Annotated in this window: 107 protein-coding genes and 1 tRNA gene (1 of these 108 only partly in view); 64 read left to right on the top strand and 44 right to left on the bottom strand. The window is 66.4% G+C overall.

Annotated features, from left to right (window positions below; genetic code table 11):
* Positions 1-905 carry the 5' portion of an N-acetyl-gamma-glutamyl-phosphate reductase gene (gene argC / locus SF06_RS15975; protein ID WP_039562636.1) on the bottom strand. The gene continues 130 nt to the left of window position 1, outside the view, so only the first 905 of its 1035 coding nucleotides appear in the window; it begins with the start codon at positions 903-905; the stop codon falls past the left edge of the window.
* Between the two features lie 138 nt (positions 906-1043).
* On the opposite strand from argC, the gene hemJ reads away from it, so the two are divergent.
* The 3 genes from hemJ to coq7 all read left to right on the top strand — a co-directional run bounded on the left by hemJ (position 1044) and on the right by coq7 (position 2623).
* Entirely contained in the window at positions 1044-1472 is a 429-nt protein-coding gene (gene hemJ, locus SF06_RS15970; RefSeq protein WP_027590652.1) for a protoporphyrinogen oxidase HemJ, read from the top strand.
* 73 nt (positions 1473-1545) lie between these two features.
* Entirely contained in the window at positions 1546-1887 is a 342-nt protein-coding gene (locus tag SF06_RS15965) for a histidine triad nucleotide-binding protein (protein ID WP_039562635.1), read from the top strand.
* Positions 1888-1975: 88 nt separating this feature from the next.
* Positions 1976-2623 carry a 2-polyprenyl-3-methyl-6-methoxy-1,4-benzoquinone monooxygenase gene (coq7, locus tag SF06_RS15960; protein ID WP_039562634.1) on the top strand — a complete coding sequence of 216 codons (648 nt, stop codon included), beginning with the start codon at positions 1976-1978 and terminating at the stop codon, positions 2621-2623.
* Between the two features lie 55 nt (positions 2624-2678).
* Here the strand turns inward: coq7 and SF06_RS15955 are convergent, their stop codons facing one another.
* Positions 2679-3101, bottom strand: coding sequence for an OsmC family protein (locus SF06_RS15955; RefSeq protein WP_027590649.1), 423 nt, complete (start codon positions 3099-3101; stop codon positions 2679-2681).
* Positions 3102-3330: 229 nt separating this feature from the next.
* On the opposite strand from SF06_RS15955, the gene crp reads away from it, so the two are divergent.
* Positions 3331-3975, top strand: a complete 645-nt coding sequence (crp, locus tag SF06_RS15950; protein ID WP_027590648.1) for a cAMP-activated global transcriptional regulator CRP — start codon at positions 3331-3333, stop codon at positions 3973-3975.
* A gap of 52 nt (positions 3976-4027) precedes the next feature.
* On the opposite strand, the gene trpC is transcribed toward crp, so the two are convergent.
* From trpC to rpe, 6 genes are all read right to left on the bottom strand, one after another.
* The gene (trpC, locus tag SF06_RS15945) at positions 4028-4828 is read right to left on the bottom strand and encodes an indole-3-glycerol phosphate synthase TrpC (protein WP_039562633.1); all 801 of its coding nucleotides are present in this window, start codon (positions 4826-4828) and stop codon (positions 4028-4030) included.
* Positions 4825-5871, bottom strand: a complete 1047-nt coding sequence (gene trpD, locus SF06_RS15940; RefSeq protein ID WP_027590646.1) for an anthranilate phosphoribosyltransferase — start codon at positions 5869-5871, stop codon at positions 4825-4827. Before trpD ends, trpC begins: the two co-directional genes overlap by 4 nt.
* A complete protein-coding gene (locus SF06_RS15935; RefSeq protein WP_039562632.1) occupies positions 5868-6464 on the bottom strand; it encodes an aminodeoxychorismate/anthranilate synthase component II in 597 nt (198 codons plus the stop codon). Before SF06_RS15935 ends, trpD begins: the two co-directional genes overlap by 4 nt.
* 3 nt (positions 6465-6467) lie before the next feature.
* Positions 6468-7952, bottom strand: a complete 1485-nt coding sequence (trpE, locus tag SF06_RS15930) for an anthranilate synthase component I (RefSeq protein ID WP_027590644.1) — start codon at positions 7950-7952, stop codon at positions 6468-6470.
* 179 nt (positions 7953-8131) lie between these two features.
* Positions 8132-8833: a phosphoglycolate phosphatase gene (locus SF06_RS15925; RefSeq protein ID WP_027590643.1), complete on the bottom strand. Its 702-nt coding sequence runs from the start codon at positions 8831-8833 to the stop codon at positions 8132-8134.
* Positions 8830-9504, bottom strand: a complete 675-nt coding sequence (rpe, locus tag SF06_RS15920; RefSeq protein ID WP_039562630.1) for a ribulose-phosphate 3-epimerase — start codon at positions 9502-9504, stop codon at positions 8830-8832. The genes SF06_RS15925 and rpe overlap by 4 nt, the downstream gene beginning before the upstream one ends.
* A 143-nt stretch (positions 9505-9647) precedes the next feature.
* Between rpe and SF06_RS15915 the strand changes: the two genes are divergently transcribed.
* A complete protein-coding gene (locus SF06_RS15915; protein ID WP_027590641.1) occupies positions 9648-10715 on the top strand; it encodes a DUF3530 family protein in 1068 nt (355 codons plus the stop codon).
* A 15-nt stretch (positions 10716-10730) separates the two neighbouring features.
* On the opposite strand, the gene SF06_RS15910 is transcribed toward SF06_RS15915, so the two are convergent.
* The 3 genes from SF06_RS15910 to SF06_RS15900 are packed head-to-tail and all read right to left on the bottom strand — an operon-like array spanning position 10731 to position 13218.
* On the bottom strand, positions 10731-11519 hold the full coding sequence (locus SF06_RS15910) for a DnaJ domain-containing protein (protein ID WP_027590640.1): 789 nt from the start codon (positions 11517-11519) through the stop codon (positions 10731-10733).
* A 2-nt stretch (positions 11520-11521) separates the two neighbouring features.
* On the bottom strand, positions 11522-12193 hold the full coding sequence (gene murU / locus SF06_RS15905; RefSeq protein WP_039562628.1) for an N-acetylmuramate alpha-1-phosphate uridylyltransferase MurU: 672 nt from the start codon (positions 12191-12193) through the stop codon (positions 11522-11524).
* Positions 12190-13218 carry an aminoglycoside phosphotransferase family protein gene (locus tag SF06_RS15900; protein WP_039562626.1) on the bottom strand — a complete coding sequence of 343 codons (1029 nt, stop codon included), beginning with the start codon at positions 13216-13218 and terminating at the stop codon, positions 12190-12192. The genes murU and SF06_RS15900 overlap by 4 nt, the downstream gene beginning before the upstream one ends.
* A gap of 129 nt (positions 13219-13347) precedes the next feature.
* On the opposite strand from SF06_RS15900, the gene SF06_RS15895 reads away from it, so the two are divergent.
* From SF06_RS15895 to SF06_RS15840, 12 genes are all read left to right on the top strand, one after another.
* Positions 13348-16059 (top strand): LPS-assembly protein LptD, encoded by a 2712-nt coding sequence (locus SF06_RS15895; protein WP_039562625.1) that lies wholly within the window; start codon positions 13348-13350, stop codon positions 16057-16059.
* Positions 16040-17338, top strand: a complete 1299-nt coding sequence (locus SF06_RS15890; RefSeq protein ID WP_027590636.1) for a peptidylprolyl isomerase — start codon at positions 16040-16042, stop codon at positions 17336-17338. Before SF06_RS15895 ends, SF06_RS15890 begins: the two co-directional genes overlap by 20 nt.
* A gap of 152 nt (positions 17339-17490) precedes the next feature.
* The gene (gene pdxA, locus SF06_RS15885; protein WP_039562622.1) at positions 17491-18483 is read left to right on the top strand and encodes a 4-hydroxythreonine-4-phosphate dehydrogenase PdxA; all 993 of its coding nucleotides are present in this window, start codon (positions 17491-17493) and stop codon (positions 18481-18483) included.
* Positions 18484-18581: 98 nt separating this feature from the next.
* Positions 18582-19394, top strand: a complete 813-nt coding sequence (gene rsmA / locus SF06_RS15880) for a 16S rRNA (adenine(1518)-N(6)/adenine(1519)-N(6))-dimethyltransferase RsmA (RefSeq protein WP_027590634.1) — start codon at positions 18582-18584, stop codon at positions 19392-19394.
* A 29-nt stretch (positions 19395-19423) separates the two neighbouring features.
* Positions 19424-19801 carry a Co2+/Mg2+ efflux facilitator ApaG/CorD gene (gene apaG / locus SF06_RS15875; protein WP_039562620.1) on the top strand — a complete coding sequence of 126 codons (378 nt, stop codon included), beginning with the start codon at positions 19424-19426 and terminating at the stop codon, positions 19799-19801.
* A complete protein-coding gene (locus tag SF06_RS15870; protein ID WP_081993456.1) occupies positions 19801-20736 on the top strand; it encodes a symmetrical bis(5'-nucleosyl)-tetraphosphatase in 936 nt (311 codons plus the stop codon). The genes apaG and SF06_RS15870 overlap by 1 nt, the downstream gene beginning before the upstream one ends.
* Positions 20733-21062, top strand: a complete 330-nt coding sequence (glpE, locus tag SF06_RS15865) for a thiosulfate sulfurtransferase GlpE (RefSeq protein WP_039562619.1) — start codon at positions 20733-20735, stop codon at positions 21060-21062. The genes SF06_RS15870 and glpE overlap by 4 nt, the downstream gene beginning before the upstream one ends.
* Positions 21063-21311: 249 nt before the next feature.
* Entirely contained in the window at positions 21312-23234 is a 1923-nt protein-coding gene (locus SF06_RS15860) for a PrkA family serine protein kinase (RefSeq protein WP_039562618.1), read from the top strand.
* Between the two features lie 91 nt (positions 23235-23325).
* The gene (locus SF06_RS15855; protein WP_039562617.1) at positions 23326-24597 is read left to right on the top strand and encodes a YeaH/YhbH family protein; all 1272 of its coding nucleotides are present in this window, start codon (positions 23326-23328) and stop codon (positions 24595-24597) included.
* On the top strand, positions 24597-26150 hold the full coding sequence (locus SF06_RS15850; protein ID WP_039562615.1) for a SpoVR family protein: 1554 nt from the start codon (positions 24597-24599) through the stop codon (positions 26148-26150). Before SF06_RS15855 ends, SF06_RS15850 begins: the two co-directional genes overlap by 1 nt.
* Before the next feature lie 36 nt (positions 26151-26186).
* Positions 26187-26684 (top strand): DUF4136 domain-containing protein, encoded by a 498-nt coding sequence (locus SF06_RS15845; RefSeq protein WP_039562614.1) that lies wholly within the window; start codon positions 26187-26189, stop codon positions 26682-26684.
* A 48-nt stretch (positions 26685-26732) separates the two neighbouring features.
* Entirely contained in the window at positions 26733-27869 is a 1137-nt protein-coding gene (locus SF06_RS15840; protein WP_039562613.1) for a multifunctional CCA addition/repair protein, read from the top strand.
* 68 nt (positions 27870-27937) lie between these two features.
* Here the strand turns inward: SF06_RS15840 and folK are convergent, their stop codons facing one another.
* Positions 27938-28477: a 2-amino-4-hydroxy-6-hydroxymethyldihydropteridine diphosphokinase gene (gene folK, locus SF06_RS15835; RefSeq protein WP_039562612.1), complete on the bottom strand. Its 540-nt coding sequence runs from the start codon at positions 28475-28477 to the stop codon at positions 27938-27940.
* A complete protein-coding gene (folB, locus tag SF06_RS15830; RefSeq protein ID WP_027590626.1) occupies positions 28468-28821 on the bottom strand; it encodes a dihydroneopterin aldolase in 354 nt (117 codons plus the stop codon). The genes folK and folB overlap by 10 nt, the downstream gene beginning before the upstream one ends.
* A 75-nt stretch (positions 28822-28896) precedes the next feature.
* Here folB and plsY point away from each other — a divergent pair, with 75 nt between their 5' ends.
* Positions 28897-29466 carry a glycerol-3-phosphate 1-O-acyltransferase PlsY gene (plsY, locus tag SF06_RS15825; protein ID WP_039562610.1) on the top strand — a complete coding sequence of 190 codons (570 nt, stop codon included), beginning with the start codon at positions 28897-28899 and terminating at the stop codon, positions 29464-29466.
* 5 nt (positions 29467-29471) lie between these two features.
* Here the strand turns inward: plsY and tsaD are convergent, their stop codons facing one another.
* The gene (gene tsaD, locus SF06_RS15820) at positions 29472-30497 is read right to left on the bottom strand and encodes a tRNA (adenosine(37)-N6)-threonylcarbamoyltransferase complex transferase subunit TsaD (protein ID WP_039562609.1); all 1026 of its coding nucleotides are present in this window, start codon (positions 30495-30497) and stop codon (positions 29472-29474) included.
* Positions 30498-30701: 204 nt separating this feature from the next.
* Between tsaD and rpsU the strand changes: the two genes are divergently transcribed.
* The 5 genes from rpsU to SF06_RS15795 all read left to right on the top strand — a co-directional run bounded on the left by rpsU (position 30702) and on the right by SF06_RS15795 (position 35292).
* Complete coding sequence (rpsU, locus tag SF06_RS15815) at positions 30702-30917, top strand: 30S ribosomal protein S21 (protein ID WP_003085057.1); 216 nt, start codon at positions 30702-30704, stop codon at positions 30915-30917.
* A 126-nt stretch (positions 30918-31043) separates the two neighbouring features.
* Positions 31044-32903 (top strand): DNA primase, encoded by a 1860-nt coding sequence (dnaG, locus tag SF06_RS15810; RefSeq protein ID WP_039562562.1) that lies wholly within the window; start codon positions 31044-31046, stop codon positions 32901-32903.
* 66 nt (positions 32904-32969) lie between these two features.
* Complete coding sequence (rpoD, locus tag SF06_RS15805; RefSeq protein WP_039562561.1) at positions 32970-34823, top strand: RNA polymerase sigma factor RpoD; 1854 nt, start codon at positions 32970-32972, stop codon at positions 34821-34823.
* Positions 34824-34917: 94 nt separating this feature from the next.
* Positions 34918-34994, top strand: a tRNA-Ile gene (locus SF06_RS15800).
* Between the two features lie 106 nt (positions 34995-35100).
* Positions 35101-35292 carry a hypothetical protein gene (locus SF06_RS15795; protein WP_039562560.1) on the top strand — a complete coding sequence of 64 codons (192 nt, stop codon included), beginning with the start codon at positions 35101-35103 and terminating at the stop codon, positions 35290-35292.
* On the opposite strand, the gene SF06_RS15790 is transcribed toward SF06_RS15795, so the two are convergent.
* Complete coding sequence (locus SF06_RS15790; protein WP_039562558.1) at positions 35289-37193, bottom strand: autotransporter domain-containing SGNH/GDSL hydrolase family protein; 1905 nt, start codon at positions 37191-37193, stop codon at positions 35289-35291. The two genes, SF06_RS15795 and SF06_RS15790, sit on opposite strands and share 4 nt — an antisense overlap.
* A gap of 118 nt (positions 37194-37311) precedes the next feature.
* Positions 37312-38502 carry a patatin-like phospholipase family protein gene (locus SF06_RS15785; protein WP_039562556.1) on the bottom strand — a complete coding sequence of 397 codons (1191 nt, stop codon included), beginning with the start codon at positions 38500-38502 and terminating at the stop codon, positions 37312-37314.
* Between the two features lie 275 nt (positions 38503-38777).
* Between SF06_RS15785 and SF06_RS15780 the strand changes: the two genes are divergently transcribed.
* Entirely contained in the window at positions 38778-39851 is a 1074-nt protein-coding gene (locus SF06_RS15780) for an extracellular solute-binding protein (protein ID WP_052199851.1), read from the top strand.
* A gap of 162 nt (positions 39852-40013) precedes the next feature.
* Here SF06_RS15780 and typA read toward each other — a convergent pair whose 3' ends face one another.
* Both typA and thiI read right to left on the bottom strand, forming a co-directional pair.
* On the bottom strand, positions 40014-41834 hold the full coding sequence (gene typA / locus SF06_RS15775; protein ID WP_027590618.1) for a translational GTPase TypA: 1821 nt from the start codon (positions 41832-41834) through the stop codon (positions 40014-40016).
* A 146-nt stretch (positions 41835-41980) separates the two neighbouring features.
* The gene (thiI, locus tag SF06_RS15770) at positions 41981-43438 is read right to left on the bottom strand and encodes a tRNA uracil 4-sulfurtransferase ThiI (RefSeq protein WP_039562555.1); all 1458 of its coding nucleotides are present in this window, start codon (positions 43436-43438) and stop codon (positions 41981-41983) included.
* Positions 43439-43779: 341 nt separating this feature from the next.
* Between thiI and glnA the strand changes: the two genes are divergently transcribed.
* The 5 genes from glnA to ntrC all read left to right on the top strand — a co-directional run bounded on the left by glnA (position 43780) and on the right by ntrC (position 49137).
* Positions 43780-45183 (top strand): glutamate--ammonia ligase, encoded by a 1404-nt coding sequence (glnA, locus tag SF06_RS15765; RefSeq protein WP_027590616.1) that lies wholly within the window; start codon positions 43780-43782, stop codon positions 45181-45183.
* Between the two features lie 139 nt (positions 45184-45322).
* Entirely contained in the window at positions 45323-45880 is a 558-nt protein-coding gene (locus SF06_RS15760) for a DUF4124 domain-containing protein (protein ID WP_039562553.1), read from the top strand.
* Positions 45880-46470: a DUF4124 domain-containing protein gene (locus SF06_RS15755; protein ID WP_052199850.1), complete on the top strand. Its 591-nt coding sequence runs from the start codon at positions 45880-45882 to the stop codon at positions 46468-46470. Before SF06_RS15760 ends, SF06_RS15755 begins: the two co-directional genes overlap by 1 nt.
* A gap of 154 nt (positions 46471-46624) precedes the next feature.
* A complete protein-coding gene (gene glnL, locus SF06_RS15750; RefSeq protein ID WP_039562551.1) occupies positions 46625-47704 on the top strand; it encodes a nitrogen regulation protein NR(II) in 1080 nt (359 codons plus the stop codon).
* Positions 47701-49137 carry a nitrogen regulation protein NR(I) gene (ntrC, locus tag SF06_RS15745; protein ID WP_039562549.1) on the top strand — a complete coding sequence of 479 codons (1437 nt, stop codon included), beginning with the start codon at positions 47701-47703 and terminating at the stop codon, positions 49135-49137. Before glnL ends, ntrC begins: the two co-directional genes overlap by 4 nt.
* Positions 49138-49522: 385 nt before the next feature.
* On the opposite strand, the gene SF06_RS15735 is transcribed toward ntrC, so the two are convergent.
* Complete coding sequence (locus SF06_RS15735) at positions 49523-49972, bottom strand: hypothetical protein (protein WP_039562546.1); 450 nt, start codon at positions 49970-49972, stop codon at positions 49523-49525.
* On the opposite strand from SF06_RS15735, the gene SF06_RS15730 reads away from it, so the two are divergent.
* Positions 49971-50465, top strand: a complete 495-nt coding sequence (locus SF06_RS15730) for a tRNA (cytidine(34)-2'-O)-methyltransferase (RefSeq protein WP_027590611.1) — start codon at positions 49971-49973, stop codon at positions 50463-50465. The genes SF06_RS15735 and SF06_RS15730 overlap by 2 nt on opposite strands.
* A 79-nt stretch (positions 50466-50544) precedes the next feature.
* Here SF06_RS15730 and secB read toward each other — a convergent pair whose 3' ends face one another.
* From secB to SF06_RS15715, 3 genes are read right to left on the bottom strand one after another with little or no spacing between them, the layout of a single operon-like run.
* Positions 50545-51072: a protein-export chaperone SecB gene (secB, locus tag SF06_RS15725; protein WP_267882112.1), complete on the bottom strand. Its 528-nt coding sequence runs from the start codon at positions 51070-51072 to the stop codon at positions 50545-50547.
* On the bottom strand, positions 51020-51280 hold the full coding sequence (gene grxC / locus SF06_RS15720) for a glutaredoxin 3 (protein WP_027590609.1): 261 nt from the start codon (positions 51278-51280) through the stop codon (positions 51020-51022). Before grxC ends, secB begins: the two co-directional genes overlap by 53 nt.
* A gap of 1 nt (position 51281) precedes the next feature.
* A complete protein-coding gene (locus SF06_RS15715; protein ID WP_027590608.1) occupies positions 51282-51695 on the bottom strand; it encodes a rhodanese-like domain-containing protein in 414 nt (137 codons plus the stop codon).
* Positions 51696-51840: 145 nt separating this feature from the next.
* On the opposite strand from SF06_RS15715, the gene gpmI reads away from it, so the two are divergent.
* From gpmI to SF06_RS15695, 4 genes are all read left to right on the top strand, one after another.
* Positions 51841-53373, top strand: coding sequence for a 2,3-bisphosphoglycerate-independent phosphoglycerate mutase (gene gpmI / locus SF06_RS15710; RefSeq protein WP_027590607.1), 1533 nt, complete (start codon positions 51841-51843; stop codon positions 53371-53373).
* Between the two features lie 110 nt (positions 53374-53483).
* Positions 53484-54722, top strand: coding sequence for a murein hydrolase activator EnvC family protein (locus SF06_RS15705; protein ID WP_039562542.1), 1239 nt, complete (start codon positions 53484-53486; stop codon positions 54720-54722).
* A 31-nt stretch (positions 54723-54753) separates the two neighbouring features.
* A complete protein-coding gene (locus SF06_RS15700) occupies positions 54754-56073 on the top strand; it encodes a S41 family peptidase (RefSeq protein WP_039562541.1) in 1320 nt (439 codons plus the stop codon).
* Between the two features lie 67 nt (positions 56074-56140).
* A complete protein-coding gene (locus SF06_RS15695) occupies positions 56141-56902 on the top strand; it encodes a divergent polysaccharide deacetylase family protein (RefSeq protein ID WP_139326738.1) in 762 nt (253 codons plus the stop codon).
* Between the two features lie 143 nt (positions 56903-57045).
* Here the strand turns inward: SF06_RS15695 and hisF are convergent, their stop codons facing one another.
* The 5 genes from hisF to hisB all read right to left on the bottom strand — a co-directional run bounded on the left by hisF (position 57046) and on the right by hisB (position 60202).
* Complete coding sequence (hisF, locus tag SF06_RS15690; RefSeq protein ID WP_027589342.1) at positions 57046-57816, bottom strand: imidazole glycerol phosphate synthase subunit HisF; 771 nt, start codon at positions 57814-57816, stop codon at positions 57046-57048.
* Positions 57817-57916: 100 nt separating this feature from the next.
* The gene (gene hisA / locus SF06_RS15685) at positions 57917-58654 is read right to left on the bottom strand and encodes a 1-(5-phosphoribosyl)-5-[(5-phosphoribosylamino)methylideneamino]imidazole-4-carboxamide isomerase (RefSeq protein WP_027589343.1); all 738 of its coding nucleotides are present in this window, start codon (positions 58652-58654) and stop codon (positions 57917-57919) included.
* Positions 58655-58713: 59 nt separating this feature from the next.
* Entirely contained in the window at positions 58714-58974 is a 261-nt protein-coding gene (locus SF06_RS15680) for a DUF2164 domain-containing protein (RefSeq protein ID WP_037008469.1), read from the bottom strand.
* The gene (gene hisH / locus SF06_RS15675; RefSeq protein WP_027589345.1) at positions 58971-59609 is read right to left on the bottom strand and encodes an imidazole glycerol phosphate synthase subunit HisH; all 639 of its coding nucleotides are present in this window, start codon (positions 59607-59609) and stop codon (positions 58971-58973) included. The genes SF06_RS15680 and hisH overlap by 4 nt, the downstream gene beginning before the upstream one ends.
* Entirely contained in the window at positions 59609-60202 is a 594-nt protein-coding gene (gene hisB / locus SF06_RS15670; RefSeq protein WP_027589346.1) for an imidazoleglycerol-phosphate dehydratase HisB, read from the bottom strand. Before hisB ends, hisH begins: the two co-directional genes overlap by 1 nt.
* A 163-nt stretch (positions 60203-60365) precedes the next feature.
* Between hisB and SF06_RS18390 the strand changes: the two genes are divergently transcribed.
* Positions 60366-60764 (top strand): acetyl-CoA sensor PanZ family protein, encoded by a 399-nt coding sequence (locus tag SF06_RS18390; protein ID WP_039562537.1) that lies wholly within the window; start codon positions 60366-60368, stop codon positions 60762-60764.
* Positions 60761-61738: a serine/threonine protein kinase gene (locus tag SF06_RS15660; RefSeq protein ID WP_039562536.1), complete on the top strand. Its 978-nt coding sequence runs from the start codon at positions 60761-60763 to the stop codon at positions 61736-61738. Before SF06_RS18390 ends, SF06_RS15660 begins: the two co-directional genes overlap by 4 nt.
* A gap of 19 nt (positions 61739-61757) precedes the next feature.
* On the opposite strand, the gene SF06_RS15655 is transcribed toward SF06_RS15660, so the two are convergent.
* The gene (locus SF06_RS15655) at positions 61758-62366 is read right to left on the bottom strand and encodes a YitT family protein (RefSeq protein WP_037008470.1); all 609 of its coding nucleotides are present in this window, start codon (positions 62364-62366) and stop codon (positions 61758-61760) included.
* On the bottom strand, positions 62363-62884 hold the full coding sequence (locus SF06_RS15650) for a dihydrofolate reductase (protein WP_027589350.1): 522 nt from the start codon (positions 62882-62884) through the stop codon (positions 62363-62365). Before SF06_RS15650 ends, SF06_RS15655 begins: the two co-directional genes overlap by 4 nt.
* 121 nt (positions 62885-63005) lie before the next feature.
* Here SF06_RS15650 and SF06_RS15645 point away from each other — a divergent pair, with 121 nt between their 5' ends.
* Positions 63006-64370 carry a DUF2868 domain-containing protein gene (locus SF06_RS15645; RefSeq protein ID WP_039562534.1) on the top strand — a complete coding sequence of 455 codons (1365 nt, stop codon included), beginning with the start codon at positions 63006-63008 and terminating at the stop codon, positions 64368-64370.
* Positions 64363-65724: a DUF3482 domain-containing protein gene (locus SF06_RS15640; RefSeq protein ID WP_039562533.1), complete on the top strand. Its 1362-nt coding sequence runs from the start codon at positions 64363-64365 to the stop codon at positions 65722-65724. The genes SF06_RS15645 and SF06_RS15640 overlap by 8 nt, the downstream gene beginning before the upstream one ends.
* Positions 65725-65960: 236 nt before the next feature.
* Here SF06_RS15640 and SF06_RS15635 read toward each other — a convergent pair whose 3' ends face one another.
* The 3 genes from SF06_RS15635 to SF06_RS15625 form a co-directional block, all read right to left on the bottom strand.
* Positions 65961-66755, bottom strand: coding sequence for a thymidylate synthase (locus SF06_RS15635; protein WP_039562530.1), 795 nt, complete (start codon positions 66753-66755; stop codon positions 65961-65963).
* Positions 66756-66834: 79 nt separating this feature from the next.
* A complete protein-coding gene (lgt, locus tag SF06_RS15630) occupies positions 66835-67629 on the bottom strand; it encodes a prolipoprotein diacylglyceryl transferase (protein WP_027589988.1) in 795 nt (264 codons plus the stop codon).
* 10 nt (positions 67630-67639) lie between these two features.
* Positions 67640-68422: a sulfite exporter TauE/SafE family protein gene (locus SF06_RS15625; protein WP_039562528.1), complete on the bottom strand. Its 783-nt coding sequence runs from the start codon at positions 68420-68422 to the stop codon at positions 67640-67642.
* 122 nt (positions 68423-68544) lie between these two features.
* Between SF06_RS15625 and SF06_RS15620 the strand changes: the two genes are divergently transcribed.
* Both SF06_RS15620 and SF06_RS15615 read left to right on the top strand, forming a co-directional pair.
* Positions 68545-69291: an NRDE family protein gene (locus SF06_RS15620; protein ID WP_039562527.1), complete on the top strand. Its 747-nt coding sequence runs from the start codon at positions 68545-68547 to the stop codon at positions 69289-69291.
* 655 nt (positions 69292-69946) lie between these two features.
* A complete protein-coding gene (locus tag SF06_RS15615) occupies positions 69947-71146 on the top strand; it encodes a GGDEF domain-containing protein (RefSeq protein WP_039562525.1) in 1200 nt (399 codons plus the stop codon).
* On the opposite strand, the gene SF06_RS15610 is transcribed toward SF06_RS15615, so the two are convergent.
* Together SF06_RS15610 and SF06_RS15605 are read right to left on the bottom strand one after the other, a co-directional pair.
* Positions 71137-72459 (bottom strand): NTP/NDP exchange transporter, encoded by a 1323-nt coding sequence (locus SF06_RS15610; protein WP_234703337.1) that lies wholly within the window; start codon positions 72457-72459, stop codon positions 71137-71139. The two genes, SF06_RS15615 and SF06_RS15610, sit on opposite strands and share 10 nt — an antisense overlap.
* Positions 72431-73342, bottom strand: a complete 912-nt coding sequence (locus SF06_RS15605; RefSeq protein WP_027589983.1) for an aldo/keto reductase — start codon at positions 73340-73342, stop codon at positions 72431-72433. The genes SF06_RS15610 and SF06_RS15605 overlap by 29 nt, the downstream gene beginning before the upstream one ends.
* Before the next feature lie 112 nt (positions 73343-73454).
* On the opposite strand from SF06_RS15605, the gene SF06_RS15600 reads away from it, so the two are divergent.
* Positions 73455-74051 carry a TetR/AcrR family transcriptional regulator gene (locus SF06_RS15600; RefSeq protein WP_175610511.1) on the top strand — a complete coding sequence of 199 codons (597 nt, stop codon included), beginning with the start codon at positions 73455-73457 and terminating at the stop codon, positions 74049-74051.
* Positions 74048-74917, top strand: a complete 870-nt coding sequence (locus tag SF06_RS15595; RefSeq protein WP_039562520.1) for an alpha/beta hydrolase family protein — start codon at positions 74048-74050, stop codon at positions 74915-74917. The genes SF06_RS15600 and SF06_RS15595 overlap by 4 nt, the downstream gene beginning before the upstream one ends.
* Positions 74918-75069: 152 nt before the next feature.
* On the opposite strand, the gene SF06_RS15590 is transcribed toward SF06_RS15595, so the two are convergent.
* Both SF06_RS15590 and hslO read right to left on the bottom strand, forming a co-directional pair.
* Positions 75070-76611, bottom strand: coding sequence for a phosphoenolpyruvate carboxykinase (locus SF06_RS15590; RefSeq protein WP_039562518.1), 1542 nt, complete (start codon positions 76609-76611; stop codon positions 75070-75072).
* 170 nt (positions 76612-76781) lie between these two features.
* Positions 76782-77675, bottom strand: a complete 894-nt coding sequence (gene hslO, locus SF06_RS15585; RefSeq protein ID WP_039562515.1) for an Hsp33 family molecular chaperone HslO — start codon at positions 77673-77675, stop codon at positions 76782-76784.
* Between the two features lie 254 nt (positions 77676-77929).
* Between hslO and SF06_RS15580 the strand changes: the two genes are divergently transcribed.
* Genes SF06_RS15580 through SF06_RS15515 form a run of 14 tightly spaced genes read left to right on the top strand, consistent with a single transcriptional unit; the run spans position 77930 to position 93937 of the window.
* Entirely contained in the window at positions 77930-79288 is a 1359-nt protein-coding gene (locus SF06_RS15580; protein ID WP_027589978.1) for a UDP-glucose dehydrogenase family protein, read from the top strand.
* Positions 79285-80349, top strand: a complete 1065-nt coding sequence (locus tag SF06_RS15575) for an NAD-dependent epimerase (RefSeq protein WP_027589977.1) — start codon at positions 79285-79287, stop codon at positions 80347-80349. The genes SF06_RS15580 and SF06_RS15575 overlap by 4 nt, the downstream gene beginning before the upstream one ends.
* 14 nt (positions 80350-80363) lie before the next feature.
* On the top strand, positions 80364-81104 hold the full coding sequence (locus tag SF06_RS15570) for a sugar transferase (protein ID WP_051587374.1): 741 nt from the start codon (positions 80364-80366) through the stop codon (positions 81102-81104).
* A 39-nt stretch (positions 81105-81143) separates the two neighbouring features.
* Complete coding sequence (locus SF06_RS15565) at positions 81144-81815, top strand: CpsD/CapB family tyrosine-protein kinase (RefSeq protein ID WP_037008683.1); 672 nt, start codon at positions 81144-81146, stop codon at positions 81813-81815.
* Positions 81816-81826: 11 nt separating this feature from the next.
* Positions 81827-82831 (top strand): polysaccharide biosynthesis/export family protein, encoded by a 1005-nt coding sequence (locus tag SF06_RS15560; RefSeq protein WP_039562513.1) that lies wholly within the window; start codon positions 81827-81829, stop codon positions 82829-82831.
* Between the two features lie 5 nt (positions 82832-82836).
* Positions 82837-84429 (top strand): GumC family protein, encoded by a 1593-nt coding sequence (locus tag SF06_RS15555; protein WP_027589973.1) that lies wholly within the window; start codon positions 82837-82839, stop codon positions 84427-84429.
* A complete protein-coding gene (locus SF06_RS15550) occupies positions 84402-85535 on the top strand; it encodes a glycosyltransferase family 4 protein (RefSeq protein ID WP_039562509.1) in 1134 nt (377 codons plus the stop codon). The genes SF06_RS15555 and SF06_RS15550 overlap by 28 nt, the downstream gene beginning before the upstream one ends.
* Positions 85526-86911: an O-antigen ligase family protein gene (locus tag SF06_RS15545; protein WP_027589971.1), complete on the top strand. Its 1386-nt coding sequence runs from the start codon at positions 85526-85528 to the stop codon at positions 86909-86911. Before SF06_RS15550 ends, SF06_RS15545 begins: the two co-directional genes overlap by 10 nt.
* Positions 86908-87876, top strand: a complete 969-nt coding sequence (locus tag SF06_RS15540; RefSeq protein ID WP_027589970.1) for a glycosyltransferase — start codon at positions 86908-86910, stop codon at positions 87874-87876. The genes SF06_RS15545 and SF06_RS15540 overlap by 4 nt, the downstream gene beginning before the upstream one ends.
* Entirely contained in the window at positions 87869-89020 is a 1152-nt protein-coding gene (locus SF06_RS15535) for a glycosyltransferase family 2 protein (protein ID WP_039562506.1), read from the top strand. Before SF06_RS15540 ends, SF06_RS15535 begins: the two co-directional genes overlap by 8 nt.
* Positions 89021-89029: 9 nt before the next feature.
* Positions 89030-90031: a polysaccharide deacetylase family protein gene (locus tag SF06_RS15530; protein ID WP_039562503.1), complete on the top strand. Its 1002-nt coding sequence runs from the start codon at positions 89030-89032 to the stop codon at positions 90029-90031.
* Positions 90028-91353: a lipopolysaccharide biosynthesis protein gene (locus SF06_RS15525; protein WP_027589967.1), complete on the top strand. Its 1326-nt coding sequence runs from the start codon at positions 90028-90030 to the stop codon at positions 91351-91353. Before SF06_RS15530 ends, SF06_RS15525 begins: the two co-directional genes overlap by 4 nt.
* Positions 91332-93254, top strand: a complete 1923-nt coding sequence (locus SF06_RS15520) for a hypothetical protein (protein ID WP_039562500.1) — start codon at positions 91332-91334, stop codon at positions 93252-93254. Before SF06_RS15525 ends, SF06_RS15520 begins: the two co-directional genes overlap by 22 nt.
* A complete protein-coding gene (locus tag SF06_RS15515; protein WP_052199848.1) occupies positions 93251-93937 on the top strand; it encodes a GNAT family N-acetyltransferase in 687 nt (228 codons plus the stop codon). The genes SF06_RS15520 and SF06_RS15515 overlap by 4 nt, the downstream gene beginning before the upstream one ends.
* A 42-nt stretch (positions 93938-93979) precedes the next feature.
* Here SF06_RS15515 and SF06_RS15510 read toward each other — a convergent pair whose 3' ends face one another.
* Positions 93980-95149, bottom strand: a complete 1170-nt coding sequence (locus SF06_RS15510; RefSeq protein ID WP_052199847.1) for a GNAT family N-acetyltransferase — start codon at positions 95147-95149, stop codon at positions 93980-93982.
* A 264-nt stretch (positions 95150-95413) separates the two neighbouring features.
* Between SF06_RS15510 and SF06_RS15505 the strand changes: the two genes are divergently transcribed.
* Complete coding sequence (locus tag SF06_RS15505) at positions 95414-96538, top strand: GNAT family N-acetyltransferase (protein ID WP_052199846.1); 1125 nt, start codon at positions 95414-95416, stop codon at positions 96536-96538.
* Positions 96535-97296, top strand: a complete 762-nt coding sequence (locus SF06_RS15500) for a ChbG/HpnK family deacetylase (RefSeq protein WP_027589965.1) — start codon at positions 96535-96537, stop codon at positions 97294-97296. The genes SF06_RS15505 and SF06_RS15500 overlap by 4 nt, the downstream gene beginning before the upstream one ends.
* Here the strand turns inward: SF06_RS15500 and SF06_RS15495 are convergent.
* A complete protein-coding gene (locus SF06_RS15495) occupies positions 97290-97679 on the bottom strand; it encodes an RNA-binding S4 domain-containing protein (RefSeq protein WP_039562498.1) in 390 nt (129 codons plus the stop codon). The genes SF06_RS15500 and SF06_RS15495 overlap by 7 nt on opposite strands.
* Positions 97680-97781: 102 nt before the next feature.
* Between SF06_RS15495 and rimB the strand changes: the two genes are divergently transcribed.
* Positions 97782-98249, top strand: a complete 468-nt coding sequence (gene rimB, locus SF06_RS15490) for a retropepsin-like aspartic endopeptidase RimB (RefSeq protein WP_027589963.1) — start codon at positions 97782-97784, stop codon at positions 98247-98249.
* A complete protein-coding gene (rimK, locus tag SF06_RS15485; RefSeq protein ID WP_027589962.1) occupies positions 98246-99151 on the top strand; it encodes a 30S ribosomal protein S6--L-glutamate ligase in 906 nt (301 codons plus the stop codon). The genes rimB and rimK overlap by 4 nt, the downstream gene beginning before the upstream one ends.
* Before the next feature lie 118 nt (positions 99152-99269).
* Here rimK and SF06_RS15480 read toward each other — a convergent pair whose 3' ends face one another.
* Both SF06_RS15480 and ompR read right to left on the bottom strand, forming a co-directional pair.
* Positions 99270-100586 carry an ATP-binding protein gene (locus tag SF06_RS15480; protein WP_039562496.1) on the bottom strand — a complete coding sequence of 439 codons (1317 nt, stop codon included), beginning with the start codon at positions 100584-100586 and terminating at the stop codon, positions 99270-99272.
* A 16-nt stretch (positions 100587-100602) separates the two neighbouring features.
* On the bottom strand, positions 100603-101337 hold the full coding sequence (gene ompR, locus SF06_RS15475) for an osmolarity response regulator transcription factor OmpR (protein WP_027589960.1): 735 nt from the start codon (positions 101335-101337) through the stop codon (positions 100603-100605).
* Positions 101338-101527: 190 nt separating this feature from the next.
* Between ompR and SF06_RS15470 the strand changes: the two genes are divergently transcribed.
* From SF06_RS15470 to gshA, 3 genes are all read left to right on the top strand, one after another.
* Complete coding sequence (locus SF06_RS15470) at positions 101528-103849, top strand: Tex family protein (RefSeq protein WP_039562494.1); 2322 nt, start codon at positions 101528-101530, stop codon at positions 103847-103849.
* 1 nt (position 103850) lies between these two features.
* Entirely contained in the window at positions 103851-104240 is a 390-nt protein-coding gene (locus tag SF06_RS15465; RefSeq protein WP_051587370.1) for a PaaI family thioesterase, read from the top strand.
* Positions 104241-104344: 104 nt separating this feature from the next.
* Positions 104345-105928 (top strand): glutamate--cysteine ligase, encoded by a 1584-nt coding sequence (gshA, locus tag SF06_RS15460; RefSeq protein ID WP_039562492.1) that lies wholly within the window; start codon positions 104345-104347, stop codon positions 105926-105928.
* Positions 105929-106018: 90 nt separating this feature from the next.
* Here gshA and argA read toward each other — a convergent pair whose 3' ends face one another.
* The 4 genes from argA to SF06_RS15440 all read right to left on the bottom strand — a co-directional run bounded on the left by argA (position 106019) and on the right by SF06_RS15440 (position 110570).
* Positions 106019-107323 (bottom strand): amino-acid N-acetyltransferase, encoded by a 1305-nt coding sequence (gene argA, locus SF06_RS15455; RefSeq protein WP_027589956.1) that lies wholly within the window; start codon positions 107321-107323, stop codon positions 106019-106021.
* Between the two features lie 30 nt (positions 107324-107353).
* Entirely contained in the window at positions 107354-108505 is a 1152-nt protein-coding gene (gene argE, locus SF06_RS15450) for an acetylornithine deacetylase (RefSeq protein WP_039562490.1), read from the bottom strand.
* Between the two features lie 81 nt (positions 108506-108586).
* Entirely contained in the window at positions 108587-109852 is a 1266-nt protein-coding gene (locus tag SF06_RS15445) for an inorganic phosphate transporter (RefSeq protein WP_039562486.1), read from the bottom strand.
* Between the two features lie 40 nt (positions 109853-109892).
* Positions 109893-110570, bottom strand: a complete 678-nt coding sequence (locus tag SF06_RS15440; protein WP_039562485.1) for a TIGR00153 family protein — start codon at positions 110568-110570, stop codon at positions 109893-109895.
* A 150-nt stretch (positions 110571-110720) separates the two neighbouring features.
* On the opposite strand from SF06_RS15440, the gene SF06_RS15435 reads away from it, so the two are divergent.
* Positions 110721-112091 carry a CYTH domain-containing protein gene (locus SF06_RS15435; RefSeq protein ID WP_039562484.1) on the top strand — a complete coding sequence of 457 codons (1371 nt, stop codon included), beginning with the start codon at positions 110721-110723 and terminating at the stop codon, positions 112089-112091.
* Positions 112092-112236: the final 145 nt, after the last annotated feature.

The raw sequence follows: 112236 nt of genomic DNA, 5'->3' as shown, positions 1-112236 counted from the left end.
TCGCCCTGCTGCGGCCGGTGCACGGCCAGGCGGCAGACGTTGGCGCCGCGCACGCTGCGGGTTTCCGGATGACTGCCAGCCGGCATCACATCCACGAAGGGCTCGTTGGCGTAACGCTTTTCGTAGAGTGCCTGCAGGTCGACGGAGCGGTCAGCCACACGGGCATACAGGGTGGCGTGGATACCCCGGATCATCGGTGTCAGGTGCGGAACGAAGGTCAGTCCGACCTCTCCACCGGCTGCGCGACGCAAGCCCTGGCGAATCTCCGGCAAGTGCCGGTGGCCCTTGACCGAGTACGCCATCATGCTTTCACCGGCCTCGCAGAACAGAGAGCCCACCTTGGCGCCACGACCGGCGCCACTGACGCCCGACTTGCAGTCGGCAATCAGCGTGGTGGGGTCGGCCAGACCCGCTTCCAGCAAAGGCAGCAGACCCAACTGGCTGGCGGTCGGGTAGCAACCCGGCACGGCGATCAGACGCGCGCCGCGAATCTGCTCGCGGTTGACTTCCGGCAGGCCATACACGGCTTCGCCGAGCAGCTCGGGCGCTCCATGGGGCTGGCCATACCAGGCGGCCCACTCCTCGGCATCCTGCAGGCGGAAATCGGCGGAGAGATCGATCACCCGGGTGCCCGCAGCCAGCAACTCGCCGGCCAGCGCATGCGCCACGCCATGCGGCGTCGCGAAGAAAACCGCATCGCAGTCGCCCAGCGTGGCGCTGTCCGGCACACTGAACGCCAGGTTGTCGTAGTGGCCGCGCAGGTTGGGGTACATGTCCGCCACCCTGACGCCAGCTTCGGAGCGCGAGGTGATCACCGCCACCTCGACCTGCGGATGCTGGGCCAACAGCCGCAGCAGTTCGACCCCGGTATACCCGGTGCCCCCAACGATTCCGACTTTGATCATTTCACGCCCCTCAGTCGAGCCACACAAAGGCCGCCGATGATAAGACCGTCGCGTGTCGCGGCCAACCACTGAGATGACGCCCACCCGGTTTGTTACTACTATCGGCAGCCCTCTCGAAAACCTTAAGGACGCCGCTCGATGCTCTATCTCTGGCTCAAGGCCCTGCACATCATTGCCATGGTGTGCTGGTTCGCCGGTCTCTTCTACCTGCCGCGCCTGTTCGTCTACCACGCCATGAGCGATGACCAGGCCAGCCGTGATCGCTTCTGCATCATGGAGCGCAAGCTGTATCGCGGCATCATGCTGCCCTCCCTGCTTGCCACGGTGATCCTGGGTATCGCCATGCTCGCCCTCAATCCGGGCCTGTTCGCCACCGGCGGCTGGATGCATGCCAAGCTGACCCTGGTGGTACTGCTGATCGGCTATCACCACATGTGCGGCGCCCAGCTCAAGCGCTTCGCCCGGGGCGAAACCCCGCACGGCCATGTGTACTATCGCTGGTTCAACGAAGTCCCGGTGCTCTTCCTGCTGGCGATTGTCATCCTTGTGGTGGTCCGGCCGTTCTGAACGGACTGGCGGCATGGGCGATTCCTGATCGCCCTCACTACACTGGGAGTTCCCGCCTGTCCGGAGCCCCACCGTGGAGTGTCTGTTCTGCAAGATCGCTGCCGGGGAGATCCCCGCGCAACGCCTGTATGAGGACGATCTGGCGATCGCCTTCCAGGATGTCAATCCGCAGGCGCCGGTGCACTTCCTGGTCATTCCCCGGAAGCACATCGCTACCCTGCATGACCTGGATGAACAGGCCGACAAGTCGCTGGCCGGCCATCTGCTCCTCGTCGCCCAGCGGCTGGCTCGGCAGCTGGGTTGCGACAAGGGCTTCCGCGTGGTGATCAACAGTGACGCCCTGGCCGGGCAAACGGTGTTCCATCTGCACCTGCACGTACTCGGCCAGCGCCCCTTGTACTGGCCGCCCGGCTAGTCGCTACCCCAGCCGGCGCGCTGACGCGAATCAAAACCGCAATGCCGCGATGCAGTACACTCTGCCGCCAGTCGACCCGGAGACCCTCATGGCCAGCGAACGTCACTATTCCCCCGCAGATCGCCTGCTGCAGCAGGTCGACACCGTGCTGCGCACCCTGCTGCCCTTCAGCGGACCGTCCACGCGGCCTTCGCCGGCCGTCCTGGAAGAGGAGACCAGCCTGGACGAGCAGAGCAAACGCCACATTGCCGGACTGATGCGCATCAATCACACCGGCGAAGTGTGCGCACAGGCGCTTTACCAGGGCCAGGCGCTGACCGCCAAGCTGCCGCACATTCGCGAAGCCATGGAGCAGGCCGCTGATGAGGAGATCGATCACCTGGCCTGGTGCGAACAGCGTGTCCGTGAGCTGGGCAGCCGCACCAGCCTCCTCAATCCGCTGTTCTATGGCTTGTCATTCGGCATCGGCGCCACTGCCGGCCTGATCAGCGACAAGGTCAGCCTGGGCTTCGTGGCCGCCACCGAGGACCAGGTGGTCAAGCACCTCGACGAGCATCTGGCGCAGATTCCCCGCGAAGACGCCAAGAGCCGCGCCATCCTCGAACAGATGCGCACCGACGAGCAGCTGCACTCCAGCAATGCCCTGGCAGCCGGTGGCTATCGCTTCCCCGCCCCGATCAAGTTCGGCATGTCACTGATGGCCAAGGTCATGACCAAGAGCACGTACCGGATCTGAATCCACCGGCCCACGAAAAAGGCGCCCGCAGGCGCCTTTTTCGTTCTTGCGGCCATCAGCCCAGCTCGACGATCTCGTAGCTGTGGGTGATATCTACGCCCGCACGACCCAGCATGATGGATGCCGAGCAGTACTTTTCGGCGGACAGCTCCACCGCCCGCTTGACCTGCGGTTCCTTCAGCCCACGCCCCTTCACCACGAAGCGCAGGTGGATCCGGGTAAACACCTTCGGGTCCTCCGTGGCGCGCTCGGCGTCCAGAAACGCCTCGCAGCTCTCCACCGCCTGGCGGGACTTCTTCAGGATGCTTACCACGTCGAAGCTGGAACACCCACCCAGACCCAGCAGCAGCATCTCCATGGGCCGCACGCCCAGGTTACGACCGCCGCTTTCCGGCGGACCATCCATCACCACCACATGCCCACTACCCGATTCGCCGAGAAACATGGCCTCGCCGGCCCATTGGATGCGTGCTTTCATTCGTCCCGCTCGTCCCACTGGAAAAGGCGCGCAGCTTAGCACAGCGCGCGTGGGCCTCTTGGCCAAAGCACTGTGACCCAGGCGACGTGTTCCGTGTGATTACCCTCACGAAGGTTTAACATCGCCCCCTGTTGGCTGTTAAGTTGCCACTACTTAAATGGCACACTCACCGGGCATAACTAAAACAAATACGTTCCACAGGACGTACCACGTATTGGGGATTCAGGGCATGGTCGCTATCAGTCTCGCTTCCAAGAACAAACATCTGGACAAGCTGCTCGTGCATTGCCACCGGCGGCGTTACACCGCCAAAAGCACGATCATCTACGCGGGGGATCGCTGCGAAACGCTGTTCTTCATCATCAAGGGCTCGGTCACCATCCTCATCGAGGATGACGACGGTCGCGAAATGATCATCGCCTATCTCAACACCGGGGACTTCTTCGGCGAGATGGGGCTGTTCGAGAAGGAAGGTTCGGAGAAGCCGCGCAGCGCCTGGGTTCGTGCCAAGACCGAGTGCGAAGTGGCGGAATTGAGCTACGCCAAGTTCCGCGAACTCATCCAGCAGGACCCGGAAATCATGTTCGCCCTGGGCAGCCAGATGGCCGAACGCCTGCGCAACACCACCCGCAAGGTCGGCGACCTGGCCTTCCTCGACGTCACCGGCCGCGTCGCGCGCACCCTGCTCGATCTGTGCAAGCAGCCTGACGCCATGACCCACCCGGACGGCATGCAGATCAAGATCACCCGCCAGGAGATCGGCCGTATCGTCGGTTGCTCGCGGGAAATGGTCGGCCGCGTGCTCAAGTCCCTGGAGGAACAGGGTCTGGTGAACGTGAAAGGCAAGACCATGGTGGTGTTCGGCACCCGCTGAAACCCAGCCATAAAAAAACCGGCCTCAGGGCCGGTTTTTTTATGGCTGGGTTTCAGCGCGCGGGAAAGAACAGGCGCTTGAGCTCGGCCCCCGGGTCCTCGGCACGCATGAACGCCTCGCCGACCAGGAAACCATACACCCCGTTGGCCTCCATCCGCTCGACGTCGGCGCGGCCAAGAATGCCGCTTTCGGTGATCACCATTCGGTCGGCCGGCACCCGCTCCTTGAGCGCTAAGGTGGTGTCGAGGCTGACCTCGAAGGTGTGCAGGTTGCGGTTGTTGATGCCCAACAACGGGGTATCCAGGCGCAGCGCACGCTCCAGTTCGGCGCCGTCATGCACCTCGACCAGCACATCCAGCCCCTGCGCCTTGGCCACCGCCGCCAGCTCGGCCATCTGGCCGTCCTGCAGGTTGGCGACGATCAGCAGCACGCAGTCGGCGCCCAGCGCGCGGGCTTCGACGATCTGGTACGGATCGATCATGAAGTCCTTGCGGATCACCGGCAGCGAACAGGCGGCGCGCGCCTCCTGCAGGTAGGCGTCGCTACCCTGGAAGAAATCGATGTCGGTCAGCACCGACAGGCAGGCGGCGCCGCCGGCCTGATAGCTGCGGGCGATCTCCGCTGGCGCGAAGTGCGGACGGATCACGCCCTTGCTCGGCGAGGCCTTTTTCACCTCGGCGATGACCGCCACCTCGCGGCGCGCGGCACGCTCCTGCAGGGCACGGGCGAAGCCACGCGGCGCATCGGCCTGCTTCGCCAGGCGCTCCAGCTCGTCCAGACTCACCCGGCCACGGCGTTCAGCGACTTCTTCGGCCTTGCGGGCAATAATCCGCTCCAGCACGCTCAGGCTCATTGCGCAGCCTCCTGGCGGAACACGGCGGTGAAGGACACCAGCTCCTGCAGCTTGTCCAGGGCCAGGCCGCTGTACAGCGCATCGTGGGCCATGTGGATGCCATCCTTCAGCGTGCCGGCCACACCGGCGACATACAGCGCCGCACCGGCGTTGAGCACGATCATGTCTGCGGCCTTCTGACCGTTCTCGGTCTTGCGCCGACCCAGCGCGTCGGTGATCAGCGCCAGCGATTCCTGGGCATCGTTGACGGTCAGGCCGATCAGACTCTGGCTCCTGATGCCGAAGTCCTCCGGCAGGATGTCGTACTCGCGGATTTCCCCGTTGCGCAGCTCGGCCACGTGGGTGGGTGCGGCCAGACTGATCTCGTCCATGCCGTCCTTGGAATGCACCACCATCACGTGCTCGCTGCCCAGCCGGCGCAGCACCTCGGCCATGTGCCGGCACAGTTCCTTACTGAACACACCCAGCACCTGGCGTTTGACGCCCGCCGGGTTGGACATCGGCCCGAGGATGTTGAACAGCGTGCGCAGACCGAGCTCGCGGCGGGCGTTGCCCGCATGGCGCATGGCGCCGTGGTGCGCCGGGGCGAACATGAAGCCCACGCCCACGGTGTCCACGCAACGCGCCACTTCCTCGGGCTTGAGGTCCAGATACACGCCGGCGGCTTCCAGCAGGTCGGCACTGCCGCTCTTGCCGGACACCGCTCGGTTGCCATGCTTGGCCACCTTGCCGCCGGCCGCCGCCACCACGAAGGACGCCGCGCTGGAGACGTTGAAGATGTTCATGCCGTCGCCGCCGGTGCCGCAGTTGTCGACCAGGTTGGCGCCCGGCACGTTGACCGGGGTGGCCAGTTCGCGCATCACCTGCACGGCACCGACGATCTCGTCGATGCTCTCGCTCTTCATGCGCAGGCCCATCAGGAAGGCGCCGATCTGCGCGTCGGTGCACTGGCCGGTCATGATCTGGCGCATCACGTCCTGCATTTCCTCGGTGCTCAGGTCCAGGTGGTTGACCACCCGGTTGAGGGCATCCCTGATGTTCATTGGCGCACGCCTCCGGACTGTTTCAGAAAGTTGGCAAAGAGCTCGTGGCCCTGTTCGGTGAGGATGGATTCCGGGTGGAACTGCACGCCCTCGATATTCAGGGTCTTGTGGCGCAGGCCCATGATCTCGTCGACGCCGCCGTCGTCGCGTCGCGTCCAGGCGGTGATCTCCAGGCAGTCGGGCAGGCTGTCGCGCTCGACCACCAGCGAGTGGTAGCGGGTCACGGTCAGCGGATTGTTCAGCCCGGCAAACACGCCCTGGTCCGCGTGGAACACCGGGCTGGTCTTGCCATGCATGGCTACCCGCGCGCGTACCACCTTGCCGCCGAACGCCTGGCCGATGCTCTGGTGGCCCAGACATACCCCGAGGATCGGCAGCTTGCCGGCGAAGTGCAGGATCGCCTCGATGGACACGCCGGCTTCGGTCGGCGTGCAGGGCCCCGGCGAGACCACGATGCGCTCGGGCTTGAGCGCTTCGATCTGCGCGATCGTGAGCTCGTCATTGCGGATCACGTGCACATCGGCACCCAGCTCGCCCAGGTACTGCACCACGTTATAGGTGAAGGAGTCGTAGTTATCGATCATCAACAGCATGGCTTACGCTCCTTCCGCTTCGGACGAGGCCAGCGCCACCGCGCGAAACATGGCGCGGCGCTTGTTCAGGGTTTCTTCCCACTCCAGCGCGGGCACCGAGTCGGCGACGATGCCGGCGCCGGCCTGCACGTGCAGCTCGCCGTCGCGGATCACCGCCGTGCGGATGGCGATGGCGGTATCCATGTTGCCGTTCCAGGCCAGGTAACCCACCGCGCCGCCGTAGATGCCGCGCTTGACCGGCTCCAGCTCGTCGATGATTTCCATGGCGCGCACCTTCGGCGCCCCGGACAGGGTGCCGGCCGGCAGAATGGCGCGCAGCGCATCCATGGCCGACAGCCCGGGTTTCAGCTGACCGGTGACATTGGAAACGATGTGCATCACGTTGGAATAGCGTTCGATCACCATCTTCTCGGTGACCTTCACCGAGCCGGTGTTCGACACCCGGCCCACATCGTTGCGGCCCAGGTCGATCAGCATCAGGTGCTCGGCCAGCTCTTTGGCGTCGGACAGCAGGTCCTGCTCCAGGGCGCGGTCGGCCTCCTCGTTGGCGCCGCGCGGACGGGTGCCGGCGATCGGCCGCACGGTGACCTCGCCGTCCTCGACGCGCACCAGCACTTCCGGCGAGGAGCCCACCACGTGGAAGTCGCCGAAGTTGAAGAAGTACATGTAGGGGGTGGGGTTGAAGCAGCGCAGCGCGCGGTAGAGATCGATGGGGGCGGCCTGGAAGGGAATCGACATGCGCTGGGAGATCACCACCTGCATGCAGTCCCCGGCCAGGATGTATTCCTTGATCTGCCGAACCGCCTGCTCGAAGGCCTCCTGGCTGAAGCTGGAGCGGAACACCGGCTCAGGCCCCTTCGCCCGGTCGAAGTCCAGCCCCGGACGTGGCGTGATCGGCTGGCGCAGCCGCTCGCGCAGGGCCTGCAGACGCTGCTTGCCGGCGTCGTAGGCATCCGCCTGCGCCGGATCGACCAGCACGATGCAGTGCAGCTTGCCGGCGAGGTTGTCGAAGACGACCACCGAGTCGGACACCATCAGCAGGATATCCGGGGTGCCCAGCGGATCGGGATTCGGGCATTGCGCGAGCTTGCGCTCCACGTAACGCACGCTGTCGTAGCCGAAGTAGCCCACCAGGCCACCGTCGAAGCGCGGCAGGCCGGGCAGGGTCGGCACGCGATAGCGCGCCTTGAACTGCTCGACGAAGTCCAGAGGATCGTCGACCTCGGCCTCTTCGACCAGCGCGCCGTTGTCGTGCACCTGAACCTGGTGGCCGTGCACGCGCAGCACGGTGCGGCTGTACAGACCGATGATGGAGTAACGCCCCCATTTCTCACCGCCCTGCACGGATTCGAGCAGGTAGGTATGTGGCTGGTCGGCCAGCTTGAGGTAGAGGGAAAGCGGGGTATCGAAATCAGCCAGCGTCTCGAACGCCAGCGGGATGCGGTTATAGCCGTCGGCGGCCAAACGCAGGAATTCTTCGCGGGTCATGTCAGCCTCGTGGTCGGAGGGGCAAAACAAAAGGTCGGGCAAACGGGCCGGCGCGGCCGGCAGGAGAAAGTCAGGCGCGCCAGCGCCAACGGGCCAGGGCCTTGAGAACTTTCATCCACTGTTTGCGGGTGACCACCACGATCTGATCTCTTCCAGGGGGTGATACGGTGCCGGCCACACTAGCGCAGCCCCGCAACGCTGGCAACAAGCAGGCGCAGATCGTCGAGAACCCGGTCGGGCATCTCCTCGGCGATGGGCCGGCCATGGTTGTAACCGTAGCTCAGGGCCACGCAGCGCACGCCGGCGGCACGTGCGGCCAGCACATCGTTGCGCGAGTCACCGATGAACAGAGAATCGGCGGGCGATACCCCGGCCTTGTCCATCACCCAGAACAGCGCGGCGGGATCGGGCTTCTGCACGGGCAGCGTGTCGCCGCCCACCGTCCAGCGAAAGTGCTGCGCCAGGCCCTTTTCTTCCAGCAGCGGAGCGACAAACCGGCTCGGCTTGTTGGTGATCACGGCCAGCGAGATGTCATGGGCGCTCAGCCATTCCAGGCATTCCGGCACGCCGGGGTAGACGCTGGTCAACGCATGGCTGCCGGCGTAGGCCTCGGTGAACAGCGCCAGCGCCGCCTCGGCCTCCTCGTCGGACACTCGAGTATGGTCCAGCTGCCCGGCCAGGGCGCGGCGCACCAGCACCGGCGCGCCATTGCCGACCCAATCACGCACCTTTTCGATGCCAGCCGGAGCCCGGCCCAGCTGGCGCAGCATGCTGTCCACGGCGGCGGTCAGGTCCGGCACGGAATCCACCAGCGTGCCGTCCAGGTCGAACATCACCAGGCGCGGCAGCCGGCCGCCGAACAGTGCTTCCAGCAGGGTCATCGCGCGACGTGCGCCAGCTCGGCGCGCATGGCGTCGATCACCGCCTTGTAGTCGGGCTGGTTGAAGATTGCCGAGCCGGCGACGAAGGTATCGGCGCCGGCCTCGGCGATGGCGCGGATGTTCTGTACGTTCACGCCGCCGTCGATCTCCAGGCGGATGTCGTGGCCGCTGGCATCGATCAGCGCCCGCGCCTCGCGCAGCTTGTCCAGGGTGCCGGGGATGAACTTCTGGCCGCCGAAGCCGGGGTTGACGCTCATCAGCAGGATCATGTCGACCTTGTCCATCACGTACTTCAGGCAGTCCAGCGGGGTGGCCGGGTTGAACACCAGGCCGGCCTTGGCGCCGCCGCTCTTGATCAGCTGCAGGGAGCGGTCGATGTGCTCGCTGGCTTCCGGGTGGAAGGTGATGTAGCTGGCGCCGGCCTCGAGGAAGTCGCCGATCAGGCGGTCGACCGGCTTGACCATCAGGTGCGCGTCGATGGGCGCGGTGATGCCGTACTTGCGCAGCGCACTGCAGACCATCGGGCCGATGGTCAGGTTGGGCACGTAGTGGTTGTCCATCACGTCGAAGTGCACGATGTCGGCGCCGGCGGCGAGCACCTTGTCCACCTCTTCGCCGAGGCGGGCGAAGTCGGCGGAGAGAATCGACGGAGCGATGGCGAAGGGTTGCATGGGACGGACCTCGGCAGGGCAATTCCGGAAAAGCGCGCATTGTACTCCCGCTGGCGGGCTTGCGCTGTCCGCCGACACCTTGCCTGACAAGCCGGCAATTGCCCTTTAGACTCCGTGCGTCTCCCCATCGCCGGTTCGTTGCCATGCTGCGCCACCCTGCCGCCCTGCTTTCTCCTCTGACCCTGGCTGTGCTGTTGCACGGCCTGCCAGCCCTGGCCGAGGACAACGCAGCCACCGCCCCTGAAGCCGCGCCTCTCAGCGTTGAGCCCGCGCCACGCAGCGTGCCGCCGCGCCCCATGCTGGACAGCCGCAGCGAGGCGCAGCAGCAGGCCTTGCAGCGCCAGTTGCCGGCGCGCCAGCAACTTACCCTCGACGGTGGCGCCGATCCGTTCCTGTCCCTGTGGCTGCCGGCCAACCAAGCGCAGCCCGCCGGGCTGGTGATCCTCCTGCCGGGCGAGGGCGAAACCGCAGACTGGCCCACCGCAATTGGTCCGCTGCGCCGCCAGTTGCCGGACCTCGGCTGGAGCACCCTGAGCCTGACCCTGCCGGACGGCCCGAACGCCGGTGTGAAAGCACGCAAGGGCAAGCCGGTGACCGTGATGCTGGAAGGTGTGGAAAAAGTGGAAGCACCCGAAGCGCTGGAAACGGAGGGCGAGCCGGCAGCCGAAACGGCCCGCGCCGAGCAGGAGGCAAGCACCCCGACCGTTGCCGCCGAATTCACTCCCGACACAGCCAGCGCCAGCGCGGCGCTGGACGACCTGGCCCCGGCGGAACCGGACCACGCCCAACGTGTGCAGGCACGCCTGCGCGCCGCACTGGAGTTTGCGCGCCAGCAGCAGCCGCGCACGCTGGTCCTGCTCGGCCACGGCACCGGCGCCTACTGGGCCGCGCGCTTCCTTCAGGAGCAGCAGCCGGGCGAGGTGGCGCAACTGGTGATTGTCTCCCCCCGCGAACCCGGGGACGCCAAGACAGGACTCGACGAGCTGCTGCCGCAGCTGCGCCTGGCGACCGCCGATTTCTACTACCGTGACCAGGCGCACCAGTCGACTGCCGCCCGTGAACGCCTGAACGCCGGCAAGCGCCAGCAGCATCCGGCCTATATGCAGGTCGGCTTGCAGAGCCTGCCGAGCGACGCTCGCGCCGAGCAGGAGCAGTTGGTACGCCGCGTGCGCGGCTGGCTGGAGCTGGACGCACGCTCGGCGCAGCGCTGAACCAGGGCAGACCGCTTAGAACCCGTGGCGCTCGCGCACCAGCGTGTAGGCGCTGTGCAGTTCGCGGGTCTTTTCGGTGGCCTGGCGCACCGCGTCGGAGCTGGCGCCGGCGCCGGCCAGCTTGTCCGGGTGGTACTGACTGAGCAGGCGACGGTAGGCGCGCTTGATCTCCCCGGACTCGGAGGTTTCCCGCACACCGAGCAGCTGCAGGGCTTCCTCGTAGGGGTTACGCGCGCGCGGCGCCACCGCCGATTCACGCGCCTTGCCGGGATTGTGCTGGCTGGCGGTCGGCTGCAGATCCAGCACCTCGCCCGGTGTGCAGCCGGCCCAGCGGCCCCAGAGCAGAATCAGATTGCGCTTGCGCTCGCTGATCTGCGGCTCGGCAGCCGCCAGCCGCCAGCAGCTGGAAAGCACACTGCGGACCTTTTCGGGCCGCTTGCGCAGCCGACGCAACGGCAACAACAGGCCGTCGTCGCCGGTCTTACCACGATTGAACGCTTCGATGGCGCGGCGCTGCTGCTCGGTGTCCAGGCTCAGGCGGCGCATTTCCGCACGGGTCTGGGCGATGTGCGCCTCCTGGACCCGCCCGTCGCTCTTCGCCAGGCGCCCAAGCAGGATGAACAGCAGGTCATTGTCATCCAGCTCGCCACCGCTCCAGCCCAGGCGCTGGATAAGGCCCTTCCAGGAGCGGATCTGCAGACGGCGATCCAGGCTATGGCCGAGCACGCCACCCAACAGCGCGCCGGGAATGCTCGCCAGCGCCAATCCGGCGGCTGCGCCCAACAGGGTGACAGGCCAACGCATGTTCAAGACTCTCCCGCCAGCAGGCGCTCCGCCTGCGCCAGACGCTCATGGGTGCCGACGTCGATCCAGCGCCCGGTGAAATGTTCCGCACTGGCCGCTCCCTCAGCCTGCGCGCGGCGCAGCAGCGGAGCCAGTTTGAAAGCTCCTTCCGGACTGCCCGCGAACAGCCGGGGATGCAGCACCGCGATACCACTGTAGGTCAGTCGCGCCACATCCTCCCGGTCCGCCACCAGCCGACCCGCGCGCCAGGCGAAATCCCCATCGGCATGATGCTCAGGGTTATCGACCAGAACCAGATGGACTGAAGCGACCTCAATGTCGCGCAGCCGGGCGAAATCGTAGTCGGTGAAGATGTCGCCGTTGACCACCACGAAAGGCTGGTCGCCGAGCAGCGGCAAGGCCTTGCGGATGCCGCCGCCGGTTTCCAGCGGCTCGCCTTCGGCGGAGTAGGCGATACGCACGCCAAAGCGCGCGCCATCACCCAGATACTCTTCGATCTGTGCGCCAAGCCAGGCATGGTTGATCACCAGCTCGCGGAAACCGGCGTGGGCCAGCGCCTCGATGTGGTACTCGATCAGCGGCTTGCCACCGACGCGCACCAGCGGCTTGGGGGTATGCAGGGTCAGCGGGCGCAGGCGTTCGCCCTTGCCGGCGGCCAGGATCATCGCCTTCATGCAGAACACCCAGCCGGTCGCCCCGACAGCTCTTCCAGCAGCTCGCGCAGTTCAGCAAGCTCCGGGCGCCGCGCCGTCACGGCATCGATATAGGCGAAGAAGCGCGGCACGTCGCCCAGGTACCTGGGCTTGCCATCGCGATGGCAGATGCGCGCGAAGATGCCGATCACCTTGAGGTGACGCTGCACGCCCATCAGGTCGCAGTCGCGCAGGAAATCCGCAAACCGTTCCGGCACCGCGATGCCGGCCGCACGCGCCCGCAGCCAGTAGCGCTCCAGCCAGGCATCCACGCGGTCCAGCGGCCAACTGAGGAAGGCGTCCTTGAACAGGCAGGTGATGTCGTAGCTGACCGGGCCGTAGACGGCGTCCTGGAAGTCCAGCACGCCGGGATTCGGCTCGCTGAGCATCAGGTTGCGCGGCATGTAATCGCGGTGCACCAGCACGCGCGGTTGCGCCAGGGCACTGTCGATCAGCACGCGGCAGCTGCGCTCCCAGGCCGCCTGCTGTGCAACACTCAGGCTCACCTGCAGCTCGCAGGCCAGGTACCAGTCGGGGAACAGCTGCAGCTCGCGGCGCAGCAGGGCTTCGTCATAGGCGGGCAGACCGGCATCCTGCGGCAGCTGCTGGAAGGCCAGCAGCGCGCGGACAGCGTCGTCGAACAGGCGATCCGCGTTCTGAGTGTCGATCACCTCCAGGTAAGTCTGGCGGCCCAGGTCATCGAGCACCAGGAAGCCCTCTTCGAGATCGCTGGCCAGCACGCGCGGCACATGCACACCGGCAGTGGCCAACAGGCCGGCTATCTTCACGAAGGGGCGGCAATCTTCCTGCGGCGGCGGCGCATCCATGAGGATCAAGGTGCGCTCACCACCCTGCCAGCGGAAATAGCGGCGGAAACTGGCGTCGCTACTGGCCGGGGTCAGCTCACCCGGAATCACGTCTCCCCAGCCCTGCGACGCGAACAGTGCAGGCAAAAGCCGGTCGAACCAGGCACTCAGCCGCTGGAGGCGGACATCGTGATCAATCATTCGGGAGTCTCCGACGGCGCTGGCCGTTGTGCAGGTCATGTTTTATCATCCAACGCCTTTTATCAGCCCATCGAGAAGCATGCGACAGCTCTTCGCAGGCCCATCGCGCAAAGCAGTCGGACCCGAAAGATGGCCGTAAGAATCTTCGCATTTCGCAGGAAATTTCCCTTGCTGGCCGGCGGTCTGCTGGCGCTGCAACCGCTGACGAACAGCTTCGGGGCGGAGGAACAATTCGATTGCCGAAGCGCCGAAGATGGCACCTGGGTCTGTGCCGCCGAGCCTGCTCCGGCCGACCTTCCGCCGCGGCCGGAGCATAGCAGTTCCGATGGCGCGTCGGCAGCTGCGCCAGCGCCGCAACGCGCGCCCTCCTCACGCCCGTCGTTCAACCCGCACCAGCATCTGGACTGGGTGCCACGTGACCAGCTGACGGCCGAACAGCAGGCCGAAATCGGCCCCTGGTGCCGGGGCGGCTATGTGGAGCCGGCGCGCCCGGGCATGGATGACCGCACCCCCGCCGACGAAGCCCCGACCTACGCCTCGGCGGACAGCTCCAGCTACGATCAGCGCAACGAACGCACCGTCCTGCAGGGCGATGTGGTGCTGCGCCAGGCCGGCCTGCAGGCCGAGGCACAGACCGCCACCCTCGACCAACAGACCGGCCAGGGCGAACTGGAGGGCCAGGTGCGCCTGCGCGACCGGGGCATGCTGGTGCTGGGCGATCGGGCCGAGCTGCAGCTCGACTCAGGCCAGGCCCGGGTGGACAACGCCGAGTACGTCATGCATCCCGCCCACGCACGGGGCACCGCGCTCTATGCCACCCGCGACGAAAACGCGGTAATCCGCCTGAAGGACGGCACCTACACCAGCTGCGAACCGGGCGAGAACACCTGGGAGCTCAGGGGCAACAACGTCACCCTCAACCCGGCCACCGGCTTCGGCACCGCCACGAACGTCACGTTGCGGGTCAAGGACATCCCGGTCTTCTACACGCCCTACATCTATTTCCCGATTGATGACCGGCGCCAGTCCGGCTTCCTGCCGCCGAGCCTCAGCAGCACGGACGATAGCGGCATCGCGCTGCAGACGCCCTACTACTTCAACCTGGCGCCGAACTACGACGCCACCCTGTATCCGCGCTACATGACCGAGCGCGGCCTGCAGATGGAAGGCGAGTTCCGCTACCTGACCCGCGACAGTCGCGGCCAGATGGGCGCCGCCTGGCTGGATGACGAAAACGACGACCGCCGCCTGCAGTCGGAGTACGAAGCCACCCGCTGGCTGTACAGCTGGCAACACACCAGCGACTTCACACCGCGCCTGCGTGGAGAGGTGGATTACACCACCATCAGCGATCCCTACTATTTTCAGGATCTGGATACCAATCTGGGAATCAGCACGCCGGACTACCTTAACCAGCGCGCCGGATTGAACTGGCGAGGTGACAGCTACACCGCAGCTCTGAACGTCCACGCCTTTGAGCGCACCTCGGTAGAGGACGTCACCCCATACGATCGTCTTCCGCAACTCACCCTGAACGGCCGTCTGCCGTTCAACCCGGGCGGATTGGCGCTCAACTATGAAACGGAATATGTGCAGTTCCAGCGCAGCCTGCGCAGCGGGAATTTCACGGCGGAAGACGGCAGCACATCGCCCTGGTACGACAATAACCTGACTGGACTGAAGCGCGCCGAAGGCTCCCGAATCCATCTTGAGCCAAGCCTCAGTCTGCCGCTGGAGTGGACCTGGGGCTTCCTCAAACCAACCGTCAAATACGCCCATACACAGTACGACCTGGACCTCGATCAGCGCGGCTTCGACACACTGCCCGCCGGAACGGCTTTCAACGACTCCCCAGACCGCGGCCTGCCTATCGCCAGCCTGGACGCCGGTCTGTTCTTCGACCGCGACACCCGTCTGTTCGGCCAGGATTTTCGCCAGACGCTCGAACCGCGCCTGTTCTACCTCTACGCCCCCTACGAGGAGCAGGATGAGATTCCGATCTTCGATACGGGCGAGACAACGTTCAGCTACTCCTCGCTGTGGCGCGACAACCGCTTTGCCGGCAAGGACCGCATCGGCGACGCCAACCAGTTGTCCCTTGGCCTGACCAACCGCTGGATCCAGCCCAACGGTTTCGAGCGCCAGCGCTTCTCCATAGGGCAGATTCTGTACTTCCAGGATCGCGAAGTGCAGATGCCGGATATCGACTACCGCACCCGCGACGACGCACAGGCGTCGGTATCGCCCTACGCCCTTGAGTACCAGTACCGCTTCAATCAGGACTGGCGACTGACGGCCAACTTCAACTGGGATCCGGACGTGCACCGCACGCGCTCGGGCAGCGCATTCTTCCATTACCAGCCCGCCGATAACCCCAACAAGATCTTTAACCTGGGTTATCGCTACAGCAACGAGACCACGCGTCTCGATCCCCTGACCGGGCGCTATGTGACCGACCCGGACTACGGCACCCCAGGACAGGACAATTACATCAAGGACTACTACAAGGTCAGCCAGCATGATTTCTCGGTGGTCTGGCCGATCGTCCCGCAATGGAGCCTGCTGGCCCGCTGGCAGTACGACTACGGGCGCGAACGCACGCTGGATGCCATCAGCGGCTTCGAATACGACAGCTGCTGCTGGAAACTGCGCATGGTCTACCGCCAGTGGATCGACCGCGACGAAACCAGCCTCAATCCGGCGCTGAACGAGGAAACCGATCACGGTTTCTTCGTGCAGATCATTCTCAAGGGGCTCGGCGGCGTGACCGGCAACAGGTTAGAGTCCTTCCTCGATCAAGGCATTCAAGGTTACCGAAGACGTGAAGAACAAGCTCGCTGACTGTCTGCGCCCGCTGCTGCTGGGTGCCCTGCTGTTCACCGCCGCCGCCGGCGCCGAGGTACGTCCGCTGGATCGTGTGGCCGCCATCGTGGACGGTGATGTCATCATGCAGAGTCAGCTTGAGGCCCGCCTGCGCGAAGTGCAGCAGACCATCGGCCGGCGCGGCGCGGCCCTGCCGCCCGAGCATGTGCTCACCCAGCAGGTGTTGGAACGCCTGATCATCGAGAACATCCAGCTGCAGATCGGCGAGCGCTCCGGCATTCGCATCGGCGATGCCGAGCTCAACGAGGCCATGGCCAGCATCGCCCAGCGCAACGGCCTGAGCCTGGACCAGTTCCGTGCTGCACTGGCGCGCGACGGGTTGTCCTATGAGGACGCTCGCGAGCAGGTGCGCCGCGAGATGATCATCAGCCGCGTACGCCAGCGCCGCGTCGCCGAGCGTATTCAGGTCAGCGACCAGGAAGTGAAGAACTTCCTCGCCTCCGATCTGGGCAAGCTGCAACTGTCCGAAGACCTGCGCCTGGCCAGTATCCTGATCCCGCTGCCTGAAGGCGCCTCCAGCAGCGCCATCCAGAACGCCGAGCGCCAGGCGCGCGAGATCCATGCCCAACTGCGCCGTGGCGCCGACTTTGCCCAGCTGGCCATTGCCCGCTCGGCCGACGAGAACGCCTTGGAAGGCGGCGAGATGGGTTGGCGCAAAGCTGCCCAGCTGCCCCCGCCGCTGGACGCCATGGTCTCCTCCCTGAAAGTCGGCGAAGTGACCCAGCCACTGCGTACGCCGGGCGGCTTCATTCTCATCAAGCTGCTGGAGCGCCGCGGCGGCGAAGGCGAGCAGATGCTGCGCCAGGAAACCCGTGTGCGCCACATCCTGATCAAGCCCAGCGAAATCCGCAGCCTGGAAGACAGCCAGCGCCTGGCGGAGCGTCTCTACCAGCGCATCCAGAATGGCGAGGATTTCGCCACCCTGGCACGCCAGTTCTCCGAAGACCCGGGCTCGGCCCTCAATGGCGGGGACCTCAACTGGGTCGACCCGAATGCGCTGGTGCCGGAATTCCGCAGCGTCATGGGCAACACCCCGGTGGGCCGTCTGTCGCGACCGTTCCGCAGCCCGTTCGGCTGGCACATCCTCGAAGTGCTGGACCGCCGCTCGGTGGACAGCAGCGACCAGTTCCGCGAGCAGCAGGCGCTCAACGCCTTGCGTGGCCGCAAGTATGACGAGGAACTGCAGACCTGGTTGCGGCAGATCCGCGACGAGGCGTATGTCGAGATCAAGATCTAGCTGCCAGGCCGTTTCACCTCTCCCCCGGCCCCTCTCCCCCGATCAGGGAGAGGGGATTCTGCAACAGCCTGGCTCCGTCGGTCAGCGCCCTCCACTGAGCCCTGACGTCAATCCAAGCCGGCCGGCATCCGCTGGCCTTACGGGTATCCATCATGTCCTGCCGCCTCTTTGCCCTCACCCCCGGCGAGCCCGCCGGCATCGGTCCCGACCTCTGCCTGCTGCTGTCCCGCGAGGCGCAGCCCCATGCCCTCGTGTCCATCGCCAGTCGTGAGCTGCTGCGCCAGCGGGCCGGCGAGCTGGGCCTGGAGATCACCCTGCTCGACGTCGGCCCGGGGCGCTGGCCGCAGGAACCGGCCCCGGCCGGCAGCCTGTATGTCTGGCACACGCCGTTGCAATCCCCGGCGCAGCCCGGCCGCCTCGACCCGGCCAACGCCGGCTATGTGCTGGAAACCCTGCGCCGCGCCGGTGAAGGCTGCGTGGCCGGGACCTTCGCCGGCATGATCACCGCGCCGGTGCACAAGGGCGTGATCAACGAAGGCGGCGTACCCTTCTCCGGGCACACCGAGTTTCTCGCCGAGCTGACCCACACCGAACAGGTGGTGATGATGCTCGCCACCGAAGGTCTGCGCGTCGCCCTGGTGACCACCCACCTGCCGCTCAAGGACGTGGCGGCGGCCATCACCCCCGAGCGCCTGACGCGCGTCACGCGCATCCTGCATGCGGACCTGCGCGACAAGTTCGGCATCGCCCGGCCACGCATCCTGGTCTGCGGCCTCAATCCGCACGCGGGCGAGGGCGGGCACCTGGGCCGCGAGGAGATCGAGGTCATCGAGCCGACCCTGGAGCAGCTGCGCCAGGAAGGCATGGATCTCGTGGGTCCGCTGCCGGCCGACACCCTGTTCACGCCCAAGCATCTGGAGCACTGCGACGCGGTGCTGGCCATGTATCACGACCAGGGCCTGCCGGTGCTCAAGTACAAGGGCTTCGGCGCAGCGGTGAATGTCACTCTGGGATTACCGATCATTCGCACCTCGGTGGATCACGGTACCGCCCTGGACCTGGCCGGCAGCGGACGCATCGATACCGGCAGCCTGCGCGTGGCATTGCACACCGCCTACCTGATGGCGGACAGCCGGCCATGCTGAAAACGCAGCGGCGCTCTGGCGCCGCTTTTCCGTCAGCCGATCTCACCTGTTAAACTGCGCCCCTTTCGCTTTGCGCAGTCAGCTTCCGGAACCCTGTCATGTCCGACTACCAACACCGCGCCCGCAAGCGCTTCGGCCAGAACTTCCTGCATGACATGGGGGTGATCGACCGCATCCTGCGCGCCATCCGCCCGCGTGCCGGCGAGCGGCTGGTGGAAATCGGCCCCGGCCAGGGCGCGCTGACCGAGGGCCTGTTGGACAGCGGCGCCAACCTGGAAGTGGTGGAGCTCGACCTGGACCTGATCCCGATCCTCAACAGCCGCTTCGCTGGCCGGCCGAATTTCCACATCAACCAGGGCGATGCGCTGAAGTTCGACTTCGCCACCCTCGCCGATGGCCCGCACAGCCTGCGTGTGGTCGGCAACCTGCCGTACAACATCTCCACTCCGCTGATCTTCCACCTGCTGGATCACGCCCATCTGATCCGCGACATGCATTTCATGCTGCAGAAGGAAGTGGTCGAGCGCCTGGCTGCCGAGCCGGGTGGCGGTGACTGGGGCCGCCTGTCGATCATGGTGCAGTACCACTGCCGCGTGGAGCATCTGTTCAATGTCGGCCCGGGCGCGTTCAATCCGGCGCCCAAGGTGGATTCGGCCATCGTTCGCCTGGTGCCCCACGAAACCCTGCCGCACCCGGCGCAGGATCCGCGCCAGCTCGACCGCGTGGTGCGCGCGGCCTTCAACATGCGCCGCAAGACCCTGCGCAATACCCTCAAGGGGTTGCTCAGCGCCGAGGACATCGAGGCGGCTGGCGTGGAGGGTTCGCTGCGCCCGGAACAACTGGATCTGGCCGCCTTCGTGCGCCTGGCCGACCGCCTGGCCCTGCAGGCGCCCCGCGACGAAACTTCCTAGTCCCGACCACAGGCAGATATCCCACGCGCATGACCGAAAGCCCTCGCATCGACATCCAGGTCGTCACCCGCTACCTCTCCGATCGCTCGCAACCGGAGTCGCAGCGCTATGCCTTCGCCTACACCATCACGCTGCACAACAGCGGTCAGATCGGCGCCCAGTTGCTGGGCCGCCACTGGATCATCACCGACGGCGACGGGCAGGTTCAGGAAGTGCGCGGCGAGGGTGTGGTCGGCCAGCAACCGCATCTGCAACCCGGCGAGAGCTACACCTATACCAGTGGCACCCTGCTGCACACCGAGGTGGGCAGCATGTATGGCAGCTATCAGATGCTCGCCGACGACGGTTCCCGTTTCGAAGCGCCGATCCCGCCCTTCCGTCTCGCTGTTCCCGGAGCGTTGCACTGATGGCCCTGTACGCCGTGGGCGACATCCAGGGCTGCCTGGAGCCCCTCAAGTGCCTGCTCGAACGGGTGGATTTCCAGCCCGCAAGGGATCACCTGTGGCTGGTTGGCGACCTGGTCAACCGCGGCCCGGACTCGCTGGGCACCCTGCGCTTTCTCTACGCCATGCGCGACTCGATCACTACGGTGCTGGGCAATCATGATCTGCACCTGCTGGCTGCCGCCTACAACATCGAGCGTCTGAAGAAGCACGACTCGCTGCGCGAAATCCTCGAGGCGCCCGATCGCGATGACCTGCTCGACTGGCTGCGCCGGCAGAAGCTGCTGCACTACGACGCCGAGCGCGACATAGCGCTGGTGCATGCCGGCATTCCCCCGCAGTGGACGCTGAAGAAGGCCCTGCTGCGCGCCGCCGAAGTGGAAGAAGTCCTGCGGGACGACAACCGCATCCGGGAATTCCTCGACGGCATGTACGGCAACGAGCCCGCTAGGTGGAGCAAGAATCTGCACGGCATCGAGCGCCTGCGGGTCATCACCAACTACTTCACGCGCATGCGCTTCTGCACCGCAGACGGCACGCTGGACCTGAAGAGCAAGGAAGGCTTGTCCAGCGCACCGGCGGGCTTCGCCCCCTGGTTCAGCCACCCCAAGCGCAAGGCCCGCGGGCAGAAGCTGATCTTCGGCCACTGGGCGGCACTCGAGGGGCGCTGCGATGAGCCCGGCCTGTATGCGCTGGATACCGGCTGCGTATGGGGCGGCGCCATGACCCTGCTCAACGTCGACAGCGGCGAACTGCACCACTGCGATTGCCAGAAGTCGAAGCGGGAAAGCCACGACGAGCCTTCTGCCTCGCCACCCCAGCCGGAACAGGGCGAGGGCACCTCCCTGCTCGCGACCGGCCTCAACCACCTGTCCCGCCTCTTCAGGAGCCGTCCATGACCGACACCTTCCAGCGCATCGCCCCCGAGCAGGCCCGTGAACTGCTGGAGCAGGGCGCGCAACTGGTCGACATCCGCGATGCACAGAGTTTCGCCAACGGGCACATCCCTGGCGCCCGCCACCTGGACAACCACTCGCTGCACGACTTCATCGCCCAGGCAGACTTCGACCAGCCGCTGATCGTCAACTGTTACCACGGTATCTCCAGCCAGAGCGCCGCGAACTACCTGGCCCACCAAGGCTTCAGCCAGGTGTACAGCCTGGACGGTGGCTTCGAGCACTGGCGCAGCCTCTATCCGCAGGCGGTGAGCCGCGGCAACGACTGAGCCCTGCCCCCTTCCGGCCGCCCTCCCGGGCGGCCACCCGCCGACCGCTTCGGACGGCCCGCCATTGACCGCCACGATTACGAACTATCCTTGCTCCCAGACCATCGAAAAATGGAAGAGCCGGTCCACCGGCTCCCGGCGTAAGCGACCTTAGGTTCTGGGGGATTTGACCTGACCGAGTCCTCGGCAGGCAGCCAGCACCCGCAAGAACGAGCCGCGCCGGCTCTATCAATCGAGCGAGGTGACGTCATGAGCATTTTCAGCCACTTCCAGCAGCGATTCGAAACGACTCGCGAGGAAGAATATTCCCTGCAGGAGTATCTGGACCTCTGCAAGCGCGACCCCAGCGCCTACGCCAGTGCTGCCGAGCGCCTGCTGCTGGCGATCGGCGAGCCCGAACTGGTCGATACCGCCAGCGACCCGCGCCTGTCGCGCATCTTCTCCAACAAGGTCATCCGCCGCTATCCGGCCTTCGCCGACTTTCACGGGATGGAAGAAAGCATCGAGCAGATCGTCTCGTTCTTCCGCCATGCTGCCCAGGGTTTGGAAGAGAAAAAGCAGATTCTCTACCTGCTGGGTCCGGTGGGCGGCGGCAAGTCCTCACTGGCCGAGAAGCTCAAGCAACTGATGGAAAAGGTGCCCTTCTATGCCATCAAGGGCTCGCCAGTGTTCGAATCGCCGCTGAGCCTGTTCAACGCCAGCGAGGATGGCGCCATCCTCGAAGAGGAATACAACATCCCGCGCCGTCTGCTGAGCAACATTATGTCGCCGTGGGCCACCAAGCGGCTGCAGGAATTCGGCGGCGACATCAGCCAGTTCCGGGTGGTCAAGCTGCACCCCTCGATCCTCAACCAGATCGCCATCGCCAAGACCGAGCCGGGCGACGAGAACAACCAGGACATCTCCTCGCTGGTCGGCAAGGTGGACATCCGCAAGCTGGAGGACTTCCCGCAGAACGACGCCGACGCCTACAGCTACTCCGGCGCCCTGTGCCGGGCCAACCAGGGGCTGATGGAGTTCGTCGAGATGTTCAAGGCCCCCATCAAGGTGCTGCACCCGCTGCTCACCGCCACCCAGGAAGGCAACTACAACAGCACCGAGGGACTCGGGGCGATTCCGTTCAACGGCATCATCCTCGCCCACTCCAACGAGTCGGAATGGCACAACTTCCGCAACAACAAGAACAACGAGGCGTTCATCGACCGTATCTACATCGTCAAGGTGCCCTACTGCCTGCGCGTCACCGACGAGATCAAGATCTACGACAAGCTGCTGGCCAGCAGCACGCTGTCGCGCGCCCACTGCGCCCCGGACACCCTGAAGATGCTCGCTCAGTTCTCGGTGCTGTCGCGCCTCAAGGAGCCGGAGAACTCCAACATCTATTCGAAGATGCGCGTGTACGACGGCGAGAACCTCAAGGACACCGATCCCAAGGCCAAGTCGATCCAGGAATACCGCGACGCCGCCGGCGTCGACGAGGGCATGACCGGCCTGTCCACCCGCTTCGCCTTCAAGATCCTCTCCAAGGTGTTCAACTTCGACCCGCACGAGATCGCCGCCAACCCGGTGCATCTGCTCTACGTGCTGGAACAGCAGATCGAACAGGAACAGTTCCCGCCGGAGGTGCGCGAGCGCTACCTGCGTTTCCTCAAGGAATACCTGGCGCCGCGCTACATCGAGTTCATCGGCAAGGAAATCCAGACCGCCTACCTGGAGTCCTACAGCGAGTACGGGCAGAACATCTTCGACCGCTACGTGCTGTACGCCGACTTCTGGATCCAGGACCAGGAGTACCGCGACCCGGAAACCGGCGAGATCCTCAACCGCATGGCCCTCAACGAGGAACTGGAGAAGATCGAGAAGCCCGCCGGCATCAGCAACCCGAAGGACTTCCGCAACGAGATCGTCAACTTCGTGCTACGCGCGCGCGCCAGCAACAACGGCAAGAACCCCAGCTGGCTGAGCTACGAGAAGCTGCGCGTAGTGATCGAGAAGAAGATGTTCTCCAACACCGAGGACCTCCTGCCGGTCATCAGCTTCAACGCCAAGGCCAGCAAGGAAGACCAGAAGAAGCACAACGACTTCGTGGTGCGCATGGTCGAGCGTGGCTATACCGAGAAACAGGTGCGCCTGCTGTCCGAATGGTATCTGCGGGTACGTAAATCGCAGTAACGCAGCTGACGCCTGAAGCTGGACGCCTGTGCGCACCGCAGCGCACTGCCAGCTTCCGGCCTGCAGCTTCCCGCTAGCCCGGAGCGCGTATATGAGCTACGTCATCGACCGCCGCCTGAACGGCAAGAACAAGAGCACGGTGAACCGCCAGCGGTTCCTGAGCCGTTACCGTGGCCATATCAAGAAAGCCGTCGAGGAAGCCGTCGGCCGGCGTTCCATTACCGACATGGAGCACGGCGAGCAGATCACCATCCCCGGCCGCGACATCGACGAACCCATCCTGCACCACGGCCGCGGCGGCCGGCAGACCAGCGTGCACCCGGGTAACAAGGAGTTCGTCGCCGGCGAGCGCATCCCCCGTCCGCAGGAGGGCGGCGGGGGCGGCGGCGGCCGGGGCCAGGCCGGCAACAGCGGCGAAGGCATGGACGACTTCGTGTTCCAGATCACTCAGGAGGAATTCCTCGATTTCATGTTCGAGGACCTGGAACTGCCCAACCTGGTCAAGCGCCACATCACCGGCGCCGACAGTTTCAAGACCGTGCGTGCCGGCATCAGCAACGAAGGCAACCCATCGCGCATCAACATCGTGCGTACCCTGCGCTCGGCCCATGCGCGGCGCATCGCGCTGTCCGGCAGCAGCCGCCTCAAGCTGCGCGCCGCGCGCGCGGAACTGGAGCGCCTGCGCCGCGAGGAGCCGGATAACTTCAGCGACATCCAGGCCACCGAGGCGCTGATCGAAAAACTGCGGGCGCGCATCGACCGCATTCCGTTCCTGGATACCTTCGACCTCAAGTACAACCTGCTGATCAAGCAGCCCAACCCGACCTCCAAGGCGGTGATGTTCTGCCTGATGGACGTCTCCGGGTCGATGACCCAGGCCACCAAGGACATCGCCAAGCGCTTCTTCATCCTGCTGTACCTGTTCCTCAAGCGCAGCTACGACAAGATCGAGGTGGTGTTCATCCGCCACCACACCAGCGCCAAGGAGGTCGACGAGGAGGAGTTCTTCTACTCCCGGGAAACCGGCGGCACCATCGTGTCCAGCGCCCTGAAACTGATGCAGGAGATCATGGCCGCCCGCTACCCGGTGCACGAATGGAACATCTATGGCGCCCAGGCCTCCGACGGCGACAACTGGAACGATGACTCGCCGCTGTGCCGCGAGCTGCTGGAAGAGAAGATCATGCCCTTCGTCCAGTACTTCACCTATGTGGAGATCACCCCCCGCGAACACCAGGCGCTCTGGTACGAGTACGAAACGGTGCATGAGGTGTACCCGGACAGCTTCGCCCAGCAGCAGCTGATCTCGGCCGCCGACATCTATCCGGTGTTCCGCGATCTCTTCCAGCGGAGGATGGCCTGATGGGCAGCAAGAAGCGCCAACCGCTTTCCACCGGCTCGGAATGGACCTTCGAGCTGATCCAGGCCTACGACAAGGAAATCGGCCGGCTCGCCGCCGGCTTCGGCCTGGACACTTACGCCAACCAGATCGAGGTGATCACCGCCGAGCAGATGATGGACGCCTACGCCTCGGTGGGCATGCCCATCGGCTACCACCACTGGTCCTACGGCAAGCATTTCCTGGCCACCGAGAAGGGCTACACGCGCGGGCAGATGGGCCTGGCCTACGAGATCGTCATCAACTCCGACCCGTGCATCGCCTACCTCATGGAAGAGAACACCATGTGCATGCAGGCCCTGGTGATCGCCCACGCCTGCTACGGCCACAACAGTTTCTTCAAGGGCAACTACCTGTTCCGCAGCTGGACCGACGCCAGCTCGATCATCGACTACCTGGTATTCGCCCGGCAGTACATCAGCGAGTGCGAGGAGCGCCACGGCATCAAGGCGGTGGAGGATCTGCTGGACTCCTGCCATGCGCTGATGAACTACGGCGTGGACCGCTACAAGCGCCCCTACCCGATCTCCGCCGAGGAGGAGCGGCTGCGCCAGAAGAGCCGCGAGGAACACCTGCAGAAGCAGATCAACGACCTGTGGCGCACCATTCCACGCGCCGCCGACAAGGGATCGCAGCGCGACGCCAACCAGCGCTTCCCGGTCGAACCGCAGGAAAACATCCTCTACTTCGTCGAAAAGCACGCGCCGCTGCTGGAGCCCTGGCAGCGCGAAGTGGTGCGCATCGTGCGCAAGATCGCCCAGTACTTCTACCCGCAGCGCCAGACCCAGGTGATGAACGAGGGCTGGGCCACCTTCTGGCACTACACGCTGATGAACGCGCTGTACGACGAGGGGCTGGTCACCGACGGCTTCATGATGGAGTTCCTGCAGAGCCACACCAATGTCATCTATCAGCCCGCCTTCGACAGCCCCTACTACAGCGGCATCAATCCCTACACGCTGGGCTTCGCCATCTACAGCGACCTGAGGCGCATCTGCGAGCACCCCACCGACGAGGATCGCCGCTGGTTCCCGGACATCGCCGGCGGCAACTGGCTGGAAACGGTCAAGTTCGCCATGGCCAATTTCAAGGATGAAAGCTTCATCCAGCAATTCCTCTCACCCAAGGTGATCCGCGATCTGCGTCTGTTCAGCGTGCTGGACGACGATCAGCAGGACGAGTTGCTGGTGCCGGCCATCCACGATGAGGCGGGCTACCGGGCGATTCGTGAACAGCTGGCCGCGCAGTACAACCTGGGCAACCGCGAACCGAACGTGCAGGTGTGGGACGTGGACCGACGGGGCGACCGCTCGCTGACGCTGCGTCACATCCAGCATGAACGCAAGCCGCTCGGCGATTCCACCCAGGAAGTGCTGAAGCATCTGCATCGTTTGTGGGGTTTCGATGTCCATCTAGAGACGGTGCGCGGCGACAAGGTCATCCAATCCCAGCACATGCCCCCGCAGGGGACCGGCGAGGAGTACCCGCATCTGGACCTTGCCCTGCCGCCGATCTGACCGGGCTCCGGCCGGAGCCCTCCCGAGGAGGCTCCCATGCGCCATACCGCCGTCCTCCTGCTCGGCATCGGCCTGTACGCCTGCAGCACGCCCGATCCCGCCCAGGTACAAATCCTCCACGACGCCAGCGACTTCGGTGCCCGACGCGAGTACCAGCTCATCGCACCCTATGCCGACATGCCCGGCGCCGAAGCCACACTGCTCGCCGAGTCGCTGCAGCGCAGCCTCGCCCGCCATGGCTATCGACAGGGCGGCAGCGATGCGCCGCTGCTCATCCAGTATCGATTGACCAGCGCCAGCCAGCCGCTGACCTACCCGGTCGATGTGCCACCACCCAGCCCGCTCGGCCCGTATCAGGTGATCCATCGCTTCGAGGACGTGCGCGGCCTGTTGCACCTGCGTGTGACCGATCGCAACGAACAGCTGCTCTGGGAGGGCGCCGCACGCACCGAGCTGAGTCCGGAGCGCCAGCGCCAGCAGCAGATCGACCGGGCCGTGGACGCTCTGGTGCAAAAGCTGCCGGTAGCGCGCTGAACCTCTGCCGGCCGCGCCTGTTATCCTGCGCGGCCACGGAGGTGAGCGATGCAAATCTACAAAGTCGGCGGCGCGGTGCGCGACCGCCTGCTGGGCCGGCCGGTCAGTGAAATCGACTGGGTGGTGGTCGGCGCCAGCGCCGAGGAAATGGCCGCGCTGGGCTACCGCCCGGTGGGCGCGGACTTTCCGGTGTTCCTGCACCCGCATACCGGTGAGGAGTATGCGCTGGCGCGCACCGAGCGCAAGAGTGGGCGCGGCTACGGTGGCTTCACCTTCCACGCCAGCCCCGAGGTCACCCTCGAACAGGACCTGCTGCGCCGCGACCTGACCATCAACGCCATGGCCGAGGACGAACACGGCCAGGTCATCGACCCCTATGGCGGGCTGGGCGATCTGCAGGCGCGAGTGCTGCGCCATGTGGCGCCGGCCTTCGCCGAGGATCCCTTGCGAGTGCTGCGGGTGGCGCGCTTTGCCGCCCGTTACGCGCCGCTCGGCTTCACGGTGGCCCCGGAAACCCTGGCGCTGATGCGCCAGCTCAGCGAATCCGGCGAGCTGCGCGACCTGACCCCGGAACGCAGCTGGAAAGAAATATCCCGGGCGCTGATGGAGTCGCGTCCGGACGTCTTCGTGCAGGTGCTGCACGACTGCGGTGCGCTGGCTGAGCTATTGCCGGAAGTGGATGCGCTCTTCGGTAGCGACCGGGCTGAAGCGCTATTGAAAACGCTGCGCGCCTGCGCCGAGCGCGAGCAGCCGCTGGCGGTGCGCTGGGCCTGCCTGCTGCTGGATACCGGCGCGGAACAGATTGCCGCCATCAACAGCCGCTGCAAGGCACCGCGTGAATGCGCCGAGCTGGCGTTGCTGGCCCGTCAGCATCGCGGTGCATGGCAGGACGCGCTGGAACTGTCCGCCGAGGCGTTGCTGGCCTTGCTGCAGGGCTTCGACGTGTACCGCCGTCCGCAACGCTTCGAACAGTTCCTGGCCGCCTGCGAAATGGCGGCGCGCGGTGCCGGACAGGAGCATGAGTTTAGGCAGTCCGCCTACCTGCGCGGCGCCGCCGACTGCGTGCGGGGCCAGGCCATCCAGCCGCTACTGGAACAGGGCTACCAGGGCGCCGCCCTGGGGCAGGCCCTGGCGCGTCAGCGCCTGGAGGCGCTGCAAGGCTACCGGAAAACCGGGCACGTGTAGGGTGGTCAAGGCTCTGCCTTGGCCACCGCTCGGCGGCCAGGAAAAGCGCTGCCCCCCTACCGAGCTGATCAGGCTGGACGCGGATACCGTTCGACCAGCGCCGCCGGCGTCAGCTCGCGGCCACGCCACTGGAAGGGCACCGGCCACAGCTGTTGGTCGATGCGCGCCTGCGCCCACAGCTCGGCGAAGGTCTGGCCGGCCACCGGGTGGCGGCGTTCGGGCGCCAGGAGCGCCAGCGGCCAGAGCACGAAGGCGTTACGCAGGATTTCGGCGCGCGGCAGGATCAGGCCATGGAAGTCGCCGATGCAGTCGTCGAACAACAGCACGTCGATATCCAGGGTCAGGCCCTTGCGCTCCGGAGCATAGCGGCCGTTGTCGGCTTCGATGAACTTCAGCCGGCGGTCCAGCTCCGTCAATGGCAGGCGGCTGATGCCGCTGACCACCATGTTCAGGAACGGCCCGCTGCGGATGCCCACCGGCAGGCTCTCGAACACCGGCGAGCAGCGCAGGTCGTCGAGCACCTCATCCAGCGCCTCCAGACCGGCGCGCAGATGGATTTCCCGGTCCGTGTTACTGCCCAGGCCGAGCAGCACCTGGTTCAGCGACATCCGCGTTCGATCTCCACACCCACCCCGGCAGCTGCCGGCACGGCGCCCGGCTTGGTGATCTTCAGGCGCAGCCAGGGAATCTGGAAATCGGCCATCAGCACGGCAGCCAACTGCTCGGCGAACGTTTCCACCAGCTGGTAGCGCGCCTGGGCGGCGAAGGCCTGGATGCGCTCGGCCAGCGCGGCGTAATCCAGCGCCAGATTCAGATCGTCGCCCGCAGCGGGGCGGCGATTGTCCCAGGCGCAGACCAGGTCCAGACGCAGGCACTGGCGGATCTCCCGTTCCCAGTCGTAGACGCCGATGACGGTGTCCACTTCCAGACCCTCGATAAACACATTGTCCAACTGCGCTCTCCGCGGCACGACAAGGGGCGTGCGACCCCGCTAGAATCGGGACTCCCTCGCCCCGGATCGGCTCTCATGTTCTGGTTGCTGGCAATCCTGGCCTACCTGTTGGGCTCGCTGTCCTTCGCCATCCTGCTCAGCCAGCTGAGCGGCGGCCCGGACCCGCGTGCACAGGGTTCCGGAAATCCCGGGGCCAGCAACATGTTGCGGGTCGCCGGTCGGCGCCTGGCCATCCTCACCCTGCTCGGCGACCTGCTCAAGGGCTGGCTGCCGGTGGTGCTTGCCCAACTCGCCGGGCTCAGTATCCAGCAGCAGGCCTGGGTCGGCGTGGCCGCCGTGCTTGGGCACCTGTTCCCGGTGTTCTTCCGCTTCCGCGGCGGCAAGGGCGTGGCCACCGCAGCCGGCCTCTTCATCGGCCTGTACCTGCCCGCCGCCCTGCTGGCGATCGCCACCTGGCTGCTGGTGTTCATACTGACGCGCATCAGCTCGCTGGCGGCATTGATCGCCACGCCCTTGACCCTGCCGCTGCTGGCCTGGCAAATGCCGGCGGCACTCTTGCCTGCGTGTGTGCTGACGCTCCTGATCGTCTGGCGCCACCGCGCCAACCTGCGCGATCTGCTGGCCGGCCGCGAACGGCATTTCTGATCAGGTTAGATCGCCGGCAGGGTGTCCATTGGCCAGCGCGCCCGCACGTCGATGCCCGGCCCGTCCTGCTGGCCGGCCAGCAGCCGCTGACAGCCGGCGTAGGCGATCATGGCGCCGTTGTCGGTGCAGAAGCGCGGGCGGGCATAGAACACCTGCCCCTTCATGTCGCCGAGCATCTTTTCCAGCGAGCGACGCAGCGCCTGGTTGGCGCTGACGCCGCCGGCGATCACCAGGCTCTTCAGGCCAGTCTGCTTGAGGGCGCGCTTGCACTTGATGGTCAGGGTCTCGACCACGGCGGTCTGGAAGGCCAACGCCACATCACAGCGACTCTGCTCGATCTCGCCGCCGTCGGCCTGGCAGCGCTGCCAGGTGTTCAGGGTGAAGGTCTTCAGGCCGCTGAAGCTGAATTCCAGGCCCGGCCGATCGGTCATCGGCCGGGGGAACACGAAGCGTCCCGGCGTGCCGCGCTCGGCCAGCCGGGCGATCTCCGGGCCGCCCGGGTAGGGCAGCCCCATGAGCTTGGCGGTCTTGTCAAAGGCCTCGCCGGCGGCGTCGTCCAGGGACTCGCCGAGCAGCTCGTATCGGCCGATGCCATCGACGCGCACCAGCTGGGTGTGACCGCCGGAGACCAGCAAGGCGACGAACGGGAACTGCGGCGGCTGCTCTTCCAGCATCGGCGCCAGCAGGTGGCCTTCCATGTGGTGTACGCCGACCGCCGGGATGCCCCAGGCGAAGGCCAGCGCCTGGGCGCAGGAGGCACCCACCAACAGGGCGCCGACCAGGCCCGGACCCGCGGTGTAGGCGATGGCGTCGATGGATTCCGCCGCACAGCCGGCCTCGTCGAGCACCTGACGGATCAGCGGCAGCATGCGCTTGACGTGGTCGCGCGATGCCAGCTCGGGCACCACGCCGCCGTAGACGCGGTGCAGGTCGATCTGACTGAACAGCGCATCGGCCAGCAGGCCCTGCTCGCTGTCATAGAGGGCGACGCCGGTTTCGTCGCAGGAGGTTTCCAGTCCCAGCACGCGCATGGGGTACACCGCTTCCAGCCTGGCAAATAATGGAGGCGCGCATGATAATCCCCACCCCCAGCCCCGACCAGCGCTTTTCGATGAAGGCCCTTTGCATTCCGCAGGGCGAAGGGGTAACATCCGCAACCCTTGAAAACCGACGTCCTCCAGTGCCGCTTGCAGGAGAGCGTTCACCACACCTGGTAATTGAAAGGTACGACCTGGATGCCCGCCGTCAAAGTTAAAGAGAACGAACCCTTCGACGTAGCCCTGCGTCGCTTCAAGCGCTCCTGCGAAAAGGCTGGTGTTCTGGCCGAAGTCCGCAGCCGCGAATTCTACGAAAAGCCGACCGCCGAGCGTAAGCGCAAGGCTGCCGCCGCCGTGAAGCGTCACGCCAAGAAGGTTCAGCGCGAACAGCGCCGTCGCGAGCGCCTGTACTGAGTTACAGCGCTGGCTGATCACAACGCCCGGCTCCGCCGGGCGTTGGCATATCTGGATGCCACGCAAGCCTCGTCCTGCGGACGAGGCTTTTCCGTTTCCGTCTGCACGAGCGTATCCTGACGCCCCATGGCCGGCCTGATCCCACAGTCCTTCATCGATGATCTGCTCAACCGCACCGATATCGTCGACGTGGTGGGTTCGCGCGTCCAACTGAAGAAGACCGGCAAGAACTACAGCGCCTGCTGCCCGTTCCACAAGGAAAAGACCCCCTCCTTCACGGTCAGCCCCGACAAGCAGTTCTACTACTGCTTCGGCTGCGGCGCCGGCGGCAATGCCCTGGGCTTCGTGATGGACCACGACCACCTGGATTTTCCCCAGGCAGTCGAGGATCTGGCCAAGCGCATCGGCATGGACGTGCCCCGCGAGGAGCGCGGCCCCGGGAATCGTTCCCGGCAGCCGGTCGATTCGCCGCTCTACCCGCTGCTCGCCGCCGCCAGTGACTATTACCGCCAGGCACTCAAGAGCCATCCGGCACGCAAGGCGGCGGTGGACTACCTCAAGGGTCGCGGCGTGTCCGGGATCATCGCCCGTGACTTCGCGCTCGGCTTCGCCCCACCTGGCTGGGACGGCCTGCTCAAGCACCTGGGCGAAGACCCACTGCAGCAGAAGGCGATGATCGACGCCGGCCTGCTGATCGAAAACACCGAAACCGGCCGGCGCTACGATCGCTTCCGCGACCGCATCATGTTCCCGATCCGCGACAGCCGCGGCCGGGTGATCGCCTTCGGCGGCCGCGTACTGGGCGACGACAAGCCCAAGTATCTCAACTCGCCGGAAACCCCGGTGTTCCACAAGGGCCAGGAGCTCTACGGCCTGTTCGAGGCGCGCCAGCACAACCGCAACCTCGACGAGATCATGGTGGTCGAGGGCTACATGGACGTCATCGCCCTGGCCCAGCTCGGCCTGCGTAACGCCGTGGCCACCCTGGGCACCGCCACCAGCGAGGAGCATCTCAAGCGCCTGTTCCGCCTGGTCCCCAGCGTGCTGTTCTGTTTCGACGGTGACAGCGCCGGCCGCAAGGCGGCCTGGCGCGCACTGGAAGCCACCCTGCCCAACCTGCAGGACGGACGGCGCGCGCGCTTCCTGTTCCTGCCCGAAGGCGAAGACCCGGACAGCCTGGTACGCCGCGAAGGCACCGAGGCCTTCCAGGCGCGCATCCATCAGCAGGCGCGCTCGCTGGCCGACTACTTCTTCGAGCAGCTCAGCGAGGAGGCCGACCCGCGCTCGCTGGAGGGCAAGGCACACCTGGCGACCCTGGCTGCACCGCTCATCGAAAAGATTCCCGGCGCCAACCTGCGCACCCTGATGCGCCAGCGCCTATCCGACCTGACCGGGCTCGGCGGCGAGGCCCTGCAGCAGCTGCAGCCCGCCCCTCCGGCACCCACGCAAGCTGCGCCGATGGATTCCCCGCCGCCCTACGGGCAGCCGCGCAGCGAACGACCGTCCATGGGGCAGCGCCGTTCGTCGCCACGTGCCTCGCGTGCCGCGAGCGGCGTCGAACCCCCGAACCTGAGCGCATTGCGCACTCTGCTGCATCACCCGGAATTGGCTCAGAAGGTGGAGAACGCCGGCAGCTTCGCCGCCGAGGACGATACCTATGCCCAGTTACTGGTGGCGCTGCTCGAAGCCCTGCAGAAGAATCCGCGCTTGCGGGCCCTGCACCTGATCGCCCGCTGGCATGGCACCGAACAGGGTCGCCTGCTGCGCGCACTGGCCGAGAAGGAGTGGCTCATTGCGCCGGACAACCTTGAACAACAGTTTTTCGACACTATAACTAGGCTCGTAACCCGCCAGCGCGAACGCCGCCTTGAACATCTGCTGCAGAAAGCACGTCTAACCGACCTGAGCGCAGATGAAAAAGACCAGTTGCGCAGGCTGTTGAGCCGCGACAACGAAGCCGCTCCCGCAAGCACATCTGGCTTGTAAGCGCGGTTTTCGGCTATAATCCCCGGCTTGTTTTCAGCCCGCCAGACCGTCAGTGGATAGGGTGCCATGTCCGTAAAAGCGCAACAGCAATCTCGCCTGAAAGAGTTGATCGCCCGCGGCCGCGAGCAGGGTTATCTAACCTATGCCGAGGTCAACGACCACCTGCCGGAGGATATTTCCGATCCGGAACAGGTGGAAGACATCATCCGCATGATCAACGACATGGGGATCAACGTCTTCGAAACGGCCCCCGACGCGGACGCCCTCCTGCTGGCCGAAGCCGATACCGACGAAGCTGCCGCTGAGGAAGCGGCGGCCGCGCTGGCGGCTGTGGAAAGCGACATCGGCCGCACCACCGACCCTGTGCGCATGTACATGCGTGAGATGGGTACCGTGGAGCTGCTGACCCGCGAAGGCGAGATCGAGATCGCCAAGCGTATCGAGGAAGGCCTGCGCGAAGTGATGAGCGCCATTGCCCACTTCCCCGGCGCCGTCGACGGCATCCTCGCCGAGTACCAGCGCGTGGTCAGCGAAGGCGGCCGCCTGTCCGATGTTCTCAGCGGCTACATCGACCCGGATGACGGCACCCTGCCGGCCGAGGAAGTCGAGCCGGTCATCGTCAAGAGCGGAACCCCCGCCGCCAAGGACGACGAGGACGAGGAAGAAGAAAGCAGCGAGAGCAGCGACGACGAAACCGAGACCGATGGCGGTCCGGATCCGGAAGAAGCCGCCCGCCGCTTCAATGCCGTTGCCGAGCAGCTGGCCGTCGCCAAGAAGGCTCTGGCCAAGCATGGCCGCAGCCATCCGACCAGCGTTGCAGAACTGCTCGCCCTGGCCGAGCTGTTCATGCCGATCAAGCTGGTGCCCAAGCAGTTCGACGCCCTGGTCGAGAAGGTGCGCAGCGCACTGGAGCGCGTGCGTCAGCAGGAACGCGCGATCATGCAGCTGTGCGTGCGCGACGCGCGCATGCCGCGTACCGATTTCCTCAAGCTGTTCCCGGGCAACGAGGTCGACCTCGACTGGAGTACCCAGATTGCCAAGGGCAAGGCCAAGTACGCCGAAGCCATTGGCAACCTGCAGGACGACATCAAGCGCAACCAGCAAGTGCTGATCGACCTCGAGAACGAGGTCAGCCTGACCATCGCCGAGATCAAGGACGTCAACCGCCGCATGTCCATCGGCGAGGCCAAGGCCCGTCGCGCCAAGAAGGAAATGGTCGAGGCGAACCTGCGTCTGGTGATCTCCATCGCCAAGAAGTACACCAACCGCGGCCTGCAGTTCCTCGATCTGATCCAGGAAGGCAATATCGGCCTGATGAAGGCGGTGGACAAGTTCGAATACCGTCGCGGCTACAAGTTCTCGACCTACGCCACCTGGTGGATTCGCCAGGCGATCACCCGCTCGATCGCCGACCAGGCCCGCACCATCCGTATCCCGGTGCACATGATCGAGACGATCAACAAGCTCAACCGCATTTCCCGGCAGATGCTGCAGGAAATGGGTCGCGAGCCCACGCCGGAAGAGCTGGGCGAGCGCATGGAGATGCCCGAGGACAAGATCCGCAAGGTGCTGAAGATCGCCAAGGAACCGATCTCCATGGAAACCCCGATCGGTGACGACGAAGACTCGCACCTGGGCGACTTCATCGAGGACGCCACCATGCAGTCGCCCATCGAGGTGGCCACGGTGGAAAGCCTCAAGGAAGCGACCCGTGACGTGCTCTCCGGCCTTACCGCCCGCGAAGCCAAGGTGCTGCGCATGCGTTTCGGCATCGACATGAACACCGACCACACCCTCGAGGAAGTCGGCAAACAGTTCGATGTCACCCGCGAGCGGATTCGCCAGATCGAGGCCAAGGCGCTGCGCAAGCTGCGCCATCCGACCCGCAGCGAACACCTGCGCTCGTTCCTCGACGAGTGATCGACAAACCCCCGGCCCTGCCGGGGGTTTTCGTTTGTGGCTCAAGCAGTTGGCCCCGGGCGAGGCGACCGTTATACTCCGCCCCTCCTGCTGAGGGCCTGTAGCTCAGTCGGTTAGAGCAGAGGACTCATAATCCTTTGGTCCTGGGTTCGAGTCCCAGCGGGCCCACCATCTTCAAAGCCAGTTCACAGCCGCGCATCACCCCCACGCCCTGACCTCAAGCTGTAACCTGCGTCCTGTACATACGCTGCCAACATTCCTGGCAGCGCAAGCAGTTATGAGCACGCTTACCGAACTGGCCCAGCACATCGCCCAGCTTTACCCTCTCACCGACAAGTCCGCCGGCCGCCGCTATCGCATCGTCAGCCAGCTGGCCGGCCTCACCGAACTGGAGGACACCAGCGGCCGGCCCCGCTACGTCGCCTCGCGGCAGCTGCGGGACCGCAGTCGCTGGGATATGGCCAGCTAGAAGCCCCAGGTCAGCGACAGGTTGGCGCCATGCTGGCGCTCTTCGGCGTCGCGCAGCTGATAGGCCAGACGCACCTGGAAGGCCTGACCAATCTCGGTGGCCACGCCAAGGGTCGCCAGGGTGTGGTCGCGATGCGGGGTGTAGCCCTGCAGGCCGTAGTCGAAGCCGGGCACCGACACCAGCCCCATGTCGACCACCCGCGCTTCGTCCTCGAACTCCCGCTCCCAGGCCACCTCACCGAACAGCTCGGAACGGCTGCCAATGCCAATGCGCGCCTCCACCCCGACACCGGCGCGCTTGCTGTCCCGGGTCTGGTCGTCGTAGCGCAAGGCGCTGGAGCTGTCGCCGCGTTCCCGCCAGGCATCCATCTCCACCCGCGCATACTCGGCGCTGATGAACGGGCTGAACGACCAGGCCCCACGGCGCCCCAGGGCATAACCCAGACGCAGCGTGGCGCCGCCTACCGCACCGTCCGTCTCGCTCTTTTCCACCCGCTCGCTGATGCCCAGCGCGAAGCGCCGCTCCAGGTCGCGGTAGTCGAGCTTGCCGTAGGTCAGGCCGACATCGGCCCACAGCCGGCTGCGCTGGTACTGCAGGAAGGTGCTCAGCAGGTAGGCATCCAGCTTGTAGCTGGAGTCGCTCGGCGTTTCCAGGCGCTGATCCTGCAGGCCCAGCGAGAAGCCCCAACGCCAGGCGTCGGCCAGCCGGTAGCTGCTGCCGAGGGTGATGCCCAGGCCGTCGTTGTCCGCCTCGCTCACCGCGGCGCCCGACTCGAAATCGCGGCTGTGGCCGGTGGCCGCGACAAAGGTGTGCCAGTCACCCCGACGCTGCCAATCGCCACGCGCAGACTGCCACTCGTGACGCAGCTGCTGCTGATGGGACATCAGACCGCCCAGCGCAATCTCGGGCAGCAGGCTGATTTCCCACGGTGCGGAGAGGATCGAATGGATGTAGTCGGCATTGATGGCATGCACGGCGGTGGTGGGGTGCACGCCGTCGTAGAACATCAGCCGATCGGGATCAGCGGTCGGACTGGTGATACCCCAGGTGGGATCCATCTGGCACTGATTGCCGTTGAAGCAGACATCCGTCTGTACCACGGCGGGATCGAAGCCGAAGCGCGCCGGATCGGCGACCACCTCCGCCACCAGCCCACGTACGTTGAGGAGAATGACCGAAGCTCCCTGGACAGCCAGCTGGTCGCGTAGCGACTGGTTGAAGGCAGCGGAAAGACTACTCCACTGGGCACGATCGCCGGACGCGGCGCCGGCAGGCGTCAGGCCCACGTCCGGCAGATCCGAGACAATGATGTAGCGCGCTCCGGCCTGGCGTAGCGCCGCGACCCCGGTCACCAGGTCGGCAGACGCGACCGCAGCGCTGGCGGCATCCACCACGCGACCCTGGAACAGGTCGTTGCCACCGCCGTTGATCAGGAACAGGGTGTTGGGGTCGACCCTCGGCTTATCGACCAGGTAGCCGTCACGCTCGCGCAAGGTGACACCGGCGCGCTCCACCACCGAGCCATCGGGCTCGATGATCGAATCGAGGATGTTGTCGGTACGATAGCCGGCCACGGCATAGTTGGTGCCGTCGGGGTTGTCGTTGTTCTGCAGCGCCGGAGTGGACGGCAATGCCGCCAGGCCCAGACGTTGCGCCAGATACTGCGGCGCGACGGCGGCGAATGCCTCGTCTCGATTGTCGCGATAGGTGGGACCGGTGCGGTTGGTCATGCGCAGCCCGCCGATGGGCTCGACGCCATCCAACGGACCGAGCAGGTCCGGGAACTGTCCGCTGTCGCTCAGCGAATCGCCGAAGATCACCAGCTGGGAATAGGGGGAGGCCAGGGAAAGCGTGGGCAGGACCAGCAGCAGGCTGAGGCCCAGAGGGTGTCGGAAGGGCATGAAGCGACTCCTGTCAGGGTTGTCGGAACAACTTCCAGAGCGTTGTTCGTAACGCACTCACCCAGACTAGACCCTTGTTCGCCCCGCACAATTCATCCGACCCACCGGTGCGCCCCCGTCAGCCCGGCACGCCCAGCTCCGCAACAGGCTGCGCCTGCTGCACTCCCAGAAAGGCGCGTAGCGCATCCCGCCGCGCCATCGCATCCCGGTAGCCAAGCTCCATGAGTTCGTTGCAGTAGTCCGGCTCGAACAGCAGGTAACTGAGCACGCCGGCGCCACCCGCCTGGGTCGCGCCCGGCCCGCGCAGGAAGGTGCGCAGCGAGCGTGGCAGGGCCTTGCGGTGCCGCGCGGCGATGGGCTCCAGGGGCTGGCTGGGGTTGATCACCAGCACATCCACGTTGCGCAAGCCCAGCTGCCGCCTCTCGCGCCCTGGCGGCAGGATCTGCCCGATATGGTTGAGGCGCTCCAGCAGCTCGATGTCCGACTCCAGGTTGTCGACGAAGGTGCTGTTGAGCAGGTGGCCACCGATGCGCGCCAGGCTCGGCGGCTGGTTGCTGGCCGGGGCCGCGGCATCGTCCCGCTCCGGGTTGCTGCTTACCCCCACCACCAGGATACGCGTGGCGCCCAGGTGCAGCGCCGGGCTGATCGGCGCCACCTGGCGCACCGCACCGTCGCCGTAGTACTCGTGGTTGAGACGCACCGGAGGGAATACCAGGGGAATCGCCGCACTGGCCAGCAGATGATCCGCGCCGAGGCGCGTCGGCACACCGACCCGCCGATGGCGGAACCAGGGATCGATCGCGCCCCACCCCTGGTAGAAGGTCACCGCATGGCCGGAATCGTAGCTGAACGCAGTGACCGCCACCGCCCGCAGGCTGCGCTGGCGGATCGCCGCGGCTATGCCATTGAAATCCATCTCCCGCTCGATCATGCCGCGCAGCGGGGAGCTGTCGAGCAGCGACAGGGGCTTGTCGCGGCGCATCCCGAGAAGGCCACGTCGCACGAAACGCCCGGCCTGCAGGAACAGACCAGGCCAGTCACTACGGAACACCTGATCGCAATGCAGGTTGTGCCAGACCGTGCGGATGCGCTCTACCGCCTCGCCAAACTGCAGCGCGCCACAGGCCAGCCCCACGGCGTTGATCGCCCCGGCCGAGGTACCGACGATGACCGGAAAGGGATTGTGCGTGGCATCGGGCAGCAGCTCGGCAATTGCCCTCAGCACGCCGGCCTGATATGCCGCGCGCGCGCCGCCGCCGGACAGCACCAGGCCGGTGACGCCGGTGTCGTAGCTTCCTTCGCGTTCCATCTGAATCCGACCTGTGACTACCTGTTCCGGAGGCGGATTCTACGCACGAACGCAAGGGCTATGGCATTACGCCATGGTCGGCGTGACACTGCCGTCTCGACCGCCCCCTACCCCTAATTGCCGCACCTCGACCAAAGTCCATAGCTAAAGGCCATCATGGCACGCTAGTCTCCGCGCTCCGGCCTGGAACGCCGGCCCTCCTGGCCAGACAAAAGGGAACGTCGATGTTGGCTGCACGTGTTCATTCGCCATGCCCGCTCAAGCGGTGCCTCGCTTTGCTGATCCCGCTGCTCTTCACTTCGCTGGCCACTGCCTCCCCGGCTCTGGTGGTCGCCAACTGGAACGACTATATCCATCCCGATCTGGTCGCCCAGTTCACCGCAGAAACCGGCATCCCGGTCGACTACCGCACCTTCGAAACCGATGAAGACGCCGATGCCTTGCTGCGTCAGGAGTTCCCGCCGGATGTGCTGGTGCCGGACAGTCATTACCTGCCAGGCCTGATCCGAGACGGCTTGCTGAAGCCCATCGCGATACGCTCGCTGCCGATGTACGAAGACATCGATCCGCTGATCCTCAGCCGCTTGAGCAGCACCGATCCCGGTCGGCGCTACGCCATGCCCTATCTCTGGGGCCGCGTCGGCATCGTCATGGATCGCGAACGCGTCGCGCAGGCGCTCGGCCATGCGCCGGGAACCTCGTGGGGCCTGTTGCTCGATCCGCAAACCCTGGCGCGATTGTCCAGCTGTGGCGCGTCCATCCTGGATGCTCGGGCGGAGTTCTTCACCATCTGGATGAACTGGCGCGGCGCGCTGGCCGAGCGGCCTTCCGGACGCGACCTGCATGCCTTCCAGCAAGCCCTGGTCGATCTGCGACCGCACCTGAACAAGGTGGATAACCTGGCCTATCTGGAGGACGTCCCTGCCGGTCGCCAGTGCATCGCCATGGCCTGGGAGGGCGATGCCCGCGCCATGCTCAGTGCGCATCCGCGCCTGGAGTTCTTCATCCCCGACGAGGGCAGTACCCTGTATGTCGATGCCCTGGTGGTGCCGGCCAAGTCGCGAATGGCCGAGCAGGCCTGGCGCTTCATCGAGTTCATGTCCCGGCCGGAGATCGCCTACCGCAATGCCGAGCATGTGCAGTACAACTCGCCGTACAAATCGGTGAACCGTCGCCTGGTGCGCGCCAAGGGCGACCAGGCGGGCTGGCGCAATCTGCGCCCGGTCGGCGCCGGCAAGTCGGTGAGCCTGCCGATCGGCGCGGGCGAGCGCCGGCAGGACGTGAGCGACTCCTGGGCTGCGTTCGTGGGCCAAAGCGAAGAAGGCCTGGCAGTGGGCGCGCGGGATTGAGTACTCGCGCAAAGTGGCGCGGCTTGCGCAGGGCATGGGGCATGGGGCATGGGCAAAACATCGCGCCTGAACGCCAGCGCCATGAAGATCCGCCCTTGCCAATAAGCATAAAAAAACCGCCGGTATCGCTACCGGCGGTTTTTCATTTCAGCCCTGGCTAAATCAGACCTTGCTGCGCTCGAAGCGCTTGCGGTCGTTTTCGTTCAGGTACTTCTTGCGCAGGCGGATCGACTTCGGCGTCACTTCCACCAGCTCGTCGTCGTCGATGAATTCCAGCGCCTGTTCCAGACTGAACTTGATCGGCGGCACCAGGGCGATGACTTCGTCCTTGCCGGACGCACGCATGTTGTCGAGCTTCTTGCCCTTGGTGGGGTTGATCACCAGGTCGTTGTCGCGGCTGTTGATACCGCACAGCTGGCCTTCGTAAATCTCCTGACCGGGCTCGAGGAACAGCTTGCCGCGGGCCTGCAGGGTTTCCAGCGAGTAGGTCAGCGCGGTACCGGTAGCCATGGAAACCAGTACGCCATTCTGGCGGTTGGTCACTTCGCCGGCCTTGATCGGACCGTAGTGGCTGAAGGTCGAGGTCAGGATGCCGGTGCCCGAAGTCAGGGTCAGGAAGTTATTGCGGAAGCCGATCAGGCCGCGCGCAGGGATGGTGTATTCCAGACGCACACGGCCCTTGCCGTCGGGCATCATGTTGGTCAGATCGCCCTTGCGCAGACCCATCTGTTCCATCACCGGGCCCTGGTGCTGCTCTTCGATGTCGATGGTGACGTTCTCGTAGGGCTCCTGCTTTTCGCCGGCCTCGTTCTCGATGATCACCACTTCCGGACGGCCAACGGCCAGTTCGAAGCCTTCACGGCGCATGGTTTCGATCAGCACCGACAGGTGCAGTTCGCCGCGACCGGAAACCTTGAACTTCTCGGGAGAATCACCTGGCTCGACGCGCAGCGCCACGTTGTGCAGCAGTTCCTTCTCCAGGCGATCCTTGATGTTGCGGCTGGTGACGAACTTGCCTTCCTTGCCGGCGAACGGCGAGTCGTTGACCTGGAAGGTCATGCTCACGGTCGGCTGGTCGACGGTCAGCGGCGGCAGTGCCTCGACGTTGTTGATGTCGCACAGGGTGTCGGAGATGAACAGCTCTTCCATGCCGGACACACAGACGATGTCACCGGCTTCGGCTTCCGGCACCTCCACACGCTGCAGACCGGAGTGACCCATGATCTTCAGGATGCGGCCCTGGCGCTTCTTGCCGTCGGCGCCGATGGCGACCACCGGGGTGTTGGCCTTGATCTTGCCGCGCTTGATGCGGCCTACGCCGATCACGCCGAGGAAGCTGTTGTAGTCCAGCTGGGAGATCTGCATCTGGAACGGGCCGTCCAGGTCGACCTGGGGCGCCGGCACGTGGTCGACGATGGCCTGGAACAGGGGGTCCATGTTGTCTGCCAGGTTCTCATGGTCCAGACCGGCGATGCCGTTCAGGGCGCTGGCGTAGACGATCGGGAAGTCCAGCTGTTCGTCGGTGGCGCCCAGGTTGTCGAACAGGTCGAAGATCTGGTCCACAACCCAGTCCGGACGCGCGCCGGGCCGGTCGATCTTGTTGACCACCACGATCGGGCGCAGGCCGGCCTTGAAGGCCTTCTGGGTCACGAAGCGGGTCTGCGGCATGGGGCCGTCCTGGGCGTCGACCACCAGCAGCACGGAATCCACCATGGACATCACGCGCTCGACTTCACCGCCGAAGTCGGCGTGGCCGGGGGTGTCCACGATGTTGATGTTGTAGTCGTTCCATTTCAGCGCGGTGTTCTTGGCCAGGATGGTGATGCCACGTTCCTTTTCCTGGTCGTTGCTGTCCATGACGCGCTCGTTTTCCAGCTCCTTGCGGTCCAGGGTACCGGACAGGCGCAGCAGCTTGTCGACGAGGGTGGTCTTGCCATGGTCGACGTGGGCGATGATGGCGATGTTGCGGAGTTTTTCGATCACGGTTCTATCTCGATGTAAACGGCGGGCAGGCGGCCCCCCGTCTGAAGGCGTTCCCCCCGCTCGACATGAGCGGAGGCCAGATCAACAAGGTTCAGGACAGGTCGGGAGGGCGGTGGCGAATGCTGCCACCGAACAGGCCCGGCTGCTTAGGCCGGACGGTAAACGCGCACATTGGCATGCCCCTCGCTGAGCAGGTGGTGGGCATGCAGGCGGCTCATCACGCCGCGATCGCAATACAGCAGGTACTGGCGATTGGCGTCGAGATCCTTGAACTGGCTGTTGACGGCATAGAACGGCATGGCCCTGACTTCGACGCCCGGCAACTGCAGGGGTTCGTCCTCGGCGGCATCCGGGTGGCGGATGTCCAGCACGATCTGCCCGGGCAGCGCTTCGCGGACCTCCTCCACGGGCACATCCTGGCCGAGTTCGTCGATGACCTTGTCGATGGCCACGAAACGGGCGCGCTCGATGGCCCGTTCGAGGATGGCCATATCGAACTGGCTTTCCTCGTATTCGACCCGGCTGCGCTTGGCACGGGTGGTCGGGTTCACCGAGATCACGCCGCAGTATTCGGGCATGTGCTTGGCGAACTCGGCGGTGCCGATGCGCGTGGCGGTGTCGATGATGTCCTGCTTGTGCGCGGCGATCAGCGGGCGCAGCACCAGGGTGTCGGTGACCGAATCGATCACCGACAGGTTCGGCAGCGTCTGGCTGGACACCTGGGAAATCGCCTCGCCGGTCACCAACGCGTCGATGTGCAGGTTCTCGGCCACCTGGCTGGCGGCGCGCAGCATCATGCGCTTGAGCACCACGCCCATCTGGCTGTTGTCGACCTTGCCGAGGATCTCGCCGACCACTTCCTCGAATGGCACGCTGACGAACAGCACGCGGTGCGAGCGGCCGAATTTTTCCCACAGGTAGTGGGCGACTTCCATCACCCCCAGCTCGTGGGCGCGGCCGCCGAGGTTGAAGAAGCAGAAGTGGCTGAGCATGCCGCGGCGCATCATCTGGTAGGCGGCCACGGTGGAATCGAAGCCACCGGACATCAGCACCACCACCTGCTCCACCGAGCCCAGCGGGTAACCGCCCAGGCCTTCGTGCTGCGCATGGATGATCAGCAAACGGTCGTAGCGCACCTCGAAGCGCACCTCGACGTCAGGATGCTTCAGGTCGATACCCGCCGCGCCGCACTCGCGGCGCAGGCGGCTGCCCACATGGCTGGCCAGCTCCACCGAGGTGAAATCGTGGGTATTGCCGGCACGCTTGCAGCGCACGGCGAACTGCTTGCCGGCCAGCTGATCGCCATAGTGCTCGCGGCACTTCTCGAAGACGTCGTCGAAGTCCACATAAGGGTATTCATGCACTTCGAGGAAATGCGCGATGCCCGGCATGTTGCGCAGGCGCTCGAACATGGCCTGGTGCACACGGCGATCCCGGACGGCGGTGATCACGTCCAGGTTGTCCCACTCGCCTTCGACGCTGAGGGCCGGATCCAGGTCCTTCAGCACCGCGCGGATATTCTTGGCCAGCTGCCGGATGAACTGCTTGCGCACCGGACGGCTCTTGATGGTGATTTCCGCGAAGGGCTTGACGATGAGTTTCATGAAGAACGCTGGCGGGAAGAGCCGAAAAAGAGGGGCGCGGAGTATACCGGAAATTGCTCACCCCTTGATCAAGAATTTGCAGGGGCCCATGGGCCGCACCAATTTGCGCCGGACCTTTACGGGGCGCACCAGCTTGGTGCGTTTATCGTGCGTGCGCAGGCGCGGAAAGCGCATCAGAACCGCGCCACCCGCCAACTCCGGTGCATTCGGGTGCGCTGGCACACTAATTGCTCCCTTGTGAGGCAGGTTGCCCTGACGGATGATCCCGCCCCGGCATCACCTATCCCCTGGGGCGTCAGCCTGGTTGGCGAACCCCCAGATCGATTCCCCTGGAGGACACCATGTCGAAGTCGCTTCAACTGATCAAAGAACACGATGTGAAGTGGATTGACCTGCGCTTCACCGATACCAAAGGCAAGCAGCAGCACCTGACCATGCCGGCCCGCGACGCGGATGACGACTTCTTCGAGCATGGCAAGATGTTCGACGGTTCCTCCGTCGCCGGCTGGAAGGGCATCGAGGCCTCGGACATGATCCTCCTGCCCGACGACAGCACCGCCGTGCTCGACCCCTTCACCGAAGAACCGACCCTGATCCTGGTCTGCGACATCATCGAGCCGAGCACCATGCAGAGCTACGATCGCGACCCGCGCGCCATCGCCCGCCGCGCCGAGGAATACCTGAAGTCCACCGGCATCGGCGACACCGTGTTCGTCGGTCCGGAGCCCGAGTTCTTCATCTTCGACGAAGTGAAGTTCAAGTCCGACATCTCTGGCTCGATGTTCAAGATCTTCTCCGAGCAGGCTTCCTGGAACACCGACGCCGACATCGAAGGCGGCAACAAGGGCCACCGTCCGGGCGTGAAGGGCGGCTACTTCCCGGTACCGCCGGTCGACCACGACCACGAAATCCGTACCGCCATGTGCAACGCCCTGGAAGAAATGGGCCTGGTCGTCGAGGTGCACCACCACGAAGTGGCCACTGCCGGTCAGAACGAAATCGGCGTGAAGTTCAACACCCTGGTCGCCAAGGCTGACGAAGTGCAGACCCTGAAGTACTGCGTGCACAACGTCGCCGATGCCTACGGCAAGACCGTGACCTTCATGCCCAAGCCCCTGTATGGCGACAACGGCTCCGGCATGCACGTGCACATGTCCATCTCCAAGGATGGCAAGAACACCTTCGCGGGCGAAGGCTATGCCGGCCTGTCCGAGACCGCCCTGTACTTCATCGGCGGCATCATCAAGCACGGCAAGGCCCTGAACGGCTTCACCAACCCGTCGACCAACTCCTACAAGCGTCTGGTCCCGGGCTTCGAAGCCCCGGTCATGCTGGCCTACTCGGCCCGCAACCGTTCCGCTTCCATCCGTATCCCGTACGTCACCAGCCCGAAGGCCCGCCGCATCGAGGCGCGCTTCCCGGACCCGGCGGCCAACCCCTACCTGTGCTTCGCCGCCCTGCTGATGGCCGGCCTGGACGGCATCCAGAACAAGATCCACCCCGGCGACGCCGCCGACAAGAACCTGTATGACCTGCCGCCGGAAGAATCCAAGCAGATCCCGCAGGTGTGCGGCAGCCTGAAGGAAGCCCTGGAAGAGCTGGACAAGGGCCGCGCCTTCCTGACCAAGGGCGGCGTGTTCTCCGACGACTTCATCGATGCCTACATCGAGCTGAAGTCCGAGGAAGAGATCAAGGTGCGCACCTTCGTGCACCCGCTGGAATACGACCTGTACTACAGCGTCTGATCGCCTCCCCGGCATGACGAACCCCCGCCCGGCCCTGCCGCGCGGGGGTTTGTTTTATCTCCACCACATTCCGCGCCGGGCGTCCTTGCCAGTCCCGCCTGCCGGTGCAAGGCTTGTCCCGAATCCGTGGAGATGCCCCATGCGCCTGTTCACCGCCTGCCTGCTCGGCCTGCTGGCCGCACCGGCCGCCGCCGAGATCTACCGCTACACCGACGCACAGGGCCGCACGGTGTTCAGCGACCGCCCGCCGCAAGGGCAGCCCGCCCAGCGCGTCGAACCGTCGCCCCTCACCCCCATCGCCCCACCTGCACCGAGCACACCCGCCGAGCGCCCCGCCCTGCCGACAACCCAGCGCTACGCACGGCTGGAGATCATCAACCTGCCGGATGACGAGGCACTGCGCGCCAACAACGGCACCTTCGATGTCGAGGTCGCCGTGGAGCCACCGCTGTTCCGGGGACACAGTCTGCGCCTGCTGCTGGATGGCAATCCGCACGGACCCGCGACCCAGGGTACGCCCCTGACAGTCCGCCAGGCCGACCGCGGCACCCACAGCCTGGTGGTGCAGGTGCTGGACGCCCGCGGCCGGCCGATTCAGCAAAGCGATGCACTGACCTTCACGGTGCAGCGCATCAGCGTGAACAGCCCGGCGCGACCAGCCCCGCCTCGTCCGACCCCAAACCGGCCCGCCCCCTGATGCGTCACACTCTCTGGTTACTGGCCCTGCTGCCCGGGATCACCCTGGCCCAGGTGTACAGCTATCGCGACGCCAGCGGCGCCCTGATGTTCAGCGACCGCCCGCCCCACGATGGCGCACAACCGCTGGCCCCGCGTCCCATCAACCGGATGCCCGCGCTGTCCGCACCCGCAGCGCCCACCACGACACCCAACCTGGTGCGCACGCAGCAACGCTCGCCCTATCGGCACCTGGCCATCCTTTCCCCGCGCCCGGACGCCGCCCATCCCGACGTTTCCGGCGACCTGCGGGTGGAACTGGGCAGCGAGCCGCCGCTGCTGCCCGGCCATGCCTATCGGCTGATGCTCGATGGTCAGCCGCAGTCCGGCCTGCAGCTGCGCAACCTGGACCGCGGCAGCCATCGACTGGTCGCACAGATCATCGATGAAACGGAACGCGTGCTAGCCGCCAGCGCCGAACAGATCGTCCATATCCAGCGCCCCTCGCTGATCCAAAAGCGCCGACTGCGGCCCTGCGCGGCGGATGGCGAGGATCACGAGCGCCCCGAATGCGATCCCCGCCATCTCCCGCCGACGAAACCCGCACCATAAACAGGCATCGCGCACCATTGTGGTGCATGATTATTCGCGACCTGACCGCCGATGCACATCCATCAGGCTTGCCGGCGCCGATTTGCGCCCTTTTCGGGCCTGCTGGTTTGCTTCTTGCATTTTTACGAGGCCTCGAACGAGATAAGCGATCGCCATGTCCAACGACGCCCCACACCGGCTGCTGCTCGACAACCTGAACACCGCCACGCTTCTGCTGGACGAGCGGCTGTGCCTGGAATACATGAACCCGGCCGCCGAGATGCTGCTGGCGGTCAGTGGGCAGCGCAGCCATGGGCAGTTCATCAGCGAGCTCTTCACCGAATCGCCGGAAGCGCTGGGCGCCCTGCGCCAGGCGGTCGAACAGGCGCACCCGTTCACCAAGCGCGAGGCCACCCTGGTCACCCTCGGCGGCCAGCCGCTGACCGTCGACTACGCCGTAACGCCCATCGTCGAGCACGGTCGCAACCGTCTGCTGGTGGAAGTACACCCGCGGGATCGCCTGCTGCGCATCACCAAGGAAGAGGCGCAGCAATCCCAGCTGGAGACCTCGCGGATGCTGGTGCGCGGCCTCGCCCACGAGATCAAGAACCCGCTGGGCGGCATTCGCGGCGCGGCGCAGCTGCTGGCCCGCGAGCTGCCCGACGAGGCGCTGCGTGACTACACCAACGTGATCATTGAAGAGGCCGATCGACTGCGCAATCTGGTGGACCGCATGCTCGGCACCAACAAGCTGCCGCTCCTGCGCCCGGCCAACATCCACGAGGTGCTGGAACGCGTCGCCAGCCTGGTCGAGGCGGAAAGCCAGGGACGCGTGCCGCTGTTGCGCGACTACGACCCGAGCATTCCCGAGGTGCTGATCGATCAGGAGCAGATGATCCAGGCGGTGCTCAACATCGCCCGCAACGCCTTGCAGGCCCTCGGCGATAGCCGCCAGCCGGCGCCGCAGATCACCCTGCGCAGCCGCGCCCTGCGCCAGTTCACCATCGGCCACCAGCGCCACCGCCTGGCGGTGCGCATCGAGATCATCGACAACGGCCCGGGCATTCCGCCCGAGCTTCAGGAAACCATCTTCTACCCCATGGTCAGTGGCCGCCCGGACGGCACCGGCCTGGGCCTGGCCATCGCCCAGAGCATCATCAGTCAGCACCAGGGATTGGTGGAATGCGAGAGCCAGCCCGGGCATACCGTGTTTTCCATCAGCCTGCCGCTGGAACAAGGAGCAGCCCCCTCATGAGCCACAGCGAAACCGTCTGGATCGTCGACGACGACCGCTCCATCCGCTGGGTACTGGAAAAGGCCCTGCAACAGGGCGGCCTGACCACCCAGAGCTTCGACAGCGCCGACAGCCTGCTTGGCCGGCTCAGCCGCCAACAGCCGGACGTGATCATTTCCGACATCCGCATGCCGGGCACCAGTGGCCTGGAAATGCTCGCGCAGATCCGCCGCCAGCATCCGCGCCTGCCGGTCATCGTGATGACCGCCCACTCTGACCTCGACAGCGCGGTGGCCTCCTACCAGGGGGGCGCCTTCGAGTACCTGCCCAAGCCGTTCGACGTGGACGAGGCCGTATCGCTGGTCAAGCGCGCCAGCCTGCACGCCCGCGAGCAACAGAGCCAGGCCGCTCCGGCCGTACAGCCGCATACCCCGGAAATCATCGGCGAGGCGCCGGCGATGCAGGAGGTGTTCCGCGCCATCGGCCGCCTGTCGCAGTCCAACATCACCGTGCTGATCAACGGCGAATCGGGTACCGGCAAGGAGCTGGTCGCGCATGCGTTGCACCGCCACAGTCCGCGCGCCCATTCGCCGTTCATCGCCCTCAACATGGCCGCGATTCCCAAGGACCTGATGGAGTCCGAGCTGTTCGGCCACGAGAAGGGCGCCTTCACCGGCGCCGCCAACCAGCGCCGCGGCCGGTTCGAGCAAGCCGATGGCGGCACGCTGTTCCTCGACGAGATCGGCGATATGCCTGCCGACACCCAGACCCGCCTGCTGCGCGTGTTGGCCGATGGCGAGTTCTACCGGGTCGGCGGCCACACGCCGGTCAAGGTGGATGTGCGCATCATCGCCGCCACCCACCAGGACCTGGAAACCCTGGTCCGAGAAGGCAAGTTCCGCGAGGACCTGTTCCACCGCCTGAACGTCATCCGCATCCACATCCCGCGCCTGGCCGACCGCCGCGAGGACATTCCAACGCTGGCCCGGCACTTCCTGGCACGCGCCGCCCGCGAACTGTCCGTGGAGCCCAAGCTGCTCAAGCCGGACACCGAGGAGTACCTGAGCAATCTGCCATGGCCCGGCAACGTGCGCCAGCTGGAGAACACCTGCCGCTGGATCACCGTGATGGCCTCCGGTCGCGAGGTGCACGTCGATGAGCTGCCGCCTGAGCTGCTCAGCCAGAACCAGGAGCCGCAGCCCGCTGGCAACTGGGAACAGGGTCTGCGCCTGTGGGCCGACCAGGCGCTGGCGCGCGGCCAGAGCAACCTGCTGGATGTCGCCGTGCCGGTGTTCGAGCGCATCATGATCGAGACCGCCCTCAAGCACACCGCCGGCCGCCGCCGCGACGCCGCACTGCTGCTCGGCTGGGGCCGCAACACCCTCACGCGCAAGATCAAGGAACTGGGCATGAACGTCGCCGGCGGCGACGAGGATGACGCGGACGAGGCCTAGGCTCGTGCGAACTTTGCTTTTGTAGGAGCGACTTCAGTCGCAAGCTTCTGGCTGCGGCCCGCCTCAAAAACATCGCGGCCAAGCCGCTCCTGCGGATGCCCCGCCGTATCCCCTGTGGGGCCGACGCTCGTAGGCACGGCATCCAGGTGCGAGATGCGGGCCTCGCCGGCCGGCGTAAAGCCTGCCCCACAGGTCCACAGCAGGGCGCCATTCCCCGCGCCATGCATCCAAAGCGTGCGAAGCCATTTCTGCCTGAACCAACAACCCGGCGCCATTCGCGCATCCAGCGCCGATGCCAGCTGTCACGAAACTGGCACATTCTCTGCTTAATATCCTGCGTCAGTTTCTGGGGACCTCGGTACTAGGCAGGCCGGGACTCCCCCTTTTATTCCGCACCAGCGAGGCGCAACTCCAGGCGCCACTGGCCGCCGCGCGCCTCGCCCCGCCACTCGGCCCGCAGCGGCCGGGTGGCGACGAACGACAGCAGGAGCGCCGAATCCGCCATTCGCAACCGCCAGCGCACTTCGCCCTGGTCCAGCGCCAGGCGTCCTGCCTGGGCAGCGCCCTGGGCGTCGTCCAGCTGCACCAGCAACGCACCATCCAGCGTTTGCAGACGCGGCGCCAGCGGCTCGCGATCGAACCACAGCACCAGCCCATTCGGCGCTTCGCGCACCTCCAGCAGGTAGGCCGGTCCCGGGCTAAGCCATTTGCCGAGCATCAGGCCCACCAGCAGCCCGGTGGCTGCCAGCCCCAGCAGAAAGCGCGGCCAGACGCGCCGCCGCGGATCCACTTCGGCGCTAGAATGCGCACCTTCCTCGCGTCCCGAGTCCTGCATGTTCCACGTCATCCTGTTCCAGCCGGAGATTCCACCGAACACCGGCAACATTATCAGGCTGTGCGCCAACAGCGGCAGCCACCTGCACCTCATCGAGCCCCTGGGTTTCGAGACCGACGACAAGCGCCTGCGGCGCGCCGGCCTCGACTACCACGAGTTCGCCACGCTCAAGCGTTACCCCGACCTGCAGCGCTGCCTCGACAGCCTCGGGCTGACGCTCGGCGCGCCTGCCCAGCCGGATGCGCCGCGCCTCTACGCCTTCACCACCAAGGGCTCGCAGCCGTTCCATGCGGTACAGTACCGACCCGGTGATGCCTTTCTGTTCGGACCGGAAAGTCGCGGGCTGCCCCCGGAGATCCGCGAAGCCCTGCCGCCCGAACAGCGCGTGCGCCTGCCCATGCGCCCGGGCTGCCGAAGCCTCAACCTGTCCAACACCGTGGCGGTGACGGTCTATGAGGCCTGGCGCCAGCAGGGCTTTGCCGGCGGCGAATGAAGGTGCCGTGCCCGGCCCACTGCCGCCGGGGCATAAACGAAAAAAGCGCCCGCAGGCGCTTTTTTCTTCAGCGAAACCCTTACTGCTGGGTCGCACCCTGGGCTTCGGCGTTGACCCGCGCCATTTCCTGCGCGTACAGGGCGTCGAAGTTCACCGGCGCCAGCATCAGGGCCGGGAAGGAGCCACGGGTCACCAGGTTGTCCAGCGCCTCGCGGGCATAGGGGAACAGGATGTTCGGGCAGAAGGCGCCGAGGGTGTGGCTCATGGACGGTGCGTCCAGGCCCTTGATCAGGAAGATCCCGCCCTGCTGCACTTCGGCGATGAAGGCCGTTTCCTCGCCGGTCTTCACGGTCACGGAGAGGGTTAGCACCACTTCGTGGAAATCGTTGTCCAGGGTCTTGGTGCGGGTGTTGAGGTCCAGCTGAACGCTCGGGTTCCATTCCTGGCGGAAGATCTCCGGGCTCTTCGGGGCTTCGAAGGACAGGTCCTTGACGTAGATGCGCTGCAGGGAGAACTGCGGAGTTGCTTGTTCGGTCATTGGCTGAGCCTTGTTGTCATTGAGGTTGAGCGAGCAGCGCGTCCAGACGGCCGGCGCGCTCCAGCGCATGAAGATCGTCGCAACCACCCACGTGCTGCTCACCGATCCAGATCTGCGGCACCGAGGTGCGGCCGGCCCGGGCGGCCATTTCCGCGCGCAGGCTCGGGTTGCCATCCACGGCGATCTCCTTGAAGGCCACGCCCTTGCGCTGCAGCAGTTGCTTGGCGCGGATGCAGTAGGGGCACCAGGCGGTGGTATAGATCACCACGTCGTTCATGTCATTTCACCACGGGCAGGTTATCGCCACGCCAGCTGCCCATGCCGCCCGCCAGCTTGGCCACGGTGAACCCGGCCTTTTTCAGCTGGGCGCACGCCGGACCGGCCGTCTGGCCCATGGCGCACACGACGATCAGGGTCTTGTCCTTGTGCTTCTCCAGCTCGACCATGCGGGTGGCCAGCTTGTCGTAGGGGATGTGCACGGCGCCGACGATATGGCCGGCGTCGAAGTCCTTCTTGGCGCGGATATCCAGCACCAGGCCCTGGTCGCTGTTGACCAGCGACGTCAGCTCGCGGTTGCTCAGGCTGCGGCCGCCCTTGTTCAGCTCGTTGAAGGCAAACAGGATCAGCAGCACGACCAGCAGGGTGCTCAGTACATAGTGGTTAGAGACGAATTCAATCAGCTGCGCAAGCATCTACAGGTTCCCGGACGGTAAAATGCCGGCAGTATACACAGGGCCCCTGGCGGGCGGCACCCTGCCCCTGCCGTGACGCAGCGCGCTACAGCGCTTAGAATCCCCGCCCTTCGCATCCACGTGCAGCCGCCGAGCGAGTCGACCCATGCCTACGCCCAAACCCCTGGTTCTGATGATTCTGGATGGCTTCGGCCACAGCGATCGCCCCGAGTACAACGCCATCCACGCGGCCAGCACGCCGGTCTACGACCGTCTGCGTGCCACCCAGCCGCATGGGCTGATTTCCGGCTCGGGCATGGACGTGGGCCTGCCGGACGGGCAGATGGGCAACTCCGAGGTCGGCCACATGAACCTGGGCGCCGGCCGGGTCGTCTATCAGGACTTCACCCGCGTCACCAAGGCGATCCGCGACGGCGAGTTTTTCGAGAACCCAGCCATCTGCACCGCCGTGGACAAGGCGGTGACCGCCGGCAAGGCAGTGCACATCATGGGCCTGCTCTCCGATGGCGGCGTGCACAGCCACCAGGACCATCTGGTCGCCATGGTCGAGCTGGCCGCCCGCCGCGGCGCCCAGCACATCTATCTGCACGCCTTCCTCGACGGTCGTGACACTCCGCCGCGCAGCGCGCAGCCGTCCATCGAGCTGCTCGACGCCACCTTTGCGCGCCTGGGCAAAGGCCGCATCGCCAGCCTGATCGGCCGCTACTACGCCATGGACCGCGATAATCGCTGGGACCGCGTGGAGCAAGCCTACAACCTCATCGTCGACGGCCAGGGCCAGTTCCAGGCCGCCAGCGCCGTGGCCGGTCTGGAAGCCGCCTACGCCCGCGAGGAGAGCGACGAGTTCGTCAAGGCCACCGTGATTGGCGCACCGGTGCGCGTGGAAGATGGCGATGCCGTGGTGTTCATGAACTTCCGCGCCGACCGCGCCCGCGAGCTGACCCGCGCCTTCGTCGAGAAGGACTTTGCCGGCTTCGCCCGCGCCCGCGTGCCGCAACTGGCGGGCTACGTGATGCTCACCCAGTACGCCGCCAGCATCGACGCGCCGAGTGCCTTCGCGCCGGAGCCGCTGACCAACGTGCTGGGCGAGTACCTGGCCAACCAGGGCAAGACCCAGCTGCGCATCGCCGAGACCGAGAAGTACGCCCATGTGACCTTCTTCTTCTCCGGCGGCCGCGAGGAACCCTTCCCCGGCGAAGAGCGCATCCTGATCCCCTCACCGAACGTCGCCACCTACGACCTGCAGCCGCAGATGAGCGCGCCGGAAGTCACCGACCGGATCGTCGACGCCATCGAGCACCAGCGCTACGACGTGATCATCGTCAACTACGCCAACGGCGACATGGTCGGTCACACCGGCGTGTTCGAGGCGGCGGTCAAGGCGGTGGAATGCCTGGATGAATGCATGGGCCGCATCGTCGCCGCACTGGACAAGGTCGGCGGCGAAGCGCTGATCACCGCCGACCACGGCAACGTCGAGCAGATGGAAGACGAAGTCACCGGCCAGGCGCACACCGCCCACACCTGCGAGCCGGTGCCCTTCATTTATGTCGGCAAGCGCAACGTCAGCATCCGCGCAGGCGGCGTATTGGCCGACGTGGCGCCGACCATGCTGAAACTGCTGGGCCTGCCGCAGCCCAAGGAAATGACCGGCACCAGCATCATCGAACTGCACTAAGCTGGAAGGCCGAGGGGGATTGCCCCCTCGGCCCGCTACGTCGCCGGCTTGCCGCTCAGGCTGCGTTTGCAGGCATACTTGACGCCCCAGATCCAGGTGCCGTGTCCTCCATGTTCCGAGCCCTTTTCCTTGCCCTTCTGACCTGCCTCGCGCTGCCCGCTGGCGCCGATTCCAAGGTGCAGACCGAGCAGCAGCTGGAAGCCGCCCGTAAGGAAGTGCTGGAGCTGAAGAAAATGCTCGAGCAGTTGCAGCGGGAAAAATCCCAGGTGCAGCAACAACTGCGCCAGACGGAAACCGAGGCGGGCGCGCTGGAGAAGCAGATCCGCGACCTGCGCCGCGAAGCCGGCGACAACCAGAAGCAGCTTGATGACCTCGAGCGGCAGAAAAAAAAAATCGATGAATCGCGCCGCGAACAGCAACGACTGATCGGCCAGCAGGCCCGCTCGCTGTACCAGAGCGGTGGCGCCGAACCCCTCAAGCTGCTGCTCAACCAGCAGGATCCCGCCACCTTCTCCCGCACCCTGACCTATTACGAGTACCTGAACCGGGCACGCCTGGAGCAGCTGGCCGACTACGCCCGCACCCGCGAACAGCTGGGCGAGCTGGAGCGCCAGCGCACTGTCCACAGCGAGGCCCTGGCCCGCCAGCAGCAGGCGCTGGGCGAGCGCCAGGCGCGCCTGGCCGAGGTGCGCAAGGAACGCCAGCAGGTGCTGGCGCGCCTGAACCGCGACAGCGCCAACCGCGCCGACCGTCTGCAGGAACGCCAGCGTGAACAGGCCGAGCTGCAGCAGGTGCTCAAAACCATCGAGGAAACCCTGGCCCGCCAGGCCCGTGAACGCGAGGCGGAAGCCGCGCGTCAGCGGCAGCTTGCCGAGCAGCGCCGCCAGGCACCCGCCGACGAGGCGCCCTGGCTGAGCAATACCGCGGTGCGCTATTACGGCGGCCCCTTCGGACAGGCCCAGGGCAAGTTGCCCTGGCCGGTGGAAGGAAGGCTGATCGCCCGTTTCGGCGCGCCACGCGGTGAGGACTCGCGCACCACCTGGGACGGCGTGCTGATCGGCGCATCGGCCGGCCAGCCGGTGCGCGCCGTGCACGGCGGCAAGGTGGTATTCGCCGAATGGCTGCGCGGCGCCGGCCTGCTGCTGATCCTCGACCACGGCGGCGGCTACCTGAGCCTCTACGGCCACAACCAGGCGCTGCTCAAGGAGGCCGGCGACATCGTTGCCGCCGGTGATACCATCGCCACCGTCGGCAGCAGTGGCGGGCAGAGCGTTCCCGCGCTGTACTTCGCCATTCGCCAGCAAGGTCGCCCGAGCGACCCGGCCCAGTGGTGCCGCGCGCAAGGCTGAGCGCGCCATCCCGCAAACCTGGAGTTTCCCCATGCAGCAGCGCCCCATTTTCCGCACTACTACACAGAGCCTGGCCCTGTGCCTGGCGCTGGCAGCAGGGGGAGCCTACGCGCAGAGCAGCGCACCCACCGATCCGTCCACCAGCACGGCCGCCCGCGCGCAGTTGCCGCTGGACGACTTGCGCACCTTCGCCGAGGTCCTCGACCGCATCAAGAGCGCCTACGTCGAGCCGGTGGACGACAAGACCCTGCTGGAAAACGCCATCCGCGGCATGCTCAGCAACCTGGACCCGCACTCCGCCTATCTGGACCCGCAGGCCTTCCAGGAATTGCAGGAAAGCACCAGCGGCGAATTCGGCGGACTGGGCATCGAAGTGGGCATGGAGGACGGCTTCATCCGCGTCGTCTCGCCCATCGACGACACTCCCGCGTCGCGCGCCGGCATCGAGGCGGGCGACCTGATCGTGCGCATCGATGGCCAGCCGACCAAGGGCATGAGCATGCAGGAAGCCGTGGACATGATGCGTGGCAAGCCCGGCAGCAAGGTGGAGCTGACCATCGTGCGCGAAGGCGGCCAGCCGTTCGACGTGACGCTGACCCGCGCGGTCATCAAGGTGCAGAGCGTGCGCACCGAGATGCTCGAGGACGGTTACGGCTACCTGCGCATCACCCAGTTCCAGGTCAACACCGGCGCGGAAGTCGGCAAGGCCCTGGCCAGCCTGCGCAAGGACAACAAGGCGCCCCTGAAAGGCCTGGTGATGGACCTGCGCAACAACCCCGGCGGCGTGCTGCAGGCGGCGGTGGAAGTCGCCGACCATTTCATGACGAAAGGGCTGATTGTCTACACCCAGGGTCGCATCGCCAACTCCGAGCTGCGCTTCTCGGCCGACCCGGCCGATGCCAGCCAGGGCGTGCCGCTGGTGGTGCTGATCAACGGTGGCAGCGCCTCGGCCGCCGAGATCGTCGCCGGCGCCCTGCAGGACAGCCGCCGCGCCGTGGTGATGGGCACCGACAGCTTCGGCAAGGGCTCGGTGCAGACCGTTCTGCCGCTCAACAACGACCGCGCCCTGAAGCTCACCACCGCGCTGTACTACACCCCCAACGGACGCTCAATCCAGGCCCAGGGCATCGTGCCCGACATCGAGGTACAGCGTGCGCGCCTGACCCGCGAGGACGAAATGGCCGGCGTGAAGGAAGCCGATCTGGCCGGTCACCTGGGCAACGGCAATGGCGGCGCAGACCGTCCCAGCAACGGCAAGGCCGTCCGCACACCACGCCCGCAGGATGAGGATTACCAGCTGGGTCAGGCGCTGAATCTGCTCAAGGGGCTGAATATCACCCGCGGTCAGTGATGGGCGGCCTGTTGCGGCGGCCGTGGCGGCCGATACAGAGGCAATTCCGTCACGAATGAGGTTTCCTATGCCTTGGCGCGCGTTGTGTGTCGCGCTCGGCCTGCTGTTCGCGGCCGTTACCCAGGCAGCACAGCCGGTGCGCCTGAGCCTGATCATCGATGACCTGGGCCATGACCCGGAGCGCGACCGGCGCGTGCTGGCCCTGCCCGGCCCGGTCGCCCTGGCCATACTGCCGGACGCGCCGCACGCGACCAGCCTGGCGCGCGATGCCCACCGCGCCGGGCGCACGGTGATGCTGCACATGCCCATGGCCCCCGCCGACGGCGCCTTCGCGTGGCTGCCCAACCAACCGCCCTTCGTCTGGCTGGAGCGCCTGGAGGCGGCACTGCGCGAAGTGCCGCATGCCAGCGGGCTGAACAACCACATGGGCAGCCGCATGACGGCCGATGACGCCGCCATGCAGGTGCTCATGCCGGAACTGCAGCGCCGCCACCTGTTCTTCGTTGACAGCCGTACCACGCCGAAGACCGTGGCAGCAGCCAACGCCCAGCGCATTGCGCTGGCCAGTCTGTCCCGCGATCTGTTTCTGGATCACGACAGCCGCCCGGAAGCAGTCGCCGCCGCCTTCCAGCGCGGCCTCGACATCGCCCGCCGCGAGGGCTCCGTGGTCATGATCGGCCACCCGCACGCCAGCACCCTGGCGGTGCTGGAACGCGAGCTGCCCAAACTGGCCGCCCAGGGCATCGACTGGATCGACGTGCCGCCGATGATTGCCCTGCGCGGCAACCAGGCCATGCCGGCGCATGGCGCGAAGGGCGTGTATCGATAGGTGTGCACACCCGAAGCCTCGCCGGCCGGCATCACAGTATGGGCGGGATCTTGCAGGAGGGGCTTTAGGCGCGACGCGATGCCCGGGCCGGCGCGCGGGTCGCGGCTGAAGCCCCTCCTACAGGCAGCCAGAACCCTCTGCTCTCAGCGCACCACGATGCCACGTGCGGCCATATAGGCCTTGGCTTCCGGCACGGTGTACTCGCCGAAGTGGAAGATACTCGCCGCCAGCACCGCGTCGGCCTTGCCTTCAAGAATGCCATCGGCCAGGTGCTGCAGGTTGCCGACGCCACCGGAGGCGATCACCGGAATGCCCACCGCCTCGCTGATCGCGCGGGTCACGCCCAGGTCGAAGCCGCTCTTCATGCCGTCCTGGTCCATGCTGGTCAGCAGGATCTCGCCGGCGCCCAGGTCTTCCATCTTCTTCGCCCACAGCACGGCATCCAGGCCGGTGGGCTTGCGTCCGCCGTGGGTGAAGATTTCCCAGCGCGGCGTTTCGCCCGGCGCGGAAACCTTCTTGGCGTCGATGGCCACCACGATGCATTGCGAGCCGAAGCGCTGGGCGGCCTCGCCGACGAACTCCGGGTTGAACACCGCGGCGGTGTTGATCGACACCTTGTCGGCGCCGGCGTTGAGCAGGTTGCGGATGTCCTGCACGGTGCGCACGCCACCGCCCACGGTCAGCGGGATGAACACCTGGCTGGCCATGCGCTCGACGGTGTGCAGCGTGGTGGCGCGGTTGTCGACGCTGGCGGTGATGTCCAGGAAGGTGATCTCGTCGGCGCCCTGCTCGTTGTAGCGGCGAGCGATCTCCACCGGATCGCCGGCGTCGCGGATGTTCTCGAACTTGACGCCCTTCACCACGCGGCCGTTGTCCACGTCGAGGCAAGGGATGATGCGTTTGGCGAGGGCCATAACAGATATCTCTCGTAGGGTGGACAACCGCGCAGCGTTGTCCACCGGGTCACCAGGTATGCGGTGGACAAGCAAAGCGTTGTCCACCCTACGGCTCACATCAGCCCTTGAAGCCGTCGCACAGCGCCTGGGCTTCAGCCACGTCGAGGGTGCCCTCGTAGATGGCGCGGCCGGTGATGGCGCCGATGATGCCCGGCGCGCGGGCATCCAGCAGCTTCTGGATATCACCCAGGTTGTGGATGCCGCCGGAGGCGATCACCGGGATGCGGCTGGCGGCGGCCAGCGCGGCGGTGGCCTCGACGTTGCAGCCCTGCATCATTCCGTCCTTGGCGATGTCGGTGTAGACGATCGCGGACACGCCGTCAGCCTCGAAGCGACGCGCCAGGTCCACCGCCTGCACGCTGGACACTTCCGCCCAGCCGTCGGTGGCTACGAAACCGTCCTTGGCATCCAGGCCGACGATCACCTTGCCGGGGAACGCTTTGCAGGCCTCGCTGACGAATTCCGGCTGCTTGACCGCCTTGGTGCCGATGATCACGTAGCTGACGCCCGCCTTCACGTAGTGCTCGATGGTTTCCAGCGAACGGATGCCGCCGCCGATCTGGATCGGCAGGTTCGGGTAACGCCTGGCGATGGCAGTGACCACCTCGCCGTTGACCGGTTGCCCCTCGAAGGCGCCGTTCAGGTCGACCAGGTGCAGGCGGCGGCAACCACCTTCCACCCACTTGGCAGCCATGCTCACCGGGTCGTCGGAAAACACCGTGGAGTCTTCCATGCGGCCCTGGCGCAGGCGCACGCAGGCGCCGTCCTTCAGATCGATAGCGGGGATAATCAGCATTGCTCGGAACCTGCTCGAATCGGTAATCGGATAATCGGTAATCGATGGAAGAGGGGGCGTCAGCTCTTCTCGAGTGCCCAGACATCACTTTCGATGCTGGCGAAGCGGTCGGCCAGCAGCGCCTGCACGTCGGCAATCGCCCTGTTGTAGTAGTGCGGGGCGACTTCGCGGCCAATCAGCTCGAGGACTTCCAGTACCTCGAACGAGCCCAGCTCCAGCTCGAAGCGCTCCTCCAGGAAGCGCTTGAGCACCTGCGCGGCGGCCTGCTCCTGGGCGGCCTCCAGCTTCAGCGCCCCCAGCGCGCCCTTGCCGCGGCTCACCAGCGCCCGTCCCAGGCCACGAAGTTCTGCAGCAGCTGCAGGCCGTGGGTGTGGCTCTTTTCCGGGTGGAACTGCACGGCGAAGCGCGAACCTTCGGCCAGCACGGCGGCGAAATCCACGCCGTAATGACCACGGCCCACCACCTGGCGCGGATTGCCGGCCTCGATGTAGTAGCTGTGCACGAAGTAGAAGCGCGCCCGGTCGGGAATGTTGTGCCACAGCGGATGGCTGACCACCTGCTCGACCTCGTTCCAGCCCATGTGCGGCACCTTGAGGTGCTCGCCGTCCTCGTGCAAGTCCTTGCCGAAGAAGCGCACCTGGCCGGGGAACAGGCCGATGCAGTCGACGCCGCCGTTCTCCTCGCTGCGCTCCATCAGCGCCTGCATGCCGACGCAGATGCCGAGGAACGGGCGATCCTGGCTGACCTCGCGCACCAGCGCGTCGAAGCCCAGGCGGCGGATTTCGGCCATGCAATCGCGGATGGCGCCCACGCCGGGGAACACCACGCGATCCGCCTCGCGGATCACCTGGGCGTCGCTGGTCACCAGCACACGGCCGGCACCGACATGTTCCAGGGCCTTGGCCACCGAGTGCAGGTTGCCCATGCCGTAGTCGATGACGGCGACGGTCTGCATCACAGGCATCCCTTGGTGGAGGGCATCTGCCCGGCCATGCGCTCGTCCAGGGTCAGGGCCATGCGCAGCGCGCGGCCGAAGGCCTTGAACACGGTTTCGATCTGGTGGTGGGTGTTGCTGCCACGCAGGTTGTCGATGTGCAGGGTCACCTGGGCGTGGTTGACGAAGCCCTGGAAGAATTCCTGGAACAGGTCCACATCGAACTTGCCGACCGTCGCGCGGGTGTAGGGCACGTTCATGACCAGGCCCGGACGCCCGGAGAAGTCGATCACCACGCGCGACAGGGCTTCGTCCAGCGGCACGTAGGAATGCCCGTAGCGGGTCATGCCCTTCTTGTCGCCAACCGCCTTGGCGAACGCCTGGCCGAGGGTGATGCCCACGTCTTCCACGGTGTGGTGGTCGTCGATGTGCAGGTCGCCCTGGCATTCGATGTCCAGATCGATCAGCCCGTGGCGGGCGATCTGGTCGAGCATGTGCTCGAGGAAGGGCACGCCGATGGCGAAGTTCGCCTTGCCGGTGCCATCGAGATTGACCGCCGCCTTGATGCGGGTTTCCAGGGTGTTGCGTTCGACGAACGCCTTACGTTCGACCATGACCAGCTCCGCAAAAGAACAGAGGGCGCCGTGGACGTTTTCCACAGCCCGAAGGGCGCGCATTATAGGCCGGAACCCGCGCGCCGGGGAACCGCGCGGCCCTTGGGCAGCCGGCGCGCGGCTTGCTACCCTAGCCGCCTTTCTTTTCCGCAGCGATGCCGCCATGCCTGTCTACGTCGAATGCCCCGCCCAGCTCACCGAGCAGGACCGCCAGGACCTGCTCAACGTCTATGCCGACGCGCCCGACTGGCTGCTGCCGCCGTTCGCCGCCGGCGCCGCGCTGATCGAGCAGTGCCTGGCCGATGGCAGCCTGCGCGTGGCGCGCTTCAACGGCCGCCTGCTGGGCGCTGCGCGCCTGCGGGCCGGCGGCGACTTCCTGCGCCTGTCGCACCTGTGCGTGCGTGCGCTGACCCGCGGTCGCGGCGTGGCCCGGCGCCTGGTCGACGAGGCGCGCCGCGAAGCGCAGCAGCAGGACCTGCTGCTGGTGCTGGCCGCCGATCCGGCCCAGGAGGTCGCCGAGCAGTTGGCCGCGCACCTGATGCTGCCGTTGAGGGCGCTGTGAACACTCACCCGTTCGCCACGCTCGGCCCGGACCAGGTGCTCGATGCGGTGGAAAGCCTGGGCCTGGTCAGCGACGCCCGCGTGCTGGCGCTGAACAGCTACGAGAACCGCGTCTATCAGGTGGGCATCGAGGATGGCGAACCGCTGATCGCCAAGTTCTATCGCCCGCAGCGCTGGAGCGATGCGGCGATCCGCGAGGAACACGCCTTCACCGAGGAACTGGCCGAGGCCGAAGTGCCAGTGGTGGCGCCATTGCGCCGCGATGGCGAGAGCCTGTTCGAGCACGGCGGCTTTCGTTTCGCGCTGTTTCCGCGCCGGGGCGGTCGCGCGCCGGAGCCGGGCGATCTGGACCAGCTGTATCGCCTCGGCCAGCTGCTTGGTCGCCTGCATGCCATCGGCGCCAGCCGCCCGTTCCGCGAACGCGAAACGCTGACCGTGGCGAACTTCGGCCACGCCTCGCTGGCCACCCTGCGCGACAGCCCGCTCCTGCCTGCCAGCCTGCGCGCCGACTATGTGGCCGCCGCCCAGGCGCTGCTGGAACGGCTGGACCGGCTGTTCGCCGCCACGCCCTACAGCGCCATTCGCCTGCATGGCGACTGCCACCCGGGCAACCTGCTGGAGCGCGATGGCAGCTTCCATGTGGTCGACCTGGACGACTGCCGCATGGGCCCGGCCCTGCAGGACCTGTGGATGCTGCTGTGCGGCGACCGTCAGGAACGCCTGCGTCAGCTCTCCGAGCTGGCCGACGGCTATGCGGAATTCCATGACTTCCCGACCCGCCAGCTGCCGCTGCTGGAAGGCTTGCGCAGCCTGCGCCTGCTGCACCACAGCGCCTGGCTGGCGCGACGCTGGGACGACCCGGCGTTCCCGCCGGCCTTCCCCTGGTTCACCACGGAAAACTACTGGCGCCAGCAGATCGGCCTGCTGCGCGAGCAACTGATGGCGGTGGATGAGGAGCCGTTGCGGGTGTATTGAGGCGCCACGCCAGGCTTCGCTAACTGGCACCCCTGTAGCGCCCGTCGCGATGATTGAGCGCCAGCACCAGGTTGAGCGACACCGCCCCCAGCACCGACAGCAGCACCCGATCCGCCGGCACGATGGCGATGGCCGCCAGCACGATCAGCGCGTCCACCGCCATCTGCACCTGCCCGGCGCGCAGGCCGAAGCGTTCCTGCAGAAACAGCGCCAGGATGTTCACCCCGCCCAGGCTGGCGCGGTGGCGGAACAGCATGAGCAGGCCGACGCCAATCATGAAGCCGCCGAACAGCGCGGCGTACAGCGGTTCGACATGGGAGAAGGCGACCCAGCCGGGGGTCAGCTCGACGAACAGCGAAACCAGCGCCACCGCGCAGAAGGTGCGCAGGGTGAACTTCCAGCCCATGCGCCACAGTGCCAGGGCATAGAACGGCAGGTTGATCAGGAAGAACATGCCGCCCAGCGGCCAGTCGCCCCAGTAGTTGAGCAGGAAGGCCAGCCCCACCGTGCCACCGCTGAGGAGCCCGGCCTGGGCGAAGAAGCTGATGCCCAGGGCGATCAGCGCGCAACCCAGCGGCAGGGCCTGGATGTCCTCCCACCAGGCATGGCGCACGGCCGCGTCACTCATGCGCGGCGGCGACTCCAGGCTTCGAAGGCGTAGGCCGGCGCGTCACCCTCGGCGGCATGCGCTGCATGGCTGTCGCGTTGCCACTCGTGGTCCAGCCATTCCGGGAAGTGCGCATCACCGGCCGGCTCCAGCTCGATGCGGGTCAGGTACAGGCGCTCGGCCAGCGGCAGCGCCTGGGTATACAGCTGCGCGCCGCCGATCAGCATCAGTTCGTCCACGCCCTGCTCGCGCGCCCAGGCGTCGGCGCGCACCAGGGCATCCTCCAGCGAGCCGAACACCTCGGCGCCCTCCAGACGCAGGTCCGCCTGGCGGCTGACCACGATGTTCAGCCGGCCGGGCAGCGGACGGCCGAGGGAATCCCAGGTCTTGCGGCCCATGATGATCGGCTTGCCGAGGGTCATGGTCTTGAAGTGCCTGAGGTCGGCCGGCAGGTGCCAGGGCATCTGGTTGTCGAGGCCGATCACCCGGTTGCGAGCCAGGGCGGCGATCATGGCGAGGGGAAGGCGAGTGCTGTTCATGGGGCGCGAGAATAGCGCCGGAAGGTTTGCAGTGTGAACAGATCGCGGGGGAAATGTTTGGCACTGCCAACACTTTCGGGAGCGGTTATCCTCGACGCCAGTTTCCACTGCGAGTGTTGCCGTGTCCTCTGCACCCCTCTCCCACCTCGACCGTCTCTGGCTCTGCGAAGCGATTCGCCTGCGCGAGGAGCAGTCCGGACCGCTGGAGGACGGCGAGATCAACCGGCGTGCCCGCCTCGCCGGCCCGTCCCTGGAAACGCGCATCGAATCCCGCGCCCTGCAACTGGCCGAGCGTGACGGACAGCGCGGCGCTCTCGGTCACTGGCGCCAGGGGGCACGGCTGGGTCTGCTGATCCTGCTCCTGCTGGCCGTGCTCACCGGCGCCGGTCTGGCATTCGCCGCCCTGGGTGACGGCCAGCGTCCGGTCAACGTGTTCTGGGCGCTGGGCAGCCTGCTCGGCCTGCATCTGCTTACGCTGTTTGGCTGGCTGCTCGGGCTGCTGCTGACCCGCGACGCGGGCGGGGCTTTGGGGCGGCTCTGGCTGTGGCTCAGCGAACGGCTGGCGCGGGACGCCCAGGCCGTGCAACTGGCGCCGGCGCTGATGATCCTGCTGCGGCGCCGGCGGCTGGCCCGCTGGGGACTGGGCACGCTGGTCCATGGCCTCTGGCTGGTGACCCTGCTCAGCGCGCTGGCGATGCTGCTGGCCATGCTGTCCACCCGGCATTACAGCTTCGTCTGGGAAACCACCCTGCTGGGCGCCGACAGCTTCGTGAGGCTGACCCAGGCGCTGGGCGCCCTGCCGGCGCTGTTGGGCTTCGGTCTGCCGGACATCGAACAGATCCGCGCCAGCGGTGCGTCCCCGCTGCGCGAGGACAGCGCCCGCCAGGCCTGGGCAGTGTGGCTGCTGGGCGTGCTGCTGATCTACGGTCTGCTGCCACGCCTGCTGTTGGGACTGCTCTGCCTGTGGCGCTGGCGTCACGGTGTGCGACGTCTGCGCCTGCCCCTGGACGCGCCCGGCAACGCCCTGCTCCGTGAGCGCCTGCAACCGCCCAGCGAACGGCTCGGCGTGCAGGACGCCGCACCCACCGCGCTGCCGGAATCGCGCGCCGGCGCGTTCGCCGCCGAAGCCGAGGGCCGGCTGCTGGTCGGCATCGAGCTGGACCCTGCCTACCCCTGGCCGCCGGCGCTGCCCGCCGGGGCCGGCAACGCCGGCGTGCTGGACAGCCGCGAACAGCGGCGCCAGCTGCTGGAACGCCTGGCCCAGCGCCCGGCCGCGCGCCTGCTGCTGGCCTGCGACCCGCGCCGCTCGCCGGATCGCGGCACGCTGGCGCTGCTCGGCGAACTGTCGCGCAGCGCGGCGGCCACCCGCGTCTGGCTGCTGCCGGTGGATACCGATGCCGCGCGCCTGGACGACTGGCGCGCCGCGCTGCAGCGCCTCGGTCTGGCCGAGGCGTCCCTGGACTGGCTGGAGAAGGGCCATGACTGAGCCGCTGAAACTGGCCGTGGTCGGCCACACCAATGTCGGCAAGACCTCGCTGCTGCGCACCCTGACCCGCGACGTCGGCTTCGGCGAGGTCTCGCACCGGCCGAGCACCACGCGCCACGTCGAGGGCGCGCGGCTGTCGGTGGATGGCGAGACGCTGCTGGAGCTGTACGACACGCCCGGATTGGAAGATGCCATCGAGCTGCTCGACTACCTCGAACGCCTGGCGCCCTCCGGTGAACGCCTCGACGGTCCGGCCCGCGTGGAACGCTTCCTCGCCGGCCCCGAGGCGCGGCAGCGTTTTGAACAGGAGGCCAAGGTGCTGCGCCAGCTGCTGGCCTCGGACGCCGGGCTGTATGTGATCGACGCCCGCGAGCCGGTGCTGGCCAAGTACCGCGACGAGCTGAGCGTGCTGGCCGACTGCGGCAAGCCGCTGCTGCCGGTGCTCAACTTCGTGCGCGACCCGTTGCAGCGCGAGGAGGAATGGCGCGCCGCCCTGGCACGGCTGGGCCTGCATGCGCTGGTGCGCTTCGACACCGTGGCGCCACCCGAGGACGGCGAGCGGCGTCTCTACGAGAGCCTGGCGCTGCTGCTGGAGTCCGCCCGAGCGCGCCTGGAGCGGCTGATCCAGGCCCACGAGCAGCAGGCTACGGAACGCCTGCAGGCGGGACGCCAGCTCATCGCCGAGCTGCTGGTCGACGTGGCCGCCGGCCGCCGCCGCGTGCCGGACGACCCCGAGCGGGAGCGCCGCGCCACCGGCGAGCTGCGCGAGGCCGTGCGCCAGCGCGAGCAGCGCTGCGTGGAGGCGCTGCTGCGGTTGTACGCCTTTCGCAAGGACGACGCCGATGCCGGCGAGCTGCCACTGCTGGACGGCCGCTGGAGCGACGATCTGTTCAACCCGGAAACCCTCAAGCAGATGGGCGTGAAGATCGGCACCGGCATGGCCGCCGGGGCCGCGGCCGGCGCCGGGGTCGACCTGATGGTCGGTGGCATCACCCTCGGCGCCGCCGCGCTGCTTGGCGCGCTGGCCGGCGGCGGCGCGCAGACCGCCCGGCACTATGGCAATCGCCTGCTGGGCAAGCTCAAGGGCGAGAAGGAACTGACCGTGGACGACGCCGTGCTGCGCCTGCTGGCCCTGCGCCAGCGCCAACTGCTCGATGCACTGGCCACCCGTGGCCATGCGGCGCAGCAGGCCATCCGCCTGGAGTCGCCCCAGGAACAGGCCTGGAAGGCGGGCAAGCTGCCCAAGCCGCTGTCGGCAGCGCGCGCGCATCCCGAGTGGTCATCGCTCAACGGCAAGGTGCGCGGCGAGGAAGACCGTCAGCAGCTGATTGATGCGCTGGCCAAGCGAACGTAGCCGCCATGCGGATCCCGCACGGCGGCCAAGGAAAAACGTTGCCCGCCCTGCAGCGCTGAGAGACCAGGCTTCATGCCGGCCTGCTGGGCGTTGGGTGGATCGCGCTTCACCGATCCACCAACGCGCCGCCAGGCGCGGCCGGCCAGGCGCGGCCGGCTAAGCGCGGACCCCCAGGCGCGCCGTGCCGGCGCGATGGTGGACAAGGACAACGTTGTCCACCCTACGGACGCTGCGGCTTACACCGCCACCGGCGCCTTGATATGCGGGTGGCTCTGGTAGCCGACCAGCTCGAAGTCCTCGAAGCGGAAGGCGAACAGGTCCTTCACCTCGGGGTTCAGCTTCATGGTCGGGAGCGGCAGCGGCTCGCGGCTCAGTTGCAGGTCGGTCTGTTCCAGGTGGTTGGCGTACAGGTGGCAGTCGCCGCCGCTCCAGATGAACTCGCCCGGCTCAAGGTCGCAGACCTGGGCGACCATCAGGGTGAGCAGCGCATAGCTGGCGATGTTGAAGGGCACGCCGAGGAAGATGTCCGCCGAGCGCTGATACAGCTGGCAGCTGAGCTTGCCGTCGGCGACGTAGAACTGGAACAGCGCGTGGCAGGGCGGCAGGGCCATCTGGTCGACCAGCGCCGGGTTCCAGGCCGAGACGATCAGCCGGCGCGAGTCCGGGCTCTTCCTGATCATCTCCACCAGCTTGGCGATCTGGTCGATGGACTCGCCGTTGGGTCCCGGCCAGCTGCGCCACTGGTAGCCATACACCGGCCCCAGCTCGCCGTTCTCGTCGGCCCACTCGTCCCAGATGGAGACGCCGTTTTCCTTCAGGTAGCGGATGTTGGTCTCGCCCTTCAGGAACCACAGCAGCTCGTGGATGATGGACTTGAGGTGGCACTTCTTGGTGGTGACCAACGGAAAGCCGTCGGCCAGGTCGAAGCGCATCTGGTAGCCGAACACACTGTAGGTGCCGGTGCCGGTGCGGTCGCTCTTGAAGGTGCCGTGCTCGCGCACGTGGCGCATCAGGTCGAGGTACTGTTTCATGCTGGGCCCGGTAAAAACGCGAATGGGGCGCATGGTATCCCATGTGCCCCATTCATCGCTTGAAGCGGTCGCCAATCGGTCAGGCGCCGCGGCCCTCGCGCTGGTACGCCCAGACCATCATCCCGGCACCGATCAGCACCATCGGGATGCACAGCAGCTGGCCCATGGTCAGCCAGCCGAAGGCCAGGTAGCCGAGCTGGGCGTCCGGCACGCGCACGAATTCGACGACGAAGCGGAAGATGCCGTAGCACACCGCGAACAGGCCGGACACCGACATCACCGGACGCGGCTTGCGGGTGTACAGCCAGAGGATGACGAACAGCGCCACGCCTTCCAGGGCAAACTGGTACAGCTGCGACGGATGGCGCGGCAGCTGCGCCGGGTCGGTGGGGAAGATCATCGCCCAGGGCAGGTCGGTGGCCTTGCCCCACAGTTCGGCGTTGATGAAGTTGCCGATGCGCCCGGCGCCCAGGCCGATCGGCACCAGGGGGGCGATGAAATCCATCAGGGCGAAGAAGGACTTGTCGTTGCGCCGGCCGAACAGCCACACCGCCAGCAGCACGCCGATCAGTCCGCCGTGGAATGACATGCCGCCTTCCCACACACGCAGGATCTTCGCCGGATCGGCCAGGTAGGCCGCCAGGTCGTAGAACAACACATAGCCCAGGCGACCGCCGAGGATCACCCCCAGCGCCACCCAGAACACCAGGTCGGACAGCTTGTCCTTGTTCCACTCCGGCGCGAAGCGCTGCACCCGCCGCGAGGCGAGCAGCCAGGCACCACCGATGCCGATCAGGTACATCAGCCCGTACCAGTGGATCTTCAGGGGACCGATGGCGATGGCCACCGGATCGATCTGCGGATAAGGCAGCATCCGACACTCCTCAAATCAGGAAATTGGTGCCCACACACACCAGCAGCACCGCGAACAGGCGCTTGAGCATCAGCGGGGACAGACGATGCGCCAGGGTAGCCCCGAAACGCGCGAAGAACATGCTGGTCAGCGCAATGCCGACCACCGCCGGCAGGTAAACGTAGCCGACACTCCATGCCGGCAGGTGTGGGGCATCCATCCCGACCACCATGAAGCTGATGGCGCCGGCGATGGCGATCGGCAGGCCGCAGGCGGCGGAAGTGGCCACTGCCTGCTGCATGGGCACGCTGCGCCAGTTGAGGAACGGCACGGTCAGCGAGCCGCCGCCGATACCGAAGATCGCCGAGGCCCAGCCGATCACGGTGCCGGCCACACTCAGGCCGACCTTGCCGGGCACCGCGCCGCCGGCCTTGGGTTGCAGGTTGAAGCCCATCTGGATGGCCATGCTGATGGCGAACACGCCGATGATCTTCTGCAGCACCTCGCCCTGCAGCCAGTCGGCGGTGAGGCTGCCCAGCGCGGCGCCGACCACGATGCCTGCGGTCATCCAGCCAACCAGCGGCCAGAGCACCGCGCCGCGCTTGTGGTGCGCGCGAATGGAATTGATGGAGGTGAACACGATGGTGGCCAGCGAGGTGCCCACCGCCAGGTGGGTGAGCACCTCGGGGGCGAAGCCCTGGGCGGTGAAGCTGAACACCAGCACCGGCACGATGATCAGCCCGCCGCCGACGCCGAACAACCCGGCCAGCACACCGGCACAGGCCCCCAGAACGAGATAGATTAGAAATTCCATGCCAGCCCCCGGAAACGAAGCCGGCATGGTAGAGCAAAGCGCCCGGCGGCAGCTACCGGCAGCCCTTGCCGTGACACCGACCCGGCGGCAAGCTGGGCCGGTCATCGCTCTGGGTAATGCACATGTGTCTGATCCTGTTCGCCTGGCGCCCCGGCCACGCGCTGCCGCTGGTGGTCGCCGCCAACCGTGACGAGTTCCATGCCCGTCCCAGCCTGCCGCTGGCGCACTGGGACGAGGCGCCCGGCGTGTATGCCGGGCGCGATCTGGAAGCAGGCGGCACCTGGATGGGTGTCGGCCCCGACGGCCGTTTCGCCGCGCTGACCAATATCCGCGATCCCGGACAACCGCTGGGACTGCGCTCCCGGGGCGAGTTGGTGGCGGGCTTCCTGCGCGGGGACTGCTCGCCGCAGGACTACCTGGCCGAGGTTGCACGGCGCACCGGCGAATACAGCGGCTTCAATCTGCTGGTGGGCGATACCGAGCGACTCTGTTACCTGCACGCACGCGAAGCTCAGCCTCGCGAGCTGGGCGCCGGTGTCTACGGCCTGTGCAATGCCGCCCTGGATACGCCGTGGCCAAAGCTGGTACGCGCCCGCCAGGCCCTGGCGCAGCGCCTGGACACGCCGCACCCCGGGAACCTGATGGACCTGCTGGCTGATCCCACACCGGCCGACGACGCCCACCTGCCGAACACCGGCGTCGGCCTGGACACCGAGCGCCTGCTGTCCAGCGTGTTCATCGCCAGCGCCCATTACGGCACCCGGGCCAGCAGCGTGCTGATCGTGCAAGCCGACGGCCGGCGCGAGTTCCACGAACGTCGCTTCGGCCCCAATGGCGCCCGGCTCGGCGAGGTTTCTCTGACGCTGTGAGTTATGCCCAGCTTCGTTGGATCATCCTGTGGACAAGCTGTTGACCGGCTCCCTTGAAGCACAGCTGCCGGGGGCTGGCCGGCGGCGGACGTTTTTTCACCCGCCCATGGTCGGTTTCCCACCGTTTCCGGGGAACAATCTGTGGATAAGCTGTTGAGCCGGTCAATGCGCCGCTCTGCACCGGGGCTTAGCGTAAGTCGTTGAAATTTCGACCAGTCCGCCTGCGGTTATCGGCCCACCGGAGCCCCTCGGGAGCGCATTCCGAACGGCGCCGCCCTTCTGCGGTTTTCCCCACAGGCGGGGGATAGCCCTGTGCATAAGCTGTTGGCGCGCCGCTGCGCATGCGATGGCCTGTGCGCCGTAGCCATCTGGCTTTTTTTTGGCCATCCCTGCTGCGACCAGATGCCACTCTGCCATCTTCGTTGATCCAGCTCATGATTTTCCACGTAAGTCTGTGACAGGTTAGGCAGATACGGCATCCGATCCGAAGGGTACGGTCATGCCTGGCCTTACTCCTTGCGTGCGAGCGAAACGCTGCGGTGCCGCCAGCCGGCACTGCGGGTGGGTTAAGGACCTGAAGGAACCAGTCCCCAGCCCGCTGCGGCAGGGTTTTGCTCGGATGCAGCGCCCAATCACGTGAAGGTCCAACAATAAAATGCCCAAGCCCTTCGATCTGCTCATCCGGCGTCTTGCCTCGCTGCTGCCCAACGAGCTCAAGGCCGTCGAGTTTCCGCAACTGCTGCTGCCGAACCGCCATTCGTTACTGCTCAGCCAGCGCCGAGCAACCATGATCGTCAATCGCGTGCGCCTGTTTGCCTTCCTGTTCGCGCTGCTCACGCCGTTGTGGAGCGTGATCGACCTCATCGTCTTCGATTACCCGCTGTGGTCCAGCCTGGCGGTGTCCCGCCTGCTGGCCTCGATGGCCTTCGCCAGCCTGCTGGTGTTCTATCGTCCCAATGGCAACCTGCTGGATGCCTACCGGGCCATCGCCATCCTGTTCTTCATCCCCACGGTGTTCTACGTGGTGTCACACACCCTGATCACCGGGCACCAGCTTGAACCCTTCTCGGCGGCGGTGGCCACCGGCTACGCCTTCCTGCCCTTCGTGCTGATGGCCGGCCTGGCCATCTTCCCGCTGACCCTGGCGGAGAATCTGGTTCTGGCCAGCACGCTGCTGCTCGCCCAGGGCCTGGCCGGCTTCCTGAATTGGCCGGTGCTCAACTGGCCGTCCTACGCCGGCGGCTACTGGCTGCTGGTGCTGATCGCCGGTGTCACCGCGCTGGCCTGCATGAGCCAGCTGGCCTTCATGATCGCCCTGGTGCGCCAGGCAATCCGCGATCCGCTGACCGGCATCCTGTCGCGCGGCAGCGGCACGGAAATCCTCCACCTGCTGTGGAGCAATGCCGAGCAGAACAATGGCTGCCTCGCGCTGGCCTTCTTCGACATCGATCACTTCAAGGCAATCAACGACACCTACGGCCACGAAGCCGGGGACCGGGTGCTGCAGGCGTTCACCAACAACCTGCAGACGCGCATGCGCGGCTCCGACACCCTGCTGCGCTGGGGCGGCGAGGAGTTCCTGCTGGTGATGCCCAACACCGACATGAACCAGGCGCGCCGCGCCCTGCAGCGCCTGACCGAATCCGGCCTGGGCGTGCGCCCGGACGGCACGCGGCTCACCGCCAGCATCGGCCTGTCGGAGCGCTGCGCCGATCGCGTGGCGTCCCCCACCGCATTGCTGGAACTGGCCGACCACCGCATGTACCGCGCCAAGACCGGCGGGCGCGACCAGATCTGCTCCACCCCGGACGGCCAGCCCGAGCCGGAGTCCTGCGCCCAGAGAGCCTACTGCTGAGGCGCGGCGCTGAGCGCATCGGCTCGACGTCCGAGGCGCCAGCCCAGCCAGCCCCATAGCGCCGCACACCCGGCGCCCACCAGGGCCACCGGCAGCGGCCCGTGACCCAGGGCATCCAGACCGCTCTTCAGCCAGGCGCTGGCCACGTCGCCGCCGCGGTACACCAGCGTGTCGATGACATTCTTGGCCCTGTACTTGCTCTGCGCATCCAGCGGCGCGAAGAGCATTTCGCGCCCCGGTCGGACGAAGGCATATTCGCCGATGCGTCGCACCACCATCAGCGCCGCCAGCAGCGCAAACACCGGCGCCAGCGCCAGCCCGAGAAAGCCCAGACACACCAGCAGGGGCACCACCGAGAGCAGCACGCGCACGCCCAGGCGCTTGGCGACCCGCCCGGTGATGAACAACTGGGCGATCAGCGCGCCGGCCTGCACGATCAGGTCGATCAGCGCGAACACCCGCACCTGGCTGGCGCGCTCAGGAAACAGCGCGCCCACCAGGCGGGCCTGCTCGAAATACAGGAAGGTGGTGGTGGTCGACAGCAGCACCACGAACAATGCGATGCCCGCCAGGTAACGGGAGCGCAGCAGCAGGGTCAGGCCACTGAAGGGATTGCCGGGAATCGGCCGCCGACTGCTCTCGGCGGGTGGCGCGCCGGGACGCCCGGCGCCGTCCCGCTCGCGCCAGCCCATCAGATAGTGCTTGCAGCCCAGCGCCAGCAGCAGCAACAGGGCGGCCAGCACCAGCAGCCCGGCGGTGCCCAGGCGCCCCACCAGCAGCGCGCTCAGCATGGGGCCGAGCAAGCCACCGACACTGGCACCGGCGGCGATGAAGGCGAACAGCCGCTTGGCTTGCTGCCCGTCGAAGACATCCGCCATCAGGCTCCAGGCCACGGAGATCACGAACAGGTTGTAGACCGAGATCCACACGAAGAAGGCGCGCGCCAGCCAGACGTGGTCGGGCTGCACGGCGAACAGCAGCGCGAAGCCCGCCAGATGCGTGGCGAAGAAGCCGTATACCCAATCGAGGTAGCGCACCCGTGGCACACGGGCGCTCAGCCAGGCAAACAGTGGCACGGCCACCAGCATGCTCAGGAAGGTGGCGGTGAACAGCCACTGCAGGTGCTCGACCCCGCCCTGGATGCCCATGGCCTCGCGCAGCGGCCGCAGCATGAAGTAGCCCGAGAACAGGCACAGGAACAGCGCGAAGCCGACCAGCGCCGCCGGCAGCTCGGCCCGTCGCGCGTCGATCAGCCGCGCCAGCCGCTCGACAGGCTGCCGACCGTCAGGCGAAGGCCGCGACGATCCGCTCACGCAGCCTCGCATCCGGCAGGCGCCCGCGCCCGGCAAGCAGGTTGTCGGCCATGTAGCGCGGGTTGGAGGTGGCCGGGATCACCGCAGTCACCGCCGGCTGCGCGAGGATGAACTTGAGCAGCAGTTGCGCCCAGGAGGTGGCATCCACCTCCATCGCCCAGTCCGGCAGCGGCCGGTCCCTGACCCGCGACAGCAGCTGCCCGCGCGCGAACGGCCGGTTGATCAGCACGGCGATGCCGTGGTCCGCGCACCAGGGCAGCAGGCGCTGCTCGGCCAGCCGCTCGCCCACCGAGTAGTTGATCTGCACGAAGTCGATGCCCGGCTCCTTGGCCAGCACGTCCAGCACGTCCTGTTGGGCGGCCTCGCGGTAGTGGGTGATGCCGAGGTAGCGGATGCGCCCAAGCGCCTTCTGTTCGCGCAGCAGCTTCAACTGGGTGCGCGTGTCCTGCAGATTGTGCACCTGTACCAGATCGATCTGCGGAGTCTGTAGCGCCCGGAAGCTGGACTCCAGCTGACGGCGACCGGCCTGCTCGCCGCTCGCGGAGACCTTGGTGGCGAAGAACACCTTGTCGCGCACCGCCAACTGCTCCACCAGACGCCCGCACACCCGCTCGGCATTGCCGTAGCTGGGCGCGGTATCGATCAGCCGCGCGCCGCCGTTGACCAACGTCTTCAGTACCTCCAGCAACGGCTGCAGGGCCTCGTCATCCAGCGGCACATCATGGGTACGCGAGGTGCCCAATCCAATCACGGGCAGCGGCTCGCCAGTAGAGGGAATGGCGCGCTGCTGCAGCCGCGTCTGCGCCCACAGGGGGCCGCACGGCAGTTGGGCGAGGGCGGCCAGCAGGGTGGCATTCAGGAGGAACTGGCGACGGCTCGGCATGACGGATCCTCGGCAAGCAATGCCTGTGTGACAGCAGTCCCCGACACGCATTCACCCCGGCGGATTACCGCGCGGCTTGCGACTAGACCAAACGGTCTATAGAGTTCCGTCCATGAACGCATCCATGACCTCCCGGGACCGGCTGATTGCCGCCATGGCCGACGCCCTGCAGCGCAAGGGTCTGCATGGCGTCGGCCTCAACGAACTGCTCAGCCAGGCGGCCAGCCCCAAGGGCGTGCTCTATCACCATTTCCCCGGCGGCAAGACCGAATTGGCGGTGGCGGCCATCGACCGGGTGGTGACGCGCCTCGAAGGCTCGCTGGCCGCACTGGCCGAACAACCCGAACCGCTGCAGGCGCTGGCCGACTGGCTGGGCCAGGCCGAGCGACTGCTGCGTGACAGCGGCTTCGAACGGGGCTGCCCGCTGGCCACCGTCGCGCTGGAATCCACGGCGGACGACGACATGCTGCGCGGCGCACTGGCCCAAGGCTTCGCGCGCCTGCGCCTGGCCGTGAGCGGCTTGCTGGAGCGCCTCGGCATTGCACCGCCCCGCGCCCAGGCGCTGGCCACGCTGGTGCTCTCCGCCTACGAAGGCGCCCTGCTGCAGGCGCGTGTCGCCGGCGATGGCGCGACCATGACGATCACCACCGGTCTGCTGCTGGACCTGCTGCAGCACGAACGAAACAACAAGAACCCGGAGTCCCCATGAACAGCTGCGTTGATAGCGCCCCGCGCACCGAGACCGTCACCTTCAACGCCCTGGACGGCTACCCGCTGACCGGTACCCGCTTCGCCGCCAGCGGTCCGCTGCGCGGCACGCTGCTGGTAGCCGGCGCCACCGGGGTGCCGCAGGGTTTCTACCGCCGCTTTGCCGAATACGCCAGCGGCCACGGCTACGCGGTGCTGACCTTCGACTACCGCGGCATCGGCCGCTCCCGGCCCGCCAGCCTGAAGGGCTTCGAGATGGAATACCTGGACTGGGCGCGCCAGGACCTGGCCGCCGCCGTCGAACAGGTCGACGCAACGCAGGGGCCGCTGTTCCTGGTCGGCCACTCCTTCGGCGGACATGCCTTCGGCCTGCTGCCCAGCCACACAAGATTCGCCGGCGCCTACCTGTTCGGTACCGGCGCCGGCTGGCATGGCTGGATGCCGCTCGGCGAGCGCCTCAAGGTGATGCTGATGTGGAATCTGATCTTCCCGGCACTCAGCGCCTGGAAGGGCTATTCGCCCTGGAAGATGCTGGGATTGGGCGAGGACCTGCCGATGGGCGTGTATCGCCAGTGGCGCCGCTGGTGCAAGTTCCCGCGCTACTTCTTCGACGACCCGCAGATGCGCGGCATTGAGGAACCCTTCGCCACGGTGCGCACGCCGATCGTCGCGGCCAACACGCTCGACGACCTGTGGGCGCTGCCACGTTCGCGCGATGCCTTTGTGCAGGCCTACCGCAACGCACCGCTGCAGCGCCGCGACATCGACCCGACCCCGTTCGGCCATATCGGCCACATGGGCTATTTCCGTCCCGCCGCCCAGCCACTCTGGGACGAGGCGCTGGACTGGTTCGCGCAGCAGGCTTAGCGCCCCGGCGGCCGCGGCCGCATCACCGCAGGGCGGTCGAGGCAACGCCTTGGCCGCCGAACGCGGCGTCGATGCACACCGCATCGCCGGCCGGAAACACGCCACCCACGAAAAAGCCGCCCGAAGGCGGCTCTTTCATCAGCAGGTGGCGCTTACAGCTGCGGACCGGCGTTACGGATGGCTTCGCTCACCTCGAACTTCTGGAAGTTCGTGACGAACTTGCCGGCCAGCTCGCGGGCGGCGGCATCGTAGGCAGCCTTGTCGGCCCAGGTGTTGCGCGGATTGAGCAGCTCGGTCTCAACGCCGGCGACGGCCTTCGGCACGTCCAGGTTGATGATCGGCAGGTGCTCGGTTTCCGCGCCCACCAGCGAGCCGTTCTGGATCGCAGCGATCACCGCACGGGTGGTCGGGATGCTGAAGCGCTTGCCGACGCCGTAGCCGCCACCGGTCCAGCCGGTGTTGACCAGGTAGACCTTGGAGCCGAATGCCTGGATGCGCTTGATCAGCAGCTCGGCGTAGACACCGGCCGGGCGCGGGAAGAAGGGCGCGCCGAAGCAGGTGGAGAAGGTGGACTTGATGCCGGCACCCGAACCCATTTCGGTGGAGCCGACCAGAGCGGTGTAACCGGACAGGAAGTGGTAGGCAGCCTGCTCGTTGTTGAGGATCGACACGGGCGGCAGCACGCCGGTCAGGTCGCACGTCAGGAAGATCACCGCCTTCGGCTCGCCACCCAGGTTCTTCTCGCTGCGCTTCTCCACGTATTCCAGCGGATAGGCGGCACGGCTGTTCTGGGTCAGGCTGTCGTCGGCATAGTCCGGGATGCGCTTGTCATCCAGCACGACGTTTTCCAGCACGGTACCGAACTGGATGGCCTTCCAGATCACCGGCTCGTTCTTCTCGGACAGGTCGATGCACTTGGCATAGCAACCGCCTTCGATGTTGAACACCACGCCTTCGCCCCAGCCGTGCTCGTCGTCGCCGATCAGGTAGCGGCTCGGGTCGGCGGACAGGGTGGTCTTGCCGGTGCCGGACAGGCCGAAGAACAGGGTGACGTCGCCGTCTTCGCCGATGTTGGCGGCGCAGTGCATCGGCAGCACGTCCTTCTCCGGCAGCAGGAAGTTCTGCACCGAGAACATCGCCTTCTTCATTTCGCCGGCGTAGCGCATGCCGGCGATCAGCACCTTCTTCTGGGCGAAATTGATGATCACGCAGCCATCGGAGTTGGTGCCGTCACGCTCGGGCACGCACTCGAAGTTGGCGACATTGAGCACCTGCCACTCGTCCTTGCCGGCCGGGTTGTAGGTGTGCGGGTTGATGAACAGCTGACGGCCGAACAGGTTCTGCCAGGCGGTCTGGGTGGTCATCTTCACCGGCAGGTAGTGCTCACCGGCGGAACCGACATGCACATGGGAGACGAAATGATCCTGGGCGTTGTTGAAAGCCACGACGCGGTCCCACAGGGCGTCGAACTTGTCGGCCGGGAAGGGACGGTTGATGGCGCCCCAGCCGATCTGTTCGCGGGTGCTCGGCTCTTCGACGATGAAACGGTCGGCCGGGGAACGACCGGTGCGGTGACCGGTACGGACAACCAGTGCACCGTTGGCGGCCAGTTGGCCTTCGCCGCGGCGCAGCGCTTCCTCGACCAGCTGGGCGGGGCTGATATCGGTGTAAACAGTAGTGTTACCTTGCGTCATGTGCGTCCTCGTCGGCGGCTGCCGAGCCCTCTCTGTTGCTGTGTAGTGCCCCCAGGGTTCCACTACAGAAAAAAGTGCCGGGGATTATGCCAGAAACGCAGCGCCTTAGGGAGCGCTTCAAATGAAGCCTGGCTATCGCTGCGATTGAGCAAATCTCTCGTGAATGCCCTTCAATGCCGCGTGGACGACGGCTCGTCACTGCCTCCGCCAGCGAACAGCTGGGCGATATCGGCGGCATCGAAGAGATAACGGTGATTGCAGAACTGGCAGTCGATGCTCAGCGTGCCGCCTTCCTCTTCCAGCAAGCGGCGCGCATCCTCCTCGCCCAGGCTGACCAGCGCCCGCGACGAGCGCTCGCGCGAACAGCTGCAACGGAACTGCAAGGGTAGCGCGTCGAACAGACGCACCTGCTCCTGGTGATACAGGCGATGCAGCAGGGTTTCGTTGTCCAGCTTCAGCAGCTCTTCGGCGCGCAGGGTATCGGCCAGCGTAGTGACGTGCTCCCAGGCGGCCTGACGCTCCTCCGGGTCGCGCAGCCGGTCGGCAGGCAGCGCCTGGAGCAGCAGCCCGCGTGCGCGCCGGCCGTCGGATTGCAGCCAGAACTTTGTGGGCAGCTGCTCGGAATTGACGAAATACTGGCTCAGGCATTCGGCCAGGTCGGCACCGTCCAGAGCGACGATCCCCTGGTAACGCTGGCCATCCTTGGGGTCCACGGTCAGCGCCAGCACACCCTCGGGCATCAGCTCGCGCAAGCCGGCCTGCGCGTCGATCTGCTCGGCATGGTAGCGGGCAATGCCACGTACCTCGCGCTCGCTGGAGCATTCCACCATCAGCAGCGGCACCGGACCGGACGAGCGAGCCTGCAGCACCAGCAAACCTTCGAATTTCAGATTGCCGGCCAGCAGGGCGGCCGCCGCCATCATCTCGCCCAGCAGGCGGGCTACCGGCTCGGGATAGGCGTGCTTGGCCAGCACCTGCTGGTAGCTGTCTTCAAGCGCGACCAGCTCGCCACGCACGTCGTTGTCATCGAAGAGAAACCGCTGGGAAAAGTCGAAATCGGACATCGGCAAGCCCTTGTGAGACCGCCGCACAGGCGGTGTCACGCTGCAAGGAAAACGCGAATTCTAGGTGCTTTCGCCTCCGCCTTCCAAGCTGCCCGGGACCGGCGACTTTTTTCACCATTCGTCGCCTGCAAATTTTCTGCGCTCGTCTACGCTGCCCAGCTCCGCTTGCAGGGGGTCCGTTGCCTTGACAGTTTCCCGGACCCATCACCTATACCTGTAGGCGCAACACACACCTTGCCGAAGGGGCGCTAGACATGGATGTAAGCGTTTTCGGTACCGGCTACGTAGGATTAGTCCAAGCCGCTACCATGGCCGATGTCGGCCACCGCGTGGTTTGCGTCGACATCGACGCCAACAAGATCAAGCAACTGCAGCGTGGGGTCCCCACGATCCACGAGCCAGGCCTGTCAGGCCTGCTTGAGGACAACCTCAAGGCCGGCCGCCTGTCGTTCAGCACCCAGGCCAGCGATGCCGTCACCCATGGCGAGCTGATCTTCATTGCCGTGGGCACGCCGCCCGACGAGGATGGTTCTGCCGATCTCAGCCATGTGCTGACCGTCACCCGCGAGATCGTCGCGCAGATGACCGACGACCGCACCCTGATCATAAAGTCCACCGTGCCGGTGGGTACCGCCCATCAGGTGGAACAGACCGCTCGGGACGAACTGGTCCGCCTGGGCAAGCAGCACCTGCGGGTGCGCGTGGTCTCCAATCCGGAGTTTCTCAAGGAGGGCAGCGCGGTCGCCGACTGCATGCGCCCCGACCGCATCATCATCGGCACCGAGGACGAGCAGGCCCGTGCGCAGTTGGCCGAGCTCTACGCGCCGTTCTGTCGCAACCACGACAAGCTCATGTGGATGGACAACCGCAGCGCGGAACTCACCAAATACGCCGCCAATGCCATGCTGGCCACCCGTATCAGCTTCATGAACGAGCTGGCCAACCTCGCCGAACGCCTGGGCGCCGACATCGAAGCGGTGCGCAAGGGCATCGGCTCCGACCCGCGCATCGGCTACCACTTCATCTACCCCGGCTGCGGCTTCGGTGGCTCCTGCTTCCCCAAGGACATCCGTGCCCTGCTGCACACTGCCGAACGCAGCGGCATGCCGCTGCGCCTGCTGCAGACCGTCAGCGACATCAACGACAGCCAGCGCCATATCCTGCTGGCCAAGCTGCGCCAGCACTTCCCCGAAGGCCTGGCCGGCAAGGCAATCGCCCTCTGGGGTCTGGCCTTCAAGCCCAACACCGACGACATGCGCGAAGCGCCCAGCCGCTACCTGATGGAAGCGCTGTGGCGCGAAGGCGCCACGGTGCGCGCCTATGACCCGGAAGCCATGGCCGAATGCCGACGCCTGTACGGTCATCGCAACGACCTGGTGCTCTGCCCGACCCGCGACGACACCCTGCTGGATGCCGACGCCCTGGTCATCTGCACCGAATGGAAGACGTTCCGTGTGGTGGATTTCGACTGGCTGGCCAGCCAGTTGCGCGCTCGCCTGATCGTCGACGGACGCAACCTCTACAACCCGGCCCAGGTGGCAGGTGCCGGCCTGCACTATCTGGGCATCGGCCTGCCACACATCGCCCCCGCCAGCCAAGCGAGCCCGCAATGAAGATCCTGCTGACAGGAGCCGCCGGCTTCATCGGTGCGCATTGCGCATTGCGCCTGCTGCGCGATGGTCACCGGGTGGTCGGCGTGGACAATTTCAACGACTACTACGACCCCGCCCTCAAGGAGGCTCGGGTCGAGTGGGTGCGCGAACAAGCGGGCGACTTTCCGCTGCTGCGCCTCGACCTGGCGGATGCCTCCGCCACCGCCGAGGTATTCGCGGAGGTCCAGCCCGATGCCGTCATCCACCTGGCCGCCCAGGCCGGCGTCAGGCATTCGCTCAGCCACCCGCGCGCCTACACCCGCAGCAACATCGAAGCGTTCCTGAACATTCTCGAAGGTTGCCGCGCCAACCCCGTGGAACACCTGCTGTACGCCTCGTCCAGCTCGGTATACGGCGCCAACCAGCACACGCCCTATTCGGTGCACCATCCGGTCGACCATCCGCTCTCGCTGTATGCGGCGACCAAGAAGGCCAACGAGGCGATGGCTCACGCCTACAGTCACCTGTTCGGCATTCCCTGCACCGGGCTGCGCTTCTTCACCGTGTACGGTCCCTGGGGCCGACCGGATATGTCCCCCGTCCAGTTCGCCCGCGCCATCAGCACGGGGCAGCCCCTGCAGCTGTTCAACCACGGCCAGCATCAGCGCGACTTCACCTACATCGACGACATCGTCGAGGGCCTGGTGCGCCTGCTCGACCATCCGCCGAGCCCGGACTCCGCATGGGACCGAGACCGGCCCGACCCGGCCAGCAGCATGGCGCCCTGGCGCCTGCTCAACATCGGCGGCCAATCGCCTGTGGAGCTGCTGGAGTACGTCGCAACCCTGGAAAAACACCTTGGGCAGAAGGCACAGGTACAACTCAGGCCCCTGCAACCCGGTGACGTGCTGAGTACCTGCGCGGATGCCGGCGAGCTACAGCAACTGACTGGTTTTTCGCCACGGATCGGCCTCGACGAGGGAATCGCCCGGTTCGTGGAGTGGTTTCGCGCCTACTACCACCCGGACGCATCTGCCCGATCCGGCGCCGTTTCGCCCGGGCAGATCGCCCTGACTCGTTGAGGAGACCGTTCGGCATGACTGCTTCGCATAGCAAACCGCTGCTGGGAACCCGCGAAAAGCGCCTTGATCCTGCACTGCGCAAGACGATCGGCGAAAGTCTCTATATCCAGGATCGGGGCTGGATCACGGGGCGCGCCGGTGGCCGGCCCTGGAACCTGTCGCATACCAAGCGCTGGCTGGACGCCGGCGGCGCCCTCCTGCTGCTGCTGGTGCTCTCCCCCTTACTGCTCGGCATCGCCTTGCTGATCAAGCACCACAGCCCCGGCCCGGTGTTCTTCGTGCAACAACGCACCGGCTACCGCGGTAGGCGCTTCGGCATGATCAAGTTCCGCACCATGGTGGCCAACGCCGAGGCGCTCAAGGAGTCCCTGCGCCATCTCAACAAGCACGGTGCCGATTCGGTCGACTTCAAGATCGACAACGACCCGCGGGTCACCCCGATCGGTCGCTGGCTGCGCAAGACCAGCCTCGACGAACTGCCCAACCTGGTGAACGTGGTGCTCGGCGACATGCGCTTGGTCGGACCGCGCCCCACCTCCTTCAACGCCTCGCGCTACCACCGCCACCACCTCGGGCGGCTCAGCACCTATCCGGGCATGACCGGGCTCTGGCAGATCTCCGGGCGCAGCGACGTCGATTTCGACGACCGCGTGAACCTGGACATGCAATACATCCACCAGCAGGGGCCGCTGCAGGATCTGCAGATCCTACTCAAGACCCCCGCCAAGGTGCTTTCCGGCCATGGCGCCGGCTAGCCCCTCAATCGCCTCGTTTTTTATCTGGAGCAGCCGTCCATGAAAATGCTCAGCGCCAACGAAGTCGGGCTCCCCGTGGAGCGTGACAAACCCATTCTCGAAGCCAGCGAGAGCAACCTCATCGCCACGGTCCTGAACCCGGCCTGCCGTACGCTGCTGATCACGGCGCCCAACGCCGGCTGCGGCGGGACCACCAGCGCGCTGACGCTCGCGCAACAGCTGGCCATGTCCAGCGCCGGCAGAGTGCTGCTGGTGGATGCCAGCCCGTCACCCCGCGGACTGACCTCCCTGTACCAGCTCAACGGATCGCCCGGACTGCTTGATCTGCTGGCCAGCGACGATATGCCGGGGCTGCTGAACCAGTGCGTGTACCCGCACCCCGACCTGCCTTTCGATCTGTTGCCACTGGGCGTTCCCCATGGGCATGGCAGGCATCTGCTGCACGAGCAGATTCCCCAGCTGTTCAGCGTGCTCTCCGCGGGCTACCGCTTCGTGGTGATCGATGGCGAAGCCATCTATTCCAGCAGCTACAGCCTCGGCCTGGCCGCACGGGTCGACGGCGTGATTCTGGTGGTGCGTGGCGAGGAAACCCGCTGGGAAGTCGCCCAGGCTGCCGTCCAGCGCCTGCGCCAGGCCAATGCCAATCTGCTGGGCAGCATTTTCAACGCACGTCGTTACTACACGCCGAAATGGCTGTATCGCTATCTGTGAGGGAGACAAGGATGAACGTCACGAAAGGACTCGCATCAGCTCTGCTGCTGGGCACCCTGCTGGGCTGCAGCAGCCAGGAGCGCATCATGCAGGCCCAGATCCTCTCCGCCCCCGAGGAGATGGCCGGGCGCACCGAGATCCTGCCGATCCGGCAGGTACTGCGCCCACATGACGTGCTGGAGGTGATCTACCACATCGCACTGGACTCCAACGCCGCCTACCGCATCCAGAGCGGCGACCAGTTGGACCTGAACTTCATCTCCGCCCGAGGCATGAGCGGCTCGAAGACGGTCATGCCGGACGGCACGGTCAGCCTCGAGTACGTGGGTTCGGTGAAGGTCACCGGCCTGACCGTCAAGGAAGTCGAGGCCAAGCTGACCGAGCTGTATGCCCAGACCCTGCGCAACCCGATCATCTCCGCCTCGGTACCCCGGGCCCAGAGCAACCTGCAGAACCTGCGCGACACCCTGTTCAGTCCCGGCAGCGGCATGAGCCGTGACATCACCATCGGCCCGGACGGCCGGGCGACCTTCCCCATGCTGGGCAGCATGACACTGTCGGGTGTCACCCTCGACGAGCTGCAGAAGACCCTCAGCCGCCGCTATGCCTCGGAGGTCGGCCCGCTGAAGGTGGACGTGCTGCTCAAGAGCAGCGCGGCCAACGAGGTCTTCGTCCTCGGCGAGGTGGGCCAGCCGGGGGCCTATGCGGTCCGCCGCCCGATCTCGGTGCTCGAGGCGCTTACCCTGGCCCGCGGCTATACCCCGCGCTCCAACCTCAGCGAGGTGATGGTGGTCAATCGCCAGGGCGAACAGGTCATCACCCGCACCTACGACATCAAGTCGGTACTCAAGGACAAGGCCGCAGCGATGGCCTACCTGCAGCCCGACGACCTTCTGTTCATCCCCAAGACCGGGTTGGCCGAGGCCGGCGACACCATCCGCCAGCTGTCCGACCTGATCCTCTTCAGTGGCTTCAACTTCGGCTTCAGCTATGAAGTCAACAACGGGAACGACTAGACGTCATGAACCAGACCGAAAACTACCTGCATGAATTCCTGCGGATATTTTTTGCCAACCAACGGCTGATCAAGCGGGTGTTCCTGTTCTTCGCCGCGATCACCCTGCTGATCCCGGTGCTGGCCAAGCCGACCTTCGACATCACTGCGGAAGTGCTGGTGCAGTCGAAGAAGCTTCCCCAGATGGATCCCAGCGGCGGCGCGCTGAACAAGCTCAGCGACGTGTTCGTGCCGCCGACCCTGATCGACATGGAAACCGAAAGCAGCATCCTGCGCTCGCCGGCGCTGGTTCGCCGCACCGTCGAGCAGCTGTATGCCGAAGGGCACTTCCAGGAGGAGCCGGGGCTGCTACAACGCTGGGTGAGCGATCCCTGGCGCCGCCATGTCAGCGAGCCCTTCCAGGCCCATGTGCTTAATCCGCTGCGCGAGCTGTTCGGCATGGAGGTCGAGCCGATCCGCGACAACCTGCTCGATGCGCTGGCCATGATGGTGCTGGAAGACCTGGAGATTCAGACCCTGCCCGGCTCGAACGTGATCAGCGTTGCCTACAGCGCCGGCGAGCCGGTGTTCGGCACGCTGCTGATCAATCGCCTGCTGGACACCTACCTGATCCATCGCCAGGAGCTGTACTCGAACGACCTGCCCCTGGACTTCTACGAGCAGAAGAAACTGCAGTACCAGGAACGCCTGAAGGGCCTGGAAGAGCAACGCCTGACCCTGCTGGAAGGCGCCAAGGCCGCCAACCCGGACGAGGAGATCACCTTCCTGCTCAGCGCCATCAACCAGGAAGAGCTGAACCTCAGCCAGTACCGGGACCGGGCACTGGAAGGCAACCGCTGGCTCGACTACCTGCAGAAGAGCCTCAACGTGGCCAGCCAGGCACGCCTGAACGACTACAGCTTCCCCTACACCTTCGCCCAGACTCTGGAGAACGCCACCTACGACGACCGCGAGATCCGCCAGCTCGGTGACCGCCTGATCGAGCTGGTCAGCCAGTACGGCACCGAAAGCGACATCTTCCAGGCCGACAGCGTACCGATGCAGACCCTGCGCGCGCAGATCCAGCGCGCCCGCCAGCAGTTCCTGCAGGTGGTGAGGAACCGGATCCAGGAGCGGGAGAAGAATCAGGAAATCGTCACCGGGGTGATCGCCCAGAAAAGCGAGCGCGTCGCCGAATACAAGAGCCGCATCCGCGATCTGCAGGGCATCCAGTCGCAACTGCGCCAGCTGAACACGGAGATCGAGGCGCTGCATCAGGCGTTCTTCGCCTATACCCAGCGCTACGAAGAAAGCCGAACCAGTGACGTGCTGGGTGCCCTGTCCAATGCGCGCATCCTGACGCGGCCGTTCGAACCCACCGAAGCCACCTTCCCGGTGCCCTCCAAGGTCATTCCGCTGGGCTTGCTGACCGGACTGCTCCTGGCCATCGCCCTGGGCTACATCCGCGAGTTCTTCGATCACCGCTTCAAGCACCCGGGTCAGGTCGGTGAGCAGCTGGGCCTGCCGGTACTCATGACCATCGACGCCGATGATCCCGACCAAACCGACCCGCACAAGACAGGACGTCTGCCATGGATTCGGCACTGGGCTGCCAGCTGACCGCAACACGGGACGCGCCACAGCGCATCGTGCACCTGCTCGGCAGCGGCGGTTTCTACGGACTGGAGCGCATGCTGCTCGACCACTGCCTGCATGTGCCGGGGAAACATCAGGTGTGGCTGCTCAGCGGTCCCGACAGCCTGTTCCAGCGTTTCGCCGCAGCCGGCGTGGAGATCCGCCGCTGCGGCGGCGGGCTGCGCGAATTGCTGCAGGCCATACGTCAGACGCAATTTGACCCGGCCGGCCCCCGGCTGCTGATCAACGCCCACGGTTTCAAGGGCCTGGTGCTCGGCTGGCTGGCCGCTTGCCGTTTCGGCCTGCCGCTGATCGCCACCCAGCACGGCTTCACGCCCAGCAACCGCAAGCAGCGCGTATACACCTGGCTGACCCTGCAGCTATGCCGCACACCGCAGGTGAAGGCGGTGGTCTGTGTAGCCGACAGCATTGCCCGCCTGTTGCGCAAGGCCGGCGTGCGCGGACACAAGCTGCATGTGCTGCCCAATGGCCTGCCGGCAAGTGCTGGACAACCGGTCGGACGTCCGGCTGCAGCCCCACCGGCGCCGCTGCTGGGCTTCGTCGGTCGGCTCAGCCTGGAAAAGGGACCGGACCTGTTCGTCGAGCTGGCCATCGCGCTGTGTCGACGCCATCCGGCGCTGTCAGTGGTACTGCTGGGTGAAGGTCCGCAGCGCGCAGAACTCGAAGCACGCATCGCGGCGTCCGGCCTCTGCGGACGCATCCTGCTCCCCGGCTACCAGGAGCGGATGACCGACTGGCTGAGCGCGCTGACCGTGCTGGTCCTCAGCTCGCGGACCGAGGGAACGCCCATGGTGCTGCTGGAAGCCATGCAGCTCGGTACTCCCATCGCCACCTTCGCGGTAGGCGGGATTCCCGACGTGCTCGTCCATGAGCAGTCCGCACTGCTCAGTCCGGCCGAGGATCTGCCCGACCTGATCACCCAGACCGAACGCCTGCTCAACGACCCGTTGCTGCGCCAGCGCCTGGCCGAACGGGCCCGTCAGGTTCAGCAGGAACGCTTTCACCTACCTGGCCAGACCGCACGCTGGGACCAGCTCTATCGTCGCGCGGGAAACCCTTCATGGCATTGATACTTCCGCTGTCCCTGCTGCTCGGCCTGACCATCGCCGTCCTGTTGGCCGGTCCCCTGCCGTTCGTGGCGCCGCTGCTGGCGCCCGCACTGATCGCGCTCGGCGTGCTGTACAAGCATCCCGCCTGGGGCATTCTCGGTCTGGTGGCGATGATTCCGGTCGAGGGCCTGTTCCCGGAGGGCAGCGCCATCACCGGCGGCAAGCTGGTGGGCTACACCCTGATCCTGGTGGTGGCCTTGCAGCTGCTGCTGCGCCAGCTGCCCGAGCAGCGCCTGCGCAGCAACCTGTGGAAGCTGCTGCTGCCATTTCTGTTCTGCTATGTGCTGAGCATTCTCTACAGCCGGCACATTCCCCTGTCGCTGGAAACCCTGCGCCAGCTGTCGGTCGGCCTGTCACTGTTCGGCCTGACCCTGCTGCTCTACAAGGAGCTCGACCTGCTCTGGCTGGCCCGTCTGATGGTGCTAGGCGTCAGCGTCAGCGGCGTCATCGCGCTGGACAACATCGACGAGCGCACCGGCCGCTCCCTGGGATTGCTCACCGATCCCAACTATTTCGCCCTGCTGCTGACCACCGCCATTCCGCCCGCACTGCTGCTGGCCCTGCGCGCCCGCCATCTGCTGATGCGCCTGTTCTGGCTGGGCCTGATGGTGTTCCTGATCTTCGGCCTGACCAAGACCGGCTCGCGTTCGGGCTTCCTGATCTTCCTGCTCTGCCTGTTGGGGGCGCTCTGGCACTTTCGCGCCTACCGCCGCTACATCCAGCCGCGCCACTTCGGCTTCATTCTACTGGCGCTGATGATCGGCGCCCCGCTGGCCTTCCAGGCATTGCCCGATGAGTACGTCGAGCGGGTCAAGACCCTGGCCTTCATCAAGCAGGGAGTGCGTTCCTACGACGACCCCTCTCTGGGCCGCCGCACCTCCTATCTGGTCGTCGGCAGCCAGGTGATTGCCGAGCATCCGTTGCTCGGTTCGGGGCCGGGCACCTTCCCGCTGGAATACGCCGAGTCGGGCTTCGCCGTGGCTTTCTCCCTCAGCCCCAATGACCCCAACCTGCACCGGGTCGCCCACAACACCTATATGGGCATGCTCAGCGAGGTCGGCCTGCCCGGTGGCCTGCTGTTCATCGCCCTGGTGCTGCTTGGCCTGAAGAACTTTCAGCACGCCCGCGCGCACTGGCTCCAGGCTGGCGACAACCATCGCGCGCAGCTGGCGGCCTTCATGGGGCTGACGTTTCTGGCCCTGAGCGTGTTCCTGCTGTTCCTGAGCATCCCCAACAGCAAGCTGCTGTGGATCCTGCTGGCCATCTCCAGCGGCATGCGCCTGGAAACCACCGAGGCGACCGCGGCGGCCACCCTGCCGGAGGCACGTCCCGCATGAGCCAGGCCATCAGCGTCGTCATCCCGATGTTCAACGAGGCTCGGCACATCACCCGCACCCTACAGGCCGTGCGAGCGGCCGCCGAGCGCGCCGGGTGCGAGTGGGAAGTGATCGTCGTCGACAACGGTTCCAGCGACGACGGTCCGCGGATCGCCCGGGAGCTCGGCGCCAGGGTACTGGACTGTCCTCGCCTCAGCATCGCCGCCCTGCGCAACCGGGGCGCGGCGGCCTCCCGACACGCGTGGCTGGCGTTTCTCGATGCCGACATGCAGGTGCCGGAAAGCTGGCTGCTGGAATGGAACAACGTTCGCCAGAAGGACTGCGCCGACGTGCTCGGACTGGTCCATCAGCCGCCACCGCAAGCGCCCTGGTACGCCCGCGCCTGGCTGCACAAGGTGGCCGCCGAGCGTGATCGCGCCACCCTGCTGGACTGGCTCCCCACTGCCAACCTGTGCCTGGAGCGGCACTGGTTCGAGCGGGTCGGCGGCTTCGATGAGCGTCTGCGCACCGGCGAGGACAAGGACTTCAGCCTGCGCCTGGGCCGCGCCGGGGCCCGCCTGCTCAGCCTGCCCACTCCCACGGTGCTCAACTGGGGCTTTGAAACCAGCTGGCGCGAATGGCTGGGCAAGGAGCTCTGGCGACAGAACAGCCTGGTTCAGCTGCTGCGTGGCAACCAGCTCAATCCACGCCTGCTGCGCTTTCCACTGCTGGCGGCTGGCCACTGGGCGGTTACCGCATTCGCACTGCTCCTCCTGCTGCTTGGTCAGCCGCTGACGGCTCTGGGCGTCTTCGCCCTCGGCTGGTTGCCAGCCGCCCTGCTGACACTGCGCCATCGCTACAACCGCCGACGCCCGCTGCTGGCGCTGCGTCTGCTGCTGCTGCACTGGCTGCGCATGCACGTGGCCGGACTGGCCCTGCTGCTCGGATTCCTGGACTTGACCGCACGGAGGCCCTCACGTGGCTGAAGCACTGTTCTGGCTCTGCCTTTTCCTGCCCTTCTTTGCCTACCTGGGCTATCCCGCCCTACTGGCGCTCTACGGCTTGCTGCAGCCGCCGCCCCGCATGGCGCTCCCCGCCGAGCGCCCGCGGGTAAGCCTGATAGTCGCCGCCTACAACGAGGAGCGGCACATGCAGGCCAAACTGCAATCGCTGCTCGACGCCGATTACCCGCACGAGTTGTGCCAGATCATCATCGCCAGCGATGGCTCCAGCGACGCCACCGTGTCGCTGGCTCAACGCTTCGCCGACGAGCATCCCGACCACGACATCCGCGTCCTGGACCTGCCCCGCGGCGGCAAGGCCGAGGCCCTGAACGGGGCGGTGTCGGTTGCCGACGGCGATATCCTGGTGTTCAGCGATGCCGACACGCTCTGGGAGCCGGACACCCTGGCGCAGCTGGTGCAGCCATTTGCCGATCCCCGCGTCGGCGCCGTGGCCGGCAACGTGGCCATTCCCTCGTCCGGCCGGGCCCTGGCCATCGGCGACCGCCTCTACCGCGCCTACGAGTCCTGGCTGCGCCGCCTGGAAAGCCGTACCGGCTGCATGGCCTCCGCCGATGGCGGATTGCAGGCGCTGCGCCGCGAACTGTTCCAGCCCGTGCCGGGCGATGTGACCGACGACTTCTTCCTGACCACCTGCGCCTCGGTGGCCGGCCGGCAGATCGTCTTCGCCGAAAACGCCCGGGTCGTGGATACCGGCGTGGAAACCGCCGGCAACCAGTTCCGACGCCGGCACCGCATCACCACCCAGGGCCTGCAGAGCCTGGTGCGCCGCCGCGAATTGCTCGATCCGCGTCGCCACGGCTTCTTCGCCATCGGCCTGCTGACCCACAAGCTGCTCCGCCGCCTGGTGCCGATCCTGCTGATTCCGCTGCTGCTCAGCAATCTCTGGCTCTGGGACAGCGGCGCGTTCTATCGCTTCACGCTGCTCGCCCAGCTGAGCGGCTACGCCGTCGCCCTGGTCGGCCTGCTGGGCCGTCATCACCGCCTGCCGAAGCCCTTCCGCCTGGCCGCCTACGTGCTGGTCACCCTCACCGCCATCGGCGCCGGCGTCTGGCACTTCGCCAGTGGCCAACGCTTCAGCCAGTGGAATCCGCAACAGAATCGCTGAGTAACCTCCATGAATTTGAAACAGGCTCTCAAGGCCGGTGCCGGCTGGTGCTATCTGCACAACCCCCTGTCCCGACGCCAGCAGGCCGAGGGCGTCATTCTCATGCTGCACCGGGTCATTCCGGACGACCGGGAAGCCGCCCTGCCGCACCGCCGGGAACTGTGCATCGGCAGTCCGGCCTTCGAAAGGCTGTTGCGCTGGTTGCGCAGCCACTTCGAGTGCGTGCCCCTCATGGAGCTGCTCGACCCGCATGCCGGACCTTCGGATCGCCTGCGCGTGGCGCTGACCTTCGATGACGGCTGGCGAGACAACGCCAGCCAGGCCTTTCCGCTGTTGCAGCGCTACGAAGTGCCGGCCAGCATCTTCCTGTCCACCGACTTCATCGGCACGCGACGCCACTTCTGGTGGGAAAGCCTTGGGGAAACACTCTGGGGCCGGCACGGCACGGCCGCCTGCGGACAGCTCTGCACCCGTCTGCGCGAGATGGGCGCATCACCCCCACCGGCCATTCTCGACGCCAGCGACCCACTGACGCGCAGCACCGCCCTGGGCCTGTTCCTGCAAAGCCTCAAGCGGCTGCCGGGCGGCGCCCTGCAGGCCCTGGCCGACAGCTGTCCGGCGGATGCCGAGCCCCATGCCCTCGACTGGGAGCAGGTGCGCACCCTGGAAGCCTCCGGCCTGGTGCGTTTCGGCCCCCATGGCGCCAGCCACAGCATCCTCACCCAGCTCGACGCGCAGCAGTTGGAACGGGAACTGCACGACAGCACTGCGCTGCTGCAACAGCGCTGCCGCAACCCGCTGCCGGTGTATTGCTATCCCAATGGCGACCATGACGAAACCGTGAGGCGCCGGCTCGGCAGCCACCGTTACCGCTATGCCCTGAGTACCCGGCCCGGCCTGTTCAGCGGCCGGGACGACAGCCTGGCGTTGCCACGTATCGGTGTCAGCCAGCTGAATGCCGTTCGACCGTCGTTGCTGGCCTGGCGAATGATGCAGGGTGAGCGGGCATGAGCAAGCGCCACTTCCTGCGCCAGATGCTGCAGAGCGTGGGCACCAGCCTGGCCATGCTGGTGCTGCGCCTGGCACGTAACATCCTGCTGGCACGCATTCTCGGCCCCGCCGACCGGGGCCTGTTCGCATTGCTCAGCGCCATGCCGGAAATGATCGGCGGCATCACCAGCGGCGGTCTGAACACGGCGCTCGGCTATCAATCGGCGCGCCAGCGTCCGATGGGCGCCCTGCTGGCCCTGGTGCTGGTGTATGGCTGCCTGTTCTCGGCGCTGGCCACCCTGGTGGGTGTCGTCCTGCTGCGCAGCCTCGGCCAGGATCTGGACCTGGCCCAGGAGCTGGGCCTGCTGGCCTGGCTGCTGTTGCTGGTGGTGCCCCTGTTCGTACTGAAAAGCGCGCTGTTCAATCTGCACAACGCCGATGGCCGCGTGGGCGCCTTCAACAGCCTGCGCCTGATTGAATCCCTGACCCCGCTCGCGCTGTTCCTGGCGTTGTTCTGGATCTGGCAGGACATGGCGCTGGAGGCGGCGGTGATCAGCTGGATCGGCGGGCTGTCGCTGGCAGTCGTGGTCGGCCTGTGTCTGCTGGCGCGCTTCCATGACCTGCACCTGCGTTGGAACCGCGAAAGCCGCCGGGAGATGCTCAGCATCGGTGGCAAGAGCCACCCGGACATCCTCTTTCAGCAGTTGCTGATGCGCGCCGATTACCTGCTGATCGGCCTCATGCTCGACAGCACCGCACTGGGCTATTACGCCATGGCGAGCGCGGCGGCCGAACTGCTGATCATCGTGCCGGAGGCGGTGACCACGCCCCTGATGAAAAAACTGCTGCAGCAGGGCGAGGGCATCGACGAACTGACCCCCCTGGCCCTGCGCCTGACCGGCACGGCCATGCTCGGCGCCTGCCTGGGCATGGCGGTGCTGGGCGAATGGCTGATCGTGCTGCTGTTCGGCGAGGCCTATCGGCCGGCCTACCCGGCCCTGCTCGCGTTGCTGCCGGGCATCTTCAGCCTCTGTTACGCCAGCATTCTGCACCTGGACCTGGTCGGCAAGGGTCGCCCCGGGACCCTGTCGTGGATGGCCGGCTTCGCCGCCGCGCTCAACCTGGCCATGAACGCGGTGCTGATTCCGCAGATGGGCATCGTTGGAGCGGCAATCGCCTCATCCACCGCCTACAGTGTCCTCACGTTGTCCATGCTGGTGCTCTATACCCGGCTCAGCCGGGTACCCGTCGGCAAGACCCTGCTGATTCTGCCCAGCGACATTGGCTTCCTTTCTTCCCATCTGCTGGCACGGAGGTCGGCATGCGAACCCGGCGGGCTCTGATCGGGCTGCTGCTCAGCAGCCTTCCCTCCCTCTCCCTGGCGCTGGAATGGTCGGGCATCCGCGACGGCGCGGTACATGTCTGGCCCACTCGGGAGGAACTGCTGCACATCGAATGGAGCCCGGCCTGGCAAGCCGATGCCAATCAGGAGCAGCTGTATCTGCAACGCGGCAACGGGCAGCTGGTGCAACGCTTCGCAATCCCTGCCGAAGAAGTGCAGGGACGACGCGAATGGCGGATAAAGCCCGACGACGACGGCTATCGTCTGGAGATTCCCGGCTATAGCTTCCGCCACTACCGGGTCCGCCATCCCGACACGGCCGCCTCGCTGTTCGAACCCGTCAAGCACCACTTCAGCCTGGAAACCGGCCGCGAGCTGGAGCTGTATTTCCGCGTTCCGGCCGGGGTCGGCGCCCAGCTGGGCGGTAAGCACCATGACGGGGTCAGGGCGTTGCACGCCGAACGCCTGAGCGACGGCAAGGCCCTGACGCTGCAGCTCAGGCGCCACGGCCTGTACCCGCGCCACGATCTGCTCTCCCTGCCGGTATCCGAGCGCGACGAAATCTGGCGCCTGCGCCTCGTTGGCACGGGCAAGGCCGCCTTCTGGCTGGACAACACCGACAACCTGTTCGCCCAGCGCCCCGAGGACCTGCAACGTCGCCCCAGCCAGGCCGAGGGTCGCGTCAACCTGACGTTGCGCGACAGCGTGGTTGGCCCGCCGGCGCGCCTGGGCATCGGGCTTCCCTACACGTTGCCGGAGGATGCCCAGTTGATGGGCGAGCTGCGTCCGCAGACGGCCGGCCACTACAGCTTCGTCAACGTGATGGCGCGCAACCCGGCACACGAACAGCGCTTCCGCCCCCAGTACCGGCACCGCTACGGCATCGACCACGACATTACGCTGATGGCCAAGACCGGGCGCGTGCACCTGCTGGACTTCGACGCCACCAGCCGAGCCGGCCTGAAGGCCTGGCTGGACAGCACCATCAGCCTGGGCAAGGGGGGGATCCATTACCTGTCGCCAGCGGACGAGCCCAACCTCAACTACCCCAGCTATGCGGCGTTCTCACGCTACTTCGCCCAGATGGCGCGACAGGTGCGCGACGACCCGCGCGCCCAGGCGGCGGGTATCCGCATCGCCATGCCGGCGTCCTCCCGACTGGTCAACGGCCCCACCATGCAGGGCGCACGAGACCGGCGCGGCCTGGACTGGGCGGCCCGATTGCTGGCCGAGCATGAGCCGCTGATCGACGCGCTGGCCTGGCACGAATGGTTCATACGCGACCTGCGCGCCACCGAGTGGTACCGCTACAGCGTGCGCCAGGCCGCCGACCTGGTCGGCTACACCCCTCAAGGGCGACCCCGCAAGGCCCTGCTGATCGACCAGACCAATCTGTCCAGCGGCAATACCGTCAGCCCCTACGAGCAGGAAACCCGGTTCGCCGCGCTGTGGTGGGCCTCGGTGGCCATCCAGGCCTCGCAGGATGGCTTGCTGGACATGCTCAACTGGTTCCTGCTCGCCGACGACGACCATCACTTCAAAGGCCTGCTGAAGCTGGAGGCCGGTGATCGCTACAGCCTGCGGCCGGTCGGGCAGGCCATGGTGTTCATGCTCGAGCACTGGGGTGATCAGGTGCTCAAGCTCGACAACGACGCCTTCGAGATCGATGCCCTGGCCATGCGCAGCGGCGTCAGGATGAATCTGCTGGGGGTGAACAAGGTAGCCCGCAACCAGCAGGTGCGCTTCGATCTGGACGGCACCCCCTGCTCGGGACTCGACCCTCCGCACCTCACCCTGTTCGGCGATGGGGCCACCCCCTCGTCGCCCCGCTGTGAGGACACCGCGTGGCGTTTCGAGGTTCCGGGCGAAACCCTGTTCGCATTGACCTGGGAGCAGCCATGAAACTTCAGGAGCTCAACCGCAAGCTGCGGCGCAAGGGATGGATGGGTACGCTGCGCCTGTTCCGGGAACGCTTCATCTATGCGCACAACGAGCTGCACTGGTTCGCCCGCGAGCTGAGCCAGACGCCAATGAAGCTGCCGCGCCGGCACGCCTGGCGCTATGTGGATATCAGCCCTCGCCTGCTGCCGGCCTTTCGGCGCCACTTCCCCGAGCAGGTGGGGGTGATGGCCGACCTGCTTGCCCAGCCCGACCTGCACGGCTACGCCGCACTGGACTCCTTCGGAGACGTCTGCGCCTTCATGTGGATCAGCCCGCGCGACTACTACGATGGCCATTACTTCCGCAGCTGGTTCCCGGTGACACCCGGCGATGCTTATCTGTTTGCCCTGGAGATCGCACCGACCCATCGGGGCAGCGCCCTGTTCCTGGGCGGACAGGACTATCTCTGGCAACTGCTGGGCAGTCGCGGCTACAAGCGCGCGGTCGCCGTGGTGGACTGTCGCAACCGCATCATGCTGCGGCTCATGGAGCGCCTGGGCTTCCGTGAGGACGGCCGCAAGGTGCATGCCCACACCTTCTTCGGCGGCCTGCGCTTCACCGTACAGCCCGCCCGTCCCCAGCCACCCATCCCGGTCGAACGACCGGGCCTGCTGCCCAGCGGCAAATCCAGCGGCTGGTGGTGAGACTCAAGGCGCGCACCCGGGTCTCGGACCCGGGGCAACCGCTCAGGCCGTACGACCCGCTTCTTCCAGGCGCCAGCGTTGACGCAGACGCTTCAGGCCACTCGACGCCATCAGGCCTGCCCACGCCAGACCCTGGGGGCAGATGGTCAGGTCGCTCAGGCTGCGGCGGCCCGGGTAGAGTCGGTTGAGGAGCGCGTTATCCGGTGCCGCGCAGGAATCCAGCCATTCCACGCCACGCGGGTCCTGGAAGCTGAGGGTGGCGTTTTCGATTTCCAGCAGGACGCCCGGCGCAAAACGCGAGTAGTCCTCATCGTAGGCGGTCTTGAAGGCATAACGCCCCGGCGGCGCCAGCAGGTCGCAGAGCATGGCCAGCGGCTTGCCGTCCAGGCTCATACGCATCATCACCAGCAGGCCTCTTTCGTGGGCGCTGCGCGCGGTTTCCTCGAAGAAGCGCCGGCACTCGGGCCGGCTGCCAAGGGCAGTGCCTTCGCGCCCTTTCCAGCCCTTGAGCTCCAGCGCGACAAAGGCATCCAGCCAGGACTGCAGATCCCGCGCGCCCGGCCGCAAGACATCGACCTGCAGATCGCCCAGCCCAGCCAGACGCTCCCGCAGGCGTCGATACTCCTTGCGCTTCTTGGCCGGCGTACGCTCCAGGAACGCCTCGAGACCACCCTCAAGGGGTAGCAGTGCGCGCTGCACCGGGGCGGCTGGCAGAAAGCGCAACCCGCAGCGCTGCAGGGCGGGGCGGAGCTCGCGCAGCCAGGCACCCTCGGCATCCAGTCCCCGCAGGCTCAGCAGTGGGTAGCGAAACTGCCGCAACCAGGCGACAAAGCTGTGCGCCACCTCGCTTTCCCGGCCGCGGCGCAGCAGGGGTTCGGCGGAGAAGCAGTAGCGATGCCGGTACGTGTGCAGGCAGGCGAGCAGCCTGCCGTAGCTCCTGCCGAACAGGGGCAGGATGCCATCGAGCACCGTCCGCTCACTGTCCCGAAAGAACAGCAGCACGCGGACCGCCTGCCCTCCGCGTAGATGGCGCAACGCCGGCAACAGGGCCCAGGGCTCATAGAAGGCATTGGGCTCGGCGGCCTGTTCGACCAACTGTTCCCAGGCTTGCAGATGGTGGGCCAGCTCGTTGGGCTCGGCGACCACGACGATCCGGTGCACAGGTTCCGTCGACACGGGAAGATCGGCAGCCAGTGCGGAAAGGTCTGTCATTTCATGCGTCCTTGCAGAAATAGAGGCGTTCTCATCCCCGTGAAAGACAGCCCACGCCAGGGATTGCGCGAACTCTAGCCAAGCTCTGGCAGGCCCGTGCGAGCCGCCGACAAATGTCAGTTTTTCGTAAAGCGCAATGTGTAACCCATCCTTTCGAGGCGCCTGCCGGTCGAAACACTGCTATAACAGGTGCTGCCCATGCAGCAGGACGTCGCACGGGCTCGTTTGCATAGCTCACTTTCCAAACAGCCAGAGCGATCGGTCATGGATTACCGCTTCCAATGGTGTGATTCGCTGTCCGCACCCGACTTCCCCGTCCAGGCTTATGCGCAACTTTGCGAGCGCCTGTCCCACAGCACCCCGTTCAATCACCTGACCTGGCTGCTCGCCGCTGAGCACAACCTGGAGCCGGACCAGCCGCTGCATGTCCTGCTGGCGTGGAAGGGCGATCAGTTGTCCCTGTGCCTGCCGCTGGTGGCGTTCCGCGAATCGCGTTTCGGACTGCGCTGGCGCACCCTGCGCCACCTCGGTTATCCGATGAGTGATCGACTCGCCCTGCTTTGCCAGCTCGACGACAGCGGCCTGACCCAGGCGCTGGAAGAAATACGCCGCCGGCTGCCGCATACCCTGTTGCAGCTGAACGAACTCACCACCGACGCCAACACCCAGCGCTGCATGCAGCACTGGGCTCACCTGAGTTCAAGCCACCACTGCCACCTGAGCTGTCGTGCTCCCTACCACCTCATTTCCCCGCAGGACCGCCAGGAACCGCACCGCAACGTGCGCTACAAACTGCGCAAGGCACGCAAGCGCAGTGATGAGATCGGCGCCACGGTGCGCCGGGTAGCGCCGGATGCCACCAGCATTGGCGCTCTGCTGGATAGCCTGGCCGCAGTGGAAGAACGCAGCTGGAAAGGCCAGGAGGAAGTGGGCATCTTCTGCGAACCCCGACGCGGCTGGATGCGCGAAGCCTTCACCGCCCTTGCCGCCGTCGATCTGGTGCGGGTGGTCATGCTCGAGCATGAGGGACGCTGCATCAGCTATCGCCTGGGCCTGCTGCACAACGGCCGGCTGTACGATTACAACCTGGCGTTTCTGCCGGAGTACGCCGAGCTGAGCGGCGGCCGCCTGCTGCTGGACGAATGGATCCAGTGGGGCCTGGAAGAGGGCTGGCGCTGGGTCGACGCCTCACGGATCAGCCGCAGCGGCTCCACCCACCAGTTGCACGAACGCATGAACGGCCAGGTCGAACACCTGCGCTGGAGCTTTTACTCCTGGCGGCCTTCCGGGATTCTCATGGGCCTGGCACACCGCGCCTGGGAATGGCGCAAGCAGCGGCGCAGCGGGGAGCCCCTGGGCGGCGACCTGCTGCAGGGAGCCGGCCAATGATCCAGCGCGTCATCATCAATGCCGATGACTTCGGTCTCAGCCACGACGAAAACCGCACCATCATCGCTGCCTTCCAGCAGGGACTGATCAGCTCGGCCACCCTCATGGCCAACATGCCGGCCTTCGTCGAGGCGTGCGCGCTGACCCGCGAGCACGGCCTGCAGGGGCGCGTCGGCCTGCACTTCAACCTCACCTACGGGCGTCCGCTGAGCACGGCCATCCGCGCCCAGCCGCGCCTGTGCAACGCCGCCGGGGAGTTCGACCTCAACCTGCCGCGTCATCGGCTCTGGCTGCCGCGGCGCACTCGCCAGGCCATCGAGGCGGAACTGCAGGCGCAATGGCAGCGCTGCCTCGAGCACGGCGTCCGCCCCAGTCATATCGACTCGCACCAGCATGTGCACAACATCCTGCCGGTCGGCGAGGTGGTGGCCCGCTTCGCCGCCCACCAGGGCGTGCCGGTGCGTCTGGCCCGCAACCTGGGACGCAACCTCACGCTGCCCAAGCGCCTGTTCAAGGCGCTGCTCAACCAGCGACTGCGCCGCCTGGGCCATGCCAGCGCGGACCACGTCTGCACACCGTTGGACCTGCACCATGGCCTGCTCCCCGGCAACGGTGTGCTTGAGGTCATTGCCCATCCCTATCCCCTGCAACAGGGCTTCGGCGATGCCTACCTGGCGGAGGGCCAGTCGCTGGGCGAGGTGCTGGCCCGGCGCCTGGAGGGCGTGCCGCGCATCGCCTACAGCGCACTGGCTCAGTAGTCGTCGAGGAAACGGTGAATCTGCCGGCGCTGTTTCTTGGTCGGCCGTCCGTCGGTCTCGATGCCCAGGGCGCCGGCCTTGCGCTGCCGCGCGGCCTCCTCGCGCCGCGCGATGCTCTCCTCGGTTTCCTGGTACAGCAGCTGCGCCTCCGGCGCACCGCGACGCACGTCGGAGAGCGCCAGCACGCGCACCGTGCGCTCGTCGAACCCGGTGCGGATCAGGTATTCCTCGCCGACCTTCGGCTCCTTGCCCGGCTTGCAGCGCTCGCCCCGGTGCTGCACCTTGCCGCCCTCGATGGCCGCCTTGGCCAGGGCGCGGGTCTTGAAGAAACGGGCCGCCCACAGCCATTTGTCCAGGCGGACCTTGTCATCACGATCGTTCATGCTCTCTCCAGGCTCGTTCGCGGATGAACGCCGTCCCTGTACAACAGGTGTGCGGCCCGCAGCGGGCCACTAGAATGCCGGAAATTTACCGGGGAGGCCGCCATGAAGACGTTCGACCACCTCAGCGTCATCGGATTGCACGAATGGATCGGCCTGCCGGACCTGGGTCTGCTGGGCCTGCGCGCCAAGATCGACACCGGCGCCGGCACCTCGGCGCTGCATGCCACCGATATCCAGCCCTTCACCCATGGCGGCGAGGACTGGGTACGCTTCACCGCGCATATCGGCACCCTGGTGCAGCGCCGGCATCGCTGCGAAGCGCCGCTGGTGGCCGTCAAGAAGATCAAAAGCTCCAACGGCCAGACCCAGTTGCGCTATATGATCCGCACCCGCCTGACCCTGGGCGACCGCACCTGGCCGGTGCACTTCACCCTGACCTGCCGCCGCAACATGCGCTTTCGTGTACTGCTCGGCGCCAAGGCGCTGATCGACGGCCAACTGGTGGTCAACCCCGCCCTTGCCTATGTCCAGGACAAGCCCCAGCTCCCCAATCTCTCCGGTGCGCAATGAAGATCGCCATCCTGTCACGCAACCCCAACCTGTATTCGACGCGCCGTCTGGTGGAAGCCGGAGTGCAACGCGGCCACGAGGTGCAGGTGATCGACACCCTGCGCGCCTACATGAACATCGCCAGCCACAAGCCGCAGATCCACTACCGCGGCCGGGCGCTGGAAGGTTTCGACGCGGTGATTCCGCGCATCGGCGCCTCGGTGACCTTTTACGGCTGCGCGGTGCTGCGCCAGTTCGAAATGATGGGCGTGTTTCCGCTCAACGAGTCGGTGGCCATCAGCCGATCGCGGGACAAGCTGCGCTCGCTGCAGCTGTTGTCGCGCAAAGGTATCGGCCTGCCGGTGACCGGTTTCGCCCACTCGCCGGACGACGTACCGGACCTGATCCGCATGGTCGGTGGCGCGCCGCTGGTGATCAAGGTGCTGGAAGGCACCCAGGGCATCGGCGTAGTGCTGTGCGAAACCGAGAAGGCCGCCGAATCGGTGATCGAGGCCTTCATGGGCCTCAAGCAGGACATCATGGTGCAGGAGTACATCCAGGAGGCCGGCGGCGCCGACATCCGCTGCTTCGTGGTCGGTGACAAGGTGATCGCCGCCATGAAGCGCCAGGCCAAGCCCGGCGAATTCCGCTCCAATCTGCACCGCGGCGGCAGCGCCAGCCTGATCAAGATCACCCCGGAGGAGCGTTCCACCGCCATTCGCGCGGCGCGGGTGATGGGCCTGAACGTCGCCGGGGTGGACATCCTGCGCTCCAATCATGGCCCGCTGGTGATGGAGGTGAATTCCTCGCCCGGCCTGGAAGGCATCGAATCCACCACCGGCAAGGACATCGCCGGCCTGGTCATCGAGTACCTGGAAAAGAACGCCTGCCCCGGGGCTACCCGCACGCGCGGCAAGGGCTGATTGAAGGACGCTGCGGAACCTGCGGGAGCAACCTGTTGGAGCGACGTCAGTCGCGAGCTTTTGGGTGGGGTCGACAAGAAAAGCTCGCGGGCCAGTCCGCGCCCCCGGCTCTCTCGGCTCAACCCGCCTCGCGCGGCAGCAGCAGCCCCAGCGGCAGGCACACCCGCGCTTCGAGTCCGCCGCCTTCGCGGTTGCGCAGTTCCACGTGGCCGCCGTGCAATGCGGCGATGCGCTTGACGATCGCCAGGCCCAGCCCGGTGCCGGTGCCGCCCCGGGCGCGGTCGCCACGGATGAAGGGATTGAAGATGTCGCTCAGCTCGTGCTCCGCCAGGCCGGGGCCACGGTCCTGCACGCTCAGCAGCACGAAGGGCGCGCCCGGATCGCCGGCCAGCCGCGCCTCGACGCGCACCTCCTGGCCGCCGTAGCGCAGAGCGTTCTCGATCAGGTTGGTGAGCAGGCGCTTGATGGAGATACGGCGCAGCGGCACGGGAGGGATGCCGGCCTGCACCGCCAGCTGCACCTGCTCGCGCTGCTGGTTGTAGGGGGCCACGGTCTCGCGCACCAGCTCAGCCAGGTCCAGATCCTCCACCGGCTCGTCGCGCCCGTCGCGGATGAAGGCCAGGAACTGATCGAGGATGGCGTCCATGTCCTCGATGTCGCGCACCATGTCCTCGGTCAGTTCCGAGTCGGTGCCCAACAGCTCCAGCGACAGGCGCAGACGGGTCAGCGGCGTGCGCAGATCGTGGGACACGCCGGCCAGCATCAGTTCGCGCTCGCTGGCGGCCTTCTCCACGTCCGCCGCCATCTGGTTGAACGCCCGGTATACCTCGGTGAGCTCGCTGGGCGTGTCGCTGATCGGCAGGCGCACGCTGCGCCCGCGGCCCACCTGGCGGGCGGCGAACACCAGGCGCTTGAGCGGCGCGTTGAGCATGCGCACGAAGATCCAGGCCGCCGCGGTGGACAGCAGGCCGATGGCCAGGAACCAGCCGAGCACGTTCCAGATGCGCTGGCCACGCAGCGGGGAGGGGTACATGGGCACCCGCAGCCAGTCCGGTCCCAGGCTTGGTGCGTGCACCCAGAGCGCCGGCGAGCCGAGCGCGCGCAGGCGTACCTGGGTCTCGGGGCCCAGCTCGTCCTGCATCTGCCGGGCGAAGATGTCGCTATACGGCCAGTGATGCTCGCCGTCCGGCACCTGGGCGCGCGGTGCGATGCGCAGACCCGCCGCCTCGGCGATCTTCGGCCGGTCCGCCTCCGGCGCCGCCCAGTAGGCGCGCACGGTCAGCGCCGCGCCGTGGCTGTACTGGCGATCGAACAGCACGTCCTCGTTCATCATCAGGTACACCAGCGTGAGTACCTTGGAGAACAGCACGACGATCAGCACCATCCACAGGGTGCGCGCAAAGAAGCTCTGCGGAAACCAGAACGGCGCGTTCATGCCGGAGAGGCTCGGCTCACTTGTTGCCGTCCGGCACGAACACGTAGCCCACGCCCCACACCGTCTGGATGTAGCGCGGCTTGGACGGGTCCGGCTCGATCAGTCGGCGCAGGCGCGAGATCTGCACATCGATGGAGCGCTCCAGGGCGTCCCATTCGCGGCCGCGCGCCAGGTTCATCAGCTTGTCGCGGGTCAGCGGTTCGCGGGCGTGCTGCACCAGGGTCTTGAGCACGGCGAACTCGCCGGTGGTGAGCATCTGCACCTGGTCGCCCTTCTTCAGCTCGCGGGTCGCCAGCGACAGCTGGTAGTCGCCGAAGCTGACCACCTCGTCCTCGCTGGCCGGCGCACCGGGCACCAGCGGCGCCTGGCGGCGCAGCACGGCCTTGATGCGCGCCAGCAGCTCGCGCGGGTTGAACGGCTTGGCCAGGTAGTCGTCGGCGCCGCCTTCCAGGCCCTGGATGCGGCTGGCCTCGTCGCCCTTGGCGGTGAGCATGATGATCGGGATCTGGTTGTTCTTCTCGCGCAGCCGGCGACAGGCCGACAGGCCATCCTCGCCGGGCAGCATGAGGTCCAGGACCACCAGATGGAACAGTTCGCGGGCCAGCAGACGGTCCATCTGCTCGACGTTTTCCACGGTGCGGACCCGGTAGCCCTGTTCGTCGAGGAAACGTTCCAGCAGACGGCGCAGGCGCGCGTCGTCATCGACTACCAGGATCTTTTCGCCATCGCTGGCGGTTGCCGTGCTGCTCATCGGAACTCCCGAAATAATGTGCGGCGCATTATGGCGCAGCCCCATCGGCGCCAAGTCTGGCCATTGTTAACAGATTTTTCCTCTGTTGGCCTTGCCGCTGCGTTTGCCGCGCGGGACACGCGGCTGCTTTATACTCCCGCCCTTTCGCGCAGGCCCGACCTGCAGGCTTTGTTCGACGCAAGGTACCTACATGGACATCAATTCCCGCATCGCCGAAGAACTGGCTGTACGCCCGCAGCAGGTGGCCGCCGCCGTGGCCCTGCTCGACGAGGGCTCGACCGTGCCCTTCATTGCCCGCTACCGCAAGGAAGTCACCGGCAGTCTCGACGATACCCAACTGCGCCATCTGGAAGAGCGCCTGCGCTACCTGCGTGAACTGGAGGAGCGCCGCGGCGCGATCCTGGCGAGCATCGAGGAACAGGGCAAGCTGACCGCCGAACTGAAACGCGAGATCCTGCAGGCCGACACCAAGACCCGCCTGGAAGATCTCTACCTGCCCTACAAGCAGAAGCGCCGCACCAAGGGCCAGATCGCCCTCGAAGCCGGCCTGGGCGAGCTGGCCGACGCGCTGTTCGGCAATCCGGAACTGAATCCGGAACAGGAAGCCGAGCGCTTCATCGACGCCGAGAAGGGCTTCGCCGATGTGAAGGCGGTGCTGGAAGGCGCCAAGTACATCCTCATGGAGCGCTTCGCCGAGGACGCCACGCTGCTCGACCGGCTGCGTACCTTCCTGAAGAACGAAGCCACCCTCAGCGCCCGCCTGGTCCCCGGCAAGGAAACCGAAGGCGCCAAGTTCAGCGACTACTTCGAGCATGACGAACGCCTCAAGGGCGTACCGTCGCACCGAGCCCTGGCGATCTTCCGCGGCCGCAACGAGGGCGTGCTGAGCATCGCCCTGAAGGTGGGCGACGAAGCGCCCGGCACCATGCATCCGGGCGAACTGATGATCGGCGAGCATTTCGGCATCAGCAACCAGGGCCGCGCCGCCGACAAGTGGCTGTCCGAGGTGGTGCGCTGGACCTGGAAGGTCAAGCTCTACACCCACCTGGAAACCGACCTGCTCGGCGAGCTGCGCGAGCAGGCCGAGGACGAAGCCATCAGCGTGTTCGCCCGCAACCTGCACGACCTGCTGCTGGCCGCGCCGGCCGGCCCGCGCGCCACCCTGGGCCTGGACCCGGGCCTGCGCACCGGCTGCAAGGTGGCCGTGGTGGATGCCACCGGCAAGCTGCTGGACACCGCCACCGTCTACCCGCACGCGCCGCGCAACGACTGGGACGGCACCCTCGCGGTGCTGGCCAAGCTGTGCGCCAAGCACGGCGTGGACCTGATCGCCATCGGCAACGGCACTGCCAGCCGCGAGACCGACAAGCTGGCCGGCGAGCTGATCAAGAAGGTGCCGGGCCTGAAGCTCACCAAGATCATGGTCAGCGAAGCCGGCGCCTCGGTGTATTCGGCCTCCGAACTGGCCGCCCGCGAGTTCCCCGAGCTGGACGTGTCGCTGCGCGGCGCGGTGTCCATCGCCCGCCGCCTGCAGGACCCGCTGGCCGAGCTGGTGAAGATCGAGCCCAAGGCCATCGGCGTCGGCCAGTACCAGCACGACGTGTCGCAGCTCAAGCTGGCGCGCTCGCTGGACGCGGTGGTCGAGGACTGCGTGAACGCCGTCGGCGTGGACGTGAACACCGCTTCCGCCGCGCTGCTGGCGCGCATTTCCGGCCTCAACGCCACCCTGGCGCAGAACATCGTGCAGTTCCGCGATGCCAATGGCGCGTTCAAATCCCGCGCCGACCTGAAGAAGGTGCCCCGCCTGGGTGACAAGACCTTCGAACAGGCCGCCGGCTTCCTGCGCGTGATGAGCGGCGACAACCCGCTGGACGCCTCGGCCGTGCACCCGGAAACCTACCCGCTGGTGCAGCGCATCGCCGCCGATACCGGCCGCGACATCCGCTCGCTGATCGGCGACTCCGCGTTCCTCAAGCGCCTTGATCCGGCCACGTTCACCGACGAGCGTTTTGGCCTGCCCACCGTCACCGACATCCTCAAGGAACTCGACAAGCCCGGCCGCGACCCGCGCCCGGAATTCAAGACCGCCGAGTTCCAGGAAGGCGTGGAAACCCTCAAGGACCTGGTGCCCGGCATGGTGCTGGAAGGCGTGGTCACCAACGTGACCAACTTCGGCGCCTTCGTTGACATCGGCGTGCACCAGGACGGCCTGGTGCACGTCTCGGCGTTGTCCGAGAAGTTCGTCAAGGACCCCTACGAAGTGGTCAAGGCCGGCGACATCGTCAAGGTCAAGGTCATGGAGGTGGACATCCCGCGCCAGCGCGTCGGCCTGTCCATGCGCATGTCCGACACCCCCGGCGAAAAGGTCGACGGGCCGCGGGGCGGACAATCCCGCAGTGGCAGCCGCGGCGGCCAGCCGCGCAGCGAGCGCCACGCCACACAGGACAAGCCGGCCCCGGCCAATGCCGCCATGGCCGCGCTGTTCGCCAACGCCAAGCAGCTGAGGAAGTAACGTGAGCCTGCAAGACGAAGCCATCGGCAAGAGCAGCGCCTTCGGGCGCCTGCTGGGCCTGGAAATCATCACGGTGGAGAAGGGCGAGGCGCTGCTGCGCCTGAACATGCACGACGGGCTGCGCAACCTGCACGGCAAGCTGCACGGCGGCGCGCTGTTCTCGCTGATCGACACCACCATGGGCCAGGCCAGCCACAGCCTGAACGACGGGGTACCGAACACGGTCACCCTGGAGTGCAAGGTGAATTACATCCGCAGCGTGAGCGACGGCGAGCTGGTCTGCCGCGCCTGGGTGGTGCATGCCGGTCGGCGCACCCAGGTCATCGAAGCGGACGTGCACCAGAACGACAAGCTGGTGGCCAAGGCGCAGGCCACCTTCGCCTGCCTGTAACCTTTTCCCGTTCGGCGGCCTGTTTGCGCGGGCCGCCGCGCTCTTGTAGTCGCGAAGGTCCAACCTCATATTGGGTCGATCTTCGCGCGTAGGAATTCAGAACATTGAGCGATCTACTCACCCGTCGCCTGGCCCTGCTGGGCGAGCCGGCGCATCTGCCCCTGCTCGGCCAGGCGCTGCACGGCATCGAACGCGAGACCCTGCGGGTCGATGAACAGGGCCAGCTGGCGCTCACGCCGCACCCGGCGGCACTGGGCTCGGCCCTGACCCACGACCGGATCACCACCGACTATTCCGAAGCGCTGCTGGAATTCATCACCGGCACCAGCACCGATCCGGCGCAGACCCTCGACGAGCTGGAACGCATCCATCGCTTCACCTGCGGCAAGCTGGACGGTGAGTACCTGTGGAGCGCCTCCATGCCCGGCCCGCTGCCGGCCGAGGAAGACATCCCGATCGCCCGCTACGGCAGCTCGCACACGGGTCGCCTGAAGTACGTCTACCGCAAGGGCCTGGCCCTGCGCTACGGCAAGACCATGCAGTGCATCGCCGGCATCCACTACAACTACTCGCTGCCCGAGGCGCTGTGGACCCTGCTGCGGACCGCCGAGAACGACAGCCGCGACGCCCGCGACTACCAGTCGGCACGTTACATCGGCCTGATCCGCAATTTCCGCCGCTACAGCTGGCTGCTGATGTACCTGTTCGGCGCCTCGCCGGCGCTGGATGCCAACTTCCTGCGCGGGCGCAACCACCAGTTGCAGCAGCTGGACGCCGACACCCTGTACCTGCCCTGGGCCACCAGCCTGCGCATGAGCGACCTGGGCTACCAGAACAGCGCCCAGGCCGGCATGACGCCCTGCTACAACGACCTGGCCAGCTACACCGAGAGCCTGCTGAACGCCGTGTCCACGCCCTACCCGGCGTATGCGGCGATCGGCACCCGGCGTGACGGCGAATGGCTGCAACTGAACACCAACCTGCTGCAGATCGAAAACGAGTACTACTCCAGCATCCGCCCCAAGCGCGTCACCGCTCCCGGCGAACGCCCGCTGCAGGCCCTGCTGGCGCGCGGCGTGCAGTACGTGGAGGTGCGCTGCCTGGACATCGACCCGTTCCTGCCGCTGGGGATCGATCTGACCGAGGCCCTGTTCCTCGACACCTTCCTGCTCTATTGCGCGCTGCAGGACAGCCCGCTGCTGATGGATGGCGAGTGCGGCCGCTGCACCGCCAACTTCCTGAAGACCGCCACCGAAGGACGCCGTCCCGGTCTGCAGCTGCAGAACGGCAAGCAGTCCGTGGAGCTGCACCAGTGGGCGACTGAGCTGCTGCAGGACATGCGTCCGGTCGCCGAGCTGCTCGACCACGCACGCGGCGGCCAGGGCCACGTCAACGCCCTGCAGGCCCAACAGGCCAAGGTGGAGGATGCCGAGCGCACGCCATCGGCGCGGGTTCTGGCGGCCTTGCGCGAGCGTGGCGAAAGCCACACCGCGTTCGCCCGCCGGCAGAGCCATGCGCATGCGCAAACGCTGCTCGCCGCGCCCCTGGCGACGGACGAGCAGGCACGCTTCGAAAGCCTGGCGCGCGAGTCGCTGCTGGCCCAGCAACGCATCGAGGCAGCGGACGAAGGCGATTTCGACAGCTTCGTCGCGGCCTATCAGGCGAGCCTGCTGAATATCGCCCACTGACGTGCGTGGCCGTGCCGGGCGTGTGGGCGGTCAGCGCTGTTCTGGCCGCCACGGTGGCCAACGCATAGCGTTGACCACCCTAGGTTCCGGCTACGGATTCAACGGCTTTTCGAACACCTTCGACTGGCGCTGGTAGTTGTACAGCGAGGCGCGCGCGGCCGGCAGGCGTTCCACGCCGCTGGCCTTGAAGCCGCGTTCCTGGAACCAGTGCGCGGTGCGGGTGGTGAGCACGAACAGGGTTTTGAGCCCCAGGGCACGGGCGCGGTCCTCGATGCGCTCGAGCAGCGCATCGCCGCGATGACCATGGCGGTAGTCGGGATGCACGGCCAGGCAGGCCAGCTCGCCCCAGTCGGAGTCCGGCACCGGATACAGCGCGGCGCAGGCGATGATCAATCCGTCGCGCTCCACCACGCTGAACTGGCCGATCTCGCGCTCCAGCACTTCCCGCGAACGCCGCACCAGAATGCCCTGCTCCTCCAGCGGGCGGATCAGCTCCAGCAGGCCGCCAACATCCGCGATGGTCGCCTCGCGCAGCGACTCGAACTGTTCCTGGTCGATCAGCGTGCCGCTGCCGTCGCGGGTGAACAGCTCGTTAAGCAACGCGCCGTCCTGGGCGTAGCTGACCATGTGGCAGCGCTTCACCCCGCCCCGACAGGCGCTCGCGGCGGCCTTGAGCAGGCTGGCCTGGTCGCTGGCGCCGAGGCGCAGCAGATGCTGCGGCACCTGCTGGGGACGCAGCTCGCGAATCAGGCGGCCACTGTCATCCAGCAGTCCCTGTTCGGCGCCGAACAGCAGCAGCTTGTCGGCGCCCAGCTCCACGGCGGCCCGGGTGGCCACGTCCTCGCAGGCCAGGTTGAAGATTTCACCGGTAGGCGAGTAACCGAGCGAGGACAGCAGCACGATGCTGCGCTCGTCCAGTTGGCGACCGACGCCCTTGCGGTCGATGCGGCGTACCTCACCGGTGTGCTGGTAGTCGACGCCGTCCAGCACGCCGATCGGTCGCGCGGTGACGAAGTTGCCGCCGGTCACCCGCAGGCGGGCGCCCTGCATGGGCGAAGCGGCCATGTCCATGGACAGCCGCGCCTCGATGGCGATGCGCAGTTGGCCGACCGCGTCGATCACGCACTCCAGGGTGGGCTGGTCGGTGATGCGCAGATCCTTGTGGAAACGCGGCGTCAGCCCGCGCTGCGCCAGGCGCGCCTCGATCTGCGGCCGCGAGCCGTGCACCAGCACCAGGCGCACACCGAGGCTGTGCAGCAGCACCAGGTCGTGGACGATGTTGCCGAAGTTGGCGTGCTCGACGGCATCGCCCGGCAGCATGACCACGAAGGTGCGCTCACGGTGCGCGTTGATGTAGGGCGAGGAATTGCGGAGCCAGCTGACGTAGTCGTGCATGAAGGATGGGACCTGTCGAATGGGGCGTGATCAGGTGGACGGTTGCAGGCAATAGTGCTCGATCAGCCGGCGCAGCAGGTGCACGGTCGGCTCGATGCGCTCCAGGGCCAGGTATTCGTCCGGCTGGTGGGCGCAGGCGATATCGCCGGGGCCGAGCACCAGGGTCTGACAACCGAGCTGCTGAAGATACGGCGCCTCGGTGCCGAACGCCACCGCCTCGGCCGCATGCCCGGTGAGTCGCTCGGCCAGGCGCACCAGCTCGCTGTCCGCGGACTCCTCGAAGGGCGGCACCTCCGGAAACAGCGGCGCGAAGTCCATGCGCACCTGGTGCCGCTCGGCCACTGGCCGCAGCCGCTCGCGGATCGCTGCGCGCAGACTGTCGGCGTGCATGCCCGGCAGGGGCCGCAGGTCGAATTCCAGTGCGCAGCGACCGCAGATGCGATTGGGGTTGTCGCCGCCGTGGATGCAACCCAGGTTGAGCGTCGGCACTGCGACCCGGAACAGCGGGTTGTGGAAGTCGCGCTGCCACTCGGCACGCAGTGCCAGCAGCTCGCCGATGGCCGCGTGCATGGCCTCCAGTGCGCTGTGGCCAAGGCTGGGATCGGAGCTGTGGCCGCTCTGGCCGGTGATGTCCAGCCGCTCCATCATCACGCCTTTGTGCAGGCGGATGGGCTTGAGGCCGGTCGGCTCGCCGATCACCGCCGCGCGCCCCAGCGGCCGGCCGGCCTCGGCCAGGGCGCGGGCGCCGCTCATGGAGCTTTCCTCGTCGCAGGTGGCGAGAATCAGCAGCGGCTGGCGGAACGGTCGGTCGAGCAGACCGCGCACGGCCTCGATGACCAGCGGGAAGAAGCCCTTCATGTCGCAGGCGCCCAGGCCGTACCAGCGGCCGTCGCGCTCGGCCAGCCGCCAGGGATCGCTGCGCCACAGTGCCGGGTCACAGGGCACGGTATCGCTGTGCCCGGCCAGCACCAGCCCGCCGGGACCGCTGCCGCGACTGGCCAGCAGGTTGAACTTGCCGGGCTGCACCTGCTGGACGTCGCAATGAAAGCCCAACGCGCCGAGCCAGCTTTCCAGCAGGACGATGACCTCGCGGTTGGACTGATCGAGGGACGGCTGAGTGCAGCTCACCGAGGGCGCGGCGATCAGCGCGGCGAATTGCTGCTGGAGCGAGGGAAGGGGCATCGACCATCTCCGTGCGTGCGATCAAGCCCGGAGTGAAGCACGAAAGACGCCATGCCGGCGAGGCATGGCGTCTGCGGGCGGTCAGGTGAAGATCGCGCGGAAGATCAGGAAGAACAGGATCGACAGACCGGCACCGACCGGCAGGGTCACCAGCCAGGAGGTGAAGATCTTGCCGATCACGCCCAGGTTCAGGGCGCCGATGCCACGGGCAATACCGATACCCAGCACCGCACCCACCAGGGTGTGGGTGGTGGAGATCGGCAGGCCGAGGGCGGAGGCGGCCACCACGGTGGTGGCGGTGGCCAGCTCGGCGGCGAAACCGCGGCTGGGGGTCAGTTCGGTGATGCCCTTGCCGATGGTGGCGATCACCTTCCAGCCGTAGGTGGCCAGGCCGATCACGATGCCGATGGCGCCCAGCAGCAGCACCCAGCCCGGCACGGCGGACTTGGCACCGACCAGCATGTCGCCACCGGCCTGGATGGCGCCCACCACGGCGGCCAGCGGACCGACCGCGTTGGCCACGTCGTTGGCACCGTGGGCGAAGGCCATGGAGCAGGCGGTGAAGATCATCAGCACCGCGAAGACCTTCTCGACGCTGGCGTAGTGGAAGGCCTTGTCGGCTTCTTCATCGACCTTGATGCGGCTGAGCAAGGCGATGCCGATCAGGGCCACCAGCAGGCCGACGCCGATGGAGAGCAGCAGGCTTTCGGCGGACGACAGGTTGATGCCGACGTGCTTGAGGCCCTTGCTGAAGGTCATGATCGAGACCATGAAGCCGGTCAGGAACATGTACACCGGCACGTAGCGCTTGGCCTTCTGGAACGGGTTGTCGGTGTTCATGATCAGCGCCTGCACGCTCATGAACAGGCCGAAGGCGATCACCCCGGACATGAAGGGCGTCACCACCCAGCTGGCGACGATCGGGCCGATGGCGCCCCAGTTGACCGCATCGACCGACACGCCGACGGCGCCGAAGCCGATCACCGCACCGACGATGGAGTGAGTGGTGGACACCGGCCAGCCCTTCACCGACGCGATCATCAGCCAGGCACCGGCGGCCAGCAGCGAGGACATCATGCCGAGGATGAACAGGTCAGGCGGGATCTGGGTGGCGTCGAGGATGCCGTTCTTGATGGTTTCGGTCACTTCACCGCCGGCGAAGTAGGCCCCGCAGAACTCGAAGACCATGGCGATGAGAATCGCCTGCTTGATGGTCAGCGCCTTGGAACCCACCGAGGTACCCATGGCGTTGGCCACGTCGTTGGCACCCACCCCCCAGGCCATGAAAAAACCGAACGCGCAGGCGAGCACCAGCAGCACGAAGCCGTAGTCCGCGACAAGAGACATAACGAATTACCTGTAAATACCTAAAAAAGGACGCTGGCGCTTAGCGCGCCAGCAGTTGTTCCAGACGATTGCCGACACGCTCGGCACGGTCGGCGACATCCCCGACCCACTCGATGATCTTGTACATGAACATCACATCGACGGGCGGAAGGTCCTTTTCCAGGGCGTACAGCGCGCGCCGAATGGTGATCTGCATGCGATCGGTGTCGCGCTCGATCTCCTCGAGTTCCTCGACCATCTTCTCGACCAGCGCCACCTCGCGGCCGCTGAAGCCGGTCTCGAGCAGCGAATCCAGCTCCTTGAGCGCCTTGAGCGCCTGGGCGCTGGCTTCTACGCAGCGGCTGACATAGTTCAGCATCGGCGCCTGCAGCGGCTGGGGGATGACCATGGTGCGGCCGAGCATCAGTCCGGCGATGTCCTTGGCGCGGTTGGGAATCTTGTCCTGCACGCTGAGCAGGTCGAGCAGGTCCGAACGCGGCACCGGCAGGAACAGGCTCTTGGGCAGGTGCTGGCGAACGTCCTTCTTGAGCTTGTCGGCCTCGTTCTCCATCCGGGCCATGTCCTTCTGGAGCAGCTCGACGCGCTCCCAGTCCTCGGCGATCACCGCCTGGAAGAAGGGGACCAGTTGGGCCGCGCATTCGTGCGCCTTGGCCATATGCTGCTGCATGGGGCCGATGGGCGAACGCCCGAACAGGCTGACGAAGGGGTTGGTTGGCATAGGGGGGACCCTGTTTGAAAGATGGCGGATTATAAGAGCCGCCTCGCGTTGCCGGCCAGTTCGTGTCACTGATCTGAAACAATTTTACGCATGTGACGCCTGCCGCTCGTGCTGCCCGTACAATGCACGCCATTTTCGCGAGACTCCTCCATGAACAAAGAAACCGAAATCAAACTGCGCGCCAGCCGCGCCTCCCTGGCGGCGCTGCGCGACCATCCGCTGCTGGCCGGGCGCAATCGCAGTGGCTGGCGGCGCGTCGAGCTGTACAACCAGTATTACGACACCGCCAGTCGGGATTTGGCTCACGCACGGGTCGCGCTGCGCCTGCGCCGCGACGGCGAGCAGTTCATCCAGACCCTGAAGAGCCGAGGCCAGAGTGTGGCCGGGCTGTCCGAGCGCAACGAGTGGGACTGGTACCTGCAGCGCCCCGAGCTGGACCCGGCGCTGCTCGGCGACGACTGCTGGCCGGCCAGCCTGGCCGAGCTGGACAAGGCCAGCCTGCAGCCGCTGTTCACCACCGATTTCGTGCGCGAGAAGGCCGACATCGGCTGGGGTGAAGGCGAGGAGGAGGTGCTGATCGAGGCCGCCCTGGACCTCGGCAAGGTGCTGGCCGACGGTCGCGAAGAAGAGATCTGCGAGCTGGAGCTGGAGCTGCGCAAGGGCCGACCCGAGGCGCTGCTGGAGCTGGCCATGGGCCTGGCGACCGACCTGCCGCTGGTGCCCTGCGACATCAGCAAGGCCGAGCGCGGCTACCGGTTGTTCGATACCGGCAGCTACAGCCTGAGCCTGCCGGCGCCGACGCTGCACGCCGAACAGCCGCTGGACGAGGTGTTCGCGGCGCTGGCCTGGCACCTGCTGGGCAGCAGCCAGCGGCTGGCCGAGCAGTACCGCTTCACCGGCCACTGGAAACTGCTGGAGCAGTGGCTGCAGCAACTGATCGACCTGCGCGCGCTGCTTAGCAGCCTCGGCCAGGCCGCGCCCCGGGTGAGCAGCCACGCGCTACGCGAAGCGCTGGACGCGCTGCTCGCCGAGTGGCGCCCGCGCGTCGTCGCCGGACAGCTCGACGAAGCGGCGCGCCAAGTCGCGCCGCAGCAGTTCGCCGCCGAGCTGGACGACACCCGCTGGGGTCTGTTCTCGCTGCAACTGGCGCACTGGCTGCTCGCGCGCAGCTGGACCCAACAACGCAACCCGCGCGGCACGCGTGCCGGCGCGGCGGCCATCGGCCGCTGGCTGACCCAGTTCCTGCACGAGGAGATCGGCGCCCTGCCGCTGGAGAACTACCAGCGCCAACCGAGCGAGCTACCCGAGCAGCTGCCGCGCCTGGAACGCATGCTGGTCTGGCTGCGCCTGGCGCGCGGCGTACTGGAGGTGACCGAGGCCGATCGCCTGTACGGCGAGCTGCACAAGCTGCATGAGCTGGCGCTGCAACCGGTGGGCGTTGACGACGAGACCACTTTGCCGGCCCGCGCCGAGCAGGCCAAGCGCGTGTGGATGCTCAAGGCCTGGAAGGCGCTTAAATAGCGGACAGCCGCCCGCTTTTCGTGGGAGATTCTATGTTGCCCTGCAAGCGCTTTTAGGCAGTTCGAGGGATGTAATCCTCCCGCTTCTTCATCAGGGCAAAGGCGATCCTGGCCAGCTTGCGGGCCAGGCACCCCCGCGGCCGGGG

The organism is Pseudomonas flexibilis (assembly GCF_000802425.1).
Classification (GTDB): Bacteria; Pseudomonadota; Gammaproteobacteria; order Pseudomonadales; family Pseudomonadaceae; genus Serpens; species Serpens flexibilis.
The sequence above is the reverse complement of the archived record's forward strand: the minus strand, read 5'-3'. Positions and strand labels throughout refer to the sequence as shown.

Coding starts and splice junctions, on each gene's coding strand:
- SF06_RS15715 (WP_027590608.1), bottom strand. CDS start 51,695: ATGCTTGCGCAGCTGATTGAATTCGTCTCTAACCACTATGTACTGAGC.
- SF06_RS15755 (WP_052199850.1), top strand. CDS start 45,880: ATGCGTCACACTCTCTGGTTACTGGCCCTGCTGCCCGGGATCACCCTG.
- SF06_RS15935 (WP_039562632.1), bottom strand. CDS start 6,464: ATGCTGTTGATGATCGATAACTACGACTCCTTCACCTATAACGTGGTG.
- SF06_RS15620 (WP_039562527.1), top strand. CDS start 68,545: ATGTGTCTGATCCTGTTCGCCTGGCGCCCCGGCCACGCGCTGCCGCTG.
- SF06_RS15435 (WP_039562484.1), top strand. CDS start 110,721: ATGAACAAAGAAACCGAAATCAAACTGCGCGCCAGCCGCGCCTCCCTG.
- SF06_RS15795 (WP_039562560.1), top strand. CDS start 35,101: ATGAGCACGCTTACCGAACTGGCCCAGCACATCGCCCAGCTTTACCCT.
- SF06_RS15850 (WP_039562615.1), top strand. CDS start 24,597: ATGGGCAGCAAGAAGCGCCAACCGCTTTCCACCGGCTCGGAATGGACC.
- hslO (WP_039562515.1), bottom strand. CDS start 77,675: ATGTCCGATTTCGACTTTTCCCAGCGGTTTCTCTTCGATGACAACGAC.
- SF06_RS15635 (WP_039562530.1), bottom strand. CDS start 66,755: ATGAAACAGTACCTCGACCTGATGCGCCACGTGCGCGAGCACGGCACC.
- SF06_RS15560 (WP_039562513.1), top strand. CDS start 81,827: ATGAACGTCACGAAAGGACTCGCATCAGCTCTGCTGCTGGGCACCCTG.
- tsaD (WP_039562609.1), bottom strand. CDS start 30,497: ATGCGCGTGCTGGGACTGGAAACCTCCTGCGACGAAACCGGCGTCGCC.
- ompR (WP_027589960.1), bottom strand. CDS start 101,337: ATGAGCAGCACGGCAACCGCCAGCGATGGCGAAAAGATCCTGGTAGTC.
- SF06_RS15840 (WP_039562613.1), top strand. CDS start 26,733: ATGCAAATCTACAAAGTCGGCGGCGCGGTGCGCGACCGCCTGCTGGGC.
- SF06_RS15525 (WP_027589967.1), top strand. CDS start 90,028: ATGAGCAAGCGCCACTTCCTGCGCCAGATGCTGCAGAGCGTGGGCACC.
- SF06_RS15540 (WP_027589970.1), top strand. CDS start 86,908: ATGAGCCAGGCCATCAGCGTCGTCATCCCGATGTTCAACGAGGCTCGG.
- trpD (WP_027590646.1), bottom strand. CDS start 5,871: ATGAACATCAGGGATGCCCTCAACCGGGTGGTCAACCACCTGGACCTG.
- SF06_RS15605 (WP_027589983.1), bottom strand. CDS start 73,342: ATGCCGAGCCGTCGCCAGTTCCTCCTGAATGCCACCCTGCTGGCCGCC.
- coq7 (WP_039562634.1), top strand. CDS start 1,976: ATGGCCAGCGAACGTCACTATTCCCCCGCAGATCGCCTGCTGCAGCAG.
- SF06_RS15595 (WP_039562520.1), top strand. CDS start 74,048: ATGAACAGCTGCGTTGATAGCGCCCCGCGCACCGAGACCGTCACCTTC.
- SF06_RS15515 (WP_052199848.1), top strand. CDS start 93,251: ATGAAACTTCAGGAGCTCAACCGCAAGCTGCGGCGCAAGGGATGGATG.
- SF06_RS15870 (WP_081993456.1), top strand. CDS start 19,801: ATGGCCCTGTACGCCGTGGGCGACATCCAGGGCTGCCTGGAGCCCCTC.
- SF06_RS15470 (WP_039562494.1), top strand. CDS start 101,528: ATGGACATCAATTCCCGCATCGCCGAAGAACTGGCTGTACGCCCGCAG.
- SF06_RS15760 (WP_039562553.1), top strand. CDS start 45,323: ATGCGCCTGTTCACCGCCTGCCTGCTCGGCCTGCTGGCCGCACCGGCC.
- thiI (WP_039562555.1), bottom strand. CDS start 43,438: ATGAAACTCATCGTCAAGCCCTTCGCGGAAATCACCATCAAGAGCCGT.
- SF06_RS15955 (WP_027590649.1), bottom strand. CDS start 3,101: ATGAAAGCACGCATCCAATGGGCCGGCGAGGCCATGTTTCTCGGCGAA.
- SF06_RS15895 (WP_039562625.1), top strand. CDS start 13,348: ATGGCCGTAAGAATCTTCGCATTTCGCAGGAAATTTCCCTTGCTGGCC.
- SF06_RS15510 (WP_052199847.1), bottom strand. CDS start 95,149: ATGACAGACCTTTCCGCACTGGCTGCCGATCTTCCCGTGTCGACGGAA.
- SF06_RS15590 (WP_039562518.1), bottom strand. CDS start 76,611: ATGACGCAAGGTAACACTACTGTTTACACCGATATCAGCCCCGCCCAG.
- SF06_RS15705 (WP_039562542.1), top strand. CDS start 53,484: ATGTTCCGAGCCCTTTTCCTTGCCCTTCTGACCTGCCTCGCGCTGCCC.
- hemJ (WP_027590652.1), top strand. CDS start 1,044: ATGCTCTATCTCTGGCTCAAGGCCCTGCACATCATTGCCATGGTGTGC.
- folK (WP_039562612.1), bottom strand. CDS start 28,477: ATGTCGCTGAACCAGGTGCTGCTCGGCCTGGGCAGTAACACGGACCGG.
- SF06_RS15845 (WP_039562614.1), top strand. CDS start 26,187: ATGCGCCATACCGCCGTCCTCCTGCTCGGCATCGGCCTGTACGCCTGC.
- SF06_RS15910 (WP_027590640.1), bottom strand. CDS start 11,519: ATGCGTTGGCCTGTCACCCTGTTGGGCGCAGCCGCCGGATTGGCGCTG.
- SF06_RS15440 (WP_039562485.1), bottom strand. CDS start 110,570: ATGCCAACCAACCCCTTCGTCAGCCTGTTCGGGCGTTCGCCCATCGGC.
- SF06_RS15700 (WP_039562541.1), top strand. CDS start 54,754: ATGCAGCAGCGCCCCATTTTCCGCACTACTACACAGAGCCTGGCCCTG.
- apaG (WP_039562620.1), top strand. CDS start 19,424: ATGACCGAAAGCCCTCGCATCGACATCCAGGTCGTCACCCGCTACCTC.
- SF06_RS15495 (WP_039562498.1), bottom strand. CDS start 97,679: ATGAACGATCGTGATGACAAGGTCCGCCTGGACAAATGGCTGTGGGCG.
- SF06_RS15580 (WP_027589978.1), top strand. CDS start 77,930: ATGGATGTAAGCGTTTTCGGTACCGGCTACGTAGGATTAGTCCAAGCC.
- SF06_RS15575 (WP_027589977.1), top strand. CDS start 79,285: ATGAAGATCCTGCTGACAGGAGCCGCCGGCTTCATCGGTGCGCATTGC.
- rpe (WP_039562630.1), bottom strand. CDS start 9,504: ATGCAACCCTTCGCCATCGCTCCGTCGATTCTCTCCGCCGACTTCGCC.
- SF06_RS15925 (WP_027590643.1), bottom strand. CDS start 8,833: ATGACCCTGCTGGAAGCACTGTTCGGCGGCCGGCTGCCGCGCCTGGTG.
- SF06_RS15730 (WP_027590611.1), top strand. CDS start 49,971: ATGTTCCACGTCATCCTGTTCCAGCCGGAGATTCCACCGAACACCGGC.
- SF06_RS15790 (WP_039562558.1), bottom strand. CDS start 37,193: ATGCCCTTCCGACACCCTCTGGGCCTCAGCCTGCTGCTGGTCCTGCCC.
- hisF (WP_027589342.1), bottom strand. CDS start 57,816: ATGGCCCTCGCCAAACGCATCATCCCTTGCCTCGACGTGGACAACGGC.
- gpmI (WP_027590607.1), top strand. CDS start 51,841: ATGCCTACGCCCAAACCCCTGGTTCTGATGATTCTGGATGGCTTCGGC.
- murU (WP_039562628.1), bottom strand. CDS start 12,193: ATGAAGGCGATGATCCTGGCCGCCGGCAAGGGCGAACGCCTGCGCCCG.
- SF06_RS18390 (WP_039562537.1), top strand. CDS start 60,366: ATGCCTGTCTACGTCGAATGCCCCGCCCAGCTCACCGAGCAGGACCGC.
- SF06_RS15785 (WP_039562556.1), bottom strand. CDS start 38,502: ATGGAACGCGAAGGAAGCTACGACACCGGCGTCACCGGCCTGGTGCTG.
- pdxA (WP_039562622.1), top strand. CDS start 17,491: ATGTCCTGCCGCCTCTTTGCCCTCACCCCCGGCGAGCCCGCCGGCATC.
- SF06_RS15530 (WP_039562503.1), top strand. CDS start 89,030: ATGAATTTGAAACAGGCTCTCAAGGCCGGTGCCGGCTGGTGCTATCTG.
- glpE (WP_039562619.1), top strand. CDS start 20,733: ATGACCGACACCTTCCAGCGCATCGCCCCCGAGCAGGCCCGTGAACTG.
- rpsU (WP_003085057.1), top strand. CDS start 30,702: ATGCCCGCCGTCAAAGTTAAAGAGAACGAACCCTTCGACGTAGCCCTG.
- trpE (WP_027590644.1), bottom strand. CDS start 7,952: ATGACCCGCGAAGAATTCCTGCGTTTGGCCGCCGACGGCTATAACCGC.
- plsY (WP_039562610.1), top strand. CDS start 28,897: ATGTTCTGGTTGCTGGCAATCCTGGCCTACCTGTTGGGCTCGCTGTCC.
- SF06_RS15520 (WP_039562500.1), top strand. CDS start 91,332: ATGCGAACCCGGCGGGCTCTGATCGGGCTGCTGCTCAGCAGCCTTCCC.
- SF06_RS15615 (WP_039562525.1), top strand. CDS start 69,947: ATGCCCAAGCCCTTCGATCTGCTCATCCGGCGTCTTGCCTCGCTGCTG.
- rsmA (WP_027590634.1), top strand. CDS start 18,582: ATGTCCGACTACCAACACCGCGCCCGCAAGCGCTTCGGCCAGAACTTC.
- SF06_RS15860 (WP_039562618.1), top strand. CDS start 21,312: ATGAGCATTTTCAGCCACTTCCAGCAGCGATTCGAAACGACTCGCGAG.
- SF06_RS15650 (WP_027589350.1), bottom strand. CDS start 62,884: ATGAACAGCACTCGCCTTCCCCTCGCCATGATCGCCGCCCTGGCTCGC.
- SF06_RS15695 (WP_139326738.1), top strand. CDS start 56,141: ATGCCTTGGCGCGCGTTGTGTGTCGCGCTCGGCCTGCTGTTCGCGGCC.
- SF06_RS15600 (WP_175610511.1), top strand. CDS start 73,455: ATGAACGCATCCATGACCTCCCGGGACCGGCTGATTGCCGCCATGGCC.
- rimK (WP_027589962.1), top strand. CDS start 98,246: ATGAAGATCGCCATCCTGTCACGCAACCCCAACCTGTATTCGACGCGC.
- hisB (WP_027589346.1), bottom strand. CDS start 60,202: ATGGTCGAACGTAAGGCGTTCGTCGAACGCAACACCCTGGAAACCCGC.
- SF06_RS15545 (WP_027589971.1), top strand. CDS start 85,526: ATGGCATTGATACTTCCGCTGTCCCTGCTGCTCGGCCTGACCATCGCC.
- SF06_RS15640 (WP_039562533.1), top strand. CDS start 64,363: ATGACTGAGCCGCTGAAACTGGCCGTGGTCGGCCACACCAATGTCGGC.
- SF06_RS15565 (WP_037008683.1), top strand. CDS start 81,144: ATGAAAATGCTCAGCGCCAACGAAGTCGGGCTCCCCGTGGAGCGTGAC.
- SF06_RS15445 (WP_039562486.1), bottom strand. CDS start 109,852: ATGTCTCTTGTCGCGGACTACGGCTTCGTGCTGCTGGTGCTCGCCTGC.
- SF06_RS15505 (WP_052199846.1), top strand. CDS start 95,414: ATGGATTACCGCTTCCAATGGTGTGATTCGCTGTCCGCACCCGACTTC.
- secB (WP_267882112.1), bottom strand. CDS start 51,072: ATGCGCTGGAGCGCGCCGGCCGTCTGGACGCGCTGCTCGCTCAACCTC.
- lgt (WP_027589988.1), bottom strand. CDS start 67,629: ATGCTGCCTTATCCGCAGATCGATCCGGTGGCCATCGCCATCGGTCCC.
- hisH (WP_027589345.1), bottom strand. CDS start 59,609: ATGCAGACCGTCGCCGTCATCGACTACGGCATGGGCAACCTGCACTCG.
- SF06_RS15855 (WP_039562617.1), top strand. CDS start 23,326: ATGAGCTACGTCATCGACCGCCGCCTGAACGGCAAGAACAAGAGCACG.
- glnA (WP_027590616.1), top strand. CDS start 43,780: ATGTCGAAGTCGCTTCAACTGATCAAAGAACACGATGTGAAGTGGATT.
- SF06_RS15550 (WP_039562509.1), top strand. CDS start 84,402: ATGGATTCGGCACTGGGCTGCCAGCTGACCGCAACACGGGACGCGCCA.
- glnL (WP_039562551.1), top strand. CDS start 46,625: ATGTCCAACGACGCCCCACACCGGCTGCTGCTCGACAACCTGAACACC.
- rimB (WP_027589963.1), top strand. CDS start 97,782: ATGAAGACGTTCGACCACCTCAGCGTCATCGGATTGCACGAATGGATC.
- SF06_RS15500 (WP_027589965.1), top strand. CDS start 96,535: ATGATCCAGCGCGTCATCATCAATGCCGATGACTTCGGTCTCAGCCAC.
- SF06_RS15655 (WP_037008470.1), bottom strand. CDS start 62,366: ATGAGTGACGCGGCCGTGCGCCATGCCTGGTGGGAGGACATCCAGGCC.
- SF06_RS15480 (WP_039562496.1), bottom strand. CDS start 100,586: ATGAACGCGCCGTTCTGGTTTCCGCAGAGCTTCTTTGCGCGCACCCTG.
- argE (WP_039562490.1), bottom strand. CDS start 108,505: ATGCCCCTTCCCTCGCTCCAGCAGCAATTCGCCGCGCTGATCGCCGCG.
- SF06_RS15555 (WP_027589973.1), top strand. CDS start 82,837: ATGAACCAGACCGAAAACTACCTGCATGAATTCCTGCGGATATTTTTT.
- trpC (WP_039562633.1), bottom strand. CDS start 4,828: ATGAGCCTGAGCGTGCTGGAGCGGATTATTGCCCGCAAGGCCGAAGAA.
- dnaG (WP_039562562.1), top strand. CDS start 31,044: ATGGCCGGCCTGATCCCACAGTCCTTCATCGATGATCTGCTCAACCGC.
- grxC (WP_027590609.1), bottom strand. CDS start 51,280: ATGAACGACGTGGTGATCTATACCACCGCCTGGTGCCCCTACTGCATC.
- argA (WP_027589956.1), bottom strand. CDS start 107,323: ATGCACGACTACGTCAGCTGGCTCCGCAATTCCTCGCCCTACATCAAC.
- SF06_RS15915 (WP_027590641.1), top strand. CDS start 9,648: ATGCTGCGCCACCCTGCCGCCCTGCTTTCTCCTCTGACCCTGGCTGTG.
- crp (WP_027590648.1), top strand. CDS start 3,331: ATGGTCGCTATCAGTCTCGCTTCCAAGAACAAACATCTGGACAAGCTG.
- SF06_RS15625 (WP_039562528.1), bottom strand. CDS start 68,422: ATGGAATTTCTAATCTATCTCGTTCTGGGGGCCTGTGCCGGTGTGCTG.
- SF06_RS15735 (WP_039562546.1), bottom strand. CDS start 49,972: ATGCAGGACTCGGGACGCGAGGAAGGTGCGCATTCTAGCGCCGAAGTG.
- rpoD (WP_039562561.1), top strand. CDS start 32,970: ATGTCCGTAAAAGCGCAACAGCAATCTCGCCTGAAAGAGTTGATCGCC.
- hisA (WP_027589343.1), bottom strand. CDS start 58,654: ATGCTGATTATCCCCGCTATCGATCTGAAGGACGGCGCCTGCGTGCGC.
- SF06_RS15570 (WP_051587374.1), top strand. CDS start 80,364: ATGACTGCTTCGCATAGCAAACCGCTGCTGGGAACCCGCGAAAAGCGC.
- SF06_RS15900 (WP_039562626.1), bottom strand. CDS start 13,218: ATGATTGATCACGATGTCCGCCTCCAGCGGCTGAGTGCCTGGTTCGAC.
- ntrC (WP_039562549.1), top strand. CDS start 47,701: ATGAGCCACAGCGAAACCGTCTGGATCGTCGACGACGACCGCTCCATC.